Consider the following 112,334-nt stretch of genomic DNA (forward strand, 5'->3'; position numbering starts at 1 on the left):
TCGAACACAGCCCACTCGTCGTCCGTGAGATCACCCCGGGTCATCTCGCCTGTCTACCGCCCCGGCCAGGCCGGGACAGCAAAACAGCCAAACCCGTGATCTCAACTCGGCACACTCCCTAGCATGGGGCCGTGGATCACGAGGCCCCCGTCTCTCTGCACCAGCTCCCGGTCCCGGGCGAGGACCGGTACGTCTCGCTGGCGCTCGTCAACACCCGGTTCACCGTCAGCCACGGCCGCGTCGACTTCCTCGACGACGCCGGGGCCGCCCATCTGTGGCTCGTCCGGCACGCGCTGCTGCCCGACCGGGTGGAGCTGAACGGCAGGCAGTCCGGCCGGCTGCGCACCCTCCGTGAGGCGCTGCGCGCCCTGTTCGAGGCCCGCGCCGCCGCGGCGCCTCCGGCCGCCGCCGCCCTCGACGCCCTGAACGCCGCCCTCGCGGCCGCCCCCGCCACCCCCAGGCTCGCCTGGGCCGCCGACGGCCCCCACCGCGCCGACGTCCCCGACACCGGCAACCCGGCCGCCGCCGCCCTCTCGCTCCTCGCCGAGGACGCCGCCGACCTGCTCACCGGCGCCGACGCGGGCCAGCTCACCGAGTGCGCCGCCCAGGGCTGCGCCCGCTGGTTCCTGCGCTCCCACGGCGCCCGCCGCTGGTGCACCACCAAGTGCGGCAACCGCGTCCGCGCGGCCCGGGCCTACGCGGCCCGGAAGGGGCAGGTGACATGACCGCGCAGTGCGTTGCATAAAACTGCAACGCTACGTATAGTCATGCCATCAAGAGGAGGATGGACATGGCGGTACGTGCGGCGGTGGCCGGAGCGAGCGGGTACGCGGGCGGAGAGGTCCTGCGGCTGCTCCTCGCGCACCCCGGGGTCGAGATCGGTGCCCTGACCGGAAACTCCAACGCCGGCCAGCGGCTCGGCGCGCTCCAGCCCCACCTGCTGCCGCTGGCCGACCGGATCCTGACCGAGACCACGGCCGAGGCGCTCGCCGGACACGACGTCGTCTTCCTGGCACTGCCGCACGGGCAGTCCGCCGCGGTCGCCGAGCAGCTCGGCCCCGACGTCCTCGTGGTCGACATGGGCGCCGACTTCCGGCTGAAGGACCCGGCCGACTGGGAGCGGTTCTACGGCTCCGCGCACGCCGGCACCTGGCCCTACGGCCTGCCCGAACTGCCGGGTGCCCGCGCCGCGTTGGAGGGGTCCAAGCGCATCGCGGTGCCCGGTTGCTACCCCACCGCCGTCTCCCTCGCCCTGTTCCCGGCGTACGCGGCCGGACTCGCCGAGCCCGAGGCGGTGATCGTCGCCGCGTCCGGCACCTCCGGCGCGGGCAAGGCCCCCAAGCCGCACCTGCTGGGCAGCGAGGTCATGGGCTCCATGACGCCGTACGGCGTCGGCGGCGGCCACCGGCACACCCCCGAGATGATCCAGAACCTCAGCGGCGTGGCCGGGGAGCGGGTCGCGGTGTCCTTCACGCCGACCCTCGCCCCGATGCCCCGCGGCATCCTCGCCACCTGCAACGCCGCGGCGAAGCCCGGGGTCACCGCGGAGTCCGTGCGGGCCGCGTACGAGAAGGCCTACGCCGACGAGACGTTCGTCCATCTGCTCCCCGAGGGCCAGTGGCCCGCGACGGCGTCCGTCTACGGTTCCAACGCCGTTCAGGTGCAGGTCGCGTACGACGAGGCCATGGGCCGCATCATCGCGATCAGCGCCATCGACAACCTCACCAAGGGCACCGCCGGCGGTGCCGTCCAGAGCATGAACATCGCCCTGGGTCTCGACGAGACCACCGGGCTTACGACGATCGGAGTCGCACCGTGAGCGACGCACGCGCAGCCGCCGGGCGGCAGACGACTGGGGGCACCTCCCCGGCACTCAAGGCACTGGGGGAGAAAGCCGCACCGCTGCGCTGCGCGGGCGGAGAAGCGAACGAGGAGACACAGTGAGCGTCACGGCAGCGAAGGGATTCACGGCGGCCGGCATCGCCGCCGGGATCAAGGGGAACGGCAACCCCGACCTGGCCCTCGTGGTCAACGACGGTCCGCGCCGCGCCGCCGCCGGTGTCTTCACCTCCAACCGTGTGAAGGCCGCGCCGGTGCTGTGGTCCGAGCAGGTCCTCAAGGCGGGCGAGCTGACCGCGGTCGTCCTCAACTCCGGCGGCGCCAACGCCTGTACGGGCCCCAAGGGCTTCCAGGACACCCACGCCACCGCCGAGAAGGTCGCCGAGTCCCTCAACGCGGCGGGTCACGACCGGACCGGCGGCCACGCCCCGGGTCAGGTCGCCGTCTGCTCCACCGGCCTGATCGGCGTCCTGCTGCCGATGGACAAGCTGCTGCCCGGCGTCGACAAGGCCGTCGCCCAGCTCAGCCCGCACGGCGGCGAGAAGGCCGCCATCGCCATCAAGACCACCGACACCGTCCACAAGACCTCCGTGGTCACCAAGGCCGGCTGGACCGTCGGCGGCATGGCCAAGGGCGCCGGCATGCTCGCGCCCGGCCTCGCCACCATGCTGGTCGTCCTCACCACCGACGCCGACCTCGACAGCGCGACCCTGGACCGCGCCCTGCGCGCGGCCACCAGGGTCACCTTCGACCGCGTCGACTCCGACGGCTGCATGTCCACCAACGACACCGTGCTGCTGCTCTCCTCCGGTGCCTCCGAAGTCACCCCGGAGTACGAGGAGTTCGCCGAGGCCGTACGGACCGTCTGCGACGACCTGGGCCGCCAGCTCATCGGCGACGCCGAGGGCGCCAGCAAGGACATCAAGGTCGAGGTGATCAACGCGGCCAGCGAGGCGGACGCCGTCGAGGTGGGCCGCTCCATCGCCCGCAACAACCTCCTCAAGTGCGCCATCCACGGCGAGGACCCCAACTGGGGCCGCGTCCTCTCCGCGATCGGCACCACCGCCGCCGCCTTCGAGCCGGACCGGCTGAACGTCGCCATCAACGGCGTCTGGGTGTGCAAGAACGGCTCCGTCGGCGAGGACCGCGACCTGGTCGACATGCGCTACCGCGAGGTGCGCATCACCGCCGATCTCGCCGCGGGCAGCGAGACCGCGACCATCTGGACCAACGACCTGACCGCCGACTACGTCCACGAGAACAGCGCCTACTCCTCATGACCACGACGCGTAAACACACCGCGCTCCCCAAGGCCCAGATCCTCATCGAGGCCCTGCCCTGGCTCACCCGGCACAACGGCAAGACCGTCGTGATCAAGTTCGGCGGCAACGCCATGGTCGACGAGGAGCTGAAGGCCGCGTTCGCCCAGGACGTCGTCTTCCTCCACCACGCCGGCCTCAAGCCCGTCGTCGTGCACGGCGGCGGCCCGCAGATCAGCGCCGCCCTCGACCGGCACGGCATCGTCAGCGAGTTCAAGGCGGGCCTGCGCGTCACCACCGAGGACGCCATGGACGTCGTACGGATGGTGCTCGCGGGCCAGGTGCAGCGCGAGCTGGTCGGCCTGCTCAACCAGCACGGCCCGCTCGCCGTCGGCCTGACCGGCGAGGACGCCCACACCATCACCGCGACCCGGCACACCCCCGAGATCGACGGCGAGCCGGTCGACATCGGCCGGGTCGGCGAGATCACCGACATCGACACGGGCGCGATCGACGCCCTGCTGGCGGACGGCCGCATCCCGGTCGTCTCCTCCATCGCCCGCAGTCAGGACGACGGACATGTCTACAACGTCAATGCCGATACGGCGGCTGCGGCACTCGCTGCCGCTCTGGGCGCCGAGACCCTCATGGTCCTCACCGACGTCGAGGGACTCTACGAGGACTGGCCGAACTCCGACGAGGTGATCAGCCGCCTCACCGCTTCCCAACTGGAGAAGCTGCTGCCGGAGTTGAGCTCCGGCATGGTGCCGAAGATGGAGGGCTGCCTGCACGCCGTGCGAGGCGGCGTGCGGACCGCCCGCGTCATCGACGGCCGGGTCCAGCACTCGATCCTGCTGGAGATCTTCACCGACGAAGGCATCGGCACCATGGTCGTGCCGGACGGACAGGGGGAGTCATGAGCAACCAGGAGCTGACCGCGCGCTGGCAGGGCACGCTCATGAACAACTACGGCACGCCCCGGCTGCCCCTGGTGCGCGGCGCGGGCCTGAAGGTGTGGGACGCCGAGGGCCGCGAGTACCTCGACTTCGTCGGCGGCATCGCCACCAACGCCCTCGGCCACGCCCATCCGGCGATCGTCGAGGCCGTGAGCCGGCAGATCGCCTCCCTCGGCCACATCTCCAACTTCTTCATGGCCGAGCCCACCGTCGCGCTCGCCGAGCGGCTGCTCCAGCTCTTCGGCCGCGAGGGCCGGGTCTTCTTCTGCAACTCCGGCGCCGAGGCCAACGAGGCCGCCTTCAAGATCGGCCGGCTCACCGGGCGGACCCATGTCGTCGCCACCGAGGGCGGCTTCCACGGCCGTACGATGGGCGCCCTCGCGCTCACCGGACAGCCCGCCAAGCAGGACCCGTTCCGGCCGCTGCCCGGCGACGTCACCCACGTGCCGTACGGCGACGCGCAGGCCCTGGCCGCGGCGGTCACCGAGGAGACGGCGCTCGTCGTCATCGAGCCGATCCAGGGCGAGAACGGCGTCGTCGTACCCCCGGCCGGCTACCTCAAGGCGGCCCGTGCGATCACCGCCGCCACCGGCGCCCTGCTGGTCCTCGACGAGGTGCAGACCGGCATCGGCCGCACCGGCACCTGGTTCGAATACCAGGCCCACGAGGGCGTGCTCCCCGACGTCGTCACCCTGGCCAAGCAGCTCGGCGGCGGACTCCCGCTCGGCGCCACGGTGGCCTTCGGCCGGGCCGCCGAACTGCTCCAGCCAGGCCAGCACGGCACGACCTTCGGCGGCAACCCGGTCGCCTGCGCCGCCGGACTGGCCGTCCTCGACACCATCGCGGGCGAGGGCCTGCTGGAGAACGTGAAACGGCAGAGCGCCGCGCTGTGCGAGGGAATCGAGGCGCTGGGCCACCCGCTGATCGATTATGTTCGGGGTGCCGGCCTGCTGCTGGGTATCGTGCTCACCGGGCCGCGCGCACCGCAGGTGCAGCAGGCGGCCCAGGAGGCCGGGTTCCTGGTGAACGCGCCCGCCCCGGACGTCGTGCGGCTCATGCCGCCGCTGAACCTCCGCGACGACGAGGTGGGTGCGCTGCTCCAGGCGCTGCCCGGCATCCTCGACGCAGCGGACCCGATGGACGGGGACGGACGATCCGGAGAATGAGACGACCATGAGCGAGGCGCAGGACCACGAGCAGGCGGCGGGCGCCGGGCCCGCCGTACCGCAGACCCGCACCGCACGGCACCGCCGGATCGTGGACATCCTCAACCGGCAGCCGGTGCGGTCGCAGAGCCAGCTGGCCAAGCTGCTCGCCGACGACGGGCTGAGCGTCACCCAGGCGACGCTCTCCCGGGACCTCGACGAGCTGAACGCGGTGAAGATCCGCAACACCGACGGCGACCTGATCTACGCGGTGCCGAGCGAGGGCGGATTCCGCACGCCGCGCGCGCCGCTGGGCGAGTCCGCCAAGGAGGAGCGGATGCGGCGCCTGTCCCAGGAGCTGCTGATCTCCGCGGAGGCCTCCGCCAACCTCGTGGTCCTGCGCACCCCGCCGGGCGCCGCCCAGTTCCTCGCCTCGGCCATCGACCAGGCCGAACTGCACGACATCCTCGGCACCATCGCCGGTGACGACACCCTGATGCTGATCAGCCGGCATCCGACCGGCGGTCAGGCACTGGCGGACCACATGCTGCAACTGGCACAGAACGGGCACTGAGCCGGGGAGCGGCGGGCGGGGCGAGCACGGCCGGTGCAGCGAACAGGCGGGAGCAGCCGTCGCCGTCAGCCCAGCCTCGCCGCCAGGCCCCCGGTGCACCGCACCTCGTCGCCCGCCGTGATCAGCAGGGCCTCGACGTCCGGCAGGGACTCCAGCCACGCCAGACCGGCCCGCGAGCCCATCGCGAACGCCGCCGTGGCCCAGCAGTCCACCCAGGTCAGCCGGGGGCCCACGACCGTCACCGCCACCAGGTCCGTCACCGCCGGTCGCCCCGTCCGCGGATCCACGATGTGGGGGCCCCGCTCAGCCGTCCCCGACGTCGCGACGGACAGTTCGTCCACCCCCGTCGTCGAGACCACCGCCGCGAGCCCGCCCGGCCGGAGCGGATCGGCCACCCCGACCCGCCACGGGCGCTCCCGCTCCGGAGCGCCGAGGAGCTGCACGTCACCGCCGCCGTTCACGCTGACCCCGCACACCCCCTCCACCTGCGCCAGCAGCCGCGCCGCCCGCTCGGCGGACCAGCCCTTCACGATGCCGGTGGGGTCCAGCGAGCCCTGGTAGCGCGGGCTGAACCAGCCCCCGCTCACCCGCTCCGCCTCGGCCGCGAGGGCCAGCACCTCGGCCATCTCGGGGGCGCAGTCCGCGACGGTCAGCTCGCCCCGGGCCAGCCGGGAGACCTCGCTGTCCTCGCGATAGGTGGAGAACAGCGCGTCGACCCGGTGCAGGCCCGCGACCGCCTCGGCGAGCGCGGCCCGCACCGCGTCGGGTTCCCCGCCGCGGACGTCGATGGAGAAGACGGTCCCCATGACCTCCTCCGCGTGACGCACCGCGGCGGGAGCCTCGGCCGGCCCGGTCATCGCCTCAGCCACCGGCCTGGTCCAGCGCCGACTGGAGGGACTGCCGGTAGCCGGTGCTGGTGTAGGTCGCGCCCGACACCGCGTCGATGTGCGCGGTCCCGGCCGTGACCGCCTCCTGGTTCAGCTTCGGGACCGCCATCGCGGTCTTCTGGTCGCTGAGCCCGCCCTTGGGCGCCTGCACCGCCGACGCCTGCGCGATCTTCCCGCCGCTCACCGTGATCCGCACCTGCACCGGACCGTAGGGGGTCTGCGCGACCTTCCCGGTGACGGTGACCGTACGGGCCCGCGCGGCACCGGAGCCGGACCCGGACCCGGAGCCGGATGCGGCGGGAGACGATGCCGAGTGCGTGGGCGCCGCGGCGGACTTCATCCTGTCCAGCGCCGACTGGAGCGACTTCTTGTAGCCGTTGCTCGTGTACGTCGCCCCGGACACCGCGTCGATCTGCGCGCTCTGCGCCGCCACGGCCTCCTGGTTGAGCTTCGGGACGGCCATCGCGGTCTTCTGGTCGCTGAGCCCGCCCTTGGGCGCCTGCACCGCCTCCGCCCTGGCGATCTTCCCGCCCGCGACGGTCAGCCGTACCTGCACGGTGCCGTACTGCGTCGGTGTCGCGTCACCCGTCACCGTGCCGGTGGCCGCACCGGCCGGCCGGGTGCCGCCCTGGGGCGACTGCTGCGCCCCGGCGGTCTGCTGCGGCGCCGTGCCCGCCGCGGCCGCCGTCGGATCCGACGCCGGCTTCAGCGACAGCAGCAGCACGACACCGGACACGGTCGCGGCGGTGGCCAGGACGACCCGTCGGACCGGGTGGCTCTTCCTCATGTCTTCGTAGCTCCCGCTCACATCTCGAAGGACTCGTGATGGATGCGGCGGGCGGGAACCCCCGCGCCGCGCAGTGCCTCGTACACCGACTGCGCGAACCCGGGCGGGCCGCACATGAAGACATCGTGCCGGTCGATGTCCGGGATCTTCCGCTCCAGGTTCTCCGCGGAGATGTCCGGGCGCTCGCCCTCCGGGCTGTTCACCGCGTACATCAGCCGGGCGCCCCGCTCGTCGGCGATCGCCGCCAGCTCGTCCCACAGGGCCAGATCCTGCGTCGTGTTGGCCCGGTACAGCAGGGTGATGTCCCCGGCCGCGCCCGGCAGCGTCTCGAACAGCGCCCGCATCGGCGTGATCCCGACCCCACCCGCGACCAGCAGCACCTTGCCCCGGCTGCGGCGCTGCGCGGTCAGCGCCCCGTACGGCCCCTCGGCCCACACCCGGGTACCGGGCGTCAGCTCGCGCAGCCGCTCGCTGTGGTCGCCGATCGCCTTCACGGTGATCCGCAGCATGTCCGGGCGGGGCGCCGCCGACAGGGAGTACGGGTGCGAGCTGAAGCGCATCCCGGGCGCCAGGAAGCGCCAGCGGAAGAACTGGCCCGCCTCCGCGCCCATCCGGTGCAGCTTGCGCCCGCCGATCAGCACCGACACGATGCCCGGCGTCTCCTCGACGACCGCCTCGACCCGCAACCGGTGCTTCACGTTCAGCCGGATCGGGGTGAGCACGCGGTACCAGAGCACCAGCGCGGTGACCGTGCCGTACAGGCCGTACCAGAAGGTCTTGGCCATCGGCTGGACCGCGAAGTCGTTGCCGGTGGTCAGCTGGTGCCAGAACGTCAGGAACACCGCCGCGTACGTCAGCAGATGGACGTGGTACCAGGTGTCGTACGGCATCCGGCGGCGCACCGGGCCGATCGACGTCAGCCCGATGAGGACGAACAGGCCGGTGCCGATGGCCGCCTTGCCGACGTCGGGCAGCTGGTTGACCGAGTCGATCGTCTGCTGGACGATGTCGCTCAGCGTCTTGCCCGCCTGGCGCGCGTACCCCCACATCGTGAGGAACACGTGCGCGACGATCAGACAGAGCGTGTAGCGGCCGCTCATCGCGTGCCAGCGGGCGACCCGGTCCGAGCCGACCCGCCGCTCCAGCGCCGGGACGCGCGCCATCTGGAGCACGACCAGCGCCATCAGATAGCCGGCGAGCAGGCCGGTGATCCGGCCCGCGTTCAGGATGCGGCCGGTGTCGTCGGCGACGGACGGTGTGTTCCGCCACCACAGCCACAGCACCGCCGCCGCGCCGGCCCACACCGCGAGCAGCAGCGGGACGGCCGGTGAGCGGCGCGGGCGGATGCGGCGCATCGTCTGGCGGCGGGCGGCACGGCCGCCGGCGAGGGTGGTGGTCACGGTTCCTCCGTGGGGACTCGGGGGAGTCGGCCCTTGGTCCTCAGATACGTGCCGCATGCGCCGCGTGTTCAGCGGCCCGCCGAGTCCAGCGCGGACTGGAGGGACTGCTGGTAGCCGGTGCTGGTGTACGAGGCGCCCGACACCATGTCGATCTGCGCGCTCTGCGCGGCCAGCGCCTCGCGTCGCAGCTGGGGGAGCGCGTAGCTGTTGATCTCCTGGTCGCGCGGATTGTCCTGTGGGTACTGCACGGCCGTCACGTCCGTGATCCTGCCGCTCCTGATCGTGACCCGCACCTGGACCGGACCCCAGCGGGTCTGCACGGTCTCGCCGGTCACGGTCCTGGTACCGGTCCTCTTGCCCGAGCCGGCGCCGCTGCCCGAGCCGGCGCCGCTCGACGCCGCGGAGGGGGCCGAACTGCTCGACACCGCGGGCGACTTGGCGTCGGCCATGACCGGCGTGGGACTCGTGTGCGGCTTCAGCGACAGCAGGAGCACCATCCCGGAGACCGTCGCGGCACCGGCCAGCACGATCCGGCGCAGCGGACGGTTCTTCTTCAAGGCGTGCACGTCAGGGTCCTCACAGCTCGAACGACTCGTGGTGGATTCGACGGTCCGGCACTCCGGCCGCCCGCAGCGCCTCGTACACGTCCTGCATGAAGCGGTGCGGGCCGCAGAGGTAGACGTCGTGGCCGGCGATCCCGGGGAACGTCGCGCGCAGCGACTCGGCCGAGATGTCCGGCCGCTTTCCGCCCGCCCCGTTGAGCGCGTACAGCACCCGCGCGCCGCGCCAGCGGGCGATCGCCTCCAGCTCGCCGCCCAGCGCCAGGTCCTCGGAGCCGCGCGCCCGGTACAGCAGCGTGACCTCGCCGGGCAGCGTCTCGAACAGCGCCCGCAGCGGGGTGACACCGACCCCGGCCGCGATCAGCAGCGAGCGGTGGCTGGTGGCCCGGTCGGCGGTCATGGAGCCGTAGGGACCCTCGGCCCACACCCGGGTGCCGGGCCGCAGCAGGGCGACGCCCGCACTGTGGTCGCCGAGCGCCTTGACGGTGATGCGCAGCCGGTCCGGGCGCGCCGGCGCCGACAGGGAGTACGGCGTCGACGTCCAGCTCAGGCCCTCGCCGAGGAACCGCCAGCGGAAGAACTGCCCCGGCCGCGCGCCGAGTTCGTCGAGATGCCGCCCGCGCACGACAACCGAGTACACACCCGGTGACTCCTTGTGAACAGAGTCCACACGCAGCTGGTGACGCCGGTTGAGCCGGACCGGGGCGAGGATCCGGAACCACAGCACCAGGGCCGCGACGCCCAGGTACAGCGCGTACCAGAGCGCGCTCGCCACCGGCTTGCCGTTGAACTCGTTCCCCAGCGACACCTGGTGGAAGAAGGCCAGGAACACGGCCGCGTAGGTGAGGAGGTGGACGTAGTACCAGAACTCGTGGCTCGTCCGGCGGCGCACGGCCCGGGCCGAGGTGACGCCGACCGCGAAGAGGATCACCGTGCCGGCGGTGGCCTTGAGCATGTCCGGGTAGTCCAGGACGACGGAGACCGTCTCGTGCCACAGCGAGGCGTGGTCCTGGGCGGCGTACCCGGCGAGGATCAGCCCGATGTGCACGGTGAGCAGACAGACCGTGTAGCGGCCCGCCATCGCGTGCCAGCGGGCCACCCGGTCCGAGCCGACCCGGCTCTCCAGCAGCGGCACCCGCGCCATCAGACCGACCAGCACCGCGCACGCGTACCCGCACAGCAGTCCGGCGAGTCGCCCGGCGCCGGTCAGCCAGCCGGCCGAGCCGACCACGGAACCGGTGCCGGTCCACCAGAGCGCCGCCGCGCCCGCCGCACCGGCCCACAGCACGGCCAGCACGGGCCCCGCGGGGGAGCGCCGGCCGGCCACGGGCGCGGGCGGGGCCGTCCGTCGCGTATCGACCGTGGTCATAGGTTCAACGCCCTTTCGTCCGTCATGCCCGGCCACTGTGCCCGCCGAATCTCTGAGCCACCTCTGAGCCACCCTCCTGACCAGGGCTTTCGATAGCGGACTCAGAGGGGTTTCTCATCCGACGTTCAGCGGAGCGGGGCGGGCGGCGGCAGGGCGGCGGTGAGCGTACTCACAGAGAACTCAGAGGTGGGGCGGTACACCGCACCCGCCGGCAGGGGTGATGCTGGGAGGCGCGATGAACACGACCCGTTCCGGCCGCCCGGCCCTCACCCGCCCCGACGGCACCCCGCTGCGCGTCCTCGTCGTCGACGACGACCCCGACCTCGCGGAGGTGCTCACCGGCGCCCTGCGCTACGAGGGCTGGCAGGTGCGCGCCGCCGGCGACGGTGCCTCGGCCCTCAGCGCCGCGCGCGAGCTGCTGCCGGACGCCGTCGTCCTCGACGTGATGCTCCCCGACACCGACGGCTTCACCGTGCTGCGCGGGCTGCACGAGGTGAAGCCCGACGTCTGTGTGCTCTTCCTCACGGCACGGGACGCGGTGGAGGACCGGATCGCCGGCATCACCGCGGGCGGCGACGACTACGTCACCAAGCCCTTCAGCCTGGAGGAGGTCGTCGCCCGGCTGCGCGGACTGCTGCGCCGCGCGGGCATGGCCCGCCAGCTGGAGGACGGGCCGCGCCTGGTCGTCGGCGACCTGGTGATGGACGAGGAGGCCCGCGAGGTGACCCGGGCCGGCGAACTGGTCGAACTGTCGCCGACCGAGTTCGAACTCCTCCGCTTCCTCATGCGCAACCCGCGCCGTGTGCTCAGCAAGGCACAGATCCTCGACCGGGTCTGGTCCTACGACTTCGGCGGCCGCGCCCATGTGGTCGAGCTGTACATCTCCTACCTGCGCAAGAAGGTCGACGCGGGCCGCGAGCCCATGATCCACACCGTCCGCGGCGCGGGCTACGTCCTCAAGCCGGCGGCCCGCTGATGTCCTCGCCGCCACGGTCCCCGCGCCGCCTGCCCCGCCCCCGCACCCTGCGCGCCCGGCTCACCGCCGGGCTGGTGGTGCTGCTCGCGATCAGCTGTGCCGCGGTCGGCGTGGCGGCCGTCGTCGAACTGAACGGCTTCCTCACCCGCCGGCTCGACCAGCAGCTCCAGCAGACCGGCACGGCCTTCCCGCAGAGCCTGGAGCACGGCACCTACACGCCCTCGAAACCCTCGGACCACGACGGCGACGAGCACGGCGACACCCGCCGCCAGGCCGCCGAGACCTTCGGCGCCCGCCTGCTGGCCGGCCGGGTCACCAGCGCGGCCGTCGTCCCCGCCAGCGACAGGCAGGATCTCGGCATCACGCTGACCACGCGGGACCGCGCGGCCCTGGCCCGGATCCCGGTGGACGGCACCGGCCACACCGTGTGCCTGTCTCACCTGCGCGACTACCGCATGATGGCGTGGCGCGGCAGGGACGGCGACGTGCTGATCACGGGGCTGCCGACGGAGCCGGTACGGGCCGCCGTGCAACGCCTCGAACTGGTCGCGGTGGTCGTCTTCGGCCTGGCCCTGACCGCCGCCGGGGTGACCGGGGCGCTCTGGGTCCGCTGGTCGCTGCGCCCGCTGAGCAGGGTCGCCGCGACCGCCGCCCGGGTCAGCGAGCTGCCGCTGGCCACCGGCGAGGTGGTGCTGCCGCCACGCGCCCCCGACCACGACCCGCGCAGCGAGGTCGGCCGGGTCGCCGCGGCGTTCAACCGCATGCTGCGGCACGTCGAGGACGCCCTGACGAAGCGGCACGCGAGCGAGGAGCGGCTGCGCCGCTTCGCCGCCGACGCCAGCCACGAACTGCGCACCCCGGTCGCCTCGGTCCGCGGCCACGCCGAACTGGCCCTCCTCCACCCCGGCCCGGTGCCGCCCGAGATCGCCCGGGCCCTGGAGCGGATCAAGGCCGAGTCCTCCCGCATGGGCGAGATGGTCGACGACCTGCTCCTGCTGGCCCGCCTGGACGCGGGCCGCCCGCTGGAGCGGCAGCCGGTGGACCTGACGCACCTGGTCCTGGACGCCGTCACCGACGCCCGCGCCGCCGGCCCCGGCCACCGCTGGTCCATGGACCTCCCCGAGGACCCCGTCACGGTCCCGGGCGACGCCCACCGCCTCCACCAGGTGTTGGCCAACCTATTGGCCAACGCACGTTTGCACACACCCGTTGGCACGAAGGTGACGGTCACCCTGGAACGCGACCCCGACGCTGCCGTCCTCTCCGTCCACGACGACGGCCCCGGCGTCCCCGAGGACGTCCAGCCGGGCGTCTTCGAACGCTTCACCCGGGCGGAACACCGCCGCCGCCCCGGTGCCTCCGGCGGCGGCGCGGGCCTGGGCCTGTCGATCGTGGCGGCGGTGGCCGAGGCACACGGGGGCAGCGTGGGGCTGGAGAGCCGACCGGGGAGTACGACGTTCAGGGTGATTCTGCCGACCTGACGGTGCGCGAGGCTCAGTACGTGGTCACCGCCGTGGCGCCGCCGTCGGTCCCCACGGCGATGTGCGGCGACTTCTCGGGCCTGGCCCACTGGAGAATCCGCTGCATCGCATCCTCCGGTACCGACACACACCCGGCCGTGGCACCCTGCCCGTTGACGTGCAGAAAGATCCCGGCACCACGGCCCCGCACGGGCCGGCCGTAGTTGAACCCGATGACGAGCGCGTACGCGTACTGGGCCGCGTACGCGACCAGATGCTCGGACTCGGACGCCCGGCAGTCGGCCGGCAGGGGGTCGACCCACCGGTTGTACGACGACGAGTCGTTGTCCTGGCACCACCACGAACCGTCCTTCACCGCACGGTACGTGACGCTCGTCCCGTCCGGCGCCGCCTCGATGCCGAAGCCGAAGGGGAGGTCGTACAGCCCGGTCGGCGTCGTGTTCGTGCCCTGCTTGCGGGTGGCGCCCTCCGCCAGGCCGCTCGCGCCGAACCGTGCCGGTGCCGAGCCCGCCTGTACCCACTGCCCGTCCCGCAGGTCCCACCACGTGACCGTGCCCGACGTCGAGTCGGTGCGCGGTGCCTGAGCGGTGATCAGCTGGGTGCCGCCGCCCGTGTCCGCCATCAGCGCGGGCAGCGGACCGGAATCGGATCCGGATCCGGCACGGGGCGCCGGGGCGGAGCCGAGCAGGGCGAGCGAAGACGCGGAGACGAGGGCGAGGACGACACCGGGGCGCATGGCTCAGACGGTAGACGGGGGGAGCGGCAACGGCAGTCCGGGTAGGCCGTCCAGGCTAGTCGCGACGTGCTCCTTCTTCTCGAAGTACGCGCCGAGGGACGCGTCGTCCTCGCGTGCGAAGCGCTTCTCGTGCAGATCGCGGTCCTGCTCGTACGCCATGAAGGGGACGGCGTAGCCGCAGGTGTCCCGCACCAGCTCGGCGTGGACGAGGATGACGGCGCGCAGTCCGTGCGGGGTCGGGTCGATGCCCGGGAAGTGCGCGAGCAGCTCGTGGAAGCGCGGGTCGTCGCGGAAGACCGGCTCGCCCCGGCCGTGGACGCGCACGATGTTCGGCGGCCCCTGGAAGGCGCACCACATCAGCGTGATCCGTCCGTTCTCCCGCAGGTGGGCGATCGTCTCGGCGTTGGACCCGGCGAAGTCCAGGTAGGCCACGGTCAGTTCGTCGAGGACGACGAAGGAGCCCTTGAGGCCCTTGGGGGAGAGGTTGACCGTGCCGTCGCCGGAGAGCGGGGCGGTCGCGGTGAAGAACAGGGGCTGCTCCTCGATGAACGTGCGGAGCCTGCCGTCGATGCGCTCATACGTCTTTCCCATGTCTGACGATTATCGAGGCAACTCCTTCGCCCGTCCGAGGAATTGAGGGAGTGCGGACGTGCCGGGGCCGCCCCGGCCGGCGCTTGTCGGGGCGGCCCCGGATGCCTGCTACCTCACTTGGTGAGCGTGCAGGCGGCGAGGGAGTCGAGGCCGGTGGGCCTGGTGCCCTTGCGGCCGATGGCGATGGCGATGCGGTCGATGGTGGAGACGCGTTTGTCCTTGAGGGGGCCGAGGATGGCGTTGTTGACGAAGTTGGGTCCGCCCTGGCCGACGGTTGTTTGCAAACGGTTGTTGGCTTCTTGGATCTGGGTCTGGAGGAGGGCGAGGTTGCGGGTGACCTCGGCCTGCGCGGAGGCGGGGACGGCCGGGAGCCGGGAGGCGACGTCCGGGCAGGTGATCGTCCCGGCCCCCGTCTTCCCGCTCGCCGCCGCGCCGCCCGTGGCCGCGTTCCCCGCCGCCGAGCCGCCCGCGTTCCCCGCAGCCGAGCCGCCCGCGTTCCCCGCCGCCGAGCCGCCGGGCTGCCCGCTCGCCGAGGCGCTCGGCGTGCCACCGGCACCCGCACCGGCACCGGCGCCGCTGTTCACACCGCCCCCGTTCAGCGTGCAGGCGGCGAGGGAGCCGAGGCCGGTGGGCTTGGTGCCCTTGCGGCCGATGGCGATGGCGATGCGGTCGATGGTGGAGACGCGTTTGTCCTTGAGGGGGCCGAGGATGGCGTTGTTGACGAAGTTGGGTCCGCCCTGGCCGACGGTTGTTTGCAAACGGTTGTTGGCTTCTTGGATCTGGGTCTGGAGGAGGGCGAGGTTGCGGGTGACCTCGGCCTGCGCGGAGGCGGGGACGGCCGGGAGCCGGGAGGCGACGTCCGGGCAGGTGATCGTCCCGGCGCTCGCCAGCGTGCGGGCGTTCGTCGCGCCGTCGCTCCTGCCGGGGGTCCCGGCGAGCGCCGAGCCCGCGATCACGGCGCCGGACAGCACGACGGCGGCAGCGCCGCCGATGAAGGCCACACGGCGCTTGTTGTACTTCGGAAGAGCCCTGGACATGCGGATGCCTCACTTGGTCAGGAGTGGGTTCAGCGGTGTGACGCGGCGCCTGCGTTCGGGGGGAAGTACGAGAAAGCGGTTGCAGGCGTTCAAGGCTCCCCTCGATTGACGAATCATGCAGAGCTCTGCATACTCATGCATGACAGGGATTGCAGTGTGAGGAGAAACCCGTGACCGAGCGCGTCGTACTCGCCTATTCGGGCGGTCTGGACACCTCCGTCGCCATCGGCTGGATCGCCGAGGAGACGGGCGCCGAGGTCATCGCCGTAGCGGTGGACGTCGGCCAGGGCGGCGAGGACCTGGACGTCATCCGCAAGCGCGCCCTCGCCTGCGGGGCCGTCGAGGCCGAGGTCGCCGACGCCAAGGACGAGTTCGCCGACGAGTACTGCCTCCCCGCGATCAAGGCCAACGCCCTCTACATGGACCGCTACCCGCTGGTCTCGGCGCTCTCCCGGCCCGTGATCGTCAAGCACCTGGTAGCCGCCGCGCAGAAGCACGGTGCCACCACCGTCGCGCACGGCTGCACCGGCAAGGGCAACGACCAGGTCCGCTTCGAGGCCGGCATCGTCGCCCTCGCCCCCGACCTGAAGTGCATCGCCCCGGTCCGCGACTACGCGATGACCCGGGACAAGGCGATCGCCTTCTGCGAGGCCGAGCGGCTCCCGATCGCCACCACCAGGAAGTCCCCGTACTCCATCGACCAGAACGTCTTCGGACGCGCCGTCGAGACGGGCTTCCTGGAGGACATCTGGAACGCCCCGATCGAGGACGTCTACGACTACACCGCCGACCCCTCCGTCCCCCGCGAGCCCGACGAGGTGGTCCTCACCTTCGAGGCGGGCGTCCCGGTCGCGGTCGACGGCGAGCCCGTCACCGTCCTCCAGGCGATCCAGCGGCTCAACGAGCGCGCCGGCGCCCAGGGCATCGGCCGGATCGACATGGTCGAGGACCGGCTCGTCGGCATCAAGTCCCGCGAGGTGTACGAGGCGCCGGGCGCCATCGCCCTGATCACCGCCCACCAGGAGCTGGAGAACGTCACCGTCGAGCGCGAACTCGCCCGCTACAAGCGGCAGGTGGAGCAGCGCTGGGGCGAACTGGTCTACGACGGCCAGTGGTTCTCCCCGCTCAAGCGCGCCCTGGACGGCTTCGTCGACGAGGCGAGCACGCACGTGTCCGGCGACATCCGGATGACCCTGCACGGCGGCCGCGCCGTCGTCACCGGCCGCCGCTCCGCCTCCTCGCTCTACGACTTCAACCTCGCCACCTACGACACGGGCGACACCTTCGACCAGGCCGCGGCCAAGGGCTTCATCGACATCTACGGCCTGTCCTCGCAGATCGCCGCGCGGCGGGACCTGCGGGCATAGCCTGGCGCACGACCGGCACCACAACCGACCCACCCACCTTCTCTAGGAGCAGCGCAAGTGAGCAGCAACAGCGGTGACGTCCGGCTCTGGGGCGGCCGTTTCGCCGACGGTCCCGCCGAGGCCCTGGCGAAGCTGTCCGCGTCCGTCCACTTCGACTGGCGGCTCGCGCCCTACGACATCGCGGGTTCGCGTGCTCACGCGCGCGTCCTCCACAAGGCGGGGCTGCTCACCGAGGACGAGCTGGCCCGCATGATCGACGGGCTCGACCGGCTGGAGGCCGACGTCGCCGCCGGCACCTTCACCGGCACCATCGCCGACGAGGACGTGCACACCGCCCTGGAGCGCGGCCTGCTGGAGCGCCTCGGCCCGGACCTCGGCGGCAAGCTGCGCGCCGGCCGGTCGCGCAACGACCAGGTGGCGACCCTCTTCCGGATGTACCTCAGGGACCACGCCCGCGTCATCGGCGGCCTGATCGCCGATCTCCAGGACGCCCTGGTCGGCCTCGCCGAGGCCCACCCCGACGTCGCGATGCCGGGCCGCACCCACCTCCAGCACGCCCAGCCCGTGCTCTTCGCCCACCATGTCCTGGCCCATGTGCAGTCCCTGTCCCGGGACGCCGAGCGGCTGCGACAGTGGGACGAGCGCACGGCCGTGTCGCCGTACGGCTCCGGCGCCCTCGCCGGCTCCTCGCTCGGCCTGGACCCGGAGGCGGTGGCCGAGGACCTGGGCTTCGAGCACGGCAGCGCCGCCAACTCGATCGACGGCACGGCCTCCCGTGACTTCGTCGCCGAGTTCGCCTTCATCACCGCGATGATCGGCGTGAACCTCTCCCGGATCGCGGAGGAGATCATCATCTGGAACACGAAGGAGTTCTCCTTCGTGACCCTGCACGACGCGTTCTCCACGGGCTCGTCGATCATGCCGCAGAAGAAGAACCCGGACATCGCCGAGCTGGCGCGCGGCAAGTCCGGCCGTCTGATCGGCAACCTGACCGGCCTGATGGCGACGCTCAAGGCCCTGCCGCTCGCCTACAACCGCGACCTCCAGGAGGACAAGGAGCCGGTCTTCGACTCCTGCGACCAGCTGGAGGTGCTGCTGCCCGCCTTCACCGGCATGATGGCCACCCTCACGGTCAACCGCGAGCGGATGGAGGAGCTGGCCCCGGCCGGCTTCTCGCTCGCCACCGACATCGCGGAGTGGCTGGTCAAGCAGGGCGTGCCGTTCCGCGTGGCGCACGAGGTCGCGGGGGAGTGCGTGAAGGTCGCCGAGGCCGACGGCAAGGAGCTGGACGGCCTCACGGACGAGCAGTTCGCGAAGATCTCCGCGCATCTCACCCCGGAGGTGCGGTCCGTGCTCAACGTCCCCGGCGCCCTCGCCTCCCGCAACGGCCGCGGCGGTACGGCGCCCAGCGCGGTCGCCGTCCAGCTGGCGGAGGTCAAGGCGGACGTGGCGGCACAGCACGCCTGGGCCGACGCAAAGAAGTGACCTGAGGGCGTCGCGGGTTACGTTGGTCGTCAGTCAGCCGACCGAACGGAGCCCGCGATGCCCTTCGCCCGTCTCGCGCACGCCACCACGCCGACCTGCCACATCGGCCTCGGCCTGGCCGCCGTCGGCCGTCCCGGCTACATCAACCTGGGCCGGGACGAGGACCTCGGGGAGAACCGCAGCGTCGACGCCCTGCGCGACCGCACCCATGAACTCCTCGACGCCGCCTACGCCCAGGGCGTGCGCTACTTCGACGTGGCCCGCTCCTACGGCCGTTCCGAGGAGTTCCTCGCCGACTGGCTGAACGCCCGCCCCGACATCGACGACGTGGTCGTCGGCAGCAAGTGGGGCTACACGTACACCGCCGGCTGGGCCACGGACGCCGAGAAGCACGAGGTCAAGGACCACAGCGTGGCGGCCTACGACCGTCAGCGCGCCGAGACCGACGCGCTGCTCGGCGACCGGCTCGACCTCTACCAGATCCACTCGGTGACTCCGGACAGCCCGGCCCTGACCGACAAGGACCTGCACGTCAAGCTGGCCGAGGCGGCCGCCCAGGGCGTGAGCGTCGGCTTCTCCACCAGCGGCCCCGCCCAGGCCGACGCCATCCGCGCCGCCCTCGCGATCACTGTCGACGGCGAGCCCCTCTTCCGTACCGTCCAGTCGACGTACAACCTCCTGGAGCACTCGGCCGCCCCCGCGCTCGCCGAGGCGCACGACGCCGGGCTCACCGTGATCGTCAAGGAGGGCATGGCCAACGGCCGGCTCGCCGCGCCGCATGCCCCGGAGATGCTGAGGGCCGTCGCCGAGGAGACCTCCCTCGGGTGTGACGCCGTGGCGCTCGCCTGGATCCTGGGCCAGCCCTGGGCGGGCGTCGTCCTGTCCGGCGCGGCGACCGTCCCGCAGCTCTTCTCGAATCTGCACGCCCCCGCCGTCGACCTCGACGTGGACCAGCTGACCCGCCTCGCCACGCTCGCCGAGGACCCGAACGCCTACTGGGAGCGTCGCGGACAGCTGCCCTGGCACTGATCCCGCACCCCCTCTGTCCAGCTCCTTTGAGTCACGTGCGCCCAGGATGAGACATGAATGTCTCACGTGGGTTACCCTTGTCTCATGGCTCTGGACCGTGACCATGTGCTGCGCAGCGCAGCCGCCCTGCTGACCCGTAAATCCACCGCGACCATGGACGAGGTCGCCAAGGCCGCCGGAATCAGCCGGGCCACGCTGCACCGCCACTTCGCCGGGCGCGACGCGCTCGTCCGGGCGCTGGAGGCGCTCGGCATCGCGGAGTGCGAGGCGGCGCTGGACGCGGCCGGCCTGGACGACGGCCCGGCGGCCGAGGCCGTACGGCGTCTGGTCCGCGCGATCGAACCCGCGGCCGGCCTGCTCGCCTTCCTCTACACCGAGAACCAGCTGTTCGAGGGCGAGGAGCAGAACCAGGGCTGGGCCCGCATCGACGAACGCCTCATGTCCCTGTTCCGGCGCGGCCAGGAGAGCGGCGAGTTCCGCATCGACCTCACCCCGGCCTGGCTCACCGAGGCGCTCTACGGCCTGCTGGCCTCCGGCGCCTGGGGCGTGTCCGAGGGCCGGGTGGCCGCCAAGGACTTCACCTACATGGTCGTCGAGCTGCTGCTCGGCGGCGTACGACGTACGAACGCGTAAGAAGAGAGGAATCATGACCAGCACCCTGCAGCCGGCCGGTGCGACGGAGTCGGAGAAGCGCCGGGGCCGCTGGCTCGCGCTCTCCGTCCTCGTCCTGGCCGTGCTGCTGGTGGCCGTCGACGCCACCGTCCTCGGCCTGGCGACCCCCTACATCAGCGAAGACCTGAACCCCTCCGGCACCCAGCTCCTCTGGATCGGCGACGTCTACTCCTTCGTCATCGCCGGCCTGCTGGTCTCCATGGGCAGCCTCGGCGACCGCATCGGCCGCAAGCGCATCCTGCTCGGCGGTGCCACCGCGTTCGGCGCGATCTCCGTCCTCAACGCCTATGCCACGACACCGGAGTTGATGATCCTGGCACGGGCGCTGCTCGGTGTGGCGGGCGCGACCCTGATGCCCGCCACCCTCGCCCTGATCCGCAACCTCTTCCACGACCCGCGCGAGCGCAGCCTCGCCGTCGGCATCTGGGGCGCGACCGCCTCGGCCGGTACGGCGGTCGGCCCGATCGCGGGCGGGTTCCTGCTCGAACACTTCTGGTGGGGCTCGGTCTTCCTCATCAACCTGCCGGTGATGGCCGTCCTGGTCCTCGTCGGCATCCGTACGCTGCCCGAGTCCCGCAACCCGCACCCCGGCCCCTGGGACCTGGCCAGCGTCCTGCTGTCCCTGGTCGGCATGATCGGTGTCGTCTACGCGGTCAAGGAGGCGGCGACCCACGGCTTCACCTGGCCGACGCTCGCCGCGGGCCTGCTGGGCGCGGCCGCGCTCCACGGCTTCGTGCACCGCCAACTCACCATGCCGGTCCCGCTGTTGGACATGCGTCTGTTCCGTCGGCGCGGCTTCAGCGGGGCGGTCCTCGCCGACCTGCTGACCGTGCTCGGCATGTCCGGCCTGGTGTTCTTCCTCTCCCAGTACCTGCAACTCGTCCAGGGCAGGCGCCCGTTCGAGGCGGGCCTCGCCGAACTGCCCGCCGCCGTCGGCGCGGTGGTGGCCGGCCTGATGGCGGGCCGCGCCGCCCGCCGCTTCTCGGTGCGGACCGTGGTCTGCGGCGGTCTCGCCGCCGTGGGACTCGCCCTGGCGGCGCTGACGGCCCTGGGCGTGTCGACGGGGTACCCGGTCCTCGGCGCCGCACTGCTGGTCGTCGGGGTCGGGGCTGGCTTCTCCTTCACGGTGACGGCCGACGTGATCCTCTCCAGCGTGCCCAAGGAACAGGCGGGCGCCGCCTCGGCGGTCTCCGAGACGGCGTACGAACTGGGCGCCGCCCTGGGCATCGCCCTGCTGGGCTCGATCGTGACGGGCGTCTACCGCGACTTCACGGGCCCGGCGGGTACGCCGCCCGAGGCCCACGAGTCACTGGGAGCGGCGGCGGACGCGGCGGCGAAACTGCCCCCGCACACGGCCCAGCAGATGCTGGACGCCGCCCGCGAATCCTTCGTCCACGGCCTCCACCTGGCCTCGGGCGCGGGAGCGGCAGTCCTCCTGACCGCTGCCTTGGCCGCATGGTTCCTGCTGAAGGACCAGAAACTGGAGAGTGCCGAGTAGGCGAAACCCCCTGAGGCGCGGGGCTGTGTCTGATATGCGGCCCCGCCGCGCGGGCGCGAACAGCGACCACGCGCCGCGCCCGAACTGCCAGCGGCGCTACGCAGCCTTCGCCTTCGTGGCGTACATGTCCACGTACTCCTGCCCGCCCAGCCGCATGACCTCGGCCATCACCGAGTCGGTCACGGCCCGCAGCACATACCGGTCCCGGTCCATCCCGTCGTACCGCGAGAACTCCATCGCCTCGCCGAACCGGACGGTGACGCGGCCGGGCCGCGGGATGCCGCTGCCCCCCGGCTGCAGCTTGTCCGTGCCGATCATGGCGAAGGGGACCACCGGCGCACCGGTCATCAGCGTCAGCCGCGCGATACCGGTGCGCCCCCGGTACAGCCGGCCGTCGGGCGACCTCGTGCCCTCGGGGTAGATCCCGAAGATCTTGCCCTCCTCCAGAACCCGGCGCCCGGTCATCAGCGCGGCGACGCCGCCGTGGCCGCCGTCCCGGTCCACCGGGATCATGCCGACGCCGGTGAAGAACCACGCCATCAGCCGGCCCTTGAGGGTCTTGCCCGTGACGTACTCGTCCTTGCCGATGAAGTGCACCTGCCGCTTGGTGACCACCGGCAGCACGATCGAGTCGATGAACGTGAGGTGATTGCCCGCCAGGATCACCGGCCCGTCCCCGGGGATGTGCTCCACGCCCTCCACCTGTGGGCGGAACATCAGGCGCATGATCGGTCCGAGCACTGCCTTGATGAGCCGGAAGCGGGACAACGGGTCCTCCGATGTCGAGAGGCGTTATGAGTCTGTGCAGGTGAGGACATTACTCGCGGGCCCCTGCCGAACGCACATCGGGGACGCCCGGTTCACCCAGGTCTTACGAAGTGTTGACGTGGGTTTACCGACGGTGTCCGCCCGGCGACGTCCCGGCGGCCGGCCGCCACAGGTCACACGGCGTCACCCGGGTGTTCGGACGCAGGTCTCCCTTCGGTCATGACCCCACCCCTACGATCGGCCGGACTTCACGAGTTGATACGTGCCTCGGAGCCACACGGGCTCCACGGGCGGACGAAGACGGCAGGAGACGTCGATGGGCAGCGACCAGGCGAACGAGCAGACCCAGGGCACCCGGAGCGAGGGCGCCGGACGGCGGGCGATCCTCGGCGCGGCGGTGTTCGGCGCGGGCGGGGCGGTCCTCGGAGTGCCGGGCGCCGCGGCCGCGGCGGAGACCCGGGGCGCGAGGCCCGCGGGCCGGGGTCTGAAGAGCCTGCCGGTGCCGACGATCATCGGCCACCGGGGCGCCAGCGGCTACCGGCCCGAGCACACCTTCGGTTCCTACGACCTGGCCCTGGACCTGGGCGCCGACGTGGTCGAGGCCGGTGACCTGGTGCCCACCAAGGACGGCCACCTCGTCTGCCGGCACGAGCCGGAGATCGGCGGCACCACCGACGTGGCCGACCATCCCGAGTTCGCCGACCGCAGGACCACCAAGACGCTGGACGGGGTCGCCACCACCGGCTGGTTCACCGAGGACTTCACCCTCGCCGAGCTGAAGACGCTCCGCGCGATCGAGCGCATCCCGGCCAACCGGCCGCACAACACCCTCTACAACGGGCGCTGGGAGATCCCCACGTTCGAAGAGGTCCTGAAGTGGCAGGACGAGCAGACCCGCAAGCGCGGCAAGCAGGTCTGGATCTACCCCGAGACCAAGCACCCCACCTACTTCCGGGGGCTGGGCCTCGGCCTGGAGGAGCGGGTGGCGAAGCTGCTCGCCAAGTACGGCAAGGACGGCCGTGACGCGCCGGTCATCCTGCAGTCCTTCGAGCCCACCAGCGTCCAGAGGCTGAACCGGCTCGTCGACAACCCGCTCGTCGTACTGCTCTCCTCGGCCGACAGCCGCCCCTACGACTTCGTCGAGGCGGGCGACCCGCGCACGGTCGCCGACCTGATCACGGCCAAGGGGCTGCGTGAGCTCGCCGGCTACGCGCAGGGCATCGGCCCGACCCTGGACCTGGTGATACCGAAGAACGCCGACGGCACCCTGGGCGAGCCGACCACGCTGGTCCGCGACGCGCACAAGGTGGGGCTGGTCCTGCACCCCTACACCATGCGCAACGAGAACCCGTTCCTGCCGGCCGAGTACCGCAGGGGCAGCGCGGCCGACGCCTACGGCGACCCCTTCGGCGCGTTCAGGACGTACTTCGCGACCGGCATCGACGGCGTCTTCACCGACAACGCCGACACAGGCCTGCTCGCCCGCGCCGACTTCCTGGCCGGCTGAGAGCCGCCTGATCCCCCGTCAACCGTTCGGCCCGCCGCACCTCGTTCGGGCTGACTCCGCGCCGCCCCGGAAACCTGCCCCCGGGACGGCGCGTCGTTCCGCATATGACGTACGACCTCGTAGCCGCCCTGAGCCCGCTGCTCACCGCCGAGGCCTCGGCCGAGGCATATGCCGCGGGGAGCGAGCCGGGAGACCTGGAACAGGCCGTCTGGGTCCGGCTGCTGGAACGGCTGGAGCGCGACGGGCCGCCGCCGGACCCCGAGGGCTGGCTGCGCAAGGCCGTCCGCGCCGAGGCTCGCCGCAGCCGCCGTACCACCCGGCGCGAACGCCCCTACGGCGTCGAGCCGGCCGACGACATCCGTCCCGGCCCCGAGCAGCTCGTCCTCACCGCCGCCCGGCACCGCGCCCTGCGCGAGGCGGTGCGCCGGCTGCCCGGCCGCTGCCCCCGGCTGATCGAGGCCCTGCTCTCGCCGAAGGATCTGACATACCGGGAGATCGCGGGGGAGTTGGGTATCTCACAGGGCAGCCTTGGCCCGGAACGCTCCAGATGTCTGGGATGTCTACGGCGTTTGCTCACACCGGAGGTTGCGGCGCGCGAAGCGCGGGGATAGGAGTGGGAACGACAGGTGATCAGGTGAGCGGGAGGCGTGCGCACATGGGCATGAGCGTGACCATCTCGGTGGCGACCGAGCAGGACGCGGAGCAGATCTTCAGGCTCCAGTACCTGTGCTTCCAGGGCGAGGCGGCGCTGTACGGCAACTACCGCATCGACCCGCTCGTCCAAACCCTGGACTCGGTCCGTGGGGAAGTCGCCTCCGACTGCGTCTTCGTCGCCCGGCTCGGTGACGAGGTGGTCGGCTCCGTGCGCGGCAAGGTCACCGAGGACGGCGCGGCCGCCATCGCCAAGCTCTGCGTCCACCCCCGCCTGCAGGGACACGGCATCGGCGCGAGGCTGCTGCGCTCGGCCGAGGCGGCGCTGGTGGAGGAGCGGGGCGCCACCAGGTTCCGCCTCTTCACGGGCTACCGCAGCGAGGGCAACCTCCGCCTCTACCGCCGCTCCGGCTACGAGACGGTCGGCCGCTCCAAGGGCGCGGACGGCGTGGAGCTGATCATCCTGGAGAAGCAGGCGGGGGCGTACGCCGCTACGGCGTGACGGTGTCGCGCGACTTGCGCAGCCAGTACAGCGCGGAGATCGGCAGCAGCACGGGAATGAAGACGTACCCCATCCCGAAGTCGGACCAGACGGTCGCGTCCGGGAAGGCCGAGCTGTCGACCACGGTCCACGTACCGACGAGAAGCACACCCGCGAGTTCGGCGGCGCAGCACACCAGCGCCGCCTTGCGGGCGGTCTCTCCGCCCCGGACGAGCGAGTAGGTGATGAAGCCGTACACGACTCCCGCCACGGCCGACAGGGAGTAGGCCAGCGGCGCCCGCTGGAAGTCCGTCGCGATCTGGAACACCGAGCGCGACACCGCGCCGACGACCATCACGCCGTAGAACCAGACGAGCAGCATGCCCGGCCCGCTGATCAGCCGGGCCGGCTTCTCCTCCGCCGTCGTCACGTCAGCCTCCCCAGATGTCATAGAGCCGCACCTCCAGCACGGCCAGCACCACACCGCCGGCGGCCGCCGTCACCGAACCCCAGCGGGTCCGCTCGGCCAGCGACATCATCCCCGCCGCCGGCACACACGCGAACGCTCCCAGCAGATACGCCACGAAGATCGTCGTACCCTGTTCCGGCTTCTCGCCCCGCACCAGCTGGACGATCCCGATCACCAACTGGAGCACGGCCAGGACCGACACCACGGCCATGCCGATGAAGTGCCAGTCCTTGGTCGGCTGGTCGCGGTACGCGGCCCAGCCGCACCACGCGGCGAGCAGCAGCGCGGCGATCCCGGTCACCAGCGTCAGGGCATTGAGCATGCGGAGACCCTATTACGGCCGAAACGGACCCCGGCCGCCGACCCCGCCGTACGCCGTAGGGTCTGGACCATGACGATCCACGCACAGGCCCTCCTCTTCGACAACGACGGCACCCTCGTCTCCTCCCTCGCCTCCGTCGAACGCTGCTGGGCCCGCTGGGCCCGGGAGTACGGGATCACCGCAGAGGACTTCGGGCGCGTGGAACTGCACGGGCGGCCCGCCGCCGAGATAGTCGCCGACCTGCTGCCCGCGCACCTCGTGCCCGAAGCGGTCGCCCGGGTCGAGCAGTTGGAGGTCGACGACGTGCCGGACGGCGGCGTCCGGCTCCTGCCCGGCACGAGCGAGTTCCTGTCGGGTCTGCCCGCCGAGTGCTGGGCCGTCGTCACCTCGGCCACCCGGCGGCTGGCCGAGGCCCGGCTCGACGCCGTCGGCATCCTGGCCAAGACACTGATCGCCGCCGACGACATCACGCACGGCAAGCCCGACCCCGAGCCCTACCTCCTGGCCGCCCGGCAGCTGGGTGTCGACCCCGCCCGCTGCGTCGTCTTCGAGGACGCCCCGGCCGGGCTCCGGGCGGGCCGCGCCGCCGGGATGACCACCGTGGCGTTGGCCACAACCCACCGGGCCGACGAGCTGGACGCCGACCTCGTCGTGCGGGACCTGTCGGCCTTGTCCGCACTGGTCACCGACGCGGGCGTGGAGATCTCGGTCCGCGGCTGAGTCCCGGCCCCGTACTGTCCGCCGCTGTCCACTATGCGGACAGCGGCGACCGGTCAGGAGTGACCGTCTGCTTTACTTGCCGCATGACCACGACGAGCTGCCGCACCCTTGCGACCGAGGCGACCATGACGCCCGGTGCTCGTTGTATGTGTCGCCTGATGTGTCGAATGTGCGCCTTCTAGAGGGCCCCCGCATCAGCTGAGCCTCGCGCCCCGAAGCGAGAGCCGTGGCATGTCCGTGCGCCGCAGTCCGTACGAGACGCACACCCACTTCCCATGCCTGAACCGCATGCACCCGTGCCCGGGCCCACCCACGCCCGCGCACTCGACAGTGACGGAAATCCTGTGATCACCACCTCGGGCCTGACCAAGGTCTACCGCTCCCGCGGCCGTGAGGTCACCGCCCTCGACGGCGTCGACCTGCACGTCCGCGAAGGCGAGGTCTACGGCGTCATCGGCCAGTCCGGCGCCGGCAAGTCCTCCCTCATCCGCTGCGTCAACCTGCTGGAGCGCCCCACCTCCGGCACCGTGACCGTCGCCGGACAGGACCTCACCGCCCTGGCCGGCCGCGGCCCGCGCGCCGGCCGGGAGCTGCGCCGGGCGCGCAGCCGTATCGGCATGGTCTTCCAGCACTTCAACCTGCTGTCCACGCGCACCGTGCAGGACAACGTCGAGCTGCCGCTGGAGATCCTCGGCACGTCCGGCAAGGAGCGCTCCCGCAAGGCGCTCGAACTCCTCGACCTGGTCGGCCTCGCGGACCAGGCCAAGGCCTTCCCCGCCCAGCTCTCCGGCGGCCAGAAGCAGCGCGTCGGCATCGCCCGCGCCCTGGCCGGCGACCCCAAGGTGCTGCTCTCCGACGAGGCCACCAGTGCCCTCGACCCCGAGACCACCCGCTCCATCCTCCAGCTGCTGCGCGACCTCAACCGCCAGCTCGGCCTGACCGTCCTGCTCATCACCCACGAGATGGACGTCGTGAAGTCGATCTGCGACTCCGCCGCCCTCATGGAGCGGGGCCGGATCGTGGAGCACGGCACGGTCAGCGAACTGCTGGCCACCCCGGACTCCGAACTGGCCGCCGCGCTGTTCCCGGTGAGCGGCGAGCGCACGGGCGACGACCGCACCGTCCTCGACGTCACCTTCCACGGCGAGGCCGCCACCCAGCCGGTCATCTCGCAGCTGGCGCGCACCTACAACGTCGACATCTCGATCCTCGGCGCCGCCATCGACACCGTCGGCGGCCTCCAGATCGGCCGTATGCGCATCGAACTGCCCGGCCGCTACGAGGACAACGTGGTGCCGATCGGCTTCCTGCGCGAGCGGGGCCTGCAGATCGACGTCGTCGGCCACGAGGGCCGGGGCGAGGAGCCCGTGCTGGTGAAGGATGGTGCCGAGTGACCTGGTCCGAGATGCAGCCGCTGCTGTCGCAGGCCTGTACCGACACGCTCACGATGGTGGTCTGGTCCACCCTGATAGCCGTCGCCGTGGGCCTGCCGCTCGGCGTCCTGCTCGTCCTCACCGACCGGGGCGGTCTGGTGCAGAACGTCGTCGTGAACAAGGTGATCGGCCAGATCGTGAACGTCGGCCGGTCGATGCCGTTCATCATCCTGATGGTCGCCCTGATGACCTTCACGCGCTGGGTCACCGGGACGACGATCGGGACGACCGCCGCGATCGTGCCGCTCGCCATCGGCGGCATCCCCTTCTTCGCGCGCCTGGTCGAGACGGCCGTCCGCGAGGTGGACAACGGTCTCGTCGAGGCAGTGCAGTCCATGGGCGGCAACACCTGGACGATCGTCCGCAAGGTCCTCGTCCCCGAGGCCCTGCCCTCGCTGATCGCCAGCACCACCACCACGATCATCGCCCTCATCGGCTACTCCGCCATGGCCGGCACGGTCGGCGGCGGCGGCCTCGGCGACCTCGCCGTCCGCTACGGCTACCAGCGCTTCGAGACCCAGATGATGTGGATCACCGTCGCGATCCTCGCCGTCGCCATCTCCCTCATCCAGTTCGCCGGCGACTTCGCCGCCCGCTCCCTGCACAGCCGCGGCGCCCGCTCCGGCCCCGCGCCGAGGCTCCGCCTGCTCAAGGCGAAGGAGCCGGCGGCGTCCGAGGTCGGCAAGGCCGCCTGAGCAGTCCGCCGAGCAGTCCCCCTGAGTTTCCCCGCCCACCCATGACGGGGTCGCACCACCCATAAGGAAAGGCACTTTTCGTGCGTAACACCGCCAAGCTCACCACCGCCGTCCTCGCCGCCGGAGCCCTCACCTTCGGGCTCTCCGCCTGCGGCTCCGGCAGCTCCTCCAGTTCCCACGACTACAGCGGTCCGCTGGTCGTCGCCGCGAGCCCGACCCCGCACGCCGAGATCCTCGACTTCGTCAAGAAGAACCTGGCGAAGAAGGCGGGCCTCGACCTGGAGGTCAAGGAGTTCACCGACTACATCGCGCCGAACACGGCCACCGAGGACGGCTCGGTGGGCGCCAACTACTTCCAGAACCAGCCGTACCTGGACGACTTCAACCAGAAGCACGGCACCCACATCGTGCCCGTCGTCACGGTGCACCTGGAGCCGCTCGGCCTGTACTCCCACAAGGTCAAGAAGGCCGACGCGCTGAAGAGCGGTGCGACCGTCGCCGTCCCGAACGACGCCGTCAACGAGGGCCGCGCACTCAAGCTGCTCGCCGACAACGGGCTCATCACCCTCAAGTCCGGCACCGGCAACGAGGCCACCCCCCAGGACATCGCCAAGAACCCCAAGCACCTTCAGTTCAAGGAGGTCGAGGCGGCCCAGACCCCGCGCTCCCTGGACGACGTGGACGCCGCCGTGGTGAACGGCAACTACGCCATCTCCGCGGGTCTCAAGCCCGCCAAGGAGGCGATCCTGCTGGAGTCGGCGAAGAACAACCCGTACGCCAACTTCCTCGCCGTGAAGAAGGGCAACGAGAACGACCCGCGCGTCAAGAAGCTCGCCAAGCTCCTCGTCTCGCCCGAGGTCAAGAAGTTCATCGAGGACAAGTACCAGGGCTCCGTCCTGGCGGTGGCCCAGGGCTGACGGTCCGTCCGCACCGCCGCGACCCGCACGGGGTCCGCTCCCGCACCGCCGCGGGAGCGGACCCCGTCGTGCGCACGAGTGGTTTCATGCTGCATGCTGGGCAGTTCAGCGGGCCCTGACGGTCCTGACGGTCTCTCAAGTCTTCCGAAGGTTACGGAGCGGCGCATGACTAGCACCTTCCCCAACATCTCCATCAGCACGGAGCGGTTGGTGCTGCGTCCCCTCGACGTGGACGACGCGCCCGCCCTGGCCGAGATGATGAACGACGAGCAGGTCGGCGCCTGGACCGCCGTCCCGCAGCCGTACAGCGAGGACCAGGCACGCCACTGGATCACCCGCTACGCCCCCGCCGAACGCATCGCCGGCCGCGGCCTCGACCTCGCCGTCACCGAGTTCCTCACCCAGCGCCTGGTCGGCATCGTCCAGCTCGCCAGGACCAACTGGCAGGTGCGCTCCACCGAGATGTCGTACATCATCGCGCCCTGGGCCCGCGGCGAGGGCTACGCGTCCGAGGCCGCGCTCGCCACCGCGCACTGGCTCTTCAGCGACCAGAAGTTCGAGCGCATCGAACTGCGCACCGCCGCCGACAACACCGCCGCCCAGCAGGTCGCCCAGAAGATCGGCTGCATCAGCGAGGGCGTCCTGCGCAACGCCTGCATAGTCCACGTCCGCGGCGACGACGACACCTGGAGCGACGTCCGCAGCGACTACATCGTCTGGAGCCTCCTCCCGGAGGACCTCGAAGGTGCCGACGAGCAGCTCGCCGACACCGGCGAATTCGCGTCGTACGCGGACTGGAACTGACGTCCGGGCGGCGGGCGGGCTCGCCCCGGCGCGCGTCCGACAGCTCCACCGGGTACTCTCAACCAGCCCGACCATGGGCCCGTACCCCTGACGACCTGCGAAGACCTGGAGACTGACGACGATGGCCGACCGGGTGACGGTGATCGGCTGGGACGGCTCGCCGCTGACCGCCGCGGCACGCGCCGCGCTCGGCGCCGCCACGCTCGTGGCGGGCGCGGCCCACCATCTGGCACTGCCCGAGGTCCCCCTCGCCGCCGAACGCATCCGCCTGGGCAGCGTCGCACTCGCCGCCCGCCGCATCGCCGCCCACCGCGGCACCGCCGTCGTGCTCGCCGACGGCGACCCCGGCTTCTTCGGCGTCGTGCGCACCCTGCGCGCCCCGGAGTACGGCCTGGAGGTGGAGGTCGTCCCCGCCGTCTCCGCCGTCGCCGCCGCCTTCGCGCGCGCCGGCATGCCCTGGGACGACGCCCAGGTCGTCGTCGCCCACCGGCGCACCCTGCGCCGCGCCGTCAACGTCTGCCGCGCCCACACCAAGGTCGCCGTCCTCACCTCGCCCGGCGCCGGCCCCGCCGAACTGGGGCTGCTGCTCGACGGCGTCCACCGCACCTTCGTCATCTGCGAGGAACTCGGCACCGAACGCGAGCAGGTCAGCGTCGTCACCTCCGACAAGGCCGCCGACCACACCTGGCGCGACCCCAACGTCGTCATCGTCATCGGCGGGCCCGCCGCACGAGGCGTCCCGGGGGAGGGCGGCGGCTGGATCGCCGGCCGCGACCCCGGCACCGGCCCGCGCGGCTGGGTCCAGCCCGACGAGTTCTACGTCGGCGGGACCGAGAGCGGTACCGGCGGTGGTCTCGGCGAGGGCGAGACGGAACTGCTGCGCGCCGCCCAACTCGCCCGGCTCGGGCCCCGGGTCGGCGACCTCGTCTGGGACATCGGCTGCGGCTCCGGCGCGTTCGCCGCCGAGGCCGCGCGCGCCGGAGCCGCCGTCATCGCCGTCGACCGGGACCAGGAGGCCTGCGCCCGCACCGACGCGGCCGCCCGCCGCTCCGGCGTGCAGCTCCACGTGGTCCGGGGCACCGCCCCGCACGTGCTGGAGAACCTGCCCGAGCCCGATGTCGTACGGGTCGGCGGGGGCGGCGCGGCCGTCGTCTCCGCGGTCGCCGACCGGCGCCCGCAGCGCATCGTCACCCACGCCGCGACCCGCGACGCCGCCGAACTCGTCGGCCGCGACCTGACCGAGCACGGCTACCGGGTCGAGTGCGCCCTGCTCCAGTCCGTCGCCCTCGACACCCGCGCCTGGACCGAGACCGAGCGCAGCGTCGCCTTCCTGCTCAGCGGGGTCCTTCCGGATCGCGCCCCGTGATCCTGTTGTCGTACCGCGCGCGGTAGGCTGGCCGATCGTTGTACCGCACCGGGCGGCCCGGAACTTCGTTCGCCAATGTCCGGAAAGCGCGCCCGTTTTGGGGTGGGTGTGGTACTGCGAAACCGGAGGACGCGCAACGTGGCGCAGTCCACAGCGGACTGTCGCGGATCATGCTGTCGCGACGGCGCGACGGCCGGGACAATGCCACTGAATGGCTTTGTCGCCTTTTCCGGCGGGTCGTTCGTGCCGCTGGGCACGGACGCTCGTTCTTCACTACGGGCGGTCGGTGCGCCGTTCCGGATGAGCTGGTCGTAGGAGAGCACTAACCGATGGGCGAGGGGTACGCATGACCGACACCGGCCAGGTCCCGGGCGAGGGACAGCCGGAGAGCGCAGGCATGGTGGAGCAGCCGGGCGTCGCCGCGCACGGTGCGTACACCTACCTCTCCGAAGCGCCCGCCGAGGACGAAGAGCTGTTGCTGCCCGGCGCCCAGGGCGCGTGGGGCAACGAGGTACCGCCGCCCGCACCGGAGCCGGTCCTGGAAGCCGTGCACGAGCCGGGCCCGCACGAGACGGCCGGCCGCGACAGCGGTTCCGTGGACCTCAGCGGCGTCCGCCTGCCGAACCCGGCCCCGGTGTCCGCGGCGCCGCCCCCCATCCTCTCCGCGCCGCAGGATCCGCAGGCCGCCGCGCAGCCGCCGCGCCGCCCGCTGCACCTCGGCCCGCCCATCCCGGACGCCTCCGCCAGCCCGGTCCGCTCCCTCGCGGACCGCGGCCCGGCCGGTGCACCGGTCCGCCAGCCCGCCCCGGCACCGGCCGGCCCCGAGTACCTCGACGCCCAGCCGCTGGGCGAGATGGCCCCGCAGAACGCGGCCCCCTGGGGTACGGCGCCCGCGCCTGCCCCCACGCCGGTGCCCCAGTCGGGCGCACCGGCCCCGGCTGCGGAAACGGTTGACCCGGCCGTCGTCACGCCGGACGCCGGTGTCGCGGTGGACGCGGCGGCCGACAGCGCGGTTCCCGCCGCGGCCGTGGCGCCGGCAAACGGCGCCGCGCCCGCGGGTGTTGCGGTTCCCGTGGAGGCCGCGATGCCCGCCGAGGCCGTGGCCCCGGCAGAGGCGGACGCGGACGCCGTGGTTCCGGTGGAGGCCGCCGCCGTGCCGGCGGAGGTCGCGGTTGCCGTGGACGCCGTGGACGCGGCGGGTCCCTCGGCCGGCGCCGACCAGGCCGCCGTCACCCCGGTCGCGACGCAGGCGGCCGACGAAGTGCCCGCCGCCGCGCCGGTCGTGCACGGTCACGACGGTGCGCAGCCCGCGGCCGCCCACGACGGCATCTATGTGGCTCCTGCCGCCGTCGCGGCTCCTGAGAATGTCGAGGTCGCCGTGGTGGCACCGGAGAACGGCGCGGCCGAGCAGGCCCCCGCCGAGGCAGCACCCGTCGTCGCCGAGGCCACGCAGGCCGTGGTGGACCCGAGCGGTGCCGCCGCCCCGGTCGACGCCGTGGCGGTGCAGCTGCCCGAGCAGGTGCAGGCCGCCGAGCCGGCCCAGCCGGCCCCGGCCCCGGCCCCGGAGCACGCTGTGCCGGTGGTGGCCGAGGTCCCCGTCGCCGCTGCCGTGCCCGTCGTGGTGGCTCCGGCCGTCGCCCCGGAGGCCCTCGCTCCGGGGCAGCCCGACCCGAACACCCCCGCCGCCGACGTCGTACCGCCCGCCGAGGCCGCGCCGGCGCCCGAGCAGTCGGCAGCGCCCGTGACGCCCGCTCCGGAACCGGCGGAGGCGGAGGCCGTGGTGCCGACCGCGCCCGCCGCCGAGGCCCCCGTGCCGGTCCCAGGCGCTCCCGCGGCGCCCGAGCCGCAGCCCTACCCGGCCCAGGGCCCGCAGCTGGCCGAACCCGTGACGCCCGTTGTGTCCGCCGCGCCCGAGGCCCAGGCGATGCCCGAGGCAGCGCAGCCGGCCGCGGAGCAGCAGACCCAGTCCGTCGCCGTCGAGGTGGAGCCGCAGCCCGAGCCGGTCGCACAGGACGCCGTCGTACCCGAGACGGCCGCCGCCGAAGCGCCCGCCGCTCCGGCCGTCGCGGAGGCCGAGCCCGCCGCGTCGGCCGCCGTCGTCGGTGAAGCCGCCGAACCGCAGGTCCAGGTCCCGGCCGCGGCCGAGGCCGAGCAGGCCGAGCCGCTGCCCTCGCACGTACAGGCGGACCCGCAGCCGGAGCAGCCGCTCGGACAGTTCGTGCCCGTCGACGGACAGGTGCCCACCACCCCGCACCTGGCGCCGACCCCGCCGCACCCCCTCCTCCTCCCCACTGAGGAGGAGACGCAGCAGCCGGTGGCCACGGTGCCCGCACCGCGCGAGGGCGACGCTCTCGCACCGGTGGCGCCGGACACGGGGCACGCCCCCGATGTCGTACAGCACGCGGAGGACCTGCGGACCAGGGGCGCCGACCAGGAAGAAGAGGGCACGGCCGCAGTGGCGGAGGCACCACAGCCCACCGGCCCCGCGGCGCCCGGCTACGACGACGCCGAGCGCGAGGCCGTCCTGAAGGTGATGCGCGAACGCCGCGACATCCGCAACGGCTTCCGCAGCGACCCCATTCCGCACGAGGTGCTGCTGCGCGTCCTGGAGGCCGCCCACACGGCGCCCTCCGTGGGCCACTCGCAGCCCTGGGACTTCGTCGTCATCCGCTCCGCCGACACCCGGCGGACGATGCACGAACTGGCGATGCGGCAGCGCGACGCCTACGCCAAGTCGCTGCCGAAGGGCCGGGCCAAGCAGTTCAAGGAACTGAAGATCGAGGCCATCCTCGACACCCCGGTCAACATCGTCGTCACCGCAGACCCCACCCGGGGCGGCCGCCACACCCTCGGCCGTCACACGCAGCCGCAGATGGCGCCCTACTCCTCGGCGCTCGCGGTGGAGAACCTCTGGCTCGCCGCCCGCGCCGAAGGCCTCGGCGTCGGCTGGGTCAGCTTCTTCGACGAGCGGGAGATGGTCCGCGCGCTCGGCCTGCCCGAGCATCTGGAGGTCGTCGCGTACCTGTGCGTCGGGTACGTCGACGAGTTCCCGGACGAGCCCGAGCTGATGCAGGCCGGCTGGTCCAAGCGACGCCCGCTGTCCTGGGTGGTGCACGAGGAGACGTACGGCCGCCGCGCCCTGCCCGGAGAGGAACCCCACGACCTGCTTGCCGAGACCGTCGCACAGATCCGCCCGCTCGACGCCAAGGCACTCGGCGAGGCCTGGGAGCGCCAGAAGCGCATGACCAAGCCGGCCGGCGCGCTCGGCATGCTGGAGATCATCTCCGCGCAGCTGTCCGGGCTGTCCCGGCAGTGCCCGCCGCCGATCCCGGAGCCCGCGGCCGTCGCCATCTTCGCCGGCGACCACGGGGTGCACGCCCAGGGCGTGACCCCCTGGCCGCAGGAGGTCACCGCCCAGATGGTGGCCAACTTCCTCGGCGGGGGAGCGGTCTGCAACGCCTTCGCGGCCCAGGTCGGCGCCGAGGTGTGCGTCGTGGACGTCGGTGTCGCCGCCGACCTGCCCGCCACGCCCGGCCTGCTGCCCCGCAAGATCCGGGGCGGCACGTCCGACATGACCACCGGCCCCGCGATGACCCGCGAGGAGGCCAAGGCGGCCATCGAGGTCGGCATCGAGACCGCTCGCGACCTGGTCGCGGCCGGCAACAAGGCGCTGCTCACCGGCGAGATGGGCATCGCGAACACGACCGCGTCCGCCGCGCTGATCTCGGTCTTCACCGGCGCCGATCCGGCCGAGGTCACGGGTCGTGGCACGGGCATCAACGACGAGACGCTGGCCCGCAAGACCGAGGTCGTGCGCCGGGCGCTGGAACTCCACCAGCCGGACCCGGCCGACCCGCTCGGCGTCCTCGCGGCCCTCGGCGGCTTCGAGCACGCGGCCATGGTCGGCCTCCTCCTCGGCGGCGCCTCGCTGCGTACGCCGGTGATCCTGGACGGAGTCAGCGCCGGCGCCGCGGCCCTGGTCGCCCGCGCCATCGCCCCCGAGGTGCTCGCGGCCTGCATCGCGGGCCACCGCAGCGCCGAACCGGGCCACGTGGCCGCCCTCAACAAGCTGGGCCTGCGCCCCCTGGTCGACCTCGACCTGCGCCTCGGCGAGGGCACGGGCGCCCTCCTGGCCCTCCCGCTGGTCCAGAGCACGGCCCGGGCGATGCACGAGGTGGCGACGTTCGACTCGGCAGGGGTCACCGAGAAGTAGGCGCCACGGCACGCGGGGCGGTCCGGTGTTCAGCTGCCGGACCGCCCGTGCCCTATGCCCTGCACACAGCTAAAATCGCACGTCAGGGCCGCTCCGAAGGTGCAGCGGGCCCCCAACGCACAGCTGCACGAGGAGCCGCCCCTCATGGCCGAACACCCCGCCTACCCCGTAGGCCTCCGCCTCCTTGGCCGCCGCGTGGTCGTCCTCGGCGGCGGTCAGGTGGCCCAGCGCCGTCTGCCCGCGCTCATCGCGGCGGGCGCGGACGTCACCGTCGTCTCCCCGGAGGCGACCCCGTCGGTCGAGGCCATGGCGGACGCGGGCGAGATCACCTGGGAACGGCGGCCCTACACCGACGGCGACCTCGCCGAGGCCTGGTACGCCCTCATCGCCACGAGCGACCCGGAGGCCAACTCCGCCGCCTCCGCCGAGGCCGAGCGTCACCGCGTCTGGTGCGTCCGCTCCGACGACGCCGACCTGGCGACCGCATGGACCCCGGCGACCGGTCACAGCGAGGGCGTCACGGTCGCCGTACTCACCACGGACGCGCGCGGCCGTGACCCGCGGCACACCGCCGCGATCCGCGACGCGGTGGTGGAGGGCCTGCGCGACGGCACCCTGGTGGCGCCGCACCACCGCACCCGTACACCCGGCGTGGCCCTGGTCGGCGGCGGCCCCGGCGACCCCGACCTGATCACGGTCCGCGGGCGCCGCCTGCTCGCCGAGGCGGACGTCGTCATCGCCGACCGGCTCGGCCCGCGCGACCTGCTCGCCGAACTCCCGCCGCACGTCGAGGTGATCGACGCGGCGAAGATCCCGTACGGCCGCTTCATGGCCCAGGAAGCCATCAACAACGCGCTGATCGAGCACGCCAGGCAGGGCAAGTCGGTCGTCCGGCTCAAGGGCGGCGACCCGTACGTCTTCGGCCGGGGCATGGAGGAGGTCCAGGCGCTCGCCGAGGCCGGCATCCCGTGCACGGTCGTCCCCGGCATCTCCAGCTCGATCTCGGTGCCCGGCGCGGCCGGCATTCCGGTCACCCACCGGGGCGTCGCCCACGAGTTCACGGTCGTCAGCGGCCATGTGGCCCCCGACGACGAGCGCTCCCTGGCCGACTGGCCGTCGCTCGCGAAGCTCACCGGCACGCTCGTGATCCTGATGGGCGTCGACAAGATCGGGAAGATCGCGGAGACGCTCGTCGCACACGGCAAGTCGCCCGACACCCCCGTCGCGCTGGTCCAGGAAGGCACGACGGCCGCGCAGCGCCGCGTCGACGCCACCCTCGCCACGGTCGCCGAGACCGTGCGTGCCGAGGAGGTGAAGCCGCCGGCGGTCATCGTCATCGGCGAGGTCGTGACGGTCGGCCCGTCGCCGGCCCGCTGACCCTGCGTGGCTCGATCACGCGTAACCCGGGGTAACACACCCCGTCCCAGCCGTTGGCAGCACCTCCAGGACAAGGCAGTATCACCCTGTGGCCGATCTCATCACCGTCGAGGATCCCGACGACCCGCATCTCGCCGACTACACCGGACTGACCGACGTCGAACTGCGCCGCAAGCGCGAGCCCGCCGAAGGCCTGTTCATCGCCGAGGGCGAGAAGGTCATCCGCCGGGCCAAGGAAGCGGGCTACGAGATGCGCTCCATGCTGCTCTCGGCCAAGTGGATCGACGTCATGCGCGACGTCATCGACGAACTGCCCGCCCCGGTCTACGCCGTGAGCCCCGAACTCGCCGAACAGGTCACCGGCTACCACGTGCACCGCGGTGCCCTCGCCTCCATGCAGCGCAAGCCGCTTCCCACGGCCGGCGAACTGCTGCGCTCCGCACGCCGGGTCGTGGTCATGGAGTCGGTGAACGACCACACGAACATCGGCGCGATCTTCCGATCGGCCGCGGCGCTCGGCATGGACGCGGTCCTGCTGTCGCCCGACTGCGCCGACCCGCTGTACCGGCGGAGTGTCAAGGTTTCGATGGGCGCGGTGTTCTCGGTGCCGTACGCCCGTCTGGAGACCTGGCCCAAGGGCCTGGAGTCGGTCCGCGAGGCCGGCTTCACACTCCTCGCGCTCACCCCGGACGACAAGGCCCGCTCCCTCGACGAGGCGGCCCCCCACACGATGGACCGGGTGGCCCTGATGCTCGGAGCCGAGGGCGACGGGCTCTCCACGCAGGCGCTGGTCGCCGCCGACGAATGGGTGCGCATCCCCATGTCCCACGGCGTCGACTCGCTGAACGTGGCCGCGGCCGCGGCGGTGGCGTTCTACGCGGTGGCGACCGGCCGCCCGCGGTCCTGACGACCGCTCCGGCAGGTACCCGCCGCCGGGCACTCACTGCCGGGCACTCACTGTCCGGCGTCCGGGCGCGGAGCCGCTCCGTACCGCGGAGCCGCCTCGTCCCGGTCCGCCCCCGGCCCCCCGGCCTGCGACTGCTGCCGTAGCTGCTGGGCGTGCTGACCCTGCCCGTCGCCGTCGCCGCCGAGTCCGCGCGCCGGACCCTGGCAGCCCTGCGCCAGCGCGATCCCGAGCGCCACGAGAATCGTCACCACGACGAACACGAACAGCCGCTGCCGCAGCAGCCGCGGATTGGCCGGACGCCGCCCGGTCCCCGTCGCCCGCGGCCCCGGCCGCCCGGTGCCGCTGCGCGGAGCGGGCCGGCTTGCGCCGCCGGAGCGCGGGCCGCCGCCGCGCGGCGCCGGTGTCGGACGAGCCGCACCCGGCCGCGCGCCGGCCCCCGCACCGCGCGCGCTGCCGCCGTTCCGCGAGGGCACGCCGTTGCGCGCCGGCGCACCGCCGCCCCGGGAGGGGACACCGCCGCGCGGCACCGGGGTGCCTCCGGCCGGGCGCCGCTGGGTGTGCTGCTGCTCGGGGTAGGTGTCGACGAGCCGGCCCGTGGGCCGGTCCGCCTCCGCGGCGCGCGGCGCGGGCGGCCGTACGCCGGCCTCCATGCCGTGCGCCTCACGGGCGGCGATCTCCTTCAGCCGCAGCGACAGCTGGAGCGTGCTCGGCCGGTCCTCGGGATCCTTCGCCAGACAGGCCCGGACCAGCGGGGCGAGCGCGTCCGGCACGCCGAACAGCTGCGGCTCCTCGTGCACGACCCGGTACAGCATCACCTCGGAACTGCCGTGCCCGAAGGGGGAGTCACCGGTGGAGGCGTAGGCGAGGGTCGCGCCCAGCGAGAAGACGTCGGTCGCCGGGGTGACGGCCGCGCCGCGCACCTGCTCGGGCGCGAGGAAGCCGGGGGAGCCGACGGCCGTGCCGACGTGCGTGAGGGTGGAGGCACCGGTGGCCCAGGCGATGCCGAAGTCGATGATCCGCGGCCCCTTCGGGGACAGCAGGATGTTGGAGGGCTTCAGATCCCGGTGTACGACCCCGGCCTCGTGCACCGCGACCAGGCCCTCGGACAGGGCCGCGCCGATCGCGGCGGCGTCGGCCGCCACGAGCGGGCCCTCGTCGGCGACCTTGTCGTGCAGGGAGGGACCGGGCACGTACTGGGTGGCGAACCAGGGGCGCTCGGCCTCCAGATCGGCCGCGACCAGCCGGGCCGTACAGCCGCCCCGGATGCGCCGGGCCGCCGAGACCTCACGGGCGAACCGCGACCGGAACTCCTGATCCTCCGCCAGATCGGGCCGGATCACCTTCAGCGCGACGCGCTGCCCCTTCTTGTCGGAGCCGAGGTAGACCACGCCCATGCCGCCCGCGCCGAGCCGTCGGTGCAGCCTGAACGAGCCGACGACGCGCGGGTCCTCGCGCCTCAGGCGCATCATCGCCATGTTCATCCCCGCTGCCCGGCCTCTGTGACGTGGCACAGCTTACGTTTCCACGGCCGTCGGCGCGCAGAGGCCGCGCCCTCGGGCCCGAACGGATTGCGCGGACGGCCCGCCTGATGTGAAACGGGGTCAGCACCCCGGGCTGTGCAGCGACCTTGAACGATCCGCGCCTCCAACCCGTAGTCGTGACAAGGCGGTTGAAGCCACTGGAGGGCAGACGGCACCGGTCGGCGAGCCCGCCGGACGCCCACCCCGCACCGCCCGGTCAACCGCCGACCGAGCGGACGGCGAGACGGGCGCGACCGCCTTCCGGCCCGTCGCCCGAGTGATCGATGTCACTCCTGCCGTACCCGGATGCTCCGGAAATGACGGCATACAGCGGACGTCCCCTCCGGGAAGACCCCGAGACCCGCTCCGCCGTCTCCACCCTGGGGAGTACGCCGCAGGTCATGGCTCATCCTCCGGGAGGCCCGGCAATCGGTACGAGGGCATGACGCCCGCAGTGGGCCGCGCCCCTAGATTTGAGGACAAGCGGCGGGTGCAGCACTCGTCCCCCGAGGTCAGACACCCGCCGCTCCGAAGAGAACACAAGACGGTCAGGAGAGGGACCATGGCCCACACGGCACCGCGGCGCACGTCGTTCGCACCCCGTCGTACGGGCCGTCGCCACCCGCTGGTGGCGACGCTCATGGCCCTTCCCCTGGCGGCCCTGCTCCTGCTCGTCTTCGACGGCTGGGAGACGGTGGCCACACAGGCGTCGTCCGTGGGTGCGATGCTGGGGCGCTGAGCGGCGCCCCAGGCCCGGAAGAGCGGTCCGGGCGGGGACATGCATCCAGGAAACCCCGTGGGGACGGGGGTGCGGCGGACGGCACGAATGCCGGCGCAGCTGGGGAGCTGCGCCGGCATTGCGCCGTTCTCGCACATGCGTCTGCGCTCCGCGCCCAAGGGAGTCGGCTGAGGCCCCGATCGCAGCCCGAGCACGCCGTCAGGGCAGGGAGCCGGGTGCCCACCCGCCACCCCGCCCCGCGACCGTCGTACGCTCCCCCCACACCCCGATCCCCGAGGCGCCCCGTGACTCTCCTCCCCGCGCTCACCGCCGAGGTCAAGGCCGTCGCGCACCCGGATCGCGGCGCCGCCGACTGCGCCTGCCCCACCACCCCAGACCCCCTCGCCGACCGCCCCGACGCGACCGTCGTCCGGCACGGCGGCATCGTCGCGAAGGCCCACGCCCCCGGCACCGACCCCGCCGAACTGACGCCCCGCCTCGCCGTGGCCGCCCGCCTGCCGGACGTCTTCCTGCCCCCGCTCGCGCCGGTCCCCACCCCCCTGCACGACCGCCTCCTCACTTTCTGGCCGTACGGCACCCCCGTGGACCCCGACGACCCCGACGCGGCCCCCTGGGAAGCCGCGGCCACCCTCCTCGCCCGTCTGCACCGCACGGCCCCGCCCGACGGTCTGCCCCCGATGCGCGGCCCCGCCCGGGCCGCCCGAGCCGTCCATCGCCTCCACGCGGCCCTGGCCTGCGAAGCCGCGGACGCCGAAACCGTGGATGTCCGACTCGTGGAAGCCGTGGACGCCGAGGTCGCAGGGCATGCCGCCCCGCCCCCCGGGGCCGCCGGGCCCGTCCTCGCCGCCTGGGCCGCCCTTCCCGCGTGGGCGCGCGGCGAAGCCCCCATGCCGGGGCCGGCCATCCTCTGCCACGGCGACCTGCACCTCGGCCAGCTCGTCCGGCACCCGGTGCCGGACGGCTCCTGGCGGCTGATAGACGTCGACGACCTCGGTACCGGCGCCGCGGCCTGGGATCTCGCCCGGCCCGCCGCCTGGTACGCCTGCGGGCTTCTCCCGCCCGACGTGTGGGTCCGCTTCCTCGGCGCGTACCAGCGGGCCGGGGGACCGGCCGTACCGGCGAGCGGTGACCCCTGGTCCGCGCTGGACGTCCCGGCGCGTGCGCTCACCGTGCAGACGGCCGCCCTCGCACTCGCGAAGGCGCTCGACGGACACCGCCCGCTGGACGAGACCGAGCGGTCACTGATCGACGCATGTACCCGAATGATGCGTATTCAGCACCAGTTGGCGTCCCGGCCCCTGAACTAGGCCGCAACCGCCCGGGATCACACGGAGTCTGTCCTGGGGGGGGAACACCAAGCAGGATCGACCGGCGAGGAGTTGAGCCGACGATGCATTGTCCGAAGTGCCATGCGCCGATGCACACCTACAACCGCAACGGCGTCCAGATCGAGCAGTGCAGCGGCTGCCGCGGCATCTTCCTCGACTACGGCGAGCTGGAGGCGCTGACCCAGCTGGAGGCCCAGTGGCCGAAGCCCGCTCCCCAGGCCTACCCGGCCCCGCCCGCCCCGCAGGCGTACCCGGCCCCGCCCGCCCCGCAGGCGTACCCGGCGCCGCCCGCGCCCGCCTGGGGTGCCCCGCACGGCGGTCACCACGGCGGCCACGGACACCACGGTCACCATGACCACCACCACAAGAGCTGGGCCCACATGCTCTTCTCCAGCTGAGCGACACGGGCACACGAAGAAGCCTCCGGCCGTACGAGACGGCCGGAGGCTTCTTCGGTGTGTGGACGATACTGGGATTGAACCAGTGACCTCTTCCGTGTCAGGGAAGCGCTCTCCCGCTGAGCTAATCGTCCGCAGGCTGTGACGCGAGGGTCACAGTCGGTGCGCGATACTGGGATTGAACCAGTGACCTCTTCCGTGTCAGGGAAGCGCTCTCCCGCTGAGCTAATCGCGCGGGGAGGATCTTCGAGAAGATCCGCAGGACCTCCGGGGAGATCCAGTGGACGATACTGGGATTGAACCAGTGACCTCTTCCGTGTCAGGGAAGCGCTCTCCCGCTGAGCTAATCGTCCTTGGAGGTGGAGACGGGATTTGAACCCGTGTAGACGGCTTTGCAGGCCGTTGCCTCGCCTCTCGGCCACTCCACCAGGAGTGTAGGGGATCGGGATGACCCCTACTTCCTTCGAGCGGACGACGAGGCTCGAACTCGCGACCTCAACCTTGGCAAGGTTGCGCTCTACCAACTGAGCTACGTCCGCTTGTCGTTTCGGTCCGCTTCCACGTCCCGGCGACGTGTTGAACTCTAGCGGATTCCCGGGCCAGTACAAAAACGCGTTTGCGCAGCGTGCTGCGGTGCACCCGACGGAGGACATGGTCAGGGCCCCTCGGGGACATCCCGGAGCCATCTGTCGGACACCCGACCTAGACTCGATCGCGTGCCTCACCATGCCTCCCGACCCCCTGCCCTGGCCCGCTTCGGCGACCGCGTCGCCACCGGTCTCCTGGACGTCACCAGCGACCCGGCCGCCCTGGACTCGGACGGCTTCTGGGCCGTCTGCGCGGACTTCGAGGGCGGGCTGACCTGCGCCCGCTTCGCGGACGTACGCGAGGAGCCGGTGCCCGCCCCGGTGCCGGGCGCCTGGTGCGGCCCGGCGTTCGGGGAGTGGACCTCCTCCCTGGACCGGCGCGCGTACACGGCGGCCGTCGGCCGGATACGCGAGCACATAGCGGCCGGCGACGTCTACCAGGCCAACCTCTGCCGGGTCCTCACCGCGCCCGTGGCCCCAGACGCCGACGTGGACGCCCTGAGCGCCGCACTGGCCCGCGGCAACCCGGCGCCGTACGCGGGCACGATCCGGCTGCCGGAGCACGGCGTGGAGATCGCCACCGCCTCACCCGAGCTGTTCCTGCGCCGGGCGGGGCGGATCGTCGAGAGCGGGCCCATCAAGGGCACCGGGCGCACGGAGGCGGACCTCCTGGAGAAGGACTACGCCGAGAACGTGATGATCGTGGACCTGGTGCGCAACGACATCGGACGCGTGTGTGCGACCGGCAGCGTGACCGTCCCCGACCTGTGCGCCGTCGAGAAGCACCCCGGCCTGGTCCACCTGGTCTCCACGGTCCGCGGCGAACTGCGCGCCGGCGCCGGCTGGCCCGAGCTCCTCGCCGCCGCGTTCCCGCCCGGCTCGGTGACCGGCGCGCCGAAGTCGAGTGCCCTGCGGGTCATCCACGCCCTGGAGACGGCCCCGCGCGGGCCGTACTGCGGCGGCATCGGCTGGGTCGACGCCGACCGGGGCACGGGTGAGCTGGCCGTCGGCATCCGCACCTTCTGGATCGACCGGCCGGGCGACGGCACGGCGCTGCTGCGCTTCGGCACCGGCGCCGGGATCACCTGGGGGTCGGACCCCGAGGGGGAGTGGCGGGAGACCGAGCTGAAGGCGGCCCGGCTGCTCGCGGTAGCGTCGGGGGCGTACGGGGCGAGTGGAGGGGTGTACGCATGAGGATCTGGCTGGGCGGCGGGCTGCGGGACCTGGAGTCCGCCCGTGTCTCCGTCTTCGACCACGGACTGACGGTCGGCGACGGCATCTTCGAGACCGTGAAGACGGCCGACGGGCGGCCCTTCGCCCTCACCCGGCACCTCGACCGGCTTACCCGCTCGGCCCACGGCCTCGGCCTGCCCGACCCGGACCACGACGAGATCCGCGAGGCCTGCGCCGCCGTCCTGGCGGCCAATCCGACGCCGCTCGGCCGGCTGCGGATCACCTACACCGGCGGCCACGGCCCGCTCGGCTCCGACCGCGGTGAGCACGGCCCGACCCTCGTGGTCGCCCTCGGCGAGACCACCCGCCGCCCGGACACCACCGCCGTGATCACGGTCCCCTGGACCCGCAACGAACGCGGCGCCCTGACCGGCCTGAAGACCACCTCGTACGCCGAGAACGTCGTCGCTCTCGGCCGTGCCCACGAACAGGGCGCCTCCGAGGCGCTGTTCGGCAACACGGTGGGACAGCTCTGCGAGGGCACCGGCTCCAACGTCTTCGTCGTCCTGGGCGGCGAGATCCACACCCCGCCGGTCGCCTCCGGCTGTCTGCCCGGCATCACCCGCGCCCTGGCGATCGAGTGGATCGATGCCAGGGAGACCGACCTGCCGCTCGACGTCCTCGGGCGCGCCGACGAGATCTTCCTGACCTCCACCCTGCGCGACATCCAGGCCGTGCACCGCGTCGACGACCGTGAACTGCCCGCGACCCCGGGCCCGGTGACCGCCAAGGCGATGCGCGTCTTCGCCGAGCGCTCCGGGGACGACCTGGACCCCTGAGCCGGCGAAGGCTCATGGGCCGACGGGCGCGGGAGCCCGGGAAAACGGGCTGACTCGGGGCTCGGGCGCGGGTAGAACACCTGTGATGACCACGACCCTGCGGCCGGTCGAGCCGCTTCAGCAGCACCCCGACGGCACCCGTTCGCGCCGTTACCAGGTGTGCGTGAACAGCCGCCCCGTCGGTGAGATCCACCTCGGTACCTCGCCGTCCCTCGGGGACACGGTGGCGAGCGTCGACGAGCTGTGGATCGCAGAGCCCGACCGGCGGCGCGGCCGGGCCACAGTGGCCGTGCTCGCCGCGGAGGAGGTGGCGCGCGGCTGGGGCTGCACCCGGATCGAGACCGTCGTCCCCGCCTCGGCGGACATCGCCCTGCGGCTGTTCGAGACCCTCGGCTACAGCCTGCGCAACCGCCGCATGCGCAAGCCGCTCGGCACCGTCCCGCCCGAGCTGCCGGCGGGCAGCGCCGCGCGGCCCATGACGGAGGCCGACTTCGCGGCGTGGCAGGAGCACGAGATCGAGCGGTACGCGCGCACGTGGATGGACCGCGGCCTGCCCGAGGCCGTGGCCCGCGACAAGGCGCGCCGTGACCACGAGCGGCTGCTGCCCCACGGGCTCGCCACCGACGGCACGCGCTTCAGCGTCCTGGAACACGAAGGGGCCCGGGTGGGCGTGCTGTGGCTGGCGCTCACGGACGACGGCGCGTTCGTGTACGGCGTCGAGACCGAGGCGGCCCACCGCGGCCGGGGGCACGGCCGTACGCTCATGCTGGTGGCGGAGCGCCAGGCGATCGAGGCCGGCCGGCCGGTCCTCGGCCTCAACGTGTTCGCGGGCAACACCCCGGCGGAGCGGCTGTACGAGTCGCTCGGCTACGAGACGACGTCCCACTCCCTCGCCAAACCCCTGCTCTAGGAGGCACCGGGGCGCGGGGCTCCTAGGGCCTGTCGTCACATTCCCGCCTGTCGTGCGAGGCCTCGCACGCGCTTCCCCACAGGGGGCACCCCCAGCCGTGTCGTCATCGGTCGCCGACTCCCCCACGCTCGGCTTCGCTCGCGCGGGAGGGGCCTCACGCGTCGACTCCCTCCCCCGTCTTGCAGCTGCACGCACCGCACGCCGCGCGGCCCGCCCTTCGGGCGGACGACGGGAATGTGACGACAGGCCCTAGGCCTGCCCGCCCCCGCCCAGCAGTCGGTCGGCGATCTCCTCGACGCGCTCGCGCAAGCCCTCCTGGCTCTTGCCGCCGTCGAGGCGTTCGCCGCCGATGACGTACGTCGGGGTGCCGGTCACCCCGATCGCCTTGCCCTCGGCCTGGTCGGCGTCCACGATCAGGATGTGCCGGCCGTCGATCAGCGCGGTGTCGAACTCCTCGGCGTCCAGCCCGAGTTCACCGGCCACCTCGACCAGGAAGGGTTCTCCCCGACGGTCCAGCTCCTCGACCCGCCCGAGCACGGCCTCCACGTACGGCCAGCCCCGACCCTGCGCCAGCGCCTCCTCGGCGGCCTGGGCCGCGGCGAAGGAGTGCTTGTGCTTCTCCAGCGGGAAGTGCCGCAGCCGCAGCTCCAGCCGGTCGCCGTAGCGGGCGCGCAGGGCGCGGAGGTCGTCCAGGGCGGTACGGCAGTCGGGGCACTGAAGCTCGCACCAGACGTCGAGGACGAGGGCGTCGGCGCGCGCGGGGGAGGAGTCGCTCATGCCGGTCAGTCTTCCAGGCCGGGCCCGGCCGACCCAATCGGGACCGTACTGCACTCCAGGAGGAGACGACCCGGAGATGTCCCTGATGTCCGCTGCGGGCATGGCATTGCGGATACGGGACGGTGCAGGATGGAGGGGACGGAGCGCGCCGGCCCGGCGCGCTGTGTCGCTCGCGTACCTCGCGTTCCTCGCGTTGTCCGCGTGGGGCCTTCCACCCGACCGAGCCCGCCAGGAGGACCGGATGATTGCCGAGACCGTCTGCTCCGCCGTTTCCGCGGCGGGCCTGGGCATCGCTGTGGTCACGGCCTACCGCAAGCGCTTCCTGGCGGCGGCGCGCATCGCGGCCTACTCGCTGGTGCCGGTCGGCCTGGTGATGACGGGGCTCGTCGGCTGGCTCGCCGACACCGCCTTCAGCCCTGTCGCCTGGGCGGGCTTCGGGGTGCTGGGCGCGGCCTGGGTGATCTTCGCGGGCACGCGTGCCGTCGAGCGCCGGCGCGGCGGCGCCACCCGGGCCGAGCGCAGAGCGGCCCGCGGCAGCGGGACGGACGCGGTCGCCCCTGCGGCCTCCGCCCCCTCCCTGGGCCCGGGGAGCCGGCAGGCCACCGGGTCCGCCACCGCCCCACGCGCCACCGGCTCCACCGAGGACTTCAGCGACATCGAGGCCATCCTCAAGAAACACGGCATATGACGGCCGCATGACGGTCGCGACGGCATAAGGGCACGTCGGGCCGCCAGGGCCGAAATGACACAGTGCGGCGTGGCCGCGGCCGGTTCCGTTCACAAAACGAAGCAAGTCGGGCGGGACGGCACGGAATGTGGCAACTCCCGCATCCAGGTGGCATGTTGATCGCGTGCGGTGCCTTTCCTGCGTCATGATCTGCCGCGAGATGCTGGACACGACACAGAGCGAGGCCGCGCCGCCGCCACCGAAGGACGAGCCGCGCGGGTGCCTCTTCGCCCTATCCCAGCCACCGCTGATGATCTTCCTTGCGGTGATCGGGTGTCTGATCCTCATGGCTGCGCTGCACGACCTGCTGTTGCTGTGAGCCGTACGCGTCCGTCCCGGCGCCACCCGCCGGGACCGACGTCGACCCCGCCGAGCATCCCGCCTGCGCACGGCAACCGCGTGCCGCGCGGCCGGTCAGCCCGTCGCCTCCTTGCGCCGGGCGCGGTAGGCGGCCACGTGCAGCCGGTTTCCGCAGGTTCGGCTGTCGCAGTAGCGGCGCGAGCGGTTGCGGGACAGGTCGACGAAGGCGCGCCGGCAGTCCGGCGCCTCACAGCGCCGCAGTCGCTCCTGCTCCCCGGCCACCACGAAGAAGGCGAACGCCATCCCGCAGTCGGCGGCGAGATGGTCGGCCACGGAGGCACCCGGCGCGAAGTAGTGCACATGCCAGTCGTAGCCGTCGTGGTCCGTCAGGCGTGGCGTGGTGCCGGCCGTGGCGACCAGGTCGTTGATCAAACCTGCGGCGGATCGAGGGTCGGGGGCCGCGAAGATCGCCGCGAAGCGCCCCCGGACCCGGCGCACCGCCGAGAGATCGAACTCCGACAGCGCGCCGACATCGCTGATTTCATGGTTTCGTACGAAATCTGCGAGAGCGGGGACATCGGACAGTCCGTCCGCCGCCGCGCTGTCCTCCGGCGCGGTGTTCACCAGATCGACCGCGGTGTCGAGGGCCCGCCGGGTGTCGTGGGTGATCAGCACGTTTCGCTCCCTGGCCTGGGGGTCGGGCGACGCCCGCCGATGCTGGCCGATGGTAGCGACATCCGCGCGCCGCGCAGCGGCCCCTGCCCGACTCGGCACGACGGGACAACGCCCCCGCGCCCGCCAGGGTTCCCGGCCCGGTCCCGCCCGTGCGGGGCGGAGGGGGGCGGACACAGGCCGACGCCGCCCCCGTGAACGCTCACGGTGACGGCGCCGGGCTGTGCCGTATGCGGTTGTCCTGGCCCGAGCCGTCTCCCCGAGTGGACGGCGCCGGGCTGCTTTCGATGGCCGCGGCCTAGCTTTCCGCCAGGATGTGCGACAGCTCCTGATCCAGGTCGAAGTGCCGGTGTTCCGTGCCGGGCGGCACGGCGGCGTCGGTTCGCTTCAGGAAGGACTCCAGGGCCCGCGCCGGGGCTTCGAGCAGGGCCTCCCCCTCCGGGGAGCTGAGGGCGATGCACACGACGCCCTGGCCATGACTGCGCGATGGCCAAACGCGGACGTCGCCGGTCCCGGTGGGCCGGTGCAATCCTTCGGCAAGAAGGTCGCGGGCGAACACCCACTCGACGGTTTCCTCGGCTCCGGTGTGGAAGGTGGCGTGCACGGCGTAGGGGTCGGCCGTGTCGTACCGCAGGCCTGCGGGGACAGGCAGGGAGGACTCGCTCGACACAACGAGGCGCAGGTGCAGCTCGCAGCTGACCGTGGTGTTCATAAGCGCCAGGGCCTTTCGCTCAGTGTGCGCTCGGGGATTCGCACGTCGGCGAAATCGACATGCCACCTACGGTGCCGTTGTAAACCCCTCTGGGCGTTTTGCGTGTCTTTACGTAACTCTTCCGGCCGAGAACTCTTACCAGACCTACGGCCATTTCAGTGACGGGATTCACTCGGGTAGGGTTTGTCCGTATGAATGCGGAGAGTGACGAGTCGGGTGAGACCCCTGCGACGGCGGACGAGGTCCACACCGGCCCGCGGGCGACGCGACGGGACGCCGTACGGCCGGCCGCTGGCGGGCTCGGCTCCCGGGCGCCGGAATTCGTCAAGGCCCGCCGGGTTCTGCAGGTGAGCTGGCAGGTCGGCGTCTTCGTGATCGGCCTCGCGGTCGTCGTGGCCGGCATCGTCATGCTCCCGCTGCCGGGGCCCGGCTGGGTGGTGATCTTCGGCGGCATGGCGATCTGGGCGACGGAGTTCGTCTGGGCCCAGCTCGTGCTCCGCTGGACCAGACGCAAGGTCACCGAGGCGGCCCAGCGGGCCCTCGACCCCAGGGTGCGCCGTCGCAACATCACGCTGACCGCGGTCGGGCTGACGATCGCCGTCGCGCTGGCCGGCGTCTACCTGGGGAGGTTCGGCCTTGTCATGCCGTGGAAGATCAACGAGGAGTGAGCCGGCCCCTCGCCCGGGCCGCCCGTCGGCCCGTCCTCTGGTCGGGGGCACCCCCTGACATGGGGTAATGTTCTTCCTGCGCCCGGGCGATTAGCTCAGTGGGAGAGCGCTTCGTTCACACCGAAGAGGTCACTGGTTCGAACCCAGTATCGCCCACCCGGACCGACGGTCCACCTGCGAAACAGCAGGTGGGCCGTCGGCTTTTGTGTCCATGTCTGTGCCGATGTCCGGCGGGGACCGGGGTGCGCCGGCCGGGGAGGCGCTCGGGCGGGGACGGGGCAAGCGCGCCCGGGGGCCGGCGCGTTTTGCCGAACCGGCAACAAGCCTCGTGCGCGGCGTGCGGTTCACAGGAGCATCGGGAGAGGCGCCGCACGAGCGGCCGATGTGCCGCAACGGGCCTCGCCCCACCGCACTGACCCCCAGCCTCCCGGAGCCGTCATGCCCCAGCTTCCCGCCCCCGCCTTCGACCCGTCCCACCGCATGGTCCCCACACCGGCGGGCCGCGTCCACCTCGTGGAGCAGGGCCGGGGCCCACTGGTGCTGCTGGTGCACGGGTTCCCGGAGTCCTGGTACTCCTGGCGCCACCAACTGCCGGCCCTGGCCGCCGCGGGCTACCGCGCCGTGGCCGTCGACGTCCGGGGCTACGGCCGCTCCTCCGGACCGGCGGCCGTGGACGCGTACCGGATGCTCGACCTGGTCGCGGACAACGTCGCCGTGGTCGAGGCCCTGGGGGAGCGGTCCGCGGTGGTCGTCGGCCACGACTGGGGTGCGACGATCGCCGCCACCTCCGCCCTGACCAGGCCCGATGTGTTCCGCGCCGTGGCCCTGCTGGGCGTGCCGTACACCCCGCCCGGCGGTCCGCGCCCCAGCGAGGTCTTCGCGGGGATGGCCGGGACGGGCGACGATGACGGTGGCGAAGGCTGTCACGGTGGCGATGGCGGTCGCAGGGACGGCATCGAAGGCGGCGACAACGGTCCCGGCGGGGGCGGTGCGGGCAGCGGTGCCGACGCTCGCATCACGGGCGACCAGGGCGGCGGCGCCGGCGGGGCGACCGGTACCCGTCGTGCCGTGAGCGGCGACCGTGCGACGACCGGCGACGGCCCTGGAACCGGCGCCGACCGCGGCAGCGGAGTCGAGAAGCGGGACGTGGACGACGACGCGGAAGGCCGGCCCGGCGTCGAAGCCGCGGGGACCGCGAGGTCTGCGCAGTCGGCAGGCTCCGCAGGGGAGTTCGTGGTGCCGGACGAGTTCTACGTCTCGTACTTCCAGCAGCCGGGCCGGGCGGAATCGGAGATCGAGCCCGATGTACGCGGCTGGCTCGCTGGTTTCTACGCGGCTCTGTCCGCCGACACCATGCCCGGACCCGGCGCTCCCGACCCGCACTTCGTCACCCGTGGTGGCACCCTGCGCGAACGCTTCCCGGCAGGCCGACTGCCGGCCTGGCTGGGCGAGCGCGATCTCGACGTCCTGGCCGGGGAGTTCGAGCGGACGGGGCTGACCGGCGCGCTGAACCGGTACCGGAACATGGACCGGGACTGGGCCGACCTGGCCGGTTACGCGGGTGCGCCGATCACGCAGCCGTCCCTGTTCGTCGGCGGTGCCCTGGACGCCTCGCTCGCCTGGCTGGCGGACGCGGTCACGGCGTACCCCGAGACCCTGCCCGGTCTGCTCGGCTCGCACATTCTCGACGGCTGCGGCCACTTCGTCCAGCAGGAGCGCCCCGAGGAGACCAACCGAATCCTCCTCGACTGGCTCGCGGCCCTGCCCGCCTGATCCCGGGTCACGCCGGGAACGAGCAACCCGTCGCTCCCCCCTCGCCGTCAACGACGATCCCGAGGGCCAGGGCCAGGGCCAGGGCCAGGGCCAGGGCCAGGGCCAGGGCCAGGGCGAGAGCGAGGGGCCGGGAAGGGGGCGAGTGCGAGGGGCCGGGAAGGGGGCGAAAGCGAGCACGCGGACGCGGATCAGGGCGAGGGCGACGGCGACTCCCGGCCCCGCCACCCCCGTTGCCCCCGTTCGGCCCGCCGACCGCTTCCCCCACCAGCGCCGACCCCCGGCATGCCGCTCGGGCGCGTGCGCCGTCCACCAGAAAATCCTGTCCGAATCATTGACGCACCCCTGGCCCCTCCGTACCTTGTGCCAGCAAGCGCTTACTTGAAACGATTCACGACGGCGGCGACGACGCTGCGGGGAGGGCCCGACTGTGGGAACCAGCAGGAATCTCAAGAGGCGTACGATCCTGAAGGCGGCCGGGGCGTCGGCGGCCGTGCTCGGGCTCGCGGCGACGACCGGCTGTGGCGGCGGAAGCGGTTCCGGGGACGGGACGGTGACGATCCGTTACTCCTGGTGGGGTGCCGAGGAGCGGGCCAAGAGGATCAACCAGACCATCGCCCTCTTCGAGAAGAAGTACCCGAAGATCAAGGTCAAGACGGACTTCCAGACGTACGCGTCCTTCTGGGAGAAGTTCCAGACCCAGGCCGCCGGCGGTAATCCTCCGGACGTTTTCCAGAACGCCGTCACCTTTCTTCGGAAGTACGACAAGCGTGGAATTCTTCTCGACCTCAACTCCCAGGCGAAAGCAGGCAATCTGAGCCTGGATCACTTCCGGGACGGCGTCACGAAGGTCGGCCAGGTCGACGGCAGACAGCTCGGAATTCCGGTCGGCTCCAACACCATGGCGCTCGTCATCGACGAGAAGGTGTTCCGGAAGGCGGGCGTCGAACCGCACGCGGGCTGGACCTGGGACGACTACTTCAAGGCCCTGAAGACGATCCACGACAGGACGAGCATTCCGGGGGACACCGGCTACTTCACCATCATGTACCTGTACGACCTCTACCTCCGCCAGAACGGGAAGGCCTTCTACGCCAAGGACGGACTCGGCTTCGACCAGGCCGATCTGACGGAGTGGTGGACGGACGGGTACAACCGGGTCAAGGCCGGCATCGTCACCGACCCGAAGGTCGTCCAGCAGGACAACCCCAAGTCCTCGCTCTCCGCCGGACACGGCGCCTCGGAGTTCACCTGGGACAACTTCACCGTCCGCTACTCGGCGGAGGGCAACAGCATCTACGGCCTCGCCCCGATCCCGACCACGGACGGCAGACAGACCGGCCAGTACCTCGCCTCCCTGATGCTCAGCGCCTCCTCCCACACCTCCCACCCGAAGGAGGCCGCGCAGTTCATCGACTTCATGGCCCACGACCCCGAGGTCGGCAAGATCATGGGTTACGACCGCGGCATCCTCGCGAGCACCGAGCAGTACGACGCGTACCGGCCGGTCGACGCGGTCAACAAGGAGATCGCGCAGTACGAGGCGGACACCGCCAAGGCGGGCGTCCTCGGCACGATCACCCCGCACCCCTCCGGTGCCGACACCATCGAGGCCGCCTTCCTGCGCATCGGCGGCGACCTCGGACAGGGCAAGACGAAGGTCTCCGACGCGGTGAAGCAGTTCTTCACCGAGTCCGAGGCCGCCTTCCAGGCCTGAGGGGAAACATGCCGTGACGCTCGTCAAGCACTCCGCGCCCGCCGCCCGCAGGACGCGCCCGGCCGCCTCCGCCACCACGGGGCGGCCCGGCCGCCGCCGCGAGAACCTCGCCGGCTACCTCTTCATGTCCCCGTGGATCGCGGGCTTCCTGCTGCTGACCGCGGGCCCGATGGTCGCCTCGCTGTACTTCGCGTTCACCGACTACGACCTCTTCAACAGCCCCCGGTGGGTCGGGCTCGACAACTTCACCAAGATGTTCGCGGACCCCCGCTGGCAGAAGTCGGTGGAGGTGACGGCGAAGTACGTGATCATCGGCACGCCGCTGAAGCTGCTGCTGGCCCTCGGGGTGGCCCTCCTGCTCGCCCAGAGCCGCCGCGGCCAGGCTTTCTACCGGGCCGCCTTCTACGCCCCCTCGCTGATCGGCGCGAGCGTCTCGGTCGGCTTCGTCTGGCGCTCGCTGTTCTCCGACGGCGCGATCGTGGACCGTACCCAGTCCTTCTTCGGCTGGCACGTCGGCGGCTGGGTCGGCAACGCCGACTGGGTGCTGTACTGCCTGGTCGCGCTGACCGTCTGGCAGTTCGGCGCGCCCATGGTCATCTTCCTGGCGGGGCTGAAGCAGGTGCCCAGGGAGCTGTACGAGGCCGCCGAGGTGGACGGCGCCGGACCCTTCCGTACGTTCTGGACCATCACCCTGCCGATGATCTCCCCGGTGCTCTTCTTCAACGTGCTCCTGGAGACCATCCACTCCTTCCAGATCTTCGGCTCGGCCTACGTCGTCTCCAACACCCAGTGCGGCCCGGCCGACGCCACGCTCGTCTACACCTGCTACCTGTACCAACAGGGCTTCAAGAACGCCCAGATGGGCTTCGCCTCCGCCATGGCCTGGATGCTGCTGCTCGCCGTGGCCCTGGTGACGGCCGTCCTCTTCTGGTCCCAGAAGAAATGGGTGCACTACGAGGAGGACGCCCGATGAGTGCCACCACGGCCGCCAAGCCGTCGTCCCCGCCGATCCGCAGGCGCACCGGATCCCTCGTCTGGCACCTCGGCGCCCTGCTGATCCTCGCGGTCATCCTCTACCCGGTGATCTGGGTGATCGGCGCCTCCTTCAAACCCGGCAAGGACGTCGTCAACAGCCTCACGCTGTTCCCGTCCCACCCGATCCTGAGCAACTTCAAGGGCCTCGCCGACGGCATCGCGGACGTCCAGATCCGGACCTTCTTCCAGAACTCCCTCTTCTACGCGGGCGGTGCCGTCGTCGGCGTCCTCATCTCCTGCTCGCTGACCGCGTACGCGTTCGCCCGCATTCGCTTCGCCGGGCGCAACCTGCTCTTCTCGCTGATGATCGGCACGCTGCTGCTGCCGTACCACGTGCTGCTGATCCCGCAGTACGTGATGTTCCAGAAGCTCGGCTGGGTCAACACCTACACCCCGCTGCTGATCGGCAAGTACCTCGCCACGGAGGCGTTCTTCGTCTTCCTCATGGTGCAGTTCATGCGGAACCTGCCGAGGGAGCTGGACGAGGCGGCCCGGCTCGACGGCTGCGGGCACCTGCGCATCTACTGGTCGATCGTGCTGCCGCTGTCCCGGCCCGCGCTCATCACCAGCGCGATCTTCACCTTCATCAACGCCTGGAACGACTTCATGGGCCCGCTGATCTACCTCAACGAGCCCGGCAAGTACACGGTCTCCCTGGGCCTGATGATGTTCCGCGACTCCGACGGCGTCGCCGCCAACTACGGCGGGATGATCGCGATGTCCCTGGTCGCGCTGCTGCCCGTGCTGCTGTTCTTCCTCGCCTTCCAGCGCCATCTGATCGACGGGATGGCGACCTCCGGGCTGAAGGGGTGAGGCGACCGGCATGGCCGAAGCACGTGTGAAGGCACGCAAGGACTCCGAGTTCGCCGAGCGGTTCGCCGTCTTCGCCGAATGTCTGCTCACCGGCGTATGGATCGCGGTGGCCTCCCTCGGGGTCGTCACCTATCCGGCCGCCTTCGCCGCCGGTGCCCGGCATCTGCGCCGCCGCACCGGCCACCGGGCAGGCGGATGGCGGGAGTTCACCGCCGACTTCCGCGCCGCCCTGCGCGGGGGCTGGGCGGTCGGGCTCGCGGGCTGGGCCGTCCCGGCCCTGGCCTGGCTGGAGGTGCGGGCCGTACGCGCCGGGCTGCCCGGCGGACCGCTCGTGGGCGCCGTAGGACTGCTCGCGCTGATCGGGGTCGCCGTGGCCGGACTGCGCGCGGCGGCCGTCTGGGCGCCCGGCACCCGTTGGCGCGCTCTGCTCGCGGAGGCGGGCCGGCGTACGGTCCTCGACCCCGCCGGATCCTTCCTGCTGGTCGGCGGAGTGGTGCTCACCGTCTGCTCCGCCCTGCTCATCGCCCCCCTGGCGGTGCCCGTGCTCGGTGCCGTCACGGCGGCGGCCGTCGCCGTCGAGGAGCGGTACCGGCGCCGCTGACCTGCCTCAAGGCCGGTGCCCCTGGGCGCCGTGTCTCTGTCATGCCCCTGATCAGATCATCTATGGAAGGAAGGCCATGTCCCCCATCCCCCGCAGATCCCTCCTCCAGGCGGCCGCCGTCGCCGGAGCCGCAGCGCAGTTCAGCTGGGTGCTCGGGGCCAAGGACGCCGAGGCCGCGCCCGGAGCTGCGGCCGGCGGCGACGCCCCCGTCACCCTGGACTGGCTGGAGGCCGGCGGCCTCGGCGCCGCGCCCGGCACCACGGTCGGCGTGCCCTGGCCCATGGGCGCCCACCAGGAGGACCAGACGTTCGCGCTCACGGATGCCGCGGGCAAGGACGTCCCCGTCCAGACCTGGCCGCTCGCCTACTGGCCCGACGGCTCCCTCAAGTGGACGGCCCACGCGGTGAGTTCGGGCAGCGGCACGCTCACGCTGACCGCCGGCACGGCCGCCGCCCCCGACAAGCGGGTCACCGTCGACAAGAACGGCGGCACCATCGACGTCTCCACCGGCGTCATCACCGCGCGGATCGGCAGGAGCGGCTCGACCCTGATCAAGTCCGTCACCCGGGGGGCGGCGGAGATCGCCCGCAACGGGCGCCTCGTCCTCCTCCGCCAGCCCGAGGTCGAGGACGAGGACCAGGGCACTGTGAGGACCGAGCGGTTCGACGGCACCGTCGACGAGGTCACCGTCGAGCAGGACGGCCCCGTCCGCGCGGTCGTCCGCATCGACGGCAAGCACCGCAAGGGAAGCCGCAGTTGGCTGCCGTTCTCCCTCCGCCTGTACTTCTACGCCGGCGCCGACTCCTTCCGCATGGTGCACACCATCACCTACGACGGGAAGCAGGAGCCCGGCAAGGCGAGCGGGGACTTCGTCCGCGGGCTCGGCGTCCGCTTCTCCGTGCCGATGCGCGACGCGGCGTACGACCGGCACATCCGCATCGGCGGCGAGGGCAGCGGTCTGCTCCGTGAGGCCGTCCAGGGCATCACCGGACTGCGCCGGGACCCGGGAGCCGCCGTGCAGAGCGCCCAGTACGAGGGCCGGAAGCTGCCGGACCCCGCCACCTGGGACCAGCGCGTGACGACCCGGTTGCCGTACGTCCCGCACTGGGGCGACTACACCCTCGCCCAGCTCTCCGCCGACGGCTTCACTCTGCGCAAGCGCACCAAGAAGGGGTACGGCTGGATCGCCGCCGGCGGTGGCAGGCGGGCCTCCGGCTTCGGCTACGTCGGCGGCGCGAGCGGCGGACTCTCCTTCGGCCTCCGGGACTTCTGGGAGAAGTTCCCCGCCCAGCTCGACATCCGCGACGCCCACACCGACGAGGCCACCGTCACCCTCTGGCTCTGGTCGCCCGAGGCCCAGCCCATGGACCTGCGCTTCTACCACGACGGCATGGGCCAGGACACCTACGCCGAGCAGCTCGAAGGCCTCAACATCACCTACGAGGACTACGAGCCGAAGTTCGGCACCCCCTACGGCATCGCCCGGACCTCCGAACTCCTCTTCTGGGCCAACGACGCCACGCCCTCCGGCGACACCCTCGCCCAGCAGATCGCGGCCGTACGGGTGCTGCCGCAACTCGCCGCCCCGCCCCGGCAGCTCGTCAGGGCCAAGGTCTTCGGCCCCGGCCTGTTCTCGGAGCCGGACCGCTCCACTCCGGCCAAGGCGAAGATCGAGGACCACCTCGACTTCCTCTTCACCTACTACAAGGACCAGGTGGAGCAACGCCGTTGGTACGGCTTCTGGGACTACGGCGACTTCATGCACACCTACGACACCGTGCGCCACCAGTGGCGCTACGACGTCGGCGGCTACGCCTGGGACAACTCCGAGCTGTCACCCGACCTGTGGCTCTGGTACGCGTACCTGCGCTCCGGCCGCTCCGACCTCTTCCGCTTCGCCGAGGCGCTCACCCGGCACACCGGCGAGGTCGACGTCTACCACCTCGGCACATGGGCGGGCCTCGGGACCCGGCACGGTGTGCAGCACTTCGGCGACAGCGCCAAGCAGCAGCGCATCGCCAACACCACCTACCGCCGCTTCTACTACTTCCTCACCGGCGACGAACGCGTCGGCGACCTCATGCACGCCAACGTCGACTCCGACGAGACCTTCCTCGTCCTCGACCCGCTGCGCAAGGTCCGCACCGACCCCTACACCCCCGACCGGCACGCCCTGTCCATCGGCTTCGGCACGGACTGGAGCGGCCTGGTGTCGGCCTGGCTGACCGAGTGGGAGCGCAAGGGCCCCCAGTGGGAGAAGGCCAGGGCCCGCGTGCTGTCCACGATGCGGGGCATCGCCGCCCAGCCCAACGGCTTCGTGCAGGGCAGCGGGCTGTACGACCTCGACACCGGCGCATTCGCCGTCGCCGACAAGCCGGTCGTCTCCGTGTCCCACCTCTCGGCCGTCTTCGGCCTGAACGAGCTGTGCGCCGAGCTGATCCAACTGGTCGACATGCCCGACTTCACGAAGGCCTACCTGGACTACTGCCGCTACTTCAACGCCACCAAGGCCGAACAGAAGGCCCGCTACGGCACCGGCTTCGGCACCCTGCTGCTCTTCCAGGGGCACTCGCGCCTGGACGCCTACGCCGCCGTACAGACCGGGGACGCGACCCTCGCCGAGCGCGCCTGGACCAAGTTCTACGGCTCCGACGGCTACACCGAGTCCTCGCCGTGGCGGACCGAGAGGCTGACCGGACCGGTCACCCTGGTGGAGGGGAGCGAGGCGGCCTGGGTGTCCAGCAACGACACCGCGCTCTACGGCCTCGCGGCCATCGAGAACCTGGCCCTGCTCGGGGACAGGATGCCCGGATGACAGGGCTGGGTGAGCGCCGTCGCACGGGCGGCGGCGCTCGCCCCCCGAGTCTGCCGCGCCGCACGAGGCGGCGCATGAGTACGCGTACTCAGACCGGGGCGCCCCGGCGGGCAGACTCCCCCCATGGACTGGAACCGCCACCGCTTCCTCAGCCTGTGGTCCCTGCCCGTCCCGCCGGCGGCCGTGTACGCCGTGCTGGAGCGGCCCGAGGACTATCCCCGCTGGTGGCCGCAGGTCCGGACGGTGACCCGGCTCGACGACCGCACCGGCGTCTTCACCATCCGGCCCGCGCTGCCGTACACGATGACCTTCACCGCACGCGAGACACGCCGCGACCCGGACGCCGGGGTCCTGGAGATCGCGATGTCCGGCGACCTCGACGGCTGGGCCCGCTGGACGCTCACCGCCGACGGCCCCGGCACCCTCGCCCGCTACGACCAGGTGGTCAGTGTGAACAAGCCCCTGCTGCGGCGTCTCGCTGTCCCCGGCCGCCCGGTCTTCCGCGCCAACCACCGGCTGATGATGGCCGCCGGACGACGGGGACTGCTGGGGTGTCTCGAAGCGGTTTGAAGGATCCGCGTCTCGACCTGTATTGTTCAGTGCGTTCCCGGGCGATTAGCTCAGTGGGAGAGCGCTTCGTTCACACCGAAGAGGTCACTGGTTCGAACCCAGTATCGCCCACCGGGAGAAGACCGGTCCGCCGCAGCGGACCGGTCTTCCGTGTATTCAGGCCGCCGCCGGCAGCTCCGGCCGCAGGGGCCAGTCCGTGCTGACGATCTCCGTCGAGCCGCTGCGCGCGAACCAGGCCTGGAGGCCACGGGCCTGGGCCGCGTGCCAGTTGGCCTGGAGGGTGTGCAGTTCGGCGGGGGACAGGCGCTCCAGCCGGGTCGCGAAACGGCGGCCCACCGCCCGTACGACATCCAGCGCGGCCAATGCGTCCGCCGCGGCGTCGTGCGCGCCCTCCAGCGTCACCTCGTAGTGGGCGCACAGGTCGGTCAGCGTGCGGCGGCCCTTGCGGTACCGGTCCAGGTGCTTGTCCAGCACCCGCGGGTCCAGCACCCTGAGCGGCACCGACTCGAACCAGCGGTCCAGCGACGACGCCCGGTGCCGGCGCAACTCCCGGTCCAGCAGCGTCAGATCGAAGGGCGCGTTCATCACCACCAGCGGACGCCCCATCGCCGCGTGCTCCGCCAGCTGCTCGGCTATCTCGTACATCACCGGCGCCGGCCAGCGGCCGTTGTGCTGGAGGTGCTCCTCCGTCAGCCCGTGCACCGCCGTCGCCGCCTCGGGGACCGGCACCCCCGGGTTCACCAGCCACCGGGACATCCGGGGCCGGGTGCCCGGGGCGTCCTGGACGACGACTGCGGCCGACACGATCCGGTCGGTCTCGACGTCCACACCCGTCGTCTCCGTGTCGAAGGCCGCGAGCGGCCCCTCGTACCAGGTCGTCATCCGAACCCAACTCCTCGTTCACCTACCGCAGATGACGTTCCGTCTTCTGCCTGTTTGGTGATACCCGGGCTGTTTGCGCCGTACGCCGCGAGGAGACAACAGGAGTACGGGTCTTTGCAGTTCAGCGGCCCGCAGCGGAGACACTCATTGCTTGGAAGGCTGTTGGTCATGGCCATAGCGCAGCCCGAGCGGGGCGGGCTGCTGCCCGATCGCCCGGGCACCGTCCGCGGCTCGCTCGCCACCACCGCCTGCATGGAGACCTTGCAGGTCGGCTATCTGCACGCGGTCGCCGCCGCGGCGGGATGCTCGCTGTCCCAGCCCTTCCCGGACAACGGCATCGACTGGCACGTCAGCCACAGCGCGCCCGGACACACCGTCGACGACGAGGTCACCATCAAGGTGCAGCTGAAGTGCACCTACCAGATCCCGCCGAACCCGCCGGGCCGCTCCTTCTCCTTCACCCTCGACAACGACCATCTGCGCAAGCTCGCCCGCACACCCGTCTCGGTGCACAAGATCCTGGTCGTGATGCTCGTCCCGCGCTCCCAGGACGACTGGCTGCGCGCCAGCCACGACCGGCTCGACCTGCGGCACTGCTGCTACTGGGTCAACCTCGCCGGCCACCCGGTCACCGGCCGGCACCGGACCACCGTGCGGATCCCGACCTCGCGCATCTTCGACGACCGGGCGCTGTGCGAGATCATGACGCGGGTCGGGACGGGAGGCAGACCATGAGGAGCCGTCCGTACGAGGAGCTGCCGCGCCAGGTCCGGCCGCATCCCGACGACCTCGCCCGGCAGCAGCCCCCCGACCCCGCCCGGGTCGACCCGGCGGTGCTCGGCGCGCTGCTGCACCGGCACGGCTGGCAGCGGCGCGGCGGAGCACCGGGGCGCTACGGCCGCTGGACCCCGCCCGGGCCGGGCGCCGGCACGACCAGCCTGCTGGTGCCGGAGAGTCGCGCCTTCCCCGACAGCGACGACCTGCTCGGCGAGGCCCTCGACGCGCTCGCCCGCAGCGAGACGCCCGGCGCGCGCGAGGTGCTGATCTCCCTCGCCCTGCCCAGCGACGAGATCCGCTGGTGGCGCGACGCCCCGGCCGGGCCCGCCGGCGCCGCGCCCTGGAGCGCCGACGAGCAACTGCGCGGCGCCGCACGGCAGATGCTGCTCGCGGCCGCGCTCGCCACCCGCGCGCGTGCCGGCTACCACGGCGCCCGCCACCGCCGCGCGGCCGTCGCCCTGCTGGAACACGTCCTCGTCGGGCCCGCCGCCGAGGGCCGCACCCTCACCGCCTTCGCGCCCGTCCCGGCGGGCCGGCCCCTCGCCGTCCGCCTCCACCAGGCGCTGCACGCCGCCCGCGAGGCCATCGACTACCAGCGGGCCACCGGCGGCATGGACGCCTTCGACGGCGCCGTCGAGGCCGGGGTCAGCCGCGAGCTGACCGAGGCGCTGGCCACGCTGGTCCGGGGCACCGAGGGCGCCCGGATCGCCGTCGCCTGGGCACCCGGCGCAGGAGTCCCGGAGGGCTGCGCGCCCGCCGCCGAACCCGTCGAGTTCTCCCCGGGCGATCTGCCCGTGCTGCGCGAGGCCGCCGCCCGCTATCTGCGCGAGGAACCCTCGGTGCCGGTCCGGATCACCGGCGCCGTGGTCCGCATGCGCCGCTCCGGCCCCGGCGGCGAGGGCACCGTAAGGCTGCGCGTCCTCGCCGGCGCCGAGGTCCCGCACGTCCGCGTCACCCTGGACGAGGAGGACTACCGCATCGCCGGCCACGCCCATCTCGTCGGCCTCCCGGTGCGCGTGCACGGGCGGCTGGAGCGCCGGGGCGGCTTCCGCCGGCTCACCGGAGCCTCCGGGGTCGTCCCCGTCCAGGTCGACGAGGCCGAGCGGGACCGGCTGCTGAAGGCCCTCCAGGAGAACCTCGACTTCTTCGAGGAGGCGTGCGGGGACGGCGGACCGGGAGAGTACGGGGACGGGGACCGAGGGTGACCGTTTAGCGGTCGGCGCGGTCGGGTCGGTACGATCGCCTGTGCGCGCGCTCCTGGTATGGCGCCGCACCCACCTTCAGTCAGGAGAGACCGGTGTCAGACGTCCGTGTGATCATCCAACGCGATTCCGAGCGGGAAGAACGCGTGGTGACGACGGGCACTACGGCCGCCGACCTCTTCGCGGGCGAGCGCTCGATCATCGCCGCGCGCGTGGCTGGCGAGCTGAAGGACCTCGCCTACGCGGTCCAGGACGGCGAGACCGTCGAGGGTGTCGAGATCTCCTCCGAGGACGGCCTGAACATCCTGCGCCACTCGACCGCGCACGTCATGGCGCAGGCCGTGCAGGAGATCTTCCCCGAGGCCAAGCTGGGCATCGGCCCGCCCGTCAAGGACGGCTTCTACTACGACTTCGACGTCGAGAAGCCGTTCACGCCCGAGGATCTCAAGGCCATCGAGAAGAAGATGCAGGAGATCCAGAAGCGCGGGCAGAAGTTCGCCCGCCGCGTGGTGACCGACGAGGCCGCCCGCGAGGAGCTGGCGGACGAGCCGTACAAGCTGGAGCTGATCGGCCTCAAGGGCTCCGCGTCCAGCGACGACGGCGCGGACGTCGAGGTCGGCGCCGGTGAGCTGACGATCTACGACAACCTGGACGCCAAGACCGGCGAGCTGTGCTGGAAGGACCTCTGCCGCGGTCCGCACCTGCCCTCCACCCGCCTCATCCCGGCGTTCAAGCTGATGCGCAACGCGGCCGCCTACTGGCGCGGCAGCGAGAAGAACCCGATGCTCCAGCGCATCTACGGCACCGCCTGGCCGTCCAAGGACGAGCTGAAGGGCTACCTGGACTTCCTCGCCGAGGCCGAGAAGCGCGACCACCGCAAGCTCGGCACCGAGCTGGACCTCTTCTCCATCCCCGAGCAGATCGGCTCCGGCCTCGCCGTCTTCCACCCCAAGGGCGGCATCGTCCGCCGCACGATGGAGGACTACTCGCGGCGCCGCCACGAGGAAGAGGGCTACGAGTTCGTCTACACCCCGCACGCCACGAAGGGGAAGCTCTTCGAGACGTCCGGGCACCTGGACTGGTACGCCGAGGGCATGTACCCCCCCATGCAGCTCGACGAGGGCGTGGACTACTACCTCAAGCCCATGAACTGCCCGATGCACAACCTGATCTTCGACGCGCGCGGCCGCTCGTACCGCGAACTGCCGCTGCGACTCTTCGAGTTCGGGACCGTGTACCGGTACGAGAAGTCGGGCGTCGTGCACGGCCTCACCCGGGCCCGCGGCTTCACGCAGGACGACGCGCACATCTACTGCACCCGTGAGCAGATGTCCGAGGAACTGGACAAGACGCTCACCTTCGTCCTCGGCCTGCTGCGCGACTACGGCCTGACCGACTTCTACCTGGAGCTGTCCACCAAGGACCCGGAGAAGTTCGTCGGCTCCGACGAGGTCTGGGAGGAGGCGACCGAGACGCTGCGCCAGGTCGCCGAGAAGCAGGGCCTGCCCCTCGTCCCGGACCCGGGCGGCGCCGCCTTCTACGGTCCGAAGATCTCCGTCCAGGCCAAGGACGCGATCGGCCGTACCTGGCAGATGTCGACCATCCAGCTCGACTTCAACCTGCCCGAGCGCTTCAACCTGGAGTACACCGGCCCGGACGGCTCCAAGCAGCGCCCGGTCATGATCCACCGCGCCCTGTTCGGCTCCATCGAGCGGTTCTTCGCCGTGCTCCTGGAGCACTACGCGGGCGCCTTCCCGGCGTGGCTGGCCCCGGTCCAGGCCCTCGGCATCCCGATCGGCGACGCGCACGTCGAGTACCTGGCGAAGTTCGCGGCGGCGGCCCGCAGGAAGGGCCTGCGCGTCGAGGTGGACTCCTCCTCGGACCGGATGCAGAAGAAGATCCGCAACGCCCAGAAGCAGAAGGTGCCCTTCATGGTCATCGCGGGCGACGAGGACATGTCGAACAACTCGGTGTCCTTCCGCTACCGCGACGGCTCGCAGGAGAACGGCATCCCGTTCGACGAGGCCATCGCGAAGATCGCCCAGGTCGTCGAGGAGCGGGCCCAGGTCTGATCCGGCACCCGCCGCGCGCGAAGGCCCCCGGGGAGGTTCACCGCCCCGGGGGCCTCTCGTCGCCCTCCCGGTAGAAGGTCCGCATCAGCCAGGACGAGAACGACCCCGTCACGGCGCCGAGCAGGGCGAGGCCACCGGCCATCATCACGATCGCGATCAGCCGGCCGACGGGGGTCACCGGGGTGACGTCGCCGTAGCCGACCGTGCTCAGGGTCGAGGCGGCCCACCACACGGCGTCCCCGAACGTCCGCATCGTCGCACCGGGCGCCCCGCGCTCCTGCTGGTAGACCGTGAGGGCACCGGCGAAGCCGAGCAGCAGGGCGGACAGCCCGGCGTACGAGATCACCCGCGCGTACAGCGAGAGCCGCGGCTGTCCGGACCGGTGCTGGAGCGCGTCGTACAACGGGACGATCCGCAGCGGGCGCAGCAGCGGCAAGGCGAGCACCACCGTGTGCAGCACATGCGTCGGCACGAAGCGCAGCCCCTGCCCGCTGAGCCGCCAGTGCACCGCGTAGTCCACGGCGGACACCACTCAGAGGGCGAGCAGCAGGTACGTGCTCCGGTGCCTCCAGAACACGGGCAGGTCCGTGGCCAGGACGCGGGTGGCGTACACGGCCAGGAAGAGCAGCGCCGCCACGAAGAGAGGGATCTCGGTGCGCTGCTCCCAGCGCGCCGCAGGGCTGTCGTCGTCCACCGGCCCGGCTTGACCGGACAGCGTCTCCCGGCTGCCCCGGCGACACGCCGAGAACGGGCGAAGCCATATGCTGCATGGCATGACGAGTGAGCCGGAGCAGCAGATCGGGGTGGGGACGCAGGACGCGTTCCAGCGTTTGTGGACGCCCCACCGGATGGCGTACATCCAGGGCGAGAACAAGCCGACCGGCCCGGGGGAGGGCGACGGCTGCCCGTTCTGCTCGCTCCCGGCCAAGTCCGACGAGGACGGGTTGATCGTCCGGCGCGGTGAGCACGTGTACGCCGTGCTCAACCTCTACCCGTACAACGGCGGCCATCTGATGACCGTGCCGTACCGGCACGTGGCCGACTACACCGAGCTGACCGGGGCGGAGACCGCCGAGCTGGCCGAGCTGACCAAGCAGGCGATGACGGCGCTGCGCACCGCGTCCGGCGCGCACGGCTTCAACATCGGCATGAACCAGGGCACGGTGGCGGGCGCCGGCATCGCCGCCCACCTGCACCAGCACATCGTCCCGCGCTGGGGCGGCGACACGAACTTCATGCCGGTCGTCGGCCACACGAAGGTGCTGCCGCAGCTGCTCGCCGACACCAGGAAGATGCTGGCGGAGGCCTGGCCCACGGCCTGAACCGTCGGTTGCCCCTCCTCCGGCCTCCTCGCGACGGAGCAGGGGCGCACCCTCACGCGTCGTACGTGTCGGCCTTCTTGGGCGAGGCATCCTGGACCGACCCGCTCAGGACGGACGCCCGCGAGCTGAACTTGTCGACGTCCACGTCGTGTTCCCTGAGCACCCTGAGCACGGACCGGTGGACCGCTCGGAGTATCGGGGTGGCCGCGCGCAGCGCGTCGTCGGCCATGAAACGATGCCGCCAGGGCTGATCGGCCCAGGCGTGCCGCAGACCGAAGGGCTCGGGCAGGCCGATCGAGCCGCCGAGCCACTTCAGCAGCGGCGGGTACCAGCCGATGGCGGCCCGCGCGGCGAGCCGCACCACCTCGTCGGCGGTGACCAGCGGAAGCTTGATCGTCCGGGTCTCCCAGAACTTGACGGTCTTCGCGACCTTCTTGACGGGTGCCTCGGGCTTGGCGCTGAACAGGCCGTTGACCGGGCCGAGAGCGTGTCCGGTGACCTCGATGCGCAGGGTCTCCTTCAGCACCGTCACCGTGATCATCATGGTGAGGATCAGGTCGCCGTTCCACAGATGCGGCCACTGCACGCCCAGGTAGTGCCGGTCGCCGCTGTCGAACTGCTGGTTGTTGCAGATGTCCTCGACTGCCTTCGGCTTGATCTGGTACGCCTCGACGTCCGTCCCCTCCGGCCGTGACACCGCCTTGGCGCCCTCGCCGACATGCGTGACGATCCAGTGCTTCACCTGCGGCTTGGGGAAGCCGCCGGTCTTCAGGTGCTGCCGGTCCAGCACGCTCAGCTCGTCGTGGATCGCCCGGACGACCGTCCAGCTGCGGAACTCGTGGATGCCCTTGACCGCGTCGAGGGGGACCAGCTCCTCCGCGAGGTGCCAGGAGCCCCAGCGGGTGCCCATCCCGAGGATGCCCTTCGGACCGGCGTAGAAGACCGAGTTGGACTGCTGCTCGGCGCTGAGCCGGGCCAGGGACTGCCGCAGCTGCTCGGCCGCGGCCTGGTCCGGGCTGGTCGGCACCGCCTCGGGGACCTTCGCGCCGACGCTGCCGCCGGAGAGCAGATCGCCCCAGCGCTCACGCAGGTCCTGCGCGGTGCGCTCGCAGATCCGCTTGGCCAGGAACCAGCCGGCGACGGGGACCACGGCGCAGCCGCGCGCGTACCACTGCCAGAAGCCGGTGAACGGCGTCCGGATCAGGAAGATCACCGTGGCGACGCCGACGACGGCAACCAGGAGCGTGCCGAGGCCCGAGACCCGCTTGTCGTCGTTCTTCAGCATCAGGGCCCGGAGCTGGAAGACGAGCAGCCAGACCAGCAGGCCGGGCAGGAAGAGCAGGCCGCACAGCACCATGAGGGCGGTCAGCTTCGTGTCCCGCTCCCGGCGGATGCGGTTGGCCGCGAGGCAGTGCTCGACGACCACCTGCGGCTCGCAGCCGAAGGACTGGATGAGCGGCTTCCTGTCGACGCCCAGCATGCGGTCGATCACCGCCTGGGCGTACGCCTCACCGAAGTTGGGTCGGAAGATCTTCGCCCACGAGCGGTGCTCGGTGACCGTCGACTGGTGCCATTCGTTGTCGGCCTTCTTGATCTCCTCCATCGGCGTGTCCCGGTACGCCGCCGAGGCCAGGGCAAAGGTCGGGGCCTGCTCACCGCCGCCCGGCCTGGGCACCTGTGGCCCGAAGAAGTCCTCGAAGCTCATTCCCGCCCCCACTTGCCGCCGCCCCGCTCCTGCGGCCTTCCCGACTTCCGTACTCCGCACACCTGTTGATCAGGTCATCAGCGTATCCTCAGCCACCGACATACGGGGGCGGACGGCCGAAGCCGTCCGCCCGATCGGGGTGCGTCCCGCCGTGAACTACACCGTTTCGTCCGCCTGTTCGCGGATCCGCTCGGCGATCTGCGGAGGCATCGGCTCGTGCCGGGCGTAACTCCGGTCGAAGCGGGCCGTGCCGTGGGAGAGCGAGCGCAGGTCGACCGCGTACCGGCCGATCTCGAACTCGGGCACCTCGGCCCGGATCAGGGTCCGTCCGGCGCCGACCTGTTCCGTGCCGAGCACCCGGCCGCGCCGGCCCGACAGGTCGCTCATCACCGCGCCCACGTAGTCGTCGCCGACCAGCACCGACACCTCGGCCACCGGCTCCAGCAGATGGATCCTCGCGTCGGCCGCGGCCTCCCGCAGCGCGAGTGCGCCCGCCGTCTGGAAGGCGGCGTCGGAGGAGTCCACCGAGTGCGCCTTGCCGTCCAGCAGCGTGATCCGCACGTCCACCAGCGGATACCCGGCGGCGACGCCCTTGGCGGCCTGCGCCCGTACGCCCTTCTCGACGGACGGGATGAACTGGCGCGGCACGGCACCGCCGACCACCTTGTCCACGAACTCGATGCCCGAGCCGCCCGGCAGCGGCTCCACCTCGATCTCGCAGATCGCGTACTGCCCGTGCCCGCCCGACTGCTTCACATGCCGGCCGCGCCCGGACGCCTTGTGCGCGAACGTCTCCCGGAGGGAGACCCGGTGCGGGACGACGTCGACCTGGACGCCGTAACGGTTGCGCAGCCGCTCCAGGGCCACGTCCGCGTGGGCCTCGCCCAGGCACCACAGGACCACCTGGTGGGTGTCCTGGTTGTGCTCCAGACGCATCGTCGGATCCTCGGCGACCAGCCGGGAAAGGCCCTGGGAGAGCTTGTCCTCGTCGGGCTTGCTGTGTGCCTGGATGGCGAGCGGCAGCAGCGGGTCGGGCATCCGCCAGGGCTCCATCAGCAGCGGGTCGTCCTTCGCGGAGAGCGTGTCCCCGGTCTCGGCGCGGCCCAGCTTGGCCACGCACACCAGGTCACCGGCGACGGCGTGCGTCACCGGGCGCTGCTGCTTGCCGAAGGGCATGGACAGGGCGCCGACCTTCTCGTCGACGTCATGGTCCTCGTGGCCGCGGTCGGCGAGCCCGTGCCCGGAGACGTGCACCGTCTGGTCGGGGCGCAGGGTGCCGGAGAAGACGCGGACGAGGGAGACGCGGCCGACGTAGGGGTCGGAGGCGGTCTTGACGACCTCGGCGACCAGCGGGCCGTCGGTGTCGCACGGCTTCAGCTCGCGTCGTGTGCCGTCGATGCCGCTGACCTCGGGCAGCGCGTGCTCGAACGGAGTCGGACAGCCGCCGGTGACCAGCTCCAGCAGTTCGACCGTGCCGAGCCCCTGCCTGGCGCCCTCGGCGGCGGGGGCGGCCGCCAGGACGGGGAAGAACGAGCCGCGGGCGACGGCCCGCTCCAGGTCCTCGATCAGGGTCTTGACGTCGATCTGCTCGCCGCCGAGATAGCGGTCCATGAGGGTCTCGTCCTCGCTCTCTGCGATGATCCCCTCGATGAGCCGGTTGCGGGCCTCCTCGATGTCCGGCAGCTGGTCCGCGCCGGGCTCGGACTCCTTGCGCTCCCCGGTCGAGTAGTCGAACAACTTCTGCGTCAGCAGCCCGACCAGCCCGGTCACCGGCGCGTGCCCGTCGGGTCCCTCCGGGCCGCGCAGCGGCGTGTACAGCGGGAGCACGGCGTCCGGGTCGTCCCCGCCGAAGGCCTCCGCGCAGGTCCGGGTCATGTCCTCGAAGTCCGCGCGCGCGGCCTCCAGGTGCGTGATCACGATCGCGCGGGGCATGCCGACGGCCGCGCACTCCTCCCAGACCATCCGGGTCGCGCCGTCCACCCCGTCCGAGGCCGAGACGACGAAGAGGGCCGCGTCCGCCGCCCGCAGACCGGCCCGCAGCTCCCCGACGAAGTCGGCGTACCCGGGGGTGTCGAGGAGGTTGATCTTGATGCCGTTCCATTCGACGGGCACCAGCGAGAGCTGTACGGAGCGTTGCTGCCGGTGCTCGATCTCGTCGTAGTCCGAGACGGTGCCGCCGTCCTCGACGCGGCCCGCCCGGTTCACCGCCCCCGCGGTCAGCGCGAGGGCCTCCACCAGAGTCGTCTTGCCCGAACCGGAGTGGCCGACCAGCACCACGTTCCGTACAGACGCGGGCTGGTCGGCCTCAAGAGCCCTGCCGGCGGCCCCGGGGTGGTGTGTCTGTGCCTTGTCGCCCATGATCCTGCCTCCCGTGCACGGTGAGGTCACTGTGGGCGCGGACACGCGGGATCCGCGTGTGGTGGCGGCTCCGGCGACGCCCGCGGTTATTCGAGCTTTCCACTCCCGTCACGTTGCGTCCATACGAAGGACAGCGGCTGGCGCCGTACGCGCCACGCACGCCCCGCGCGCATCGGCGCACGCCGGCTCACGCCACGGGCTGCGGGTGCCCGCCCGCCACGCACGCGCGCGCGTGACTACGATGGGCCAGCCGGAGGCCACCAGGGCCGCGGCGACACCGACCGTCGGGAAGGCCATGCTGAACAAGTACGCGCGTGCATTCTTCACGCGTGTCCTCACACCGTTCGCCGCGTTTCTCATCCGGCGGGGGGTGAGCCCCGACACGGTCACGCTCATCGGCACGGCCGGCGTGGTGGCGGGCGCGCTGGTCTTCTACCCCCGGGGCGAGTTCTTCTGGGGCACGGTCGTCATCACCCTGTTCGTCTTCTCCGACCTGGTCGACGGAAACATGGCCCGCCAGCTGGGCCGCTCCAGCCGCTGGGGCGCCTTCCTCGACTCCACCCTCGACCGCGTCGCCGACGGCGCGATCTTCGGCGGCTTCGCGCTCTGGTACGCGGGCAACGGGAACGACAACGTCCTGTGCGCCGTCTCGATCTTCTGCCTGGCCAGCGGCCAGGTGGTGTCCTACACCAAGGCGCGCGGCGAGTCGATCGGGCTGCCGGTCGCCGTCAACGGGCTGGTGGAGCGCGCCGAGCGGCTCGTGATCTCGCTGGTCGCGGCCGGTCTCGCGGGCCTGCACACGTTCGGTGTGCCGGGCATCCAGTGGCTGCTGCCGGTCGCCCTGTGGATCGTCGCCGCCGGCAGCCTGGTCACGCTGATCCAGCGGGTCGTCACCGTCCGCCGCGAGTCCGCCGAGGCGGACGAGGCCGCCCGGCAGAACGCGTCCCGGGGGAGCGAGGCGGCGAAGTGAGCACCGCCGACCGGCTCAGCGACGCGCTGTACGGCCTCGGCTGGAGCACCGTCAAGAAGCTCCCCGAACCGGCCGCGGTCCGGCTCGGCCGCACCATCGCCGACCTCACCTGGAAGCAGCGCGGCAAGGGCGTCCAGCGGCTGGAGAGCAACTACGCGCGCGTGGTGCCCGGTGCCACGCCCGAGCGCCTCGCCCAGCTGTCCCGCGCGGGTATGCGCTCGTACCTGCGCTACTGGATGGAGTCCTTCCGGCTGCCGGCCTGGAGCCGCGAGCGGGTGCGGACCGGGTTCGACCCCAAGGACATCCACCACCTCACCGACGGGCTCGCCTCCGGCCAGGGCGTGGTCCTCGCGCTGCCGCACATGGCCAACTACGACCTGGCCGGCGCCTGGGTCACCACGAAGCTGGAAACGCCGTTCACGACGGTCGCCGAGCGGCTGAAGCCCGAGACGCTCTACGACCGTTTCGTCGCCTACCGCGAGGGCCTCGGCATGGAGGTCCTGCCGCACAGCGGCGGCTCGGCCTTCGGCACCCTGGCCCGGCGGCTGCGCGACGGCGGTCTGGTCTGCCTGGTCGCCGACCGTGACCTGTCCGCCTCCGGCGTCGAGGTCGACTTCTTCGGCGAGCGCACCCGGATGCCCGCGGGCCCGGCCCTGCTCGCCCAGCAGACCGGCGCGCTGCTGCTGCCGGTCACCCTCTGGTACGACGACTCGCCGATCATGAAGGGGCAGGTGCATCCCCCGATAGCGGTACCCGAGTCAGGCACGCGCGCGGAGAAGACGTCCGTGATGACACAGGCGCTGGCCGACGCCTTCGCCACCGGGATCGCCGACCATCCGGAGGACTGGCACATGCTCCAACGCCTGTGGCTCGCCGACCTCGACCCGGCGAAGGGGCCGTCGTGAGAATCGGGATCGTCTGCCCGTACTCCTGGGACGTGCCCGGGGGCGTCCAGTTCCACATCCGCGACCTCGCCGAGTACTTCATCCGGCTCGGCCACGAGGTGTCCGTGCTCGCCCCGGCCGACGACGACACCCCGCTGCCGCCGTACGTCGTCTCGGCCGGCCGCGCGGTCCCGGTGCCGTACAACGGCTCCGTGGCCCGGCTGAACTTCGGCTTCCTGTCCGCCGCGCGCGTACGGCGCTGGCTGCACGAGGGCCACTTCGACGTGGTGCACATCCACGAACCGACCTCGCCCTCGCTCGGGCTGCTGACCTGCTGGGCGGCGCAGGGCCCGATCGTCGCGACCTTCCACACCTCCAACCCCCGCTCGCGCGCGATGATCGCCGCGTACTCCATTCTTCAGGCCGCGCTGGAGAAGATCAGCGCGCGGATCGCGGTCAGCGAGTACGCCCGGCGCACCCTGGTCGAGCACCTCGGCGGGGACGCGGTGGTCATCCCCAACGGCGTCGACGTGGACTTCTTCGCCAAGGCCGAGCCGAAGCCGCAGTGGCAGGGCGACACGATCGGCTTCATCGGCCGCATCGACGAGCCCCGCAAGGGCCTGCCGGTCCTCATGAAAGCCCTGCCGAAGATCCTCGCGGCCCGCCCGCAGACGCGCCTTCTGGTCGCCGGCCGGGGCGACGAGAAGGCGGCCGTGGAGGACCTCCCGGAGGAGGCACGCGCGCGCGTGGAGTTCCTCGGCATGGTCAGCGACGAGGACAAGGCGCGTCTCCTGCGCAGCGTCGACCTGTACGTCGCGCCGAACACCGGAGGCGAGAGCTTCGGCATCATCCTGGTCGAGGCGATGTCGGCGGGCGCCCCCGTCCTCGCCTCCGACCTGGACGCCTTCGTCCAGGTCCTCGACCAGGGCGAGGCGGGCGAGGTCTTCGCCGGCGAGAACGCCGACGCGCTCGCCGAGACGGCCGTACGGCTGCTTTCGGACCCGGCCCGCCTGGCGGAGCTGCGCGAGCGGGGCAGCGCCCACGTCCGGCGCTTCGACTGGTCGACGGTCGGCGCGGACATCCTGTCGGTGTACGAGACGGTGACGGCCGGCGCGGCAGCGGTCGCGGCGGACGAGCGCACGACGGGACTGCGGGCGCGGTTCGGACTGGCGCGGGACTGACGGCCCCGGCCGGTCGGGGACCGACACCGAGGGAGTCGGTGCGCAGCCGATAGCCTTCCGGCGTGACCGCAACCCTCATCTGGATCCTTGTCGCCCTCGTCGTGATCGGCGTGTATCTCAGCTGGACGGCCGGGCGGCTGGACCGGCTGCACGTGCGGATGGACGCCGCGCGGGCCGCCCTGGACGCCCAGTTGCTGCGGCGGGCCTCCGTGACGCAGGAGCTGGCCACCTCCGGGGTGCTGGACCCGGCCGCCTCGATCGTGCTGTACGAGGCGGCGCACGCGTCCCGGCAGGCCGAGGAGGACCAGCGCGAGGTCGCGGAGAGCGAGCTGAGCCAGGCGCTGCGCGCGGTCTTCGCCGACCCGGCCCAGGTGGAGGCCGTACGCGAGGCCCCGGGCGGCGAGGCGGCGGCCCATGAGCTGGCCGAGGCCGTGCGCCGGGTCCCGATGGCGCGCCGCTTCCACAACGACGCCGTGGGCGCCGCCCGCAGGCTCCGCGAGCACCGCAAGGTCCGCTGGTTCCGGCTCGCCGGTCACGCCCCGTTCCCGCTGGCCTTCGAGATGGACGACGAGCCGCCCGCGGCCCTCGTGGAGCGCGACGCCTGAGCACGTCCGCTGAACCCCGGGTGAACCAAAAGGATCCACCGGCTTCTCATTGGCTCTTGCTGTGGCCTGGTCCATTCACGTTTCCTCGGTGAGGCAGTAACCCTCTTCCCTTCAGTGAGGTCACCCGTGTCCACCACCGAGAACCAGGCTCCCGAGACCGGCACCGCGCGCGTGAAGCGCGGCATGGCCGAGCAGCTCAAGGGCGGCGTGATCATGGACGTCGTCACGCCGGAGCAGGCGAAGATCGCCGAGGACGCGGGCGCGGTCGCGGTCATGGCCCTGGAGCGGGTCCCGGCCGACATCCGCAAGGACGGCGGGGTGGCCCGCATGTCCGACCCGGACATGATCGAGGGCATCATCGACGCCGTCTCCATCCCGGTCATGGCCAAGTCCCGCATCGGCCACTTCGTCGAGGCCCAGGTCCTCCAGTCCCTCGGTGTCGACTACATCGACGAGTCCGAGGTCCTCACCCCGGCCGACGAGGTCAACCACTCCGACAAGTGGGCCTTCACCACCCCGTTCGTCTGTGGTGCCACCAACCTGGGCGAGGCCCTGCGCCGCATCGCCGAGGGCGCCGCGATGATCCGCTCCAAGGGCGAGGCCGGCACCGGCAACGTCGTCGAGGCCGTTCGCCACCTGCGCCAGATCAAGGGCGAGATCGCCAAGCTGCGCGGTTGCGACAACAACGAGATCTACGCCGCCGCCAAGGAGCTGCGCGCGCCGTTCGAGCTGGTCAAGGAGGTCGCCGAGCTCGGCAAGCTCCCGGTGGTCCTCTTCTCCGCCGGCGGCGTGGCCACCCCGGCCGACGCCGCCCTGATGCGCCAGCTCGGCGCCGAGGGCGTCTTCGTCGGCTCCGGCATCTTCAAGTCCGGCGACCCGGCCAAGCGTGCCGCCGCCATCGTGAAGGCCACGACCTTCTACGACGACCCGAAGATCATCGCGGACGCCTCCCGCAACCTCGGCGAGGCCATGGTCGGCATCAATTGCGACACCCTCCCCGAGGCCGAGCGCTACGCGAACCGCGGCTGGTAAGGCACCGACACACATGAACACCCCCGTCATAGGCGTCCTGGCCCTCCAGGGCGACGTACGGGAGCACCTCATCGCCCTGGCCGCGGCGGACGCCGTGGCCAGGCCGGTGCGGCGCCCCGAGGAACTCGCCGAGGTCGACGCCCTCGTGCTGCCCGGCGGCGAGTCCACCACCATCTCCAAGCTGGCCGTCCTCTTCGGAGTGATGGAGCCCCTCCGCGCGCGCGTGCGGGACGGCATGCCCGTCTACGGCACCTGCGCGGGCATGATCATGCTGGCCGACAAGATCCTCGACCCGCGCTCGGGCCAGGAGACCATCGGCGGCATCGACATGATCGTGCGCCGCAACGCCTTCGGCCGCCAGAACGAGTCCTTCGAGGCCGCGGTCGACGTGCGAGGCGTCGCGGGCGATCCTGTGGAGGGCGTCTTCATCCGCGCCCCCTGGGTGGAGTCGGTGGGCGCCGGTGCCGAGGTGCTCGCCGAGCACGACGGCCACATCGTCGCCGTCCGCCAGGGCAACGTGCTCGCCACGTCGTTCCACCCGGAACTGACCGGCGACCACCGCGTGCACTCCCTGTTCGTGGACATGGTGCGCGCGAACCGTACGGCCGAGTCCTTGTAGGATCTCTGGCGTTCGTTATGTAGAGGGTTACGCGAAGGAGACAGGCAGATGTCCGGCCACTCTAAATGGGCTACGACGAAGCACAAGAAGGCCGTGATCGACGCCAAGCGCGGCAAGCTCTTCGCGAAGCTGATCAAGAACATCGAGGTCGCCGCACGCATGGGCGGCGTCGACCTCGACGGCAACCCGACGCTCTACGACGCCGTCCAGAAGGCGAAGAAGCAGTCCGTCCCGAACAAGAACATCGACTCCGCGATCAAGCGCGGTGGCGGTCTTGAGGCCGGCGGTGCCGACTACGAGACGATCATGTACGAGGGCTACGGGCCGAACGGCGTCGCGGTGCTCATCGAGTGCCTCACCGACAACCGCAACCGCGCGGCCTCCGACGTCCGCGTCGCCATGACCCGCAACGGCGGCAACATGGCCGACCCGGGCTCGGTGTCGTACCTGTTCAACCGCAAGGGCGTCGTGATCGTCCCCAAGGGCGAGCTGACCGAGGACGACGTGCTCGGCGCCGTCCTGGACGCGGGCGCCGAGGAGGTCAACGACCTCGGCGAGTCCTTCGAGGTGCTCAGCGAGGCCACCGACCTGGTCGCGGTCCGCACCGCCCTCCAGGACGCCGGGATCGACTACGACTCCGCCGAGGCCAACTTCGTCCCGACCATGCAGGTCGAGCTGGACGAGGACGGCGCCAAGAAGATCTTCAAGCTGATCGACGCGCTGGAGGACAGCGACGACGTGCAGAACGTCTTCGCCAACTTCGACGTCAGCGACGAGGTCATGGAGAAGGTCGACGCGTAAGCGCCGCCGCGGGCCGCACGGGCTCGGCAGGTTTCACGGGCCGACGGGACAACCCGTCGGCCCGTCGCCGTACCGGGCGCTGGTGCGGGGCGTTGTCAGTGGCAACCGATAGCCTGCACAAACAGGCGATCGACGGGAGGGGGGCGCGGTGCGGGTACTGGGGGTGGACCCCGGACTGACGCGGTGCGGTGTCGGCGTCGTCGAGGGGGCCGCGGGCCGGCCGCTCACCATGCTCGGCGTCGGCGTCGTGCGGACCGCCGCGGACGCCGAGCTCAGTCACCGGCTGCTCGCCGTCGAAGAGGGCATCGAGCAGTGGCTGGACGAGTACCGGCCCGAGTTCGTCGCCGTCGAGCGCGTCTTCAGCCAGCACAACGTCCGCACCGTGATGGGCACCGCCCAGGCCAGCGCCGTCGCCATGCTGTGCGCCGCCCGCCGCGGCATCCCCGTCGCCCTGCACACCCCGAGCGAGGTCAAGGCGGCCGTCACCGGTAGTGGGCGGGCCGACAAGGCGCAGGTCGGAGCCATGGTCACCCGGCTGCTCCGGCTCGCCGCGCCGCCCAAGCCCGCCGACGCCGCCGACGCCCTCGCGCTCGCCATCTGCCACATCTGGCGCGCCCCCGCCCAGAACCGGCTCCAACAGGCCGTCGCCCGCCACTCCCTCCACGCGACGAACGCTCCGGCAACAAACGCTCCGGCAACAAACGCTCCGGCAGCGAAAGCCCAGGCAACGAAAGGCCGAACGGCATGATCGCCTTCGTCAGCGGCACGGTCGCCGCGCTCGCCCCCGACGCCGCGGTCGTCGAGGTCGGCGGCGTCGGCATGGCCGTCCAGTGCACGCCGAACACCCTGTCCACGCTCCGCACGGGCCAGCCCGCCAAACTGCACACCTCCCTCGTGGTCCGTGAGGACTCGCTGACCCTGTACGGCTTCGCCGCCGACGACGAGCGCCAGGTCTTCGAGCTGCTCCAGACCGCGAGCGGCGTCGGTCCGCGCCTGGCCCAGGCGATGCTCGCCGTGCACACCCCGGACGCGCTGCGCCGTGCCGTGGCCACCGGTGACGAGAAGGCACTGACCGCCGTCCCCGGCATCGGCAAGAAGGGAGCGCAGAAGCTGCTGCTGGAGCTGAAGGACCGGCTCGGCGAGCCGATCGGCGCCCCCGTGGTCGGCGCGCCGGTCACCCAGGGCTGGCGCGACCAGCTGCACGCGGCCCTGATCGGCCTCGGCTACGCCACCCGCGAGGCCGACGAGGCCGTCGTCGCCGTGGCCCCGCAGGCCGAGGCCGCGGGCGGGCCCCCGCAGGTCGGTCTGCTGCTGAAGTCCGCCCTCCAGACCCTGAACCGCGCCCGCTGACCCGCGACGCTGACCGACGACGATCGAGGCACACGCATATGAACTGGGACGACACCACCGACACCCCCGCCGCCGAGCGGCTCGTCGGTGCGTCCGCCGACCGGGAGGACCAGGCCGTCGAGGCCGCCCTGCGCCCGAAGGACCTCGGCGAGTTCATCGGCCAGGAGAAGGTCCGCGAACAGCTCGACCTCGTGCTGCGCGCCGCACGCGCGCGCGGAGCCACCGCCGACCACGTGCTGCTCTCCGGCGCGCCCGGCCTCGGCAAGACCACGCTGTCGATGATCATCGCGGCCGAGATGGGCGCCCCCATCCGCATCACCTCGGGTCCCGCCATCCAGCACGCCGGCGACCTCGCGGCGATCCTCTCCTCCCTCCAGGAGGGCGAGGTCCTCTTCCTCGACGAGATCCACCGCATGTCCCGGCCCGCCGAGGAGATGCTGTACATGGCGATGGAGGACTTCCGCGTCGACGTCATCGTCGGCAAGGGCCCCGGCGCCACCGCCATCCCGATCGAACTGCCCCCGTTCACCCTGGTCGGCGCCACCACGCGCGCGGGCCTGCTGCCGCCCCCGCTGCGCGACCGCTTCGGTTTCACCGCGCACATGGAGTTCTACGAGCCGCACGAGCTGGAGCGCGTCGTGCACCGCTCGGCCGGCCTGCTCGACGTGGAGATCGAGCCGGACGGCGCCGCCGAGGTCGCCGGGCGCTCCCGCGGCACGCCCCGTATCGCCAACCGCCTGCTGCGCCGCGTCCGCGACTACGCCCAGGTCAAGGCGGACGGTCTGATCACCCGGGAGATCGCCGGAGCCGCCCTCGCCGTGTACGAGGTCGACGCGCGCGGTCTCGACCGGCTGGACCGCGCCGTCCTCGAAGCCCTGCTGAAGCTGTTCGGCGGCGGCCCGGTCGGTCTGTCCACGCTCGCCGTCGCGGTGGGGGAGGAGCGGGAGACCGTCGAAGAGGTCGCCGAACCGTTCCTCGTCCGGGAGGGCCTGCTCGCCCGCACCCCGCGGGGCCGGGTCGCCACGCCCGCCGCCTGGGCGCACCTCGGCCTGACCCCGCCGCGCGGGTCGGCCGGGGGAAGCGGACAACAGGACCTGTTCGGGTCCTGACGGCCCGGTGACGGCGCCGCCGGGGCGCCGGGGGAGCTGTGACCACGCGGTGACGGCGAGCGCATTGTGGCCGGAGCAGGAACCCAGGTGCCATGCTGAGCGTTGTTCCATGCACGCGGACTCGCTTAGACTCCGCCGATGCCGCCCTTGTGGGCGGCGCCGACCACACCACCCCCGTCAACAGGCCGCTGTCCGTCGCGGTCGCGCGAAGGAAATTCCGTCCCGTGAATGCCTTTACCCTTCTCCCCTTCATCGTGCTCATCGCGGCCATGTTCCTGATGACACGTTCGGCCAAGAAGAAGCAGCAGCAGGCCGCCAGCATGCGGAACGAGATGCAGCCCGGCTCCGGTGTCCGCACGATCGGGGGGATGTACGCGACGGTCAAGGAGGTCCAGGAGGACGCGGTCCTCCTCGACGCCGGTCCCGGCGTCGAGCTCCTCTTCGCCAAGAACGCGATCGGCGCCGTCCTCACCGACGACGAGTACAACCGCATCGTCCACGGCATCGAGCACGACCTGAAGTCCGACGCCGACATCGTCCCGGACGACGCGTCCTCCCTCACCGAGGCCGACGAGGCCGACTCGCCCGCTGCCGCCGCCTCCGACGACAAGGCCGTCGACCTCGGTAAGAAGGACGTTGCCGAGGACGGCACCGACGCGGCGGAGGCCGCCGAGGCCAAGGCCGACGACGAGCCGAAGAAGACCGACGGCGACTCCGACGCGAAGTAGTCACGCCCCGGTGGTGCGCCACGCGGCATAATCACGCCGCGCACCACCGGGCGCGTCTGTTTCACGGGAGCCCGACACCATGTCATGGCCGACCGCGCCGACCGGGCGCGGGGCGGCCCGAGAGGGAGTACGAGAAGGTGGCAGCACCTAAGAGGGGCCGGAGCGCGAGCGCCCAGAGCAAGCCAGGGCGCTCGCTGGCCCTCATCCTGATCGCCATCGTGGCGCTCACCGGAGGCATGTTCCTCTCCGGGCACACCACTCCGCGTCTCGGCATCGACCTCGCCGGTGGTACGAGCATCACGCTCAAGGCGAAGGCCGACCAGGGGTCCGCGATCAACAAGGCCAACATGGACACCGCGGTCGACATCATGAACCGCCGCGTCAACGGTCTCGGCGTCTCCGAAGCGGAGGTGCAGACCCAGGGGAACGACAACATCATCGTCAACATCCCCAAGGGCACCAACTCCAAGGAGGCCCAGCAGCAGGTCGGCACCACGGCCAAGCTGTACTTCCGGCCGGTCCTGGCCAGCGAGCCCAGCGCCGCCACCGCGAGCCCCTCGCCGAGCGCCTCCTCCAGCGGTGGCTCCTCGCCGAAGCCGGGCGCGAGCACCAGCCCCTCCGCGAGCTCCTCGTCCAAGCAGAAGGCCTCCTCCGGCTCCTCCGCGTCCCCGACGTCCTCCGCGACCTCCCAGGGCCGCGCCGTCACCGACGCGCTGAAGGCCGGCTCCACTCCCTCGCCGAGCACGTCCGCCTCCGGCAGCCCCAAGGCGTCGGCCACCCCGTCGGCCTCAGCGAGCGGTGCCGCCGCGGACGGCGCCAAGCTCCAGGCCCAGTACGCGGCGCTGAACTGCACCAAGCCCGCGGACCGCGCCAACGCCGGCAAGAACGCCAAGCCCGGTGACCCCACCGTGGCCTGCGGCCAGATCCGCGGCACCTGGTACAAGTACGTGCTCGGCCCGGTCGCCGTGGACGGCACCGAGGTGTCGAAGGCGCAGGCCGTGTTCGACACCCAGGGCGCCTCCGGCTGGCAGGTCCAGATGACCTTCACCTCCGGCGGTGCCAAGAAGTTCGCCGACGTCACCGGCACGCTGGCGAAGAAGCAGTCCCCGCAGAACGAGTTCGCCATCGTGCTCGACGGCGACGTCGTCTCCAGCCCGTTCGTGCAGAACGCCATCACCGGCGGCCAGGCGGAGATCTCCGGCAGCTTCACCCAGCAGGAGGCCCAGAGCCTCTCCAACATGCTGTCGTACGGCGCCCTGCCGCTGTCGTTCCAGGAGCAGTCGGTCACGACCGTCACCGCGGCCCTCGGCGGTGAGCAGCTGCACGCCGGTCTGCTCGCCGGCGCGATCGGTCTCGCGCTGGTCGTGATCTATCTGGTGGTCTACTACCGCGGTCTGTCGCTCGTCGCGATGGCCTCGCTGCTGGTCTCCGGCATCCTCACCTACGTGATCATGTCGTTGCTGGGCCCGGCCATCGGCTTCGCGCTGAATCTGCCGGCCGTCTGCGGTGCCATCGTCGCCATCGGTATCACCGCCGACTCGTTCATCGTCTACTTCGAACGCATCCGGGACGAGATCCGCGAGGGCCGCTCGCTGCGCCCCGCCGTCGAGCGGGCCTGGCCGCGCGCCCGGCGCACCGTCCTCGTCTCCGACTTCGTGTCGTTCCTCGCCGCCGCCGTCCTGTTCATCGTCACCGTCGGCAAGGTGCAGGGCTTCGCGTTCACACTCGGCCTGACCACCGTGCTCGACGTCGTCGTCGTCTTCCTCTTCACCAAGCCGCTGATGACGCTCCTCGCCCGCCGCCCGTTCTTCTCGAACGGCCACAAGTGGTCCGGTCTCGACCCGAAGAGCCTGGGTGCCAAGGCGCCGCTGCGCCGCACCCGCCGTCCCGCCGGTCCCGCCGCCGGCCCTGTCGACCCGAAGGAGGCCTGAGCGATGTCGAAACTCGGCAACCTCGGCGCTCGACTGCACCGCGGCGAGATCTCGTACGACTTCGTCGGCAAGCGCAAGATCTGGTACGGCGTCTCCATCCTGATCACCATCACGGCCATCCTCGGCCTGGCGGTGCGCGGGCTGAACATGGGCATCGAGTTCAAGGGCGGTGCGGTCTTCACCACGCCGACCGGGATGAGTGCCTCGGTCACCCAGGCGGAGACGTACGCCAAGGACGCCTCCGGTCATGAGGCGATCGTGCAGAAGCTCGGCAACGGCAGCCTGCGCATCCAGATCGCCGGCATCGACACCGGCCAGTCCGACAAGATCAAGCAGGACCTGGCCAAGGACCTGAACGTCAACCCGGAGAAGCTCGCCGCCGACCTGGTCGGTCCGAGCTGGGGCCAGCAGATCGCCGACAAGGCCTGGGAGGGCCTGGCGATCTTCATGGTGCTCGTCGTGATCTACCTGGCCATCGCCTTCGAGTGGCGCATGGCCGTCGCGGCCCTCGTCGCGCTGATCCACGACATCACCATCACGACCGGCATCTACGCCCTGGTCGGCTTCGAGGTCACGCCCGGTACGGTCATCGGTCTGCTCACCATCCTCGGTTACTCGCTCTACGACACGGTCGTCGTCTTCGACAGCCTCAAGGAGCAGACGAAGGACATCACCAAGCAGACCCGCTTCACCTACAGCGACATCGCCAACCTGTCGATCAACGGCACCCTGGTCCGCTCCATCAACACCACGGTCGTCGCCCTGCTGCCGGTCGCCGGCCTGCTGTTCATCGGCGGCGGCTTCCTCGGCGCGGGCACGCTGAACGACATCTCGCTGTCGCTGTTCGTCGGCCTCGCGGCCGGTGCCTACTCCTCGATCTTCATCGCCACGCCGCTCGTCGCCGACCTCAAGGAGCGCGAGCCCGCGATGAAGGCCCTCAGGAAGCGGGTCCTGGCCAAGCGCGCCCAGGCCGCCGCCGAGGAGGACCTCGCGGCCGGCCGCGCCACCGCGGTGGACGACGACGATGACACCGCCCCCGCCGTCGTGGGCCCCCGCAACCAGCCCGCGTCCCGCACCCGCGGCCGCGGCCGACCCTCCGGGAAGCGACGATGACCGACATTCAGGAGCTGCTGCTCAGCCGTATCCGCGACGTCGCCGACTACCCCGAGCCGGGCGTGATGTTCAAGGACATCACCCCGCTCCTCGCGGATCCGGCCGCCTTCACGGCGCTCACGGACGCGCTCGCCGAGATCGCGGCCAACACCGGCGCCACCAAGATCGTCGGCCTGGAGGCCCGGGGCTTCATCCTCGGTGCCCCGGTCGCCGTCCGCGCGGGCCTCGGCTTCGTCCCGGTCCGCAAGGCGGGCAAGCTGCCCGGCGCGACCCTGCGCCAGGCCTACGACCTGGAGTACGGCTCGGCCGAGATCGAGGTGCACGCCGAGGACCTGACCTCCGGCGACCGCGTCCTGATCGTGGACGACGTCCTCGCGACCGGCGGTACGGCCGAGGCCGCGATCCACCTCATCCAGCGCGCCGGCGCCCAGGTCTCGGGCCTGGCCGTCCTCATGGAGCTGGGCTTCCTCGACGCCCGCGCCCGCCTGGCACCGGCCCTCGCGAAGGCCCCGCTGGAGGCACTGCTCCAGGTCTGACAGGCCCCGCCCGTTCGTCGTACGGCCGTCCCGGCACCGCTCCGGGCCGGCCGTACGCATGCGGCGGACGCCCGCGACGACCGCTTCCCGGCCACCTTCCGCACTCCCACCGCACACCCGCCATCCACCTCCCGGAATCCGGCGGCGGCCGCCGGTGTTTGCCTGGTAGACGGTCCTCTCGGCGGCCTGAGGGCGATGACCAGCCGCAGGATCGCTACCATGGGGTCTCCGGAGCCTGACCGGGGGACCCGGATCGCGCACGAGGAGTCCTCTTGCCAGACGAGGCCCAGCCACTGACCGCCGCCAAGCCCGAGCCCGGCTCGGCGCCCGCGGCCAAGCCCGCGCCGAACGCGTCCGACGCGAAGAACGACACCCGCGGGCCGATCGAGCACGCCCAGTCCGCGCCCGTCGAGAAGGCTGCCGAGGCCACCCGTCCCAAGCCGGCCCCGCCCGAGCGCCCGGTGCAGCCGCCCGTGGTGCGCCAGCCCGCCGTCCAGAGCGCGCGCACCGGCTCCTCCAACCGCGTCCGCGCCCGCCTGGCCCGCCTCGGCGTGCAGCGCGCCAACCCGTACAACCCGGTCCTGGAGCCGCTGCTGCGGATAGTGCGCAGCAACGACCCCAAGATCGAGAACGCCACGCTCCGCCAGATCGAGCGCGCCTACCAGGTCGCCGAGCGCTGGCACCGCGGCCAGAAGCGCAAGAGCGGCGACCCGTACATCACGCATCCCCTCGCCGTGACCACGATCCTCGCCGAGCTGGGCATGGACCCGGCCACGCTGATGGCCGGCCTGCTGCACGACACCGTCGAGGACACCGAGTACGGCCTGGAGGACCTGCGCCGCGACTTCGGCGACGTGGTCACGCTGCTCGTCGACGGCGTCACCAAGCTGGACAAGGTCAAGTTCGGCGAGGCCGCGCAGGCCGAGACCGTGCGCAAGATGGTCGTGGCGATGGCCAAGGACCCGCGCGTCCTGGTCATCAAGCTCGCCGACCGCCTGCACAACATGCGCACCATGCGCTACCTCAAGCGCGAGAAGCAGGAGAAGAAGGCGCGCGAGACGCTGGAGATCTACGCTCCGCTCGCCCACCGCCTCGGCATGAACACCATCAAGTGGGAGCTGGAGGACCTCGCGTTCGCGATCCTCTACCCCAAGATGTACGACGAGATCGTGCGTCTGGTGGCCGAGCGGGCGCCGAAGCGCGACGAATACCTCGCGATAGTGACCGACGAGGTCCAGGCCGACCTGCGCGCCGCCCGCATCAAGGCGACCGTCACCGGCCGCCCGAAGCACTACTACAGCGTCTACCAGAAGATGATCGTCCGCGGCCGTGACTTCGCGGAGATCTACGACCTGGTGGGCATCCGTGTCCTGGTCGACACGGTCCGCGACTGCTACGCCGCCCTCGGCACCGTGCACGCGCGATGGAACCCGGTCCCCGGCCGGTTCAAGGACTACATCGCGATGCCCAAGTTCAACATGTACCAGTCGCTGCACACGACGGTCATCGGACCCAACGGCAAGCCGGTCGAGCTGCAGATCCGCACCTTCGACATGCACCGCCGCGCCGAGTACGGCATCGCCGCGCACTGGAAGTACAAGCAGGAGGCCGTGGCCGGCGCCTCCAAGGTGCGCACCGACGTGCCCAAGGCCTCCGGCAAGGACAAGGACGCCATCAACGACATGGCGTGGCTGCGGCAGTTGCTCGACTGGCAGAAGGAGACCGAGGACCCGGGCGAGTTCCTGGAGTCCCTGCGCTTCGACCTGTCGCGCAACGAGGTCTTCGTCTTCACCCCCAAGGGCGACGTCATAGCGCTCCCGGCCGGGGCCACCCCGGTCGACTTCGCGTACGCCGTCCACACCGAGGTCGGCCACCGCACCATAGGAGCGCGGGTCAACGGCAGGCTCGTACCGCTCGAATCCACCCTGGACAACGGCGACTTGGTGGAGGTCTTCACCTCCAAGGCGCCCGGCGCCGGGCCGTCCCGGGACTGGCTGGGCTTCGTCAAGTCGCCCCGCGCCCGCAACAAGATCCGCGCCTGGTTCTCCAAGGAGCGCCGGGACGAGGCGATCGAGCAGGGCAAGGACGCGATCGTCCGGGCGATGCGCAAGCAGAACCTGCCGATCCAGCGCATCCTCACCGGCGACTCCCTCGTCACGCTCGCGCACGAGATGCGCTACTCCGACATCTCCGCGCTGTACGCGGCGATCGGCGAGGGACACGTCTCCGCGCAGAACATCGTGCAGAAGCTCGTCCAGGCCCTCGGCGGCGAGGAGGCGGCCACCGAGGAGATCGACGAGACGGTCCCGCCGTCCCGCAGCCGGGGCCGCAAGCGCCGCTCCAGCGCCGACCCGGGTGTCGTCGTCAAGGGCGTCGACGACGTGTGGGTCAAGCTGGCCCGCTGCTGCACGCCCGTGCCCGGCGACCCGATCATCGGCTTCGTCACGCGCGGCAGCGGCGTATCGGTTCACCGCAGCGACTGCGTCAACGTCGAGTCGCTCTCGCGCGAACCGGAACGCATCCTCGACGTCGAGTGGGCGCCCACCCAGTCCTCGGTCTTCCTGGTCGCCATACAGGTCGAGGCGCTGGACCGCTCCCGGCTGCTGTCGGACGTCACACGCGTCCTGTCCGACCAGCACGTCAACATCCTCTCCGCGGCCGTCCAGACCTCCCGCGACCGCGTGGCCACCTCCCGGTTCACCTTCGAGATGGGCGACCCGAAGCACCTCGGTCATGTCCTGAAGGCCGTACGGGGCGTGGAGGGCGTGTACGACGTGTACCGCGTGACGTCGGGACGCAGCCGGTCGTAGCCGACAGGCCGTCGTCACACTCACGGACTCACGGACAGCCGAAAGGGCCCCGTACGCGCGTACGGGGCCCTTTCACGTAAGCAGCGGGGAGATCAGCCGCCGAACTCCTGGAGGCCCTTCAGGGCCTGGTCCAGGAGCGCCTGGCGGCCCTCCAGCTCGCGCTCCAGCTTGTCGGCCTTGGAGCTGTTGCCCTGGGCGCGGGCCTGCTCGATCTGCGCCTTCAGCTTGTCCACGGCGGCCTGGAGCTGACCGGTCAGACCCTCGGCACGCGCGCGTGCCTCCGGGTTGGTCCGGCGCCACTCGGTCTCCTCGGCCTCCTGGATCGCCCGCTCGACGGCGTGCATCCGGCCCTCGACCTTCGGCCGCGCGTCCCGCGGGACATGGCCGATGGCCTCCCAGCGCTCGTTGATCGAGCGGAACGCGGCCCGCACGGCCTTCAGGTCGCCGATCGGCAGGAGCTTCTCGGCCTCCCCGGCCAGCTCCTCCTTCAGCTTCAGGTTCTCGGACTGCTCCGCGTCCCGCTCGGCGAACACCGAGCTGCGCGCGGCGAAGAAGACGTCCTGGGCGCCGCGGAAGCGGTTCCACAGGTCGTCCTCGTGCTCGCGCTGGGCGCGGCCCGCGGCCTTCCACTCCGCCATCAGCTCGCGGTAGCGGGCCGCCGTCGGACCCCAGTCCGTCGACCCCGACAGCGACTCGGCCTCGGCGACCAGCCGCTCCTTGATCTGGCGGGCCTCCTCGCGCTGCGCGTCCAGCTGCGCGAAGTGCGCCTTGCGCCGCTTGGAGAACGCCGACCGCGCGTGCGAGAAGCGGTGCCACAGCTCGTCGTCGGACTTGCGGTCCAGGCGCGGCAGACCCTTCCAGGTGTCCACCAGGGACCGCAGCCGCTCACCGGCGGCCCGCCACTGGTCGGACTGCGCCAGCTGCTCCGCCTCGACGACCAGGTCCTCCTTGGCCTTGCGGGCCTCGTCGGACTGCTTGGCCCGCTGCTGCTTGCGCTCCTCGCGGCGCGACTCGACGGTCTTCACGAGCTTGTCCAGCCGCTCGCGCAGGGCGGCCAGGTCGCCGACCGCGTGGTGCGCGTCCACCTGCTCGCGCAGGTGGTCGATCGCGGTCTGGGCGTCCTTCGCCGACAGGTCGGTGGTCTGCACTCGCTTCTCGAGGAGGCCGATCTCGACAACCAGGCCCTCGTACTTGCGCTCGAAGTAGGCAAGCGCCTCCTCGGGGGAGCCTGCCGCCCAGGAACCGACGACCTGCTCACCGTCGGCCGTACGCACGTACACGGTCCCCGTCTCGTCGACGCGGCCCCACGGGTCGCTGCTCACAGCGCCTCCTCCACATGATGCCTGGCGGGGGGTTTCGGGCCCCGGGCATCGTCCACAGTTTCGTCACGGCCAACATAGGCGACCGGCGGGCGGCCTGTCCGCATCCAGCGCGACCGAAATTCCGCAGCTGGCCGTCTTGGTCTTCAGGAATGTGTCAGGACTTCGACACGGTCGCCTTGTTGATCACGACGGTCGCGTTCGGCGCGGTGTTGCCCGAGGTCGGGTCGGCCGCCTGGGCGCCGGCCGCGGCGATCTTCTGCAGCACCTTCATGCCCGCGTCCGAGACGGTGCCGAAGGGCGTGTAGCTGGGCGGCAGCGGGCTGTCCTTGTAGACCAGGAAGAACTGGCTGCCGCCGGTGTGCTTCTGGCCGGTGTTGGCCATCGCCACCGTGCCCGCCGGGTACTTGTTGCCCTTCAGGCTCTTGTCCTTCAGGTTCTCGTCCGGGAGCGTGTAGCCCGGCCCGCCCATGCCGGTGCCCTGCGGGTCGCCGCACTGGAGCACGAAGATGCCGTCCGTCGTCAGACGGTGGCACTTGGTGTGGTCGAAGTAGCCCTGGCCGGCCAGGAAGTCGAACGAGTTCACCGTGTGCGGGGCCGCCGCCGTCTTCAGCGCGATGTCGATGTCACCGCACGTCGTCGCGAGCTTCATGCCGTAGTTCGCCGACGTGTCGATCGTCATCGCCGGCTCCTTCTTCCAGCTCAGCTTCTTCGCCGAGCCGGCCGCGGGCTTCGCGCACGGGTCCGGAGCCTTGCTGGTCGGCGTGGCGCTGGGCGTGACGCTGGCGGCGCTGTCCTTCTTGTCGTCGCCGCCCTTCATCACGCCCGTCGTGTAGAGCGCGACGCTGCCGATCACGATCACGCCCAGTACCGACGCGATCACGGAGTTGCGCATACGAGCCTTGCGGCGCGCCTGGGTGCGCCGCTGCTGCTGCCGCAAGAACTTCTCCCGGGCGAGCTGACGCCGCCGCTGCTCCTGGCTGACCACCGGGTTCTCTCCTCATGCGTGTCGTGTGTCGACCGGTACGCGTGCGGCTGCGTGCTTCTCGTGGGCCGACCGCCGCGTGTGCCCCGTACCGTATATGGGTTCGCTGAGGAAACGGCAGCGCCGGTAGGCTCTGACTGCGGCTGACGCCGCCGGCAAGCCCTCCGCGAGCCGTCCGCAAGCCGTACCCCATCGACACAACGAAGGACGATCGTGCTCATTGCCGGGTTCCCCGCCGGGGCCTGGGGGACGAACTGTTACCTCGTCGCCCCCGCCCCCGGTGAGGAGTGCGTGATCATCGACCCGGGCCACCAGGCCGCCGAAGGCGTCGAGGAAGCACTGAAGAAGCATCGGCTCAAGCCCGTCGCCGTCGTCCTCACCCACGGCCACATCGATCACGTGGCCTCGGTCGTCCCGGTCTGCGGGGCCCATGACGTACCCGCCTGGATCCACCCCGAGGACCGGTTCATGATGAGCGACCCCGAGAAGGCGCTCGGCCGGTCGATCGGCATGCCGCTGATGGGCGAGCTGACCGTGGGGGAGCCGGACGACGTCCGCGAGCTGACCGACGGCACCAGCCTCGACCTGGCCGGAATGGAGTTCTCCGTCGCGCACGCGCCGGGCCATACCAAGGGGTCGGTGACCTTCCGGATGCCCGAGACCGCCGACGTCCCGTCGGTGTTCTTCTCCGGGGATCTGCTGTTCGCCGGCTCCATCGGACGCACCGACCTGCCGGGCGGATCCATGGCGGACATGGTCGAGTCGCTGGCCCGTGTGTGCCTGCCGCTCGACGACTCCACCGTGGTGCTGTCCGGCCACGGCCCCCAGACGACCATCGGCCAGGAGCGCGCCACCAACCCCTATCTGCGGCAGGTGGCGGCAGACCGTCACGTGCACGGCGCGGACGCGAACACCGCTCCCCGACGAGGAATGTGACGAGAGAGCCTTCCGTGAGTACCTTCCAGGCCCCCAAGGGCACCTACGACCTGATTCCGCCGGACTCCGCCACGTACCTCGCCGTGCGCGAGGCGATCGCCGCTCCGCTGCGCAACTCGGGTTACGGCTACATCGAGACACCCGGCTTCGAGAACGTCGAGCTCTTCGCGCGCGGTGTCGGCGAGTCCACCGACATCGTCACCAAGGAGATGTACGCCTTCGAGACCAAGGGCGGCGACAGGCTCGCGCTGCGCCCTGAGGGAACGGCCTCCGTGCTGCGCGCGGCTCTCGAAGCCAACCTGCACAAGTCGGGCAACCTCCCGGTCAAGCTCTGGTACTCCGGCTCGTACTACCGCTACGAGCGTCCGCAGAAGGGCCGTTACCGGCACTTCTCCCAGGTCGGCGCCGAGGCGCTCGGCGTGGAGGACCCGGCGGTCGACGCCGAGCTGATCATCCTGGCCGACCAGGCGTACCGCTCGCTGGGCCTCAGCAACTTCCGCATCCTGCTGAACAGCCTGGGCGACCGGGAGTGCCGGCCGGTGTACCGGACCGCGCTCCAGGACTTCCTGCGCGGCATGGACCTCGACGAGGACACCCTGCGCCGCGCGGAGATCAACCCGCTGCGCGTCCTCGACGACAAGCGCGAGTCGGTCCAGAAGCAGCTCACGGGCGCTCCGCTGCTGCGCGACTACCTGTGCGACGCCTGCAAGGCGTACCACGAGGAGGTCCGTGAACTGCTGACCGACGCGGGCGTGGCCTTCGAGGACGACCCGAAGCTGGTGCGCGGCCTGGACTACTACACCCGCACCACGTTCGAGTTCGTGCACGACGGTCTGGGCTCGCAGTCCGCGGTGGGCGGCGGCGGCCGCTACGACGGTCTGTCCGAGATGATCGGCGGCCCCGCGCTGCCCTCCGTCGGCTGGGCCCTGGGTGTCGACCGCACGGTCCTCGCCCTTCAGGCGGAGGGCGTGCAGCTGGCCCTGCCGTCCACCACGTCGGTCTACGCCGTCCCGCTCGGCGAGGAGGCCCGCCGGCTGCTGTTCGCGAAGGTCACCGAGCTGCGCAAGGCCGGGGTCGCGGCGGACTTCTCGTACGGCGGCAAGGGCCTGAAGGGCGCCATGAAGAACGCCAACCGCAGTGGCGCCCGCTACGCCCTCGTGGCCGGCGAGCGCGACCTCGCCGAGGGCGTCGTCCAGCTCAAGGACATGGAGTCCGGCGAGCAGACGGCGATCGCGGTGGACGGGATCCTGGCCGAACTGCAGTCCCGGCTGGGCTAGCCGAACGGTGAGAGGGGCGCCGGAGGTCTCTCCGGCGCCCCTCTCGCTTCACTGCTCCAGCAGTCCGTGACGCATCGCGCCGGCCCCCCGACTTGCCGAAGATCCGACGGCGAGGCGGTCGGCGAGGAGGCGGATCAGGTCCCGGAACCGGCGGCGGGCGGCCGGGTCGAAGCCGGTGGTCGGCTCGTCCAGGCGGCGCCGCTGGCCGCCGGAGAGGGCCTTGATCCGGCTGTCGGCCTCGTCCTCCAGGCCGACCGGGCCGATGACCTCCTTCGGGTCCCGCGGGCGCGGGTAGGAGCGGGTGAAGTGCCGCACCGTCTCGCGGACCGTCAACTCCGCGGGCGCCGATTCGTCCTGCCGGACGATTCCCACCCGGGACCTCCACGCGCGCGGGCCCGTCGCCGGGGCCGTGCCGAGGACGGACACCTCGTCGGCGTCCCGGGACCGGTTGCCCCGGAGGATCTCCACCGTGGTGGCCCGAGCAGGCCGAACACCTCACCGCGCAGGATTCCCAGGTCGAGCCCGTCGACGGCGGTCCTGCCCCCGTACCGCTCGTGCAGCCCCGGACGTCCACCGCGGGTTCGTTCGCGTGTGCTGTCATGCCCTCGGACCCCGGCCGGAACCGAACGGTCCGTGACCACCGTGCGTACCTCCTTATGTCCTTCGAACGGTGGACACACATGCGCGTGCGGCACAATGACCCGTGCCCGAAGTTGGTCCAAGTCTCAAGCGACGGAATCGGCGGATGAGCAAGACGACAGTCAAAGACGTCTCCACAGATCCCGGGTCCGAGCGTCCCGCCGACGCCCCCCGCACGGTGGGCGGCAGCCGCGCCTTCGCCCTGCTGCTGGTGATCACCGGCGCGGCCGGTCTGCTGGCGGCCTGGGTCATCACGCTCGACAAGAACAAGCTCCTCGAAGCGAAGATCGCGGGGAAGACGTTCACGCCGGGCTGCAGCGTGAACCCGATCGTGTCCTGCGGCAGCGTCATGGAGAGCAAGCAGGCGGCCGCCTTCGGCTTCCCGAACCCCTGGCTGGGCCTGGTCTGCTACGGCATCGTCGTCTGCGTCGGCATGAGCCTGCTGGGCCGCGCCCGCTTCCCGCGCTGGTACTGGCTGACCTTCAACTTCGGCACGCTCTTCGGTGTCTGCTTCGTCACCTGGCTCCAGTTCCAGTCCCTGTACCGGATCAACGCCCTGTGCCTGTGGTGCTCGCTGGCCTGGGTCGCCACGATCACCATGTTCTGGTACGTGACCTCGTTCAACGTCCGCAACGGCTTCCTGCCGGCGCCGGGCTGGCTGAAGCGGTTCCTCGGCGAGTTCACCTGGGTGATCCCGGTGACCCACTGCGGCATCATCGCCATGCTGATCCTGACCCGCTGGGGCAGCCAGCTCTGGGCCTGACCCGGCCCGACCCGCGGCCGGAGCCGGGTTGTCAGTGCGGTGATTTAGGGTTTTGGGCGTGGAACCCGACCTCTTCACCGCAGCGGCGGAAGAACGCCAGGAGAAGGACCCGGCAGGCAGCCCCCTGGCGGTGCGGATGCGCCCGCGCACCCTCGACGAGGTCGTGGGCCAGCAGCATCTGCTGAAACCGGGCTCCCCGCTGCGCCGGCTGGTCGGCGAGGGGTCCGGCGGCCCCGCCGGGCCCTCCTCGGTGATCCTCTGGGGCCCGCCGGGCACGGGCAAGACGACCCTGGCGTACGTCGTCTCCAAGGCGACGAACAAACGCTTCGTGGAGCTCTCCGCGATCACCGCGGGGGTCAAGGAGGTCCGCGCGGTCATCGACGGCGCCCGCCGCGCTACCGGCGGCTTCGGCAAGGAGACCGTCCTCTTCCTGGACGAGATCCACCGCTTCAGCAAGGCCCAGCAGGACTCCCTGCTCCCGGCCGTCGAGAACCGCTGGGTGACGCTGATCGCGGCCACGACGGAGAACCCCTACTTCTCGGTGATCTCCCCACTGCTCTCCCGCTCCCTCCTGCTCACGCTCGAACCGCTCACCGACGACGACATCCGGGGGCTGCTGGGGCGCGCCCTGAGCGACGAGCGCGGCCTGAAGGACGCCGTCGCCCTGCCCGACGACACCGCGGAGCACCTGCTGCGCATCGCCGGCGGCGACGCCCGCCGGGCCCTGACCGCCCTGGAGGCCGCCGCCGGCGCCGCCCTCGACCAGGGCGAGGGCGAGATCAGCCTGGAGACGCTGGAGCAGACCGTCGACCGGGCCGCGGTCAAGTACGACCGCGACGGCGACCAGCACTACGACGTCGCCAGCGCCCTCATCAAGTCCATCCGGGGCTCCGACGTCGACGCGGCCCTGCACTACCTGGCCCGCATGATCGAGGCCGGCGAGGACCCCCGCTTCATCGCCCGCCGCCTGATGATCTCCGCGAGCGAGGACATCGGCCTGGCCGACCCGAACGCCCTGCCCCTCGCGGTCGCCGCCGCCCAGGCCGTCGCCATGATCGGCTTCCCCGAGGCCGCCCTCACCCTCAGCCACGCCACCATCGCGCTCGCCCTCGCCCCGAAGTCCAACGCGGCGACCACCGCGATCGGCGCCGCGATGGAGGACGTCCGGGCGGGCCTGGCCGGCCCGGTCCCGCCCCACCTGCGCGACGGGCACTACAAGGGAGCGGCCAAGCTCGGCCACGCGCAGGGATACGTGTACCCGCACGACCTGCCCGAGGGCATCGCCGAGCAGCAGTACGCCCCGGACGCCCTGAAGGACCGCACGTACTACACCCCGACCCGGCACGGGACCGAGGCCAGATACGCCGACGCGGTCGAGTGGACCAGGAAACACCTCGGTCGCAAGCGCTCGTGAGCACCCTGTAGACTGCCCCGAAGTGCTGAGTCCCGCGCTGTCAGAGCGGGACAGCCAGCCGGAGATCCGGTCCCTCGCGGACTGGCTCCAGGAGCGTCGCGCACCGTCGATCGGTGTCGCGGGCAGCCCACCACCACTCGGGGTCCCGGGACGGTCGGTGGGCCACTCGCGTGCTGCACGTATGTGCCCAGACCAGGGAAGCGGCTGCCCGGCAGGTCCCTCGGGACCCGGCGGGTTTTCCCGGCTGCGGATGCGACCTCCCTAACCCTGACGAGCCGAACACTACGAAAGAGATTGAGACAGTGGCGAACCAGTCCCGCCCCAAGGTCAAGAAGTCGCGTGCCCTCGGCATCGCGCTGACCCCGAAGGCCGTCAAGTACTTCGAGGCCCGCCCCTACCCGCCGGGTGAGCACGGCCGTGGCCGCAAGCAGAACTCGGACTACAAGGTCCGTCTGCTGGAGAAGCAGCGTCTGCGCGCGCAGTACGACATCTCCGAGCGCCAGCTGGTCCGCGCCTACGAGCGTGCGTCCAAGGTCCAGGGCAAGACCGGTGAGGCCCTGATCGTGGAGCTCGAGCGCCGTCTCGACGCCCTGGTCCTGCGTTCGGGCATCGCCCGCACCATCTACCAGGCCCGTCAGATGGTCGTCCACGGCCACATCCAGGTCAACGGCCAGAAGGTCGACAAGCCGTCCTTCCGTGTCCGTCCGGACGACGTCGTGCAGGTCCGCGACCGCTCCAAGGAGAAGACGCTCTTCACGATCGCCCGTGAGGGTGGCTTCGCCCCCGAGGGCGAGACCCCGCGCTACCTCCAGGTGAACCTCAAGGCCCTGGCGTTCCGCCTGGACCGTGAGCCGAACCGCAAGGAGATCCCGGTGATCTGCGACGAGCAGCTCGTCGTCGAGTACTACGCCCGCTGATCCCAGCCCCGGCGTACGTTCTCAGCCCGCCGTCTCCCTGCCCGGTCCTGCCGGGCGGGCGAGGCGGCGGGTTTGCCTTTCCCGTCGTCCGAACGGTTCCGGCCGGTGGGGGCCGAGGGCGCGGCTCCGCGCGTCCCCCGCGGGGCGCTCGTGCCCCAGCGCACGCGCCACCGCCGCGGCGCGGTCGAGCCGGGCCCCTGCCCGCACGCACTCCTCGTACCGCGCGTCCCCCAGCGCCTGCCGGGCCAGCGCCGCACAGCGCTCGTGCGGGGCGTCGAAGTACGCCGAGCCGAACAGCGGCAGCCCCACCGACGGCCACAGCCGGGCCGCCGCGCCCTGGAGCAGGGCCGCCTCGGCCGCATCGCCCTCGGTCACCGTCACCAGCGCCAGCAGCTCCAGGGTCAGCACCTCGGCGAGCAGATCACGGAACGCGTGGGCATGGCCCAGGCAGTCCGCCAGCAGCACCCGCGCGCGGGCCGGCTCGCCGTCCAGCCAGGCGGCGTACGCCAGCACGTACAGCGCGTACGAGCGCGCCCAGCGTTCCCCGTGGTCCTCGCACACCTGCCCCACGTCCTCGCACAACCGCACCGCGTCCGGCAGATCACCCTGGAAGGCCCGGGTCATCGCCAGCTCGACCTGGGCCATCAGGACGTTGCTGTTCAGCTCGCCGATCTCCTGATAGCGCTCCAGAGCCGACCGCAGCAGCGATTCTGCGCGCGCCATGTCGTCGCTGACGAGGGCCAGACATCCGGCGCGGTGCTCGGCGTACGCCACCGCCGTCGCATCCGCGGCCTGCTCCGCCTGCTCCCGGCACTCCCGCAGTGCCGCCAGCGCCGGCACGGTGTCGCCCTGGAGGATCGCCACGTAGCCGAGCACCCACAGCGCCTTCAGCCGGGACTGCTCGTACTCCGACTCCAGCTCCACGCCGCGCTCCAGCCAGCGGCGCCCCTCCGCGAGCCGCCCGCACCCGACCCAGCAGAACCACAGCGACCCCGCCAGGCACTGGCCGAGGTGCGCCTCGTCCGGCTCGGTCAGACAGAACTCCAGCGCCGCCCGCAGATTCGGCAGTTCCGCCTCGACCCGCTCGGCGATCTCGTGCTGGCGGGGCGAGAACCAGTCCAGCTCGCACCAGGTCGCGAGGCCCAGGTACCAGTCCCGGTGCAGCCTGCGCAGCCTGCCCGCGTCCCCGGCCGCCTCCAGCCAGTCGGCGCCGTAGGCCCGGACGGTGTCCAGCATCCGGTAGCGGGGGCCGGCCGGGGTGTCCTCGCGGGTCACCACGGACTGGACCAGCAGCGCCGCCAGCACGTCGAGCACGTCCTCGGCGGGCAGCCCGTCCCCGCTGCACACGTACTCGGCCGCGTCCAGGTCGAAGGTCTGCGCGAACACCGACAGCCGCGCCCACAGCAGCCGTTCGGCCGGGGTGCACAGCTCGTGGCTCCAGCCGATCGCCGTGCGCAGTGTCTGATGCCGGGCGGGCGGCCCGCCGGGCACCGGGTGGGCGCCATCGCCGCGGGCGTCCGCGACCAGCAGCCGGAACCGGTCGTCCAGCCGCTGCACCAACTGCGCGGGGGACAGGGCCCGCACCCGCCCGGCCGCCAGTTCCAGCGCGAGCGGGATCCCCTCCAGACGGCGGCACAGCTCACGCACCTCGGGGCCGTCGGACACCGTCAGCCCCTGCTCCCGGGCCCGGTCCGTGAACAGCTCCACCGCCTCGTCCGCGCCGAGCGGCGCCAGCGGGAACAGCCGCTCGCCCGCCAGCCCCAGCGGACGCCGGCCCGCGGCCAGCACCCTCAGCCGCGGCAGCTTGCGCAGCAGTTCCGCGGTCAGTTCGGCACAGGCCGCCGCCAGATGCTCGTACCCGTCCAGCACCAGCAGCACCGGGCGGCCGGCGAGGTGCTCCAGCAGCGTCTGGCGGGGCAGCCGGGCGGTGTGGTCGGTCAGCCCGAGCGCCTCCACCACCGCGTACTCCACGAACTGCGGATCCCGTACCGCCGCCAGCTCGACGCGCCCGGCCACGGCACCCGATGCGGCGCCCCATCCGGCGGCGGCCCGCGCGGCCAGCCGGGACTTGCCGACCCCGCCGGCCCCGGTCACGGTCACCAGCCGCGCCTCGCCGAGCGCCGCCGCCAGCCCGGCGAGTTCGGCCGTGCGCCCGACGAAAGTGGTCAGTTCCAGGGGCGGATCACCGCCGGGGAAGGGGTCTGGGCGCTGAGGACCTCGCATGGGACACGGAGCGTACTGAAGTGTGTTCATTCCGTACAATCGCTTCCCGCAACTCCGTCCGCACCACCCGGTAATCCGGTACGGAGCCCCGGCCCCGGCGCGATAGGCTCGGGACACTGGTTTTTCGATGTTTTCGATGTTGAGGCACGTTTCAGGGAGCGGGTGCGCACAGTGTCCGGTGGAGAGGTGGCCGGGATCCTGGTGGCCGTCTTCTGGGCGATCCTGGTCTCCTTCCTCGCGGTGGCACTCGCGAGGCTGGCCCAGACGCTCAAGGCGACCACCCAGCTCGTGGCGGACGTGACCGAACAGGCCGTCCCGCTGCTCGCCGACGCCTCCCAGGCGGTGCGCTCCGCGCAGACCCAGATCGACCGCGTCGACGCGATCGCCACGGACGTCCAGGAGGTCACGTCGAACGCCTCCGCGCTGTCGAGCACCGTCGCCTCCACCTTCGGCGGCCCGCTGGTCAAGGTCGCGGCCTTCGGCTACGGCGTGCGCCGGGCGCTGGGCGGCCGCAAGGAGGACGTGCCCGCCAAGGCGCCCCGGCGTACCGTGATCGTGGGCCGCACGGTCCCCGCCGCGCGACGCAAGCGGAAGTAAGGACTGAGACCGAGCGATGTTCCGCCGTACGTTCTGGTTCACCACCGGCGTCGCCGCCGGTGTGTGGGCCACCACCAAGGTCAACCGCAAGCTGAAGCAGCTGACCCCGGAGAGCCTCGCCGCCACCGCGGCCAACAAGGCCCTGGAGACCGGTCATCGGCTGAAGGACCGCGCGGTGGGCTTCGCGCTCGACGTCCGCGACAACATGGCCGTGCGGGAGGCCGAGCTGGAGGAGGCCCTCGGGATCCACGAGGACCCCGAACTCCCGGCCCCCCGGCGCCTCACCGCCATCGAGGCGAGCCCGAGCGCCCACCGCACCACACCGAAGTACATCGAAGCCCCTATGTACTCGTACGACCGGAATGAGGACCACTGATGGAGTCGGCTGAGATCCGCCGCCGCTGGCTGAGCTTCTTCGAGGAGCGCGGGCACACCGTCGTGCCTTCGGCGTCGCTCATCGCGGACGACCCGACTCTGCTCCTCGTCCCCGCCGGCATGGTGCCCTTCAAGCCCTACTTCCTGGGCGAGGTCAAGCCACCGTTCGACCGCGCCACCAGCGTGCAGAAGTGCGTGCGCACGCCCGACATCGAAGAGGTCGGCAAGACCACGCGCCACGGCACGTTCTTCCAGATGTGCGGCAACTTCTCCTTCGGCGACTACTTCAAGGAAGGCGCCATCACCTACGCGTGGGAGCTGCTCACCAGCCCCCAGGACAAGGGTGGTTACGGCCTGGAGCCGGAGAAGCTCTGGATCACCGTGTACAAGGACGACGACGAGGCCGAGCGCATCTGGCACGAGGTCGTCGGTGTGCCGAAGGAGCGCATCCAGCGCCTCGGCATGAAGGACAACTACTGGTCCATGGGCGTTCCCGGCCCCTGCGGCCCCTGCTCCGAGATCAACTACGACCGCGGCCCCGAGTTCGGCGCCGAAGGCGGTCCCGCCGTCAACGACGAGCGGTACGTGGAGATCTGGAACCTCGTCTTCATGCAGTTCGAGCGCGGCGAGGGCATCGGCAAGGACAACTTCGAGATCCTCGGCGAACTGCCGAGCAAGAACATCGACACGGGCCTCGGTCTGGAGCGCCTCGCCATGATTCTGCAGGGCGTGCAGAACATGTACGAGATCGACACCTCCATGGCCGTCATCGACAAGGCCACCGAGCTGACCGGCGTCCGCTACGGCGACGCCCACGCCTCGGACGTCTCCCTGCGCGTGGTCACCGACCACATGCGCACGTCGGTGATGCTCATCGGCGACGGCGTCACCCCCGGCAACGAGGGCCGCGGCTACGTCCTGCGCCGCATCATGCGCCGTGCCATCCGCAACATGCGCCTGCTCGGTGCCACCGGTCCGGTCGTCCAGGACCTGATCGACACCGTGATCCACATGATGGGCCAGCAGTACCCCGAGCTGATCACCGACCGCGAGCGCATCGAGAAGGTCGCCCTCGCCGAGGAGAACGCCTTCCTCAAGACGCTGAAGGCCGGCACCAACATCCTCGACACCGCCGTCACCGAGACCAAGCAGTCCGGTGGCACGGTCCTCTCCGGCGACAAGGCCTTCCTGCTCCACGACACCTGGGGCTTCCCGATCGACCTCACCCTCGAAATGGCCGCCGAGCAGGGGCTGTCCGTGGACGAGGACGGCTTCCGCCGCCTGATGAAGGAGCAGCGGGAGCGGGCCAAGGCCGACGCCCAGGCCAAGAAGACCGGGCACGCCGGCGCCGGTGCCTACCGGGAGATCGCCGACAAGGTCGGCGAGACCGACTTCATCGGCTACTCCGACACCGAGGGCGAGTCCACGATCGTCGGCATCCTGGTCGACGGCGCCTCCTCGCCGGCCGCCACCGAGGGCGAAGAGGTCGAGATCGTCCTCGACCGCACGCCGTTCTACGCCGAGGGCGGCGGCCAGATCGGCGACACCGGCCGGATCAAGGTCGACTCCGGTGCCGTCATCGAGGTCCGCGACTGCCAGAAGCCGGTCCCGGGGGTGTACGTCCACAAGGGCGTCGTCCAGGTCGGCGAGGTCACCGTGGGCGCCAAGGCCCACGCCTCGATCGACAACCGCCGCCGCAAGGCCATCGCCCGCGCCCACTCCGCCACCCACCTGACCCACCAGGCGCTGCGCGACGCCCTCGGCCCGACGGCCGCCCAGGCCGGTTCCGAGAACCAGCCCGGCCGTTTCCGCTTCGACTTCGGCTCCCCGTCCGCCGTTCCCACGGCCGTGATGACCGACGTCGAGCAGAAGATCAACGAGGTACTGGCCCGCGATCTCGACGTGCACGCCGAGATCATGGGCATCGACGAGGCCAAGAAGCAGGGCGCCATCGCCGAGTTCGGCGAGAAGTACGGCGAGCGCGTCCGCGTCGTGACCATCGGCGACTTCTCCAAGGAGCTGTGCGGCGGCACGCACGTGCACAACACCGCCCAGCTGGGTCTGGTGAAGCTGCTCGGTGAGTCGTCCATCGGTTCCGGTGTCCGCCGTATCGAGGCCCTCGTCGGTGTGGACGCCTACAACTTCCTCGCCCGGGAGCACACGGTCGTCGCCCAGCTCCAGGAGCTGATCAAGGGCCGTCCGGAGGAGCTTCCGGAGAAGGTCTCCGCCATGCTCGGCAAGTTGAAGGACGCCGAGAAGGAGATCGAGAAGTTCCGCGCCGAGAAGGTGCTCCAGGCCGCCGCCGGTCTCGCCGGGTCGGCCAAGGACGTGCGCGGTGTGGCCGTCGTCACCGGTCAGGTCCCGGACGGCACCACGCCGGACGACCTGCGCAAGCTGGTCCTCGACGTGCGCGGCCGCATCCAGGGCGGCCGGGCCGCGGTTGTGGCCCTTTTCACGGTCACGGGCGGCAAGCCGCTGACCGTCATCGCCACCAACGAGGCCGCCCGCGAGCGTGGTCTCAAGGCCGGTGACCTGGTCCGCACCGCCGCCAAGACCCTCGGCGGCGGCGGTGGCGGCAAGCCGGACGTCGCCCAGGGCGGCGGCCAGAACCCGGCCGCCGTGGGCGAGGCCGTCGACGCCGTCGAGCGCCTCGTCGCCGATACCGCCAAGTAACGGGCACGCAAGGAAACGGTCAGAAATGCGCAGAGGACGTCGACTCTCGATCGACGTCGGGGATGCCCGGATCGGGGTCGCCTCGTGCGACCCCGATGGGATCCTCGCCACACCGGTGGAGACGGTCCCCGGCCGGGACATCCCCGCCGCCCACCGTCGGCTGCGGCAACTGGTGGAGGAGTACGAACCGATCGAGGTCGTCGTCGGCCTTCCCCGCTCCCTCAAGGGGGGCGAGGGCCCGGCCGCGGTCAAGGTCCGGGCCTTCGCCCAGGAGTTGGCCAAGGGCATCAAGCCGGTGCCGGTCCGCCTGGTGGACGAGCGGATGACGACCGTGACGGCCAGTCAGGGACTGCGTGCCTCGGGGGTGAAATCGAAGAAGGGCCGCTCGGTCATCGACCAGGCCGCCGCTGTGATCATCCTCCAGCAAGCCCTCGAATCCGAACGGGTGTCAGGTAAAGCACCGGGCGAGGGCGTCGAAGTGGTCATCTGATCGCGATACGGTAACGTTCCGCGCGATGTGCCGGTGTTCGAACAGCCGGGACACAAGAAGAGGCGGAACGGAAGCCGGCCCACCGGCCACGTGACCGCTCGGCCTCGCGGCTCTAGGGGATCGATGACTGAGTATGGCCGGGGCCAGGGCTCCGAACCGTGGCATCCGCAGGACCCGTTGTACGGGGACGGCGGATGGGGAGGGCGGCAGCCGCACGACGGCTCGCAGCCCTACGGCGGCCAGCCGCAGCACTACCCCCAGCAGCCGCAGCAGCACGGCAGCTGGAGCCAGGGGCAGCAGCCCGGGTACGGTCATGAGCAGTACCCGTACTACGACGAGCAGGGTCAGCAGCAGTACGCCGGTCACGCCCAGCAGCAGTACCAGCAACAGGGCGGCTGGGACGCGACCGGCGCTCACGGCCAGGTCCCGTACGCGCCCGACCCCGGCGACCCCTACGGCCGGCAGCCCGGTGGCTACGGCGGGCAACAGCCCGATTTCTACGGCACCGACGACGCCTACCCGCCGCCGGAGCCGCCCGGCCGCAGGCGCCCCGAGCCGGATCCGGAGCTCGATCCCGACGCCGTGCCCGAGGAGGAGACCCACCCCTTCTTCACGGGCGCCGACGATGACGACGACGATGACGATGCGCACGAACTCGCCGACCGGTCGGAGCGGCGCGGCAAGGGCAAGGGCAAGAAGCCTGCCAAGAAGAAGAAACGCCGCACCGGCTGCGCCTGCATGGTGGTCGTCCTGGTCTTCGGCGGCGGCCTCGGCGGAGTCGGATATTTCGGCTACAAGTTCTACCAGAACCGTTTCGGCACGGCCCCGGACTACGCGGGCAGCGGCAACGGCGAGCAGATCACGGTCGTCATCCCCAAGGGCGCCGGCGGCTGGACGATCGGTGACAAGCTGAAGGAGGCGGGTGTCGTCGAGAGCGCGGCCGCGTTCGTCTCCGCGATGCAGGCGAACCCGGACGGCAAGACGCTCCAGGACGGCGTCTACACGCTGGAGAAGCACATGTCCGCCGCGAGCGCCGTGCAACTGATGCTCAGCCCGAAGAGCCGCAGCAACCTCATCATCGCCGAGGGCCTGCGCAACACGGCGGTGTACGACCTCATCGACACGCGCCTCGGCGTGGCGGCGGGCACCACGGCGGGCATCGCCAAGAAGGACTACAAGCAGCTGGGTCTGCCCGCCTGGGCGCTGAACCACCCGAACCTCAAGGACCCGCTGGAGGGCTTCCTCTACCCCTCCAGCTATGCGGTGACCAAGGGCCAGAAACCCGAGGACGTCCTCAAGAGCATGGTGTCCCAGGCCAGCTCCAAGTACCAGGAACTGGGCCTGGCGGACAAGGCCAGGTCGCTGGGCCTCGACAGCCCCTGGCAGTTGCTCACCGTGGCGAGCCTGGCGCAGGCCGAGGGCACGAGCCACGACGACTTCCGCAAGATGGCCGAAGTCGTCTACAACCGCCTCCAGCCCGACAACCCGCAGACCTACGGGCGGCTGGAGTTCGACTCCACGTACAACTACGTGAAGAACCAGAGCAAGATCGATCTGAGCGTCACCGAGCTGCGCAAGTACAACAACCCGTACAACACGTACTTCACGAAGGGCCTGCCGCCGGGCCCCATCGACAACCCCGGCGAGGAGGCCATCCAGGGGGCGCTCAACCCGACGCACGACGGTTGGTACTACTTCATCTCGATGGACGGCAAGACCAGCCAGTTCACCAAGACGCTCGCCGAGCACGAGAAGTTGGTCAACGAGTGGAACGCGTCCAGGAACAAGGGCTGAGAACAATCCATGGCAGTGAAGACGACTGAAGCCCGCCGGGCGGCCGTTCTCGGCAAGCCCATCGGTCACTCCCTCTCCCCGGTGCTGCACCGGGCGGCGTACGACGAGCTCGGGCTCAGCGAGTGGTCGTACGAGCGCTTCGAGGTCGACGAGGCCGCACTGCCCGGCTTCTTCGACACGCTCGGGCCGGAGTGGGCGGGCCTGTCCCTGACCATGCCGCTCAAGCGGGCGGTCATCCCGCTGCTGGACGAGATCAGCGAGACGGCCGCCTCGGTCGACGCGGTCAACACCGTCGTGTTCACCGGGGACGGCCGCCGCCGCGGCGACAACACCGATGTCCCGGGCATCGTGGCCGCCTTGCGCGAGCACGGCATCGCACAGGTCGACACCGCCGCGATCCTCGGCGCCGGCGCCACCGCCTCCTCCGCCCTCGCCGCCCTCGCCCGGATCTGCACCGGCGAGATCACCGTCTACGTCCGCAGCGAGGCCCGCGCCGCCGAGATACGGCAGTGGGGCGAGCGGCTCGACGTGGACGTCCGCACGGCGGACTGGGCCGACGCCGGGCAGGCACTGCACGCCCCGCTGGTCGTCGCCACCACGCCCGCCGGCACCACCGACGCCCTGGCCGCCGCCGTCCCCGAGCGCCCCGCGACCCTCTTCGACGTGCTCTACGACCCCTGGCCCACCGAGCTGGCGGCCCGCTGGTCGATGTGCGGCGGTGCCGTGGTCAGCGGCCTCGACCTGCTGGTCCACCAGGCCGTCCTCCAGGTCGAGCAGATGACCGGCCGCTCCCCGGCGCCGCTGGAGGCCATGCGGCACGCCGGTGAGAAGGCGCTCGCCGCGCATTGAGCGCCCGCCCGCGCGTCCGCTTGCTGGACCGGCGGCCGGACAACCGCGCCGGACGTGGGAGGATCAGAGGTGGCGTACCGGGGTCGCGCACCCGGTGACGCCGTCGCCGTACGCGAGGACGCGCGTGCGCAGGGCAGTACCGGGCGCGAGCACTGAGGAGCAGACCGTTGAGCAGGCTGCGTTGGCTGACCGCGGGGGAGTCCCACGGTCCCGCACTTGTCGCGACGCTGGAGGGTCTTCCCGCCGGCGTGCCGATCACCACGGAGATGGTGGCGGACCACCTCGCGCGGCGGCGGCTCGGTTATGGCCGCGGTGCGCGCATGAAGTTCGAGCGGGACGAGGTCACCTTCCTGGGCGGCGTCCGGCACGGTCTGACCCTCGGCTCCCCGGTCGCGATCATGGTGGGCAACACCGAGTGGCCCAAGTGGGAGCAGGTCATGGCGGCCGACCCGGTCGACCCCGAGATCCTCGCCGGCCTCGCCCGCAACGCGCCGCTGACCCGGCCCCGCCCCGGCCACGCCGACCTGGCGGGGATGCAGAAGTACGGCTTCGACGAGGCCCGTCCGATCCTGGAGCGCGCCTCCGCCCGCGAGACCGCCGCCCGGGTGGCGCTCGGCGCGGTCGCCCGGTCGTACCTGAAGGAGACGACGGGCATCGAGATCGTCTCGCACGTGGTCGAGCTGGCCTCCGCCAAGGCCCCGCAGGGCGTCTACCCGACCCCGGCCGACGTCGAGAAGCTGGACGCCGACCCGGTGCGCTGCCTGGACGCGGACGCCTCCAAGGCGATGGTCGCGGAGATCGACCAGGCCCACAAGGACGGCGACACCCTCGGCGGCGTGGTCGAGATCCTGGCCTACGGCGTGCCGGTGGGCCTCGGCTCGCACGTGCACTGGGACCGCAAGCTGGACGCCCGGCTGGCCGGCGCCCTCATGGGCATCCAGGCGATCAAGGGCGTCGAGATCGGCGACGGCTTCGGGCTGGCGCGGGTGCCGGGCTCGCAGGCGCACGACGAGATCGTCAGGACCGACGAGGGCATCCGGCGGGTCTCCGGCCGCTCCGGCGGTACCGAGGGCGGCCTGAGCACCGGCGAGCTGCTGCGCGTGCGCGCCGCGATGAAGCCGATCGCGACCGTGCCGCGCGCCCTGAAGACGGTCGACGTGACCACCGGCGAGGCCACCCAGGCGCACCACCAGCGCTCCGACGTCTCCGCCGTGCCGGCCGCGGGCATCGTCGCCGAGGCCATGGTCGCGCTGGTGCTGGCCGACGCGGTCGCGGAGAAGTTCGGCGGCGACAGCGTGGCCGAGACCAGCCGCAACGTCCGGTCGTACCTCGACAACCTCCACATCCGGTGAGCACCGTGCCTGCGATCGTGCTGGTCGGCCCGATGGGCGTCGGCAAGTCCACCGTCGGGCAGCTGCTCGCCGAGCGCCTCGGCCTCGGCTACCGGGACACCGACGACGACATCGTCGCCGCGGAGGGCCGCGCCATCGCCGAGATCTTCGTCGACGAGGGCGAGAGCGCCTTCCGGGCGATCGAGAAGCGGGCGGTCACCACCGCGCTGGCCGAGCACGAGGGCGTCCTCGCGCTCGGCGGCGGCGCCGTCCTCGACGCGGACACCCGCGCGCTGCTCACCGGGCAGCGCGTGGTCTACCTGTCGATGGACGTGGAAGAGGCGGTCAAGCGCACCGGCCTGAACGCCGCCCGCCCGCTGCTCGCGGTCAACCCGCGCAAGCAGTGGCGCGAGCTGATGGAGGCCCGGCGGCACCTGTACGAGGAGGTCGCCTCCGCCGTCGTCGCCACGGACGGCCGCACCCCCGAACAGGTCACGCAAGCAGCCCTGGACGCACTGGAGTTGAAGAAGGCATGAGCGAGGCAGTCACCCGGATCCAGGTCGCCGGCACGGCGGGCACCGAGCCGTACGAGGTACTGGTCGGCCGCCAACTGCTGGGCGAGCTGGGCGGGTTGGTCGGCCCGAACGCCAAGCGGGTCGCGGTGATCCACCCGGAGGCGCTGGCCGAGACCGGTGACGCGCTCCGCGCCGACCTGGCCGAGCAGGGCTACGAGGCCATCGCCGTCCAGGTGCCGAACGCGGAGGAGGCGAAGACCGCCGAGGTCGCCGCCTACTGCTGGAAGGCGCTCGGCCAGTCCCATTTCACCCGCACCGACGTGATCGTCGGCGTGGGCGGCGGCGCGACGACGGACCTCGCCGGATTCGTCGCCGCCACCTGGCTGCGCGGGGTGCGCTGGATCGCGATCCCCACCACCGTGCTCGCGATGGTGGACGCCGCGGTCGGGGGCAAGACCGGCATCAACACCGCCGAGGGCAAGAACCTCGTCGGCGCCTTCCACCCGCCGGCCGGCGTCCTGTGCGACCTCGCCGCGCTGGACTCCCTCACGGTCAACGACTACGTCTCCGGGCTCGCGGAGGTCATCAAGGCCGGTTTCATCGCCGACCCGCTGATCCTGGACCTGATCGAGTCCGACCCCGAGGGCGCCCGCAGCCCGGCGGGCCCGCACACCGCCGAGCTGATCGAGCGCGCGATCCGGGTGAAGGCCGAGGTCGTCTCCTGCGACCTGAAGGAGTCGGGCCTCAGGGAGATCCTCAACTACGGCCACACGCTCGGCCACGCCATCGAGAAGAACGAGCGCTACACGTGGCGGCACGGCGCCGCGGTCGCCGTCGGCATGCACTTCGCGGCCGAACTGGGCCGTCTGGCGGGCCGGTTGGACGACGCGACGGCGGACCGCCACCGTTCGATCCTCGAAGCCGTCGGCCTCCCGCTGCACTACCGCTACGACCAGTGGCCCAAGCTGCTGGAGACGATGAAGGTCGACAAGAAGTCCCGCGGCGACCGCTTGCGCTTCATCGTCCTCGACGGCCTGGCCAAGCCGACGGTGATGGAGGGCCCCGACCCGGCCGTCCTGCTCGCCGCCTACGGCGAGGTCGGACAGTAAGTACCCGACTGTTCCGTCCGTCCGTTTCCTGACCTCGACTTCCTTTGCGCAATGGGCACTTCGGGCCGCCCCCGGCCGTTTCACCAAACGACGGCCGGGGACGGTACCGTTCGGTGAAACAGCGGGGCCCACCCCCGCGACCAGCACCGATGGTCTGTCGCTCGCCCGTCGCGAGGGAGCGGCGATCGAGCCGAGGACGACGAGACGGAGTGGCAACGGATGCAGCACGCAGTGGGATCTCCGCTGCCGCCCCACCAGCCGGGGCAGGTGCCGCACGCCGGCTGGGCGTCGGCCGCACACCCCCACCCGGGCCCGCACCCGGGAGCCGTCCCCGTGCCTGTGCCGCCGGGCTTCCCGGCCCCCACCGGCGCCGTCCCGCCCACGCCCCCGCAGTCTCCCGCGCCCGTACCCCCGGTCGTGCACCCCCCGGCCCCGCAGCACACCTCCGCGCCGCCCGCCCCCGAGACCACCGGCCATGTGCCGCTGCCGCCCGGCGGACCGGTCGGCGTGCCCGCGGCCCCCCCGGCACAGGCCCCGGTGCCCGACCCGACGACCACCACCCTGGCCGTCCTGCTGATCGGCCCGGCGGGCGCCGGCAAGACCAGCGTCGCCAAGTTCTGGGCGGACCACCGCCGGGTGTCCACCGCGCACATCAGCCTGGACGACGTCCGCGAATGGGTCCGTTCGGGCTTCGCCGACCCCCAGTCCGGCTGGAACGACAACTCCGAGGCCCAGTACCGCCTCGCCCGCCGCACCTGCGGCTTCGCCGCCCGCAACTTCCTCGCCAACGGCATCTCCTGCATCCTGGACGACGCGGTGTTCCCGGACCGCCCGGTCGTGGGCCTCGGCGGCTGGAAGCGGCACGTCGGCCCCGGCCTGCTCCCGGTCGTCCTCCTGCCGGGCCTGGACATCGTCCTGGAGCGCAACGCCGAGCGCTCCGGCAACCGCCGCCTCACCGACGAGGAGGTGGCCCGCATCCACGGCCGCATGGCCGGCTGGTACGGCTCGGGCCTGCCGATCATCGACAACTCCCAGCTGGACGTCCCGGGCACGGCCCGTGTGCTGGACGAGGTCCTGGCGCGAGCCATCGCGAGTCCACCGAGCTGGTAGCTCCCCTGGCCTGCCCGCACCCCACTCGGCCGTTCTCAAATCGGCACAACCGCCGCAAAACTTCTACGCTCGTCTCATGTCAGAGGTGTACGCGACCCGCCGATCCCGGCTGAGAGACCACTTCACCGCGGCCGGCACCGCGGCAGCGCTCGTCACCCGTCCGTCGAACGTGCGCTATCTCGCCGCCGCGGCCCCGCGGGGCTCCGCGCTGCTGCTCGGCAGACGCGAGGACCTCCTCGTCTGCGCCGGCCCGCCCGACGACCGCGTGGGCGACGGCCGCCCGGACGAGAACCTGCGCCTGTACGTCCTTGCACCGAACGGCGCCGGAGCCGGCGGCGACGCGGCGGTCGGGGCGGCGGACCTCGCCGTGGGCCAGGACGCCGACTCCCTGGCCGTGGAGGAGCACCACCTCACGGTGGCCCGGCACCGGGCCGTCTCCGCCGCCGCTCCCGCACTCCGCCTCACCGACCTCGGCGGGGCCGTCGAGCAGCTCAGGGTGGTCAAGGACGAGGAGGAGATCTCCTGTCTGCGCATCGGCGCCGAGATCGCCGACCAGGCCCTCGGTGAGCTGCTGGAATCCATCCTGGTCGGCCGCACCGAACGGCACCTCGCGCTGGAGCTGGAGCGCCGGCTGGTCGACCACGGGGCCGACGGCCCGGCCTTCCCCACCTCGGTGGCCACCGGCCCCCACTCCGGCCGGCGCGGGCACCGTCCCACCGACCGACGCGTGGAGGAGGGTGATTTCCTCACCGTGTGCCTCGGCGCGGCCTACCGTGGCTACCGCTGCGAGATCGGCCGTACGTTCGTGATCGGCACGTCGCCCGCCGACTGGCAGGTAGAGCTGTACGACCTGGTCTTCTCCGCCCAGCGCGCCGGGCGCGAGGCCCTGGCGCCCGGCGCCGCCTGCCGCGACGTGGACCGCGCGGCACGCCATGTGCTGGACTCGGCCGGCTATGCGGAGGCCCTGTCTCCGCTCACCGGACACGGCGTCGGACTCGAAATCGACGAGGACCCGCAGTTGGCGCCCGCGGCCATGGGTAAACTGGACGCTTGCGTGCCGGTCACCGTCGAACCGGGGGTCCACCTCCCGGGCCGGGGCGGTGTCCGGATCGATGACACGCTCGTCGTACGCCCCGAGGCGGACGGCGGACCCGAGCTACTCACCATCACGACCAAGGAGCTGCTCGCGCTCTAGCGCGTGCTCCTGGGTCGTACGTCAGTCCAGGAGATTCCGCAACCGTGGCTTCCACGAACGACCTCAAGAACGGTTTGGTGCTCAAGCTCGAAGGCGGCCAGCTCTGGTCCGTCGTCGAGTTCCAGCACGTCAAGCCCGGCAAGGGCCCGGCCTTCGTGCGCACCAAGCTGAAGAACGTGCTGTCCGGCAAGGTCGTCGACAAGACCTTCAACGCCGGCGTCAAGGTCGAGACCGCCACTGTCGACAAGCGCGACATGCAGTTCTCGTACATGGACGGCGAGTACTTCGTCTTCATGGACATGCAGACCTACGACCAGCTCATGATCGACCGGAAGGCCGTCGGCGACGCCGCCAACTTCCTGATCGAGGGCTTCGAGGCCACCGTCGCCACGCACGAGGGCGAGGTGCTCTTCGTCGAGCTGCCGGCCGCCGTCGAGCTGGTCATCGAGCACACCGAGCCGGGCGTCCAGGGCGACCGCTCCACCGGCGGCTCCAAGCCCGCCAAGCTGGAGACCGGCTACGAGATCCAGGTCCCGCTCTTCATCACCACCGGTGAGAAGATCAAGGTCGACACCCGCACGGGCGACTACCTCGGCCGGGTGAACAGCTAACCGTGGCTGCCCGCAACACGGCCCGCAAGCGCGCCTTCCAGATCCTCTTCGAGGGCGACCAGCGCGGCGCCGACGTTCTGACGGTCCTCGCCGACTGGGTCCGGCTGTCCCGGTCCGACACCCGGCAGCCGCCGGTCAGCGAGTACACGATGCAGCTGGTCGAGGGCTACGCCCAGCACGCGCGGCGCATCGACGAGCTGATCGCCCAGTACGCGGTCGGCTGGACGCTCGACCGGATGCCGGTCGTGGACCGCAACATCCTGCGGCTGGGTGCGTACGAGCTGATCTGGGTCGACGGGACCCCGGACGCCGTGGTCCTGGACGAGATGGTGCAGCTGGCGAAGGAGTTCTCCACGGACGACTCGCCCGCGTTCGTGAACGGCCTGCTGGGCCGTCTGAAGGAGCTCAAGCCGTCTCTGCGCCGGGACGAGGCGTAGAGCCCGTACGACACGCCGGAGGGCCCACAGCGCGCCGCTGTGGGCCCTCCGGCGTTCCTGTCGCGCCCGGCACACGGGAAACGCCGTCGGGGCAGCCGGAACCCGTACGGTTCCGGCCACCCCGACGGCACGTTTCTGCGCAGGTGTGAAGCGGCTCAGGCCTCTTCGTGCGTGGCCACCGCGCGGCGCGCGTCCGCGTCCAGCACACCCCAGCTGATCAGCTGCTCGGTCAGGACCGAGGGGGACTGGTCGTAGATGACGGCGAGTGTGCGCAGGTCGTCCTGGCGGATCGAGAGCACCTTGCCGTTGTAGTCACCGCGCTGGGACTGGATTGTCGCCGCGTAGCGCTGGAGCGGGCCCGCCTTCTCGGCCGGCACGGTGGCCAGCCGCTCAAGGTCGAGGACCAGCTTCGGCGGGGGCTCGGCGGCGCCGCCCGGCGTCGTGCCCGGCAGGAGCTCCTGGACCGGGACACCGTAGAAATCGGCCAGCTCGGCAAGCCGCTGCACGGTCACCGCACGGTCGCCACGCTCGTAGGACCCGACCACCACGGCCTTCCAGCGACCCTGGGACTTCTCCTCGACACCGTGGAGGGAAAGGCCCTGCTGGGTGCGGATGGCCCGGAGCTTGGCCCCGAGCTGTTTGGCGTATTCGCTGGACATATAGCTCCCCGGACACTGTGTCGACGCGGCCGACTGGGTTGTCCACCGCGCGGCTGGTAACTCACTGTGAGGTTACGCAGCGTGACTCTTGCTCGTCAAGCCGAATGGTCCACACCGACGCTTCCGTGCTGGCGGCAGCCGGTTGGGCCGAGCGGGTGAAGGAGGGGGTGATCGGGCCCTCCTCATGACCTGCTACGGTAGATGGCGCAAATCCGACGTCCTTTAAGGTCCGTCCCGTGAGGCGGAGAAGGAGGTCCGTTTCGTATGGACAAGCACGACTCGCCCGCCACCGCGCAGGCAACCGATGCGCGGCCCGTCCTTGAGGGCCCCGACATCGCGCGGGTGCTGACCCGCATCGCCCACGAGATCGTCGAGCGAGCCAAGGGCGCCGACGACGTGGTCCTCCTCGGCATCCCCACCCGCGGCGTCTTCCTCGCCCAGCGGCTCGCCGTCAAGCTGGCGCAGATCACCGAGCGCACGATCCCGGTCGGCTCGCTCGACATCACCATGTACCGCGACGACCTGCGCATGCACCCGCCGCGCGCGCTGGCCCGTACCGAGATCCCCGGTGACGGCCTCGACGGCAAGCTGGTCGTCCTCGTCGACGACGTGCTCTTCTCCGGCCGCACGATCCGCGCCGCCCTCGACGCCCTGAACGACATCGGGCGCCCCCGCGCGGTGCAGCTCGCGGTCCTGGTCGACCGGGGCCACCGCGAACTGCCGATCCGCGCCGACTACGTCGGCAAGAACCTCCCCACGTCGCTGCGGGAGACGGTCAAGGTCCAGCTCGCCGAGGAGGACGGTCGCGACACCGTGCTGCTCGGTGTGAAGCCGGCCGACCAGTAGCGAGTCAGGCGCGCACGCCCGCTTCGGCGTATCCGCGTGCGCAGCCGATTGCCCCAATTCTCCCGTTTGAACTGCCTTACGGAGCCTGACAGATGCAGCGTCATCTCATCTCGGCCGCCGACCTCACCCGTGACGACGCCGTCCTGATCCTCGACACCGCCGAGGAGATGGCCCGGGTCGCCGACCGGCCGATCAAGAAACTGCCGACCCTGCGCGGCCGCACGGTCTGCAACCTCTTCTTCGAGGACTCGACCCGGACCCGGATCTCCTTCGAGGCCGCCGAGAAGCGCCTCTCCGCAGACGTGATCAACTTCGCCGCCAAGGGATCGAGCGTCTCCAAGGGCGAGTCCCTCAAGGACACCGCGCAGACGCTGGAGGCGATGGGCGTGGACGCCGTCGTCATCCGGCACGGCGCCTCCGGCGCCCCGTACCGCCTCGCCAACTCCGGCTGGATCGACGCACCCGTCATCAACGCCGGCGACGGCACCCACCAGCACCCCACCCAGGCCCTGCTGGACGCCTTCACCATGCGCCGCCGGCTGATCGGCCGTGACGCCGGCCTCGGCAAGGACCTCACGGGCAGGCGCATCACCGTGGTCGGCGACGTCCTGCACAGCCGCGTGGCCCGCTCCAACGTCGACCTGCTGCACACCCTCGGCGCCGAGGTCACCCTGGTCGCCCCGCCCACCCTGGTGCCGGTCGGCGTCGAGACGTGGCCCTGCGAGGTGTCGTACGACCTCGACGCCGTCCTGCCGAAGTCCGACGCGGTGATGATGCTCCGCGTCCAGCGCGAGCGGATGAACGCCGCCTTCTTCCCGACCGAGCGCGAGTACTCGCGGCGCTACGGCCTCGACGGCGAGCGCATGGCGAGGATGCCCGAGCACGCCATCGTGATGCACCCCGGCCCGATGGTGCGCGGCATGGAGATCACCGCCGAGGTCGCCGACTCCGAGCGCTGCACCGTCGTCGAGCAGGTCGCCAACGGCGTCTCCATCCGGATGGCCGTCCTGTACCTGCTGCTCGGCGGCAACGAGCCCGCCGTCACCCACACCCGCCCCACCGGCTCCGAGGAGAAGTAAGACCCATGAGCAAGATCCTGATCCGTGGTGCGAAGGTGCTCGGCGGCGAGCCGCGGGACGTGCTGATCGACGGTGAGGTCATCGAGGCGGTCGGCACCGGCCTGTCCGCCGAGGGCGCGGAGGTCGTGGAGGCCGGCGGCAAGGTGCTGCTGCCGGGGCTGGTCGACCTGCACACCCACCTGCGCGAGCCCGGCCGCGAGGACTCCGAGACCGTGCTGACCGGCACGCGCGCGGCCGCCTCCGGCGGCTACACGGCCGTGTTCGCCATGGCCAACACCTTCCCGGTCGCCGACACCGCCGGTGTCGTCGAGCAGGTCTACCGGCTCGGCCGGGAGCACGGCTATTGCGACGTGCAGCCCATCGGCGCCGTCACCGTCGGCCTGGAGGGCAGGAAGCTCGCCGAACTGGGCGCCATGCACGAGTCGGCCGCCGGGGTCACCGTCTTCTCCGACGACGGCAAGTGCGTGGACGACGCCGTGATCATGCGCCGCGCCCTGGAGTACGTGAAGGCCTTCGGCGGGGTCGTCGCCCAGCACGCGCAGGAGCCGCGGCTGACCGAGGGCGCCCAGATGAACGAGGGCGTCGTCTCCGCCGAGCTGGGGCTCGGGGGCTGGCCCGCGGTGGCCGAGGAATCGATCATCGCCCGGGACGTCCTGCTTGCCGAGCACGTCGGCTCCCGCGTCCACATCTGCCACCTGTCGACCGCCGGCAGCGTCGAGATCGTCCGCTGGGCCAAGTCCCGCGGCATCGACATCACCGCCGAGGTCACCCCGCACCACCTGCTCCTCACCGACGAGCTGGTGCGCACGTACAACCCCGTCTACAAGGTCAACCCGCCGCTGCGCACCGAGCGCGACGTGCACGCCCTGCGCGAGGCCCTGGCCGACGGCACGATCGACATCGTCGCCACCGACCACGCCCCCCACCCGCACGAGGACAAGGACTGCGAGTGGGCCGCGGCCGCCATGGGGATGGTGGGCCTGGAGACCGCGTTGTCAGTGGTCCAGGAGACCATGGTCGACACGGGCCTGCTGGACTGGGCCGGCGTCGCCGACCGGATGTCCGTCAAGCCCGCGCAGATCGGACGGGCCACCGGGCACGGCCGTCCCGTCTCGGTCGGTGAGCCCGCCAACCTCACCCTCGTCGACACGGAATACCGTGGTCAGGTGGACCCCGCGGGCTTCGCCTCGCGCAGCCGCAACACCCCCTACCAGGGGCGTGAGCTGCCGGGCCGTGTGACGCACACGTGGCTGCG

104 protein-coding genes, 7 tRNA genes and 1 pseudogene (1 of these 112 running past the window's edge) are annotated in these 112,334 nt (G+C 71.7%); 83 read left to right on the top strand and 29 right to left on the bottom strand.

Annotated elements, in window-relative coordinates:
* Window positions 1–131: 131 nt before the first annotated feature.
* The 6 genes from ACZ4MF_RS32890 to ACZ4MF_RS32915 all read left to right on the top strand — a co-directional run bounded on the left by ACZ4MF_RS32890 (window position 132) and on the right by ACZ4MF_RS32915 (window position 5,773).
* On the top strand, window positions 132–725 hold the full coding sequence (locus tag ACZ4MF_RS32890; protein WP_467495838.1) for an ABATE domain-containing protein: 594 nt from the start codon (window positions 132–134) through the stop codon (window positions 723–725).
* A 65-nt stretch (window positions 726–790) separates the two neighbouring features.
* The gene (gene argC / locus ACZ4MF_RS32895) at window positions 791–1,819 is read left to right on the top strand and encodes an N-acetyl-gamma-glutamyl-phosphate reductase (protein ID WP_467495839.1); all 1,029 of its coding nucleotides are present in this window, start codon (window positions 791–793) and stop codon (window positions 1,817–1,819) included.
* A 121-nt stretch (window positions 1,820–1,940) separates the two neighbouring features.
* The gene (gene argJ, locus ACZ4MF_RS32900) at window positions 1,941–3,119 is read left to right on the top strand and encodes a bifunctional glutamate N-acetyltransferase/amino-acid acetyltransferase ArgJ (RefSeq protein WP_467495840.1); all 1,179 of its coding nucleotides are present in this window, start codon (window positions 1,941–1,943) and stop codon (window positions 3,117–3,119) included.
* Window positions 3,116–4,018 (top strand): acetylglutamate kinase, encoded by a 903-nt coding sequence (gene argB, locus ACZ4MF_RS32905; RefSeq protein WP_467495842.1) that lies wholly within the window; start codon window positions 3,116–3,118, stop codon window positions 4,016–4,018. Before argJ ends, argB begins: the two co-directional genes overlap by 4 nt.
* Window positions 4,015–5,220 (top strand): acetylornithine transaminase, encoded by a 1,206-nt coding sequence (locus ACZ4MF_RS32910; RefSeq protein WP_467495843.1) that lies wholly within the window; start codon window positions 4,015–4,017, stop codon window positions 5,218–5,220. The genes argB and ACZ4MF_RS32910 overlap by 4 nt, the downstream gene beginning before the upstream one ends.
* Window positions 5,221–5,227: 7 nt before the next feature.
* A complete protein-coding gene (locus ACZ4MF_RS32915; protein WP_356022130.1) occupies window positions 5,228–5,773 on the top strand; it encodes an arginine repressor in 546 nt (181 codons plus the stop codon).
* A gap of 65 nt (window positions 5,774–5,838) precedes the next feature.
* Here ACZ4MF_RS32915 and ACZ4MF_RS32920 read toward each other — a convergent pair whose 3' ends face one another.
* The 5 genes from ACZ4MF_RS32920 to ACZ4MF_RS32940 all read right to left on the bottom strand — a co-directional run bounded on the left by ACZ4MF_RS32920 (window position 5,839) and on the right by ACZ4MF_RS32940 (window position 10,776).
* Window positions 5,839–6,630, bottom strand: coding sequence for an FAD:protein FMN transferase (locus ACZ4MF_RS32920; protein ID WP_467496007.1), 792 nt, complete (start codon window positions 6,628–6,630; stop codon window positions 5,839–5,841).
* Window positions 6,631–6,634: 4 nt separating this feature from the next.
* Complete coding sequence (locus tag ACZ4MF_RS32925) at window positions 6,635–7,447, bottom strand: FMN-binding protein (protein ID WP_467495844.1); 813 nt, start codon at window positions 7,445–7,447, stop codon at window positions 6,635–6,637.
* A gap of 17 nt (window positions 7,448–7,464) precedes the next feature.
* Entirely contained in the window at window positions 7,465–8,847 is a 1,383-nt protein-coding gene (locus ACZ4MF_RS32930) for a ferredoxin reductase family protein (protein ID WP_467495846.1), read from the bottom strand.
* A gap of 68 nt (window positions 8,848–8,915) precedes the next feature.
* A complete protein-coding gene (locus ACZ4MF_RS32935) occupies window positions 8,916–9,413 on the bottom strand; it encodes an FMN-binding protein (protein WP_467495847.1) in 498 nt (165 codons plus the stop codon).
* A 10-nt stretch (window positions 9,414–9,423) separates the two neighbouring features.
* Window positions 9,424–10,776, bottom strand: coding sequence for a ferredoxin reductase family protein (locus tag ACZ4MF_RS32940; protein ID WP_467495848.1), 1,353 nt, complete (start codon window positions 10,774–10,776; stop codon window positions 9,424–9,426).
* Between the two features lie 235 nt (window positions 10,777–11,011).
* On the opposite strand from ACZ4MF_RS32940, the gene ACZ4MF_RS32945 reads away from it, so the two are divergent.
* Both ACZ4MF_RS32945 and ACZ4MF_RS32950 read left to right on the top strand, forming a co-directional pair.
* Complete coding sequence (locus ACZ4MF_RS32945; RefSeq protein ID WP_467495849.1) at window positions 11,012–11,752, top strand: response regulator transcription factor; 741 nt, start codon at window positions 11,012–11,014, stop codon at window positions 11,750–11,752.
* Window positions 11,752–13,233: a sensor histidine kinase gene (locus ACZ4MF_RS32950; protein WP_467495851.1), complete on the top strand. Its 1,482-nt coding sequence runs from the start codon at window positions 11,752–11,754 to the stop codon at window positions 13,231–13,233. Before ACZ4MF_RS32945 ends, ACZ4MF_RS32950 begins: the two co-directional genes overlap by 1 nt.
* Before the next feature lie 13 nt (window positions 13,234–13,246).
* On the opposite strand, the gene ACZ4MF_RS32955 is transcribed toward ACZ4MF_RS32950, so the two are convergent.
* The 3 genes from ACZ4MF_RS32955 to ACZ4MF_RS32965 form a co-directional block, all read right to left on the bottom strand.
* Complete coding sequence (locus ACZ4MF_RS32955) at window positions 13,247–13,969, bottom strand: L,D-transpeptidase family protein (protein WP_467495852.1); 723 nt, start codon at window positions 13,967–13,969, stop codon at window positions 13,247–13,249.
* A gap of 3 nt (window positions 13,970–13,972) precedes the next feature.
* The gene (locus ACZ4MF_RS32960) at window positions 13,973–14,560 is read right to left on the bottom strand and encodes a pyridoxamine 5'-phosphate oxidase family protein (protein WP_467495854.1); all 588 of its coding nucleotides are present in this window, start codon (window positions 14,558–14,560) and stop codon (window positions 13,973–13,975) included.
* 113 nt (window positions 14,561–14,673) lie between these two features.
* Window positions 14,674–15,597: a hypothetical protein gene (locus tag ACZ4MF_RS32965; protein ID WP_467495856.1), complete on the bottom strand. Its 924-nt coding sequence runs from the start codon at window positions 15,595–15,597 to the stop codon at window positions 14,674–14,676.
* Window positions 15,598–15,767: 170 nt separating this feature from the next.
* Between ACZ4MF_RS32965 and ACZ4MF_RS32970 the strand changes: the two genes are divergently transcribed.
* From ACZ4MF_RS32970 to ACZ4MF_RS32990, 5 genes are all read left to right on the top strand, one after another.
* A complete protein-coding gene (locus ACZ4MF_RS32970; protein WP_467495857.1) occupies window positions 15,768–16,964 on the top strand; it encodes an argininosuccinate synthase in 1,197 nt (398 codons plus the stop codon).
* A 57-nt stretch (window positions 16,965–17,021) separates the two neighbouring features.
* Window positions 17,022–18,449 carry an argininosuccinate lyase gene (gene argH, locus ACZ4MF_RS32975; protein WP_467495859.1) on the top strand — a complete coding sequence of 476 codons (1,428 nt, stop codon included), beginning with the start codon at window positions 17,022–17,024 and terminating at the stop codon, window positions 18,447–18,449.
* 57 nt (window positions 18,450–18,506) lie between these two features.
* Window positions 18,507–19,478, top strand: a complete 972-nt coding sequence (locus ACZ4MF_RS32980) for an aldo/keto reductase (protein WP_467495861.1) — start codon at window positions 18,507–18,509, stop codon at window positions 19,476–19,478.
* Window positions 19,479–19,562: 84 nt separating this feature from the next.
* Window positions 19,563–20,111, top strand: a complete 549-nt coding sequence (locus tag ACZ4MF_RS32985) for a TetR/AcrR family transcriptional regulator (RefSeq protein WP_467495863.1) — start codon at window positions 19,563–19,565, stop codon at window positions 20,109–20,111.
* Window positions 20,112–20,124: 13 nt separating this feature from the next.
* The gene (locus ACZ4MF_RS32990) at window positions 20,125–21,648 is read left to right on the top strand and encodes an MFS transporter (protein ID WP_467495865.1); all 1,524 of its coding nucleotides are present in this window, start codon (window positions 20,125–20,127) and stop codon (window positions 21,646–21,648) included.
* 96 nt (window positions 21,649–21,744) lie between these two features.
* On the opposite strand, the gene ACZ4MF_RS32995 is transcribed toward ACZ4MF_RS32990, so the two are convergent.
* Window positions 21,745–22,416, bottom strand: coding sequence for a lysophospholipid acyltransferase family protein (locus ACZ4MF_RS32995; RefSeq protein ID WP_467495867.1), 672 nt, complete (start codon window positions 22,414–22,416; stop codon window positions 21,745–21,747).
* Between the two features lie 316 nt (window positions 22,417–22,732).
* Between ACZ4MF_RS32995 and ACZ4MF_RS33000 the strand changes: the two genes are divergently transcribed.
* The 3 genes from ACZ4MF_RS33000 (at window position 22,733) to ACZ4MF_RS33010 (ending at window position 25,076) form a co-directional block, all read left to right on the top strand.
* Complete coding sequence (locus tag ACZ4MF_RS33000) at window positions 22,733–23,923, top strand: glycerophosphodiester phosphodiesterase (RefSeq protein WP_467495869.1); 1,191 nt, start codon at window positions 22,733–22,735, stop codon at window positions 23,921–23,923.
* A 104-nt stretch (window positions 23,924–24,027) separates the two neighbouring features.
* The gene (locus ACZ4MF_RS33005; protein ID WP_356022093.1) at window positions 24,028–24,534 is read left to right on the top strand and encodes a sigma-70 family RNA polymerase sigma factor; all 507 of its coding nucleotides are present in this window, start codon (window positions 24,028–24,030) and stop codon (window positions 24,532–24,534) included.
* A gap of 44 nt (window positions 24,535–24,578) precedes the next feature.
* Window positions 24,579–25,076 carry a GNAT family N-acetyltransferase gene (locus tag ACZ4MF_RS33010; RefSeq protein WP_467496009.1) on the top strand — a complete coding sequence of 166 codons (498 nt, stop codon included), beginning with the start codon at window positions 24,579–24,581 and terminating at the stop codon, window positions 25,074–25,076.
* On the opposite strand, the gene ACZ4MF_RS33015 is transcribed toward ACZ4MF_RS33010, so the two are convergent.
* Entirely contained in the window at window positions 25,066–25,506 is a 441-nt protein-coding gene (locus ACZ4MF_RS33015) for a hypothetical protein (protein WP_467495870.1), read from the bottom strand. The genes ACZ4MF_RS33010 and ACZ4MF_RS33015 overlap by 11 nt on opposite strands.
* Window positions 25,487–25,846, bottom strand: coding sequence for a hypothetical protein (locus ACZ4MF_RS33020; protein ID WP_071378698.1), 360 nt, complete (start codon window positions 25,844–25,846; stop codon window positions 25,487–25,489). The genes ACZ4MF_RS33015 and ACZ4MF_RS33020 overlap by 20 nt, the downstream gene beginning before the upstream one ends.
* 69 nt (window positions 25,847–25,915) lie before the next feature.
* On the opposite strand from ACZ4MF_RS33020, the gene ACZ4MF_RS33025 reads away from it, so the two are divergent.
* The 9 genes from ACZ4MF_RS33025 to ACZ4MF_RS33065 all read left to right on the top strand — a co-directional run bounded on the left by ACZ4MF_RS33025 (window position 25,916) and on the right by ACZ4MF_RS33065 (window position 38,278).
* Window positions 25,916–26,566: an HAD family hydrolase gene (locus tag ACZ4MF_RS33025; RefSeq protein ID WP_467495873.1), complete on the top strand. Its 651-nt coding sequence runs from the start codon at window positions 25,916–25,918 to the stop codon at window positions 26,564–26,566.
* Between the two features lie 344 nt (window positions 26,567–26,910).
* A complete protein-coding gene (locus tag ACZ4MF_RS33030) occupies window positions 26,911–27,960 on the top strand; it encodes a methionine ABC transporter ATP-binding protein (protein ID WP_467495875.1) in 1,050 nt (349 codons plus the stop codon).
* Window positions 27,957–28,694 carry a methionine ABC transporter permease gene (locus tag ACZ4MF_RS33035; RefSeq protein WP_467495877.1) on the top strand — a complete coding sequence of 246 codons (738 nt, stop codon included), beginning with the start codon at window positions 27,957–27,959 and terminating at the stop codon, window positions 28,692–28,694. The genes ACZ4MF_RS33030 and ACZ4MF_RS33035 overlap by 4 nt, the downstream gene beginning before the upstream one ends.
* Before the next feature lie 80 nt (window positions 28,695–28,774).
* On the top strand, window positions 28,775–29,611 hold the full coding sequence (locus tag ACZ4MF_RS33040) for a MetQ/NlpA family ABC transporter substrate-binding protein (protein ID WP_467495879.1): 837 nt from the start codon (window positions 28,775–28,777) through the stop codon (window positions 29,609–29,611).
* 165 nt (window positions 29,612–29,776) lie between these two features.
* Window positions 29,777–30,415: a GNAT family N-acetyltransferase gene (locus ACZ4MF_RS33045; protein WP_467495881.1), complete on the top strand. Its 639-nt coding sequence runs from the start codon at window positions 29,777–29,779 to the stop codon at window positions 30,413–30,415.
* A 121-nt stretch (window positions 30,416–30,536) separates the two neighbouring features.
* Window positions 30,537–31,781, top strand: a complete 1,245-nt coding sequence (gene cbiE, locus ACZ4MF_RS33050) for a precorrin-6y C5,15-methyltransferase (decarboxylating) subunit CbiE (protein ID WP_467495883.1) — start codon at window positions 30,537–30,539, stop codon at window positions 31,779–31,781.
* A 346-nt stretch (window positions 31,782–32,127) separates the two neighbouring features.
* Window positions 32,128–35,994 carry a nicotinate-nucleotide--dimethylbenzimidazole phosphoribosyltransferase gene (gene cobT, locus ACZ4MF_RS33055; RefSeq protein WP_467495884.1) on the top strand — a complete coding sequence of 1,289 codons (3,867 nt, stop codon included), beginning with the start codon at window positions 32,128–32,130 and terminating at the stop codon, window positions 35,992–35,994.
* A gap of 144 nt (window positions 35,995–36,138) precedes the next feature.
* Window positions 36,139–37,371 carry a uroporphyrinogen-III C-methyltransferase gene (cobA, locus tag ACZ4MF_RS33060; RefSeq protein ID WP_467495886.1) on the top strand — a complete coding sequence of 411 codons (1,233 nt, stop codon included), beginning with the start codon at window positions 36,139–36,141 and terminating at the stop codon, window positions 37,369–37,371.
* Window positions 37,372–37,459: 88 nt separating this feature from the next.
* Window positions 37,460–38,278 (top strand): TrmH family RNA methyltransferase, encoded by an 819-nt coding sequence (locus ACZ4MF_RS33065; protein ID WP_467495888.1) that lies wholly within the window; start codon window positions 37,460–37,462, stop codon window positions 38,276–38,278.
* A 47-nt stretch (window positions 38,279–38,325) separates the two neighbouring features.
* Here ACZ4MF_RS33065 and ACZ4MF_RS33070 read toward each other — a convergent pair whose 3' ends face one another.
* Window positions 38,326–39,759, bottom strand: a complete 1,434-nt coding sequence (locus ACZ4MF_RS33070; protein WP_467495890.1) for a serine/threonine-protein kinase — start codon at window positions 39,757–39,759, stop codon at window positions 38,326–38,328.
* Between the two features lie 601 nt (window positions 39,760–40,360).
* Here ACZ4MF_RS33070 and ACZ4MF_RS33075 point away from each other — a divergent pair.
* The 3 genes from ACZ4MF_RS33075 to ACZ4MF_RS33085 all read left to right on the top strand — a co-directional run bounded on the left by ACZ4MF_RS33075 (window position 40,361) and on the right by ACZ4MF_RS33085 (window position 42,263).
* A complete protein-coding gene (locus ACZ4MF_RS33075) occupies window positions 40,361–40,537 on the top strand; it encodes a hypothetical protein (RefSeq protein WP_177235595.1) in 177 nt (58 codons plus the stop codon).
* A 284-nt stretch (window positions 40,538–40,821) separates the two neighbouring features.
* On the top strand, window positions 40,822–41,844 hold the full coding sequence (locus ACZ4MF_RS33080) for a phosphotransferase (protein ID WP_467495892.1): 1,023 nt from the start codon (window positions 40,822–40,824) through the stop codon (window positions 41,842–41,844).
* A gap of 83 nt (window positions 41,845–41,927) precedes the next feature.
* A complete protein-coding gene (locus ACZ4MF_RS33085; RefSeq protein ID WP_467495894.1) occupies window positions 41,928–42,263 on the top strand; it encodes a TFIIB-type zinc ribbon-containing protein in 336 nt (111 codons plus the stop codon).
* Window positions 42,264–42,325: 62 nt separating this feature from the next.
* On the opposite strand, the gene ACZ4MF_RS33090 is transcribed toward ACZ4MF_RS33085, so the two are convergent.
* The 5 genes from ACZ4MF_RS33090 to ACZ4MF_RS33110 form a co-directional block, all read right to left on the bottom strand.
* Window positions 42,326–42,397 (bottom strand) — tRNA-Val (locus ACZ4MF_RS33090).
* A gap of 29 nt (window positions 42,398–42,426) precedes the next feature.
* Window positions 42,427–42,498 (bottom strand) — tRNA-Val (locus tag ACZ4MF_RS33095).
* Window positions 42,499–42,544: 46 nt separating this feature from the next.
* Window positions 42,545–42,616: transfer RNA gene (locus ACZ4MF_RS33100), tRNA-Val, on the bottom strand.
* A 1-nt stretch (window position 42,617) separates the two neighbouring features.
* Window positions 42,618–42,691, bottom strand: a tRNA-Cys gene (locus ACZ4MF_RS33105).
* A gap of 38 nt (window positions 42,692–42,729) precedes the next feature.
* A tRNA-Gly gene (locus tag ACZ4MF_RS33110) sits at window positions 42,730–42,802 on the bottom strand.
* A 177-nt stretch (window positions 42,803–42,979) separates the two neighbouring features.
* Between ACZ4MF_RS33110 and ACZ4MF_RS33115 the strand changes: the two genes are divergently transcribed.
* The 3 genes from ACZ4MF_RS33115 (at window position 42,980) to ACZ4MF_RS33125 (ending at window position 45,772) form a co-directional block, all read left to right on the top strand.
* Complete coding sequence (locus ACZ4MF_RS33115) at window positions 42,980–44,044, top strand: chorismate-binding protein (RefSeq protein WP_467495896.1); 1,065 nt, start codon at window positions 42,980–42,982, stop codon at window positions 44,042–44,044.
* Entirely contained in the window at window positions 44,041–44,862 is an 822-nt protein-coding gene (locus ACZ4MF_RS33120; protein ID WP_467495898.1) for an aminotransferase class IV, read from the top strand. Before ACZ4MF_RS33115 ends, ACZ4MF_RS33120 begins: the two co-directional genes overlap by 4 nt.
* Window positions 44,863–44,947: 85 nt before the next feature.
* Window positions 44,948–45,772 carry a GNAT family N-acetyltransferase gene (locus ACZ4MF_RS33125; RefSeq protein ID WP_467495900.1) on the top strand — a complete coding sequence of 275 codons (825 nt, stop codon included), beginning with the start codon at window positions 44,948–44,950 and terminating at the stop codon, window positions 45,770–45,772.
* 249 nt (window positions 45,773–46,021) lie between these two features.
* Here the strand turns inward: ACZ4MF_RS33125 and ACZ4MF_RS33130 are convergent, their stop codons facing one another.
* Window positions 46,022–46,549 (bottom strand): DsbA family protein, encoded by a 528-nt coding sequence (locus tag ACZ4MF_RS33130; protein ID WP_467495902.1) that lies wholly within the window; start codon window positions 46,547–46,549, stop codon window positions 46,022–46,024.
* Between the two features lie 241 nt (window positions 46,550–46,790).
* Between ACZ4MF_RS33130 and ACZ4MF_RS33135 the strand changes: the two genes are divergently transcribed.
* Together ACZ4MF_RS33135 and ACZ4MF_RS33140 are read left to right on the top strand one after the other, a co-directional pair.
* The gene (locus ACZ4MF_RS33135; RefSeq protein WP_467495904.1) at window positions 46,791–47,237 is read left to right on the top strand and encodes a hypothetical protein; all 447 of its coding nucleotides are present in this window, start codon (window positions 46,791–46,793) and stop codon (window positions 47,235–47,237) included.
* Window positions 47,238–47,436: 199 nt separating this feature from the next.
* Window positions 47,437–47,595: a hypothetical protein gene (locus ACZ4MF_RS33140; protein WP_177240264.1), complete on the top strand. Its 159-nt coding sequence runs from the start codon at window positions 47,437–47,439 to the stop codon at window positions 47,593–47,595.
* Window positions 47,596–47,690: 95 nt separating this feature from the next.
* Here ACZ4MF_RS33140 and ACZ4MF_RS33145 read toward each other — a convergent pair whose 3' ends face one another.
* Both ACZ4MF_RS33145 and ACZ4MF_RS33150 read right to left on the bottom strand, forming a co-directional pair.
* Window positions 47,691–48,251, bottom strand: a complete 561-nt coding sequence (locus ACZ4MF_RS33145; protein WP_467495907.1) for a CGNR zinc finger domain-containing protein — start codon at window positions 48,249–48,251, stop codon at window positions 47,691–47,693.
* A 295-nt stretch (window positions 48,252–48,546) separates the two neighbouring features.
* Window positions 48,547–48,960 carry an SsgA family sporulation/cell division regulator gene (locus ACZ4MF_RS33150; RefSeq protein WP_004002642.1) on the bottom strand — a complete coding sequence of 138 codons (414 nt, stop codon included), beginning with the start codon at window positions 48,958–48,960 and terminating at the stop codon, window positions 48,547–48,549.
* A gap of 191 nt (window positions 48,961–49,151) precedes the next feature.
* Here ACZ4MF_RS33150 and ACZ4MF_RS33155 point away from each other — a divergent pair, with 191 nt between their 5' ends.
* The 10 genes from ACZ4MF_RS33155 (at window position 49,152) to ACZ4MF_RS33200 (ending at window position 59,060) form a co-directional block, all read left to right on the top strand.
* Window positions 49,152–49,628 (top strand): TIGR02611 family protein, encoded by a 477-nt coding sequence (locus ACZ4MF_RS33155; RefSeq protein ID WP_467495909.1) that lies wholly within the window; start codon window positions 49,152–49,154, stop codon window positions 49,626–49,628.
* An 84-nt stretch (window positions 49,629–49,712) separates the two neighbouring features.
* Window positions 49,713–49,784, top strand: a tRNA-Val gene (locus ACZ4MF_RS33160).
* Between the two features lie 282 nt (window positions 49,785–50,066).
* Window positions 50,067–51,401, top strand: a complete 1,335-nt coding sequence (locus ACZ4MF_RS33165; RefSeq protein ID WP_467495911.1) for an alpha/beta fold hydrolase — start codon at window positions 50,067–50,069, stop codon at window positions 51,399–51,401.
* A 427-nt stretch (window positions 51,402–51,828) separates the two neighbouring features.
* Window positions 51,829–53,115, top strand: coding sequence for an ABC transporter substrate-binding protein (locus ACZ4MF_RS33170; RefSeq protein WP_467495913.1), 1,287 nt, complete (start codon window positions 51,829–51,831; stop codon window positions 53,113–53,115).
* Window positions 53,116–53,128: 13 nt separating this feature from the next.
* On the top strand, window positions 53,129–54,088 hold the full coding sequence (locus tag ACZ4MF_RS33175) for a carbohydrate ABC transporter permease (RefSeq protein WP_467495914.1): 960 nt from the start codon (window positions 53,129–53,131) through the stop codon (window positions 54,086–54,088).
* On the top strand, window positions 54,085–54,963 hold the full coding sequence (locus ACZ4MF_RS33180; protein ID WP_467495916.1) for a carbohydrate ABC transporter permease: 879 nt from the start codon (window positions 54,085–54,087) through the stop codon (window positions 54,961–54,963). Before ACZ4MF_RS33175 ends, ACZ4MF_RS33180 begins: the two co-directional genes overlap by 4 nt.
* Before the next feature lie 10 nt (window positions 54,964–54,973).
* Complete coding sequence (locus ACZ4MF_RS33185; RefSeq protein ID WP_467495918.1) at window positions 54,974–55,564, top strand: hypothetical protein; 591 nt, start codon at window positions 54,974–54,976, stop codon at window positions 55,562–55,564.
* Between the two features lie 76 nt (window positions 55,565–55,640).
* On the top strand, window positions 55,641–58,379 hold the full coding sequence (locus ACZ4MF_RS33190; protein ID WP_467495920.1) for an exo-rhamnogalacturonan lyase family protein: 2,739 nt from the start codon (window positions 55,641–55,643) through the stop codon (window positions 58,377–58,379).
* A gap of 123 nt (window positions 58,380–58,502) precedes the next feature.
* On the top strand, window positions 58,503–58,949 hold the full coding sequence (locus tag ACZ4MF_RS33195) for an SRPBCC family protein (protein WP_467495922.1): 447 nt from the start codon (window positions 58,503–58,505) through the stop codon (window positions 58,947–58,949).
* Between the two features lie 39 nt (window positions 58,950–58,988).
* A tRNA-Val gene (locus ACZ4MF_RS33200) sits at window positions 58,989–59,060 on the top strand.
* Window positions 59,061–59,105: 45 nt separating this feature from the next.
* Here ACZ4MF_RS33200 and ACZ4MF_RS33205 read toward each other — a convergent pair.
* The gene (locus ACZ4MF_RS33205) at window positions 59,106–59,831 is read right to left on the bottom strand and encodes a 3'-5' exonuclease (RefSeq protein ID WP_356022031.1); all 726 of its coding nucleotides are present in this window, start codon (window positions 59,829–59,831) and stop codon (window positions 59,106–59,108) included.
* 168 nt (window positions 59,832–59,999) lie between these two features.
* On the opposite strand from ACZ4MF_RS33205, the gene ACZ4MF_RS33210 reads away from it, so the two are divergent.
* From ACZ4MF_RS33210 to thrS, 3 genes are all read left to right on the top strand, one after another.
* Window positions 60,000–60,566 carry a DUF4365 domain-containing protein gene (locus tag ACZ4MF_RS33210; protein ID WP_356022028.1) on the top strand — a complete coding sequence of 189 codons (567 nt, stop codon included), beginning with the start codon at window positions 60,000–60,002 and terminating at the stop codon, window positions 60,564–60,566.
* The gene (locus ACZ4MF_RS33215; RefSeq protein ID WP_467495925.1) at window positions 60,563–61,813 is read left to right on the top strand and encodes a hypothetical protein; all 1,251 of its coding nucleotides are present in this window, start codon (window positions 60,563–60,565) and stop codon (window positions 61,811–61,813) included. The genes ACZ4MF_RS33210 and ACZ4MF_RS33215 overlap by 4 nt, the downstream gene beginning before the upstream one ends.
* A gap of 92 nt (window positions 61,814–61,905) precedes the next feature.
* Window positions 61,906–63,882: a threonine--tRNA ligase gene (thrS, locus tag ACZ4MF_RS33220; RefSeq protein ID WP_467495927.1), complete on the top strand. Its 1,977-nt coding sequence runs from the start codon at window positions 61,906–61,908 to the stop codon at window positions 63,880–63,882.
* Window positions 63,883–63,919: 37 nt separating this feature from the next.
* Here the strand turns inward: thrS and ACZ4MF_RS33225 are convergent.
* Window positions 63,920–64,576: pseudogene (locus ACZ4MF_RS33225) on the bottom strand (potassium channel family protein).
* Window positions 64,577–64,643: 67 nt separating this feature from the next.
* Between ACZ4MF_RS33225 and ACZ4MF_RS33230 the strand changes: the two are divergent.
* Window positions 64,644–65,204 carry an HIT family protein gene (locus ACZ4MF_RS33230; protein WP_356022018.1) on the top strand — a complete coding sequence of 187 codons (561 nt, stop codon included), beginning with the start codon at window positions 64,644–64,646 and terminating at the stop codon, window positions 65,202–65,204.
* Between the two features lie 52 nt (window positions 65,205–65,256).
* Here ACZ4MF_RS33230 and ACZ4MF_RS33235 read toward each other — a convergent pair whose 3' ends face one another.
* Window positions 65,257–66,909, bottom strand: coding sequence for a hypothetical protein (locus tag ACZ4MF_RS33235; protein WP_467495929.1), 1,653 nt, complete (start codon window positions 66,907–66,909; stop codon window positions 65,257–65,259).
* Between the two features lie 156 nt (window positions 66,910–67,065).
* Entirely contained in the window at window positions 67,066–69,267 is a 2,202-nt protein-coding gene (locus tag ACZ4MF_RS33240; RefSeq protein ID WP_467495931.1) for an elongation factor G-like protein EF-G2, read from the bottom strand.
* Between the two features lie 241 nt (window positions 69,268–69,508).
* On the opposite strand from ACZ4MF_RS33240, the gene pgsA reads away from it, so the two are divergent.
* The 15 genes from pgsA (at window position 69,509) to relA (ending at window position 84,936) form a co-directional block, all read left to right on the top strand.
* The gene (gene pgsA, locus ACZ4MF_RS33245) at window positions 69,509–70,237 is read left to right on the top strand and encodes a phosphatidylinositol phosphate synthase (protein WP_467496011.1); all 729 of its coding nucleotides are present in this window, start codon (window positions 69,509–69,511) and stop codon (window positions 70,235–70,237) included.
* Complete coding sequence (locus ACZ4MF_RS33250) at window positions 70,234–71,142, top strand: phosphatidylinositol mannoside acyltransferase (RefSeq protein ID WP_467495933.1); 909 nt, start codon at window positions 70,234–70,236, stop codon at window positions 71,140–71,142. The genes pgsA and ACZ4MF_RS33250 overlap by 4 nt, the downstream gene beginning before the upstream one ends.
* On the top strand, window positions 71,139–72,302 hold the full coding sequence (locus ACZ4MF_RS33255) for a glycosyltransferase family 4 protein (RefSeq protein ID WP_467495935.1): 1,164 nt from the start codon (window positions 71,139–71,141) through the stop codon (window positions 72,300–72,302). Before ACZ4MF_RS33250 ends, ACZ4MF_RS33255 begins: the two co-directional genes overlap by 4 nt.
* 62 nt (window positions 72,303–72,364) lie before the next feature.
* Window positions 72,365–72,907, top strand: a complete 543-nt coding sequence (locus ACZ4MF_RS33260; RefSeq protein ID WP_467495937.1) for a LemA family protein — start codon at window positions 72,365–72,367, stop codon at window positions 72,905–72,907.
* Between the two features lie 126 nt (window positions 72,908–73,033).
* Window positions 73,034–73,939, top strand: coding sequence for a pyridoxal 5'-phosphate synthase lyase subunit PdxS (gene pdxS, locus ACZ4MF_RS33265; protein ID WP_071378264.1), 906 nt, complete (start codon window positions 73,034–73,036; stop codon window positions 73,937–73,939).
* A 13-nt stretch (window positions 73,940–73,952) separates the two neighbouring features.
* Window positions 73,953–74,558 carry a pyridoxal 5'-phosphate synthase glutaminase subunit PdxT gene (gene pdxT, locus ACZ4MF_RS33270; RefSeq protein WP_356022004.1) on the top strand — a complete coding sequence of 202 codons (606 nt, stop codon included), beginning with the start codon at window positions 73,953–73,955 and terminating at the stop codon, window positions 74,556–74,558.
* A gap of 48 nt (window positions 74,559–74,606) precedes the next feature.
* On the top strand, window positions 74,607–75,359 hold the full coding sequence (locus ACZ4MF_RS33275; RefSeq protein WP_467495940.1) for a YebC/PmpR family DNA-binding transcriptional regulator: 753 nt from the start codon (window positions 74,607–74,609) through the stop codon (window positions 75,357–75,359).
* 148 nt (window positions 75,360–75,507) lie between these two features.
* Window positions 75,508–76,107, top strand: coding sequence for a crossover junction endodeoxyribonuclease RuvC (ruvC, locus tag ACZ4MF_RS33280; RefSeq protein ID WP_467495942.1), 600 nt, complete (start codon window positions 75,508–75,510; stop codon window positions 76,105–76,107).
* Entirely contained in the window at window positions 76,104–76,709 is a 606-nt protein-coding gene (ruvA, locus tag ACZ4MF_RS33285) for a Holliday junction branch migration protein RuvA (protein WP_467495944.1), read from the top strand. The genes ruvC and ruvA overlap by 4 nt, the downstream gene beginning before the upstream one ends.
* A 38-nt stretch (window positions 76,710–76,747) precedes the next feature.
* Window positions 76,748–77,818, top strand: a complete 1,071-nt coding sequence (ruvB, locus tag ACZ4MF_RS33290) for a Holliday junction branch migration DNA helicase RuvB (RefSeq protein WP_467495946.1) — start codon at window positions 76,748–76,750, stop codon at window positions 77,816–77,818.
* A 224-nt stretch (window positions 77,819–78,042) separates the two neighbouring features.
* Window positions 78,043–78,546, top strand: a complete 504-nt coding sequence (gene yajC / locus ACZ4MF_RS33295; RefSeq protein WP_467495948.1) for a preprotein translocase subunit YajC — start codon at window positions 78,043–78,045, stop codon at window positions 78,544–78,546.
* Window positions 78,547–78,683: 137 nt separating this feature from the next.
* A complete protein-coding gene (secD, locus tag ACZ4MF_RS33300; protein ID WP_467495950.1) occupies window positions 78,684–80,477 on the top strand; it encodes a protein translocase subunit SecD in 1,794 nt (597 codons plus the stop codon).
* 3 nt (window positions 80,478–80,480) lie between these two features.
* Entirely contained in the window at window positions 80,481–81,590 is a 1,110-nt protein-coding gene (secF, locus tag ACZ4MF_RS33305) for a protein translocase subunit SecF (protein ID WP_467495952.1), read from the top strand.
* A complete protein-coding gene (locus ACZ4MF_RS33310; RefSeq protein ID WP_467495954.1) occupies window positions 81,587–82,126 on the top strand; it encodes an adenine phosphoribosyltransferase in 540 nt (179 codons plus the stop codon). The genes secF and ACZ4MF_RS33310 overlap by 4 nt, the downstream gene beginning before the upstream one ends.
* A gap of 272 nt (window positions 82,127–82,398) precedes the next feature.
* Complete coding sequence (gene relA / locus ACZ4MF_RS33315) at window positions 82,399–84,936, top strand: GTP pyrophosphokinase (RefSeq protein WP_467495956.1); 2,538 nt, start codon at window positions 82,399–82,401, stop codon at window positions 84,934–84,936.
* Between the two features lie 92 nt (window positions 84,937–85,028).
* Here relA and ACZ4MF_RS33320 read toward each other — a convergent pair whose 3' ends face one another.
* Window positions 85,029–86,258, bottom strand: a complete 1,230-nt coding sequence (locus tag ACZ4MF_RS33320; protein WP_467495958.1) for a DUF349 domain-containing protein — start codon at window positions 86,256–86,258, stop codon at window positions 85,029–85,031.
* A 154-nt stretch (window positions 86,259–86,412) separates the two neighbouring features.
* Window positions 86,413–87,243 carry a peptidylprolyl isomerase gene (locus ACZ4MF_RS33325; protein WP_467495960.1) on the bottom strand — a complete coding sequence of 277 codons (831 nt, stop codon included), beginning with the start codon at window positions 87,241–87,243 and terminating at the stop codon, window positions 86,413–86,415.
* Between the two features lie 210 nt (window positions 87,244–87,453).
* On the opposite strand from ACZ4MF_RS33325, the gene ACZ4MF_RS33330 reads away from it, so the two are divergent.
* Together ACZ4MF_RS33330 and hisS are read left to right on the top strand one after the other, a co-directional pair.
* Entirely contained in the window at window positions 87,454–88,176 is a 723-nt protein-coding gene (locus ACZ4MF_RS33330) for an MBL fold metallo-hydrolase (RefSeq protein WP_467495962.1), read from the top strand.
* Between the two features lie 14 nt (window positions 88,177–88,190).
* Window positions 88,191–89,453 carry a histidine--tRNA ligase gene (gene hisS / locus ACZ4MF_RS33335; protein ID WP_467495964.1) on the top strand — a complete coding sequence of 421 codons (1,263 nt, stop codon included), beginning with the start codon at window positions 88,191–88,193 and terminating at the stop codon, window positions 89,451–89,453.
* A gap of 48 nt (window positions 89,454–89,501) precedes the next feature.
* Here the strand turns inward: hisS and ACZ4MF_RS33340 are convergent, their stop codons facing one another.
* Window positions 89,502–89,921: an ATP-binding cassette domain-containing protein gene (locus tag ACZ4MF_RS33340; RefSeq protein WP_467495966.1), complete on the bottom strand. Its 420-nt coding sequence runs from the start codon at window positions 89,919–89,921 to the stop codon at window positions 89,502–89,504.
* Between the two features lie 277 nt (window positions 89,922–90,198).
* Here ACZ4MF_RS33340 and ACZ4MF_RS33345 point away from each other — a divergent pair, with 277 nt between their 5' ends.
* From ACZ4MF_RS33345 to rpsD, 3 genes are all read left to right on the top strand, one after another.
* Window positions 90,199–90,855: a vitamin K epoxide reductase family protein gene (locus tag ACZ4MF_RS33345; RefSeq protein ID WP_467495968.1), complete on the top strand. Its 657-nt coding sequence runs from the start codon at window positions 90,199–90,201 to the stop codon at window positions 90,853–90,855.
* Between the two features lie 58 nt (window positions 90,856–90,913).
* Window positions 90,914–92,269 (top strand): replication-associated recombination protein A, encoded by a 1,356-nt coding sequence (locus ACZ4MF_RS33350; protein WP_467495969.1) that lies wholly within the window; start codon window positions 90,914–90,916, stop codon window positions 92,267–92,269.
* A gap of 302 nt (window positions 92,270–92,571) precedes the next feature.
* The gene (gene rpsD / locus ACZ4MF_RS33355) at window positions 92,572–93,186 is read left to right on the top strand and encodes a 30S ribosomal protein S4 (protein WP_031161776.1); all 615 of its coding nucleotides are present in this window, start codon (window positions 92,572–92,574) and stop codon (window positions 93,184–93,186) included.
* 21 nt (window positions 93,187–93,207) lie between these two features.
* Here rpsD and ACZ4MF_RS33360 read toward each other — a convergent pair whose 3' ends face one another.
* Window positions 93,208–95,409 (bottom strand): ATP-binding protein, encoded by a 2,202-nt coding sequence (locus ACZ4MF_RS33360; protein ID WP_467495971.1) that lies wholly within the window; start codon window positions 95,407–95,409, stop codon window positions 93,208–93,210.
* Window positions 95,410–95,571: 162 nt separating this feature from the next.
* On the opposite strand from ACZ4MF_RS33360, the gene ACZ4MF_RS33365 reads away from it, so the two are divergent.
* From ACZ4MF_RS33365 to nusB, 13 genes are all read left to right on the top strand, one after another.
* Window positions 95,572–96,006 carry a DUF948 domain-containing protein gene (locus ACZ4MF_RS33365; protein WP_467495972.1) on the top strand — a complete coding sequence of 145 codons (435 nt, stop codon included), beginning with the start codon at window positions 95,572–95,574 and terminating at the stop codon, window positions 96,004–96,006.
* Between the two features lie 16 nt (window positions 96,007–96,022).
* Window positions 96,023–96,382, top strand: coding sequence for a hypothetical protein (locus tag ACZ4MF_RS33370; RefSeq protein ID WP_467495973.1), 360 nt, complete (start codon window positions 96,023–96,025; stop codon window positions 96,380–96,382).
* Entirely contained in the window at window positions 96,382–99,054 is a 2,673-nt protein-coding gene (gene alaS, locus ACZ4MF_RS33375) for an alanine--tRNA ligase (protein WP_467495975.1), read from the top strand. Before ACZ4MF_RS33370 ends, alaS begins: the two co-directional genes overlap by 1 nt.
* A 25-nt stretch (window positions 99,055–99,079) precedes the next feature.
* Window positions 99,080–99,544: a Holliday junction resolvase RuvX gene (gene ruvX, locus ACZ4MF_RS33380; protein ID WP_467495977.1), complete on the top strand. Its 465-nt coding sequence runs from the start codon at window positions 99,080–99,082 to the stop codon at window positions 99,542–99,544.
* 123 nt (window positions 99,545–99,667) lie between these two features.
* Complete coding sequence (mltG, locus tag ACZ4MF_RS33385; protein WP_467495979.1) at window positions 99,668–101,338, top strand: endolytic transglycosylase MltG; 1,671 nt, start codon at window positions 99,668–99,670, stop codon at window positions 101,336–101,338.
* A 9-nt stretch (window positions 101,339–101,347) separates the two neighbouring features.
* Window positions 101,348–102,187 (top strand): shikimate dehydrogenase, encoded by an 840-nt coding sequence (locus tag ACZ4MF_RS33390; protein WP_467495981.1) that lies wholly within the window; start codon window positions 101,348–101,350, stop codon window positions 102,185–102,187.
* A gap of 167 nt (window positions 102,188–102,354) precedes the next feature.
* Window positions 102,355–103,539 carry a chorismate synthase gene (gene aroC / locus ACZ4MF_RS33395; RefSeq protein WP_467495983.1) on the top strand — a complete coding sequence of 395 codons (1,185 nt, stop codon included), beginning with the start codon at window positions 102,355–102,357 and terminating at the stop codon, window positions 103,537–103,539.
* A gap of 32 nt (window positions 103,540–103,571) precedes the next feature.
* Window positions 103,572–104,054 (top strand): shikimate kinase, encoded by a 483-nt coding sequence (locus tag ACZ4MF_RS33400; RefSeq protein ID WP_467496013.1) that lies wholly within the window; start codon window positions 103,572–103,574, stop codon window positions 104,052–104,054.
* Window positions 104,051–105,142, top strand: coding sequence for a 3-dehydroquinate synthase (gene aroB, locus ACZ4MF_RS33405; protein ID WP_467495985.1), 1,092 nt, complete (start codon window positions 104,051–104,053; stop codon window positions 105,140–105,142). The genes ACZ4MF_RS33400 and aroB overlap by 4 nt, the downstream gene beginning before the upstream one ends.
* A 219-nt stretch (window positions 105,143–105,361) precedes the next feature.
* Entirely contained in the window at window positions 105,362–106,252 is an 891-nt protein-coding gene (locus tag ACZ4MF_RS33410) for a Pro-rich N-terminal domain-containing protein (RefSeq protein ID WP_467495987.1), read from the top strand.
* A gap of 76 nt (window positions 106,253–106,328) precedes the next feature.
* Window positions 106,329–107,447 (top strand): aminopeptidase P family protein, encoded by a 1,119-nt coding sequence (locus tag ACZ4MF_RS33415; protein WP_467495989.1) that lies wholly within the window; start codon window positions 106,329–106,331, stop codon window positions 107,445–107,447.
* Window positions 107,448–107,491: 44 nt separating this feature from the next.
* Window positions 107,492–108,058, top strand: coding sequence for an elongation factor P (gene efp / locus ACZ4MF_RS33420; protein ID WP_071378290.1), 567 nt, complete (start codon window positions 107,492–107,494; stop codon window positions 108,056–108,058).
* A 2-nt stretch (window positions 108,059–108,060) separates the two neighbouring features.
* Complete coding sequence (gene nusB, locus ACZ4MF_RS33425) at window positions 108,061–108,495, top strand: transcription antitermination factor NusB (protein ID WP_356036818.1); 435 nt, start codon at window positions 108,061–108,063, stop codon at window positions 108,493–108,495.
* 155 nt (window positions 108,496–108,650) lie between these two features.
* Here nusB and bldD read toward each other — a convergent pair whose 3' ends face one another.
* A complete protein-coding gene (bldD, locus tag ACZ4MF_RS33430; RefSeq protein ID WP_014671524.1) occupies window positions 108,651–109,154 on the bottom strand; it encodes a transcriptional regulator BldD in 504 nt (167 codons plus the stop codon).
* A 264-nt stretch (window positions 109,155–109,418) separates the two neighbouring features.
* On the opposite strand from bldD, the gene pyrR reads away from it, so the two are divergent.
* The 3 genes from pyrR to ACZ4MF_RS33445 form a co-directional block, all read left to right on the top strand.
* Window positions 109,419–110,000, top strand: coding sequence for a bifunctional pyr operon transcriptional regulator/uracil phosphoribosyltransferase PyrR (gene pyrR / locus ACZ4MF_RS33435; protein WP_356036815.1), 582 nt, complete (start codon window positions 109,419–109,421; stop codon window positions 109,998–110,000).
* Window positions 110,001–110,092: 92 nt separating this feature from the next.
* Window positions 110,093–111,079, top strand: coding sequence for an aspartate carbamoyltransferase catalytic subunit (locus ACZ4MF_RS33440; protein WP_467495992.1), 987 nt, complete (start codon window positions 110,093–110,095; stop codon window positions 111,077–111,079).
* Between the two features lie 5 nt (window positions 111,080–111,084).
* A protein-coding gene (locus ACZ4MF_RS33445; RefSeq protein WP_467495994.1) for a dihydroorotase crosses the window boundary here: on the top strand, window positions 111,085–112,334 show its 5' portion. 37 nt of this gene lie beyond the right edge of the window; 1,250 of the gene's 1,287 nt are visible here — the first part of the coding sequence; the start codon lies at window positions 111,085–111,087; its stop codon lies off the right edge, out of view.

Source organism: Streptomyces sp. NPDC025793 (assembly GCF_055558375.1).

Excerpts from the sequence above, each read along its gene's own strand:
- ACZ4MF_RS33000 (WP_467495869.1), top strand. The coding sequence starts at position 22,733 with ATGGGCAGCGACCAGGCGAACGAGCAGACCCAGGGCACCCGGAGCGAG.
- mltG (WP_467495979.1), top strand. The coding sequence starts at position 99,668 with ATGACTGAGTATGGCCGGGGCCAGGGCTCCGAACCGTGGCATCCGCAG.
- ACZ4MF_RS33440 (WP_467495992.1), top strand. The coding sequence starts at position 110,093 with ATGCAGCGTCATCTCATCTCGGCCGCCGACCTCACCCGTGACGACGCC.
- cobT (WP_467495884.1), top strand. The coding sequence starts at position 32,128 with ATGACCGACACCGGCCAGGTCCCGGGCGAGGGACAGCCGGAGAGCGCA.
- secF (WP_467495952.1), top strand. The coding sequence starts at position 80,481 with ATGTCGAAACTCGGCAACCTCGGCGCTCGACTGCACCGCGGCGAGATC.
- ACZ4MF_RS33075 (WP_177235595.1), top strand. The coding sequence starts at position 40,361 with ATGGCCCACACGGCACCGCGGCGCACGTCGTTCGCACCCCGTCGTACG.
- ACZ4MF_RS33155 (WP_467495909.1), top strand. The coding sequence starts at position 49,152 with ATGAATGCGGAGAGTGACGAGTCGGGTGAGACCCCTGCGACGGCGGAC.
- ACZ4MF_RS33070 (WP_467495890.1), bottom strand. The coding sequence starts at position 39,759 with ATGAACATGGCGATGATGCGCCTGAGGCGCGAGGACCCGCGCGTCGTC.
- ACZ4MF_RS33400 (WP_467496013.1), top strand. The coding sequence starts at position 103,572 with ATGGGCGTCGGCAAGTCCACCGTCGGGCAGCTGCTCGCCGAGCGCCTC.
- pyrR (WP_356036815.1), top strand. The coding sequence starts at position 109,419 with ATGGACAAGCACGACTCGCCCGCCACCGCGCAGGCAACCGATGCGCGG.
- cobA (WP_467495886.1), top strand. The coding sequence starts at position 36,139 with ATGGCCGAACACCCCGCCTACCCCGTAGGCCTCCGCCTCCTTGGCCGC.
- ACZ4MF_RS33215 (WP_467495925.1), top strand. The coding sequence starts at position 60,563 with ATGAGGAGCCGTCCGTACGAGGAGCTGCCGCGCCAGGTCCGGCCGCAT.
- ACZ4MF_RS33180 (WP_467495916.1), top strand. The coding sequence starts at position 54,085 with ATGAGTGCCACCACGGCCGCCAAGCCGTCGTCCCCGCCGATCCGCAGG.
- cbiE (WP_467495883.1), top strand. The coding sequence starts at position 30,537 with ATGGCCGACCGGGTGACGGTGATCGGCTGGGACGGCTCGCCGCTGACC.
- ACZ4MF_RS32910 (WP_467495843.1), top strand. The coding sequence starts at position 4,015 with ATGAGCAACCAGGAGCTGACCGCGCGCTGGCAGGGCACGCTCATGAAC.
- ACZ4MF_RS33120 (WP_467495898.1), top strand. The coding sequence starts at position 44,041 with ATGAGGATCTGGCTGGGCGGCGGGCTGCGGGACCTGGAGTCCGCCCGT.
- argB (WP_467495842.1), top strand. The coding sequence starts at position 3,116 with ATGACCACGACGCGTAAACACACCGCGCTCCCCAAGGCCCAGATCCTC.
- ACZ4MF_RS32980 (WP_467495861.1), top strand. The coding sequence starts at position 18,507 with ATGCCCTTCGCCCGTCTCGCGCACGCCACCACGCCGACCTGCCACATC.
- ACZ4MF_RS33410 (WP_467495987.1), top strand. The coding sequence starts at position 105,362 with ATGCAGCACGCAGTGGGATCTCCGCTGCCGCCCCACCAGCCGGGGCAG.
- ACZ4MF_RS33190 (WP_467495920.1), top strand. The coding sequence starts at position 55,641 with ATGTCCCCCATCCCCCGCAGATCCCTCCTCCAGGCGGCCGCCGTCGCC.
- ACZ4MF_RS33005 (WP_356022093.1), top strand. The coding sequence starts at position 24,028 with ATGACGTACGACCTCGTAGCCGCCCTGAGCCCGCTGCTCACCGCCGAG.
- ACZ4MF_RS32955 (WP_467495852.1), bottom strand. The coding sequence starts at position 13,969 with ATGCGCCCCGGTGTCGTCCTCGCCCTCGTCTCCGCGTCTTCGCTCGCC.
- ACZ4MF_RS33275 (WP_467495940.1), top strand. The coding sequence starts at position 74,607 with ATGTCCGGCCACTCTAAATGGGCTACGACGAAGCACAAGAAGGCCGTG.
- ACZ4MF_RS32940 (WP_467495848.1), bottom strand. The coding sequence starts at position 10,776 with ATGACCACGGTCGATACGCGACGGACGGCCCCGCCCGCGCCCGTGGCC.
- ACZ4MF_RS33020 (WP_071378698.1), bottom strand. The coding sequence starts at position 25,846 with ATGCTCAATGCCCTGACGCTGGTGACCGGGATCGCCGCGCTGCTGCTC.
- ACZ4MF_RS32925 (WP_467495844.1), bottom strand. The coding sequence starts at position 7,447 with ATGAGGAAGAGCCACCCGGTCCGACGGGTCGTCCTGGCCACCGCCGCG.
- ACZ4MF_RS33345 (WP_467495968.1), top strand. The coding sequence starts at position 90,199 with ATGAGCAAGACGACAGTCAAAGACGTCTCCACAGATCCCGGGTCCGAG.
- pgsA (WP_467496011.1), top strand. The coding sequence starts at position 69,509 with ATGGGCCAGCCGGAGGCCACCAGGGCCGCGGCGACACCGACCGTCGGG.
- ACZ4MF_RS33135 (WP_467495904.1), top strand. The coding sequence starts at position 46,791 with ATGATTGCCGAGACCGTCTGCTCCGCCGTTTCCGCGGCGGGCCTGGGC.
- ruvX (WP_467495977.1), top strand. The coding sequence starts at position 99,080 with ATGCGCAGAGGACGTCGACTCTCGATCGACGTCGGGGATGCCCGGATC.
- ACZ4MF_RS32985 (WP_467495863.1), top strand. The coding sequence starts at position 19,563 with ATGGCTCTGGACCGTGACCATGTGCTGCGCAGCGCAGCCGCCCTGCTG.
- ACZ4MF_RS32950 (WP_467495851.1), top strand. The coding sequence starts at position 11,752 with ATGTCCTCGCCGCCACGGTCCCCGCGCCGCCTGCCCCGCCCCCGCACC.
- ACZ4MF_RS33235 (WP_467495929.1), bottom strand. The coding sequence starts at position 66,909 with ATGAGCTTCGAGGACTTCTTCGGGCCACAGGTGCCCAGGCCGGGCGGC.
- ACZ4MF_RS33025 (WP_467495873.1), top strand. The coding sequence starts at position 25,916 with ATGACGATCCACGCACAGGCCCTCCTCTTCGACAACGACGGCACCCTC.
- ACZ4MF_RS33230 (WP_356022018.1), top strand. The coding sequence starts at position 64,644 with ATGCTGCATGGCATGACGAGTGAGCCGGAGCAGCAGATCGGGGTGGGG.
- bldD (WP_014671524.1), bottom strand. The coding sequence starts at position 109,154 with ATGTCCAGCGAATACGCCAAACAGCTCGGGGCCAAGCTCCGGGCCATC.
- ACZ4MF_RS32945 (WP_467495849.1), top strand. The coding sequence starts at position 11,012 with ATGAACACGACCCGTTCCGGCCGCCCGGCCCTCACCCGCCCCGACGGC.
- ACZ4MF_RS33240 (WP_467495931.1), bottom strand. The coding sequence starts at position 69,267 with ATGGGCGACAAGGCACAGACACACCACCCCGGGGCCGCCGGCAGGGCT.
- ACZ4MF_RS33140 (WP_177240264.1), top strand. The coding sequence starts at position 47,437 with ATGCTGGACACGACACAGAGCGAGGCCGCGCCGCCGCCACCGAAGGAC.
- ACZ4MF_RS33185 (WP_467495918.1), top strand. The coding sequence starts at position 54,974 with ATGGCCGAAGCACGTGTGAAGGCACGCAAGGACTCCGAGTTCGCCGAG.
- ACZ4MF_RS32915 (WP_356022130.1), top strand. The coding sequence starts at position 5,228 with ATGAGCGAGGCGCAGGACCACGAGCAGGCGGCGGGCGCCGGGCCCGCC.
- ruvB (WP_467495946.1), top strand. The coding sequence starts at position 76,748 with ATGAACTGGGACGACACCACCGACACCCCCGCCGCCGAGCGGCTCGTC.
- ACZ4MF_RS32965 (WP_467495856.1), bottom strand. The coding sequence starts at position 15,597 with ATGTCCAGGGCTCTTCCGAAGTACAACAAGCGCCGTGTGGCCTTCATC.
- ACZ4MF_RS33130 (WP_467495902.1), bottom strand. The coding sequence starts at position 46,549 with ATGAGCGACTCCTCCCCCGCGCGCGCCGACGCCCTCGTCCTCGACGTC.
- aroB (WP_467495985.1), top strand. The coding sequence starts at position 104,051 with ATGAGCGAGGCAGTCACCCGGATCCAGGTCGCCGGCACGGCGGGCACC.
- ACZ4MF_RS33210 (WP_356022028.1), top strand. The coding sequence starts at position 60,000 with ATGGCCATAGCGCAGCCCGAGCGGGGCGGGCTGCTGCCCGATCGCCCG.
- pdxT (WP_356022004.1), top strand. The coding sequence starts at position 73,953 with ATGAACACCCCCGTCATAGGCGTCCTGGCCCTCCAGGGCGACGTACGG.
- ACZ4MF_RS33125 (WP_467495900.1), top strand. The coding sequence starts at position 44,948 with ATGACCACGACCCTGCGGCCGGTCGAGCCGCTTCAGCAGCACCCCGAC.
- ACZ4MF_RS33045 (WP_467495881.1), top strand. The coding sequence starts at position 29,777 with ATGACTAGCACCTTCCCCAACATCTCCATCAGCACGGAGCGGTTGGTG.
- ACZ4MF_RS32920 (WP_467496007.1), bottom strand. The coding sequence starts at position 6,630 with ATGACCGGGCCGGCCGAGGCTCCCGCCGCGGTGCGTCACGCGGAGGAG.
- ACZ4MF_RS33150 (WP_004002642.1), bottom strand. The coding sequence starts at position 48,960 with ATGAACACCACGGTCAGCTGCGAGCTGCACCTGCGCCTCGTTGTGTCG.
- ACZ4MF_RS33165 (WP_467495911.1), top strand. The coding sequence starts at position 50,067 with ATGCCCCAGCTTCCCGCCCCCGCCTTCGACCCGTCCCACCGCATGGTC.
- ACZ4MF_RS33195 (WP_467495922.1), top strand. The coding sequence starts at position 58,503 with ATGGACTGGAACCGCCACCGCTTCCTCAGCCTGTGGTCCCTGCCCGTC.
- ACZ4MF_RS32990 (WP_467495865.1), top strand. The coding sequence starts at position 20,125 with ATGACCAGCACCCTGCAGCCGGCCGGTGCGACGGAGTCGGAGAAGCGC.
- ruvA (WP_467495944.1), top strand. The coding sequence starts at position 76,104 with ATGATCGCCTTCGTCAGCGGCACGGTCGCCGCGCTCGCCCCCGACGCC.
- ACZ4MF_RS33310 (WP_467495954.1), top strand. The coding sequence starts at position 81,587 with ATGACCGACATTCAGGAGCTGCTGCTCAGCCGTATCCGCGACGTCGCC.
- ACZ4MF_RS32960 (WP_467495854.1), bottom strand. The coding sequence starts at position 14,560 with ATGGGAAAGACGTATGAGCGCATCGACGGCAGGCTCCGCACGTTCATC.
- ACZ4MF_RS33390 (WP_467495981.1), top strand. The coding sequence starts at position 101,348 with ATGGCAGTGAAGACGACTGAAGCCCGCCGGGCGGCCGTTCTCGGCAAG.
- argC (WP_467495839.1), top strand. The coding sequence starts at position 791 with ATGGCGGTACGTGCGGCGGTGGCCGGAGCGAGCGGGTACGCGGGCGGA.
- ACZ4MF_RS33370 (WP_467495973.1), top strand. The coding sequence starts at position 96,023 with ATGTTCCGCCGTACGTTCTGGTTCACCACCGGCGTCGCCGCCGGTGTG.
- ACZ4MF_RS33015 (WP_467495870.1), bottom strand. The coding sequence starts at position 25,506 with ATGACATCTGGGGAGGCTGACGTGACGACGGCGGAGGAGAAGCCGGCC.
- ACZ4MF_RS33085 (WP_467495894.1), top strand. The coding sequence starts at position 41,928 with ATGCATTGTCCGAAGTGCCATGCGCCGATGCACACCTACAACCGCAAC.
- ACZ4MF_RS33010 (WP_467496009.1), top strand. The coding sequence starts at position 24,579 with ATGGGCATGAGCGTGACCATCTCGGTGGCGACCGAGCAGGACGCGGAG.
- ACZ4MF_RS33360 (WP_467495971.1), bottom strand. The coding sequence starts at position 95,409 with ATGCGAGGTCCTCAGCGCCCAGACCCCTTCCCCGGCGGTGATCCGCCC.
- ACZ4MF_RS33415 (WP_467495989.1), top strand. The coding sequence starts at position 106,329 with ATGTCAGAGGTGTACGCGACCCGCCGATCCCGGCTGAGAGACCACTTC.
- ACZ4MF_RS33205 (WP_356022031.1), bottom strand. The coding sequence starts at position 59,831 with ATGACGACCTGGTACGAGGGGCCGCTCGCGGCCTTCGACACGGAGACG.
- alaS (WP_467495975.1), top strand. The coding sequence starts at position 96,382 with ATGGAGTCGGCTGAGATCCGCCGCCGCTGGCTGAGCTTCTTCGAGGAG.